The organism is Flavobacterium sp. N2270 (genome assembly GCF_025947225.1).
In the GTDB taxonomy this organism is placed as follows: domain Bacteria; phylum Bacteroidota; class Bacteroidia; order Flavobacteriales; family Flavobacteriaceae; genus Flavobacterium.
This window is the reverse complement of sequence record NZ_CP110005.1, coordinates 519,044-634,386: the sequence shown is the minus strand read 5'-3', so window position 1 is coordinate 634,386 and position 115,343 is coordinate 519,044. Positions and strand designations below refer to the sequence as shown.

The window sequence follows — 115,343 nt, the reverse complement described above, 5'->3', positions numbered from 1 at the left end:
TTATCACCAAGTGGCAACAGCTTTTTCAAGCGAGCCTTACGGAACTTGGTTTCATGGAGAAGTAGTTGATATGTTCTATTTTCCTATTTGGGACGGTGTTTTACCTTCTTGGATTCCTGTTTGGGGCGGAAATCACTTTACATTTTTTAACGCTATTTTTAACGTTGCAGACATTGCTATTTCTACAGGTGTTGGAATTCTAATTGTGTTCAATAAAAAAGCGTTTGGAAGTTCTGAAATTAAGATGGAATAGTAATCTCTTGAAGTAAATTAATTGTAGTTTCTAAATTTGCAATTCTATTTTGCAATAATTCAATGAGCATATTTTTTTCTTTTAATTGATCAAAGAGCATTCTATTTTCATTTAGCTCGCTAGTTTCTAATAATTCTGTAGGAGAAATATTAAAAATAACACCTATTTTTGCTATATAGTTAAAAACGCTTTTGCTTTTTCCATTTTCTATACGCGCAGCCGATTGTGAAATACATAATAAATCGGCGAGTTCTTCTTGCGAGTATCCCTTCGATTTTCGTAGTTGGCGTAGTTTTGAAATTGAAATCATTATGGTTTTAATATAACATTAAAATACAAATCTATTTTTTTTTTTTTTTCAATTTTGTAAAAAAAGCACAAGCTTTAACAAAATGTACAAATAATCTGTAACTGATGTTAAGAAATAATTCTTTATGTAAAAATTACATTGAAACATGCTATTTTAGCATAATGTTTTCTTGTTGTCCTATTTAGTTTTGTATTATTAAATTAATGTTTAACTAAAATTTTTAAATTATGAAAAATTTATTTTTGTCACTAGCATTTATGCTAGTAAGTAGTTTTTCTTTTGCTTCTACTGGAGAGGTGAAAAATGATGTTTTAAAACCAATGCCTTATATTATTATGACTTCTTGTGGAGCAACGGTTCAGGGAGTAGGTGATTTTACAGTGGATGAGTTTTTTGATTTAATGGATGCAATGGAATCAGCATTGTGCGGTTAATCTAGTTAATAGGAGGCTAAAGGCCTCCTTGTTTTTAGTATATTATGAAAAAAAAAATTAAAATTTATCAATTTTGTATTGTTTTTTTATTTGTTAACATGTCTTATAGTCAAGTAGAGAAATACGATGTAAAGTTTATTTACGATACCGAAATAATTTTAGAAAACGGAGATGTGCTTATCGAAAAAATGCAACTGCTTTATAGTCCCCAAAAAAGTGTTTATGTAAGCCCTGTAAAATTAATTTTAGATTCTTTAAAAATAGAATTTCGTAAACAAGGCGATATATATGGCTATTTAGAAGCAAAGGCAAAATATCCAGAAAACAGATTGCAATATGTTGTTTTTAAAGAACATAAATCATATAAATATCAATTAGTTGGTGTTGATAAAACTAATATTGAAATAAATAATGAAACACCTCAATTAGAGTGGCAGTTGCAACAAAAATATGATTCTATATTAAACTATAAAACACAACTTGCTACTGCAATATATAATAATACTGAATATGAGGCTTGGTTTACGGCAGATATACCTATAAATAATGGGCCATATTTTTACCAAGGCTTACCAGGATTAATTGTAAAAATAAAAAATAAAAAACTAAATTATAACATACAACTTGTTGGGATAGAAAATAAAAAAGGTATTATGCCAGAACCATTAACTGAAAAAATAGCAACTATAAAGTTTAGCCAATTATACACTACAATACTTGGGTCTCATAGAAGTTTAATAAAATGGGCTGGAGTTGATAACGAAAGTGAAAAAAAGATTATTGAAGCAGGTGAAAATAAAGTTGAAAAAAAGTATTTATTTGAATTTTAACAATTAATATTTCATGAAGGGTTATTCAGCATTTTATTTCATACTAATTTCAAATTTTATTTTTTCTCAAACAATTTTAAAAGGTACTTTAAAAGACGTTGAAAATAATCTAGTTTCAAACTTGAGTGTTGTTGTTTACGACAATGAAGAAAACATTTTAGGCTATGCTATTTCCGATTTTGATGGAAATTATTCACTTTCTTTTTCAACCAATTTAGAAAATGTTAACTTAAAAATAAAAGGCTTTAATTTTGAAACAATTTCAGAAACAATAGAAAACACTTCCCAAATAAAAAACTTTGTACTACAGCCTTCAGTAACTCAATTAAAAGAAGTAATAGTAAAGGAAAATATAATAAAACAAAAAGGCGATACTATTAGTTATAATGTTGCCTCGTTTGCAAGTGAAAAAGACAGAACAATAGCCGATGTGTTGTCTAAAATGCCTGGAATTGATGTGTTATCTGATGGAAAAATTTTATATCAAGGCAAACCGATTAATAAATACTATATTGAAGGTTTAGATTTATTAGAAGGAAAATATAATTTAGCAAATAAAAATTTACCATTTAATCAAGTTTCAAAAGTTCAAGTTTTAGAAAACCATCAGCCTATAAAATTATTAGATAGCCTAACTTTTTCTGAAAACGCAGCATTAAATATTAAATTAAAAAATAATATTTCGTTTACAGGTCAAGCAGAATTAGGTATTGGAACAAATCCAATATTATATCATGCGAATATTACACCAATGCTTTTTTCTAAAACAAGGCAAATTATTGCTTCGTATCAAGCTAATAATGTGGGTAATAATATAAGCAATCAAAATAAAGTATTAACTATCGAGGATTTAATTGATAAATTGGATGCAAATAATGAAAAAGAGGATTGGCTATCTATTCAGGCTTTAAGTGCTCCAAGTTTTTCCGAAAAGCGGTGGCTTAATAATAACACGCATTTAGCATCGGTAAATTTCTTACAAAAGCTAAAAAACGAACTTCAATTAAAAGCCAATTTTTCGTATTTTAATGATTATCAACAGCAAAATGGATATGCTCAAACAAATTTTTATACAATAGCCGATACAATTAAGCTTTTAGAAATAAAACAAAATAAAATTTTCACAAACAATCTTGATGCAAACATTACGCTAGAACAGAATACTAAAAAGAAATACTTTAAAAATAAATTTCAGTATAAAGCTTTTTGGGATAGTCAAACGGGTTATTTAAATGTAAATAATTCGGAAATTCAACAACGTTTAAGTAATCAGTACTTTACTATAAATAATAATTTCAAACGAGTTTTTGTTATAGGCAAACAATTGTTTACAATACATTCTAATGTAGCATTAAGTAAAACGCCTCAAAACCTTATTGTTTCTCCAGGTCAATTTGGAGATTTACTTAATAATGGAGATAATTATCAATTGTTACAACAAAATGCAAAAAGCACTAAATTAATTACGAATAATGCTTTAAACTTTACTAAAGCACTACATTCATTTACTATAAATCAACGTTTGGGATTTTTGTATGAAAATGAAAATCTTAATTCTGAAATAGTTGTAAATAATACAATACTAAATTCAACAGATTTTCATAATAATCTTAGTTTTAATAAGTATAAAATTTATTTAGAGCCACAAATTCAATTCAAAAAAAACAATTGGCGGCTTGAGTTTAAAGCACCTGTAAATAATTATTTTTTTAAATGGCAACACACACAAAATTTAAACAATCAGAAAAATAAGATTGCTTTTGAACCTAAGATAAATATTTCAAAAGAACTTAATGCTTTATGGAAAATAAGTACAAGTTACAACAGAAGCTTTCAATTTGGGAAAACCAATCAAATTTATGGAGGTTACATTTTAACTAATTATAGAAATATTCAACGTTTTAATGCGGTTTTACCAGAAAGTATTAGCAACAGTTATAATTTAGGTGTGAATTATAAAAACCCTATATCATCTTGGTTTGGCTATGTTTTTTATACGTTTTCAAATACACAAAATAATATTTTATACAATTCTTCAATTAATCAGTTTGGAGCGGTAGAAGTGCAAGCCGTTCAAATGGATAATAAAAGAAAAAATTATAATGTAAATTTCAAATTAAGTAAATATGTGTCTAAAATTAATTCAACTTTTAGTTTTAACTCAATCTTTTCGCAATCAATTTTCTCACAATTAATTAATAACAATTTAAATCAAATTGCAAACAATAATATAGTTTTAGAATTTAAAATTAATTCAGAAATAGTAAAATGGTTTGAAGTTGAGATGAAATCGAATTCTAGTTTTTCTAAAAACAAAATAGGAAGTTCCAAAATCAAAACTATTACAAATCAACTGCATAGTTTAAATTTAAATTTTTATCCAAAAGAACTGCATTATTTTGCTTTTAACACAGAATTTTTAATTAATAATTCATTCGATAAAAATAACGAATATAATTTTTTAGATTTTTTATATCGTTATACTTGGAAAAAGAAAAATATTGATTTCGAATTTCAATTAAATAATATTTTTAACACGGCAAACTATACAACAATTTCAGTTTCCAATTTTAGTTATGTTGAAACAAATTTTCAATTAAGACCTAGACAAGTTTTTTTTAAAATGCGATTTTCACTTTAATTAAAATTCTATAATCTCATCACTCGTCACACAAAAATCCAATTTCACATCATTTTCAAAAACATCTTCAATTAATTCTTCAGGTTCAAAGAACGAAAGCCCTATTTTGACAACTCCGGGTTTGCATTCACTTAAAAACTTATCGTAAAACCCTTTTCCATAGCCTATACGATTTCCTAATTTATCATACGCTAAAAGAGGTACAAAAACTACATCAATCATTTCTGTAGGGACATTTAAACCATTAATAGGTTCCGGAATATTGTAATCGTTTTTTTTAATCTTGGTGTTTTCTGTTAGTAAAAAATGCAACATGGAAGTAGTGGCGAAATCACTTTTAGAAATCACAATTTCTTTATCTTTTGCTTGTAAAATATTTAAAATATATTCAGAATTAACTTCTTTTTGTTCTTCAATAGGTAAAAATAAATGGTAATAGGTTTTATCCCAAATGTCCAGTTGAACCAATTGATTCGCTATAGCCAAACTCTTCTCTTCAATTTCTTGTTCGGTTAACTTTTCCCTTTTTCCTTTATACTTTTTCCTTAATTCTTTCTTAAACATGTAAAAACGCTTTCAATTCGTCTATAAAAGTAGTTAAATGTTCTATTTCTACGTGGTCCATGAGTACAATTTTATACCATTTGTTGTCATCATTGTGTTGTTGAGGTACTAAATCGTATTTTTCTGCAATTTCATGAGGAATATTTTCTGCATGAATGGTTACAATGTTCATGTGTGGTTCTCTGAAATATGAAATATTTAGTTTGTCTAATTCATTACAAAGAAATTGTGTGCGCATTTGTAAGATGCTTATTTTTTCAAACCAACCGTTTGGTCCATATGTAAATAATATCATCCAAACCGCTACCGCATTTGCGCCAGAACGACTTCCGCAAAGCGTTAAATCCATTCCTTCTACATATTCGGCTTCTTTAGTAAGTACGTTTTCAATTAATCCTTTACGACAAATGAAAACACCAGTTCCGTATGGAGCTTGTAGCATTTTATGTGCATCAATTGTAATTGAACTAATTTTAGGATTACTAAAGTTAATTACTGAATCTTTATTACTAAACGGATAAACAAATCCGCCGTAAGCGCCATCAATATGTAATTTATATGTCACATTGTGCTTTTCTAAAAGTGAAGTATAATCGTCTGGATTATCAACCGAACCAAACATAGTTGTACCCATATTAGAAACTGCAATAAAGTATTTTTTACCATTTGCTTTGGCATCTACAATAATTTGTTCTAAAGCTGTTTTGTCAATATTTCTTTCATTGAAATGAACCGGAATTTTCATCCATTCAATTTGCAATAAGTTAGAAGCTTTTGGAATGGAATAATGCGTGTCTTCTGAAGCTAAAATGACAATTTCCGATAATTTTGCGTCAAAATTATGCATGAAATAATTTCTAAATACCCAAATAGCTTGAATGTTTGCCTCAGTTCCTCCAGGAGCAATGTATCCATCAAATTCATCAAGATTAAAAACGTCTGTGGCTAAAACATTTAAAACTTCGCGCTCAATTTCTTGTGTACCGCTAAAAGCAGTTTCAGAAGTTCCAAAAGTATGGCAGCCAATATTGTTTGGATTAGCGACATACGTTTGTAAGGTAGGAGCGTCTTTTAAAAAGGGAGCATCGTCATAAAAAACTTTTCCGTCTAATTTTGATGCGGGGTAACCCAAAGAAATATCTTTAGAAAAATTTACATTTTCAAATAATGCTTTTTGTACTCTTTCTTTTAACTGTTCTTGTTTTAACTTTTTCCAGTACTTCATTATGCTATAGTTTTTACAAAACTAAAGATTGAAGAAACATGAAAACATGATAATTGTTAGGTTACTCTTCTAATTTGGTAGATATGTGAAAAATAGCATCTCCTTGATAGACAATTGGCGCATCATTTACATTGATTAAATAGCCGTCATTTGGTGCTTTAACTTTGTGCTCTACTTTTCCAAATGGATCTGAAATAGTTGCCAGTATATCACCTTTATTTACAAAGCTCCCAGCTTTTATTAAACCAATAAACATTCCTGAAAAGTGAGCTCTAATCCAATTTGATTTTTCTATAAATAACGTTTCGTCGTAGGTAAAATTAGCTTCTTTTTTAGGGTTTAGCATGTCTAAATGTGCTAAGAAACGTTTTGCTCCGTCAACACCTTCTTCAGTAATTTCAGCATTTAAGTCTAATGATTTTCCACCTTCAAAAAGCAACATTTTTACACCTAGTTTTGTAGAAGCATTTCTAAACGAACCTTGAATGTTTTTAGAATAAAGTGTAAACGGGGCATTGAATACTTTTGCCAATTCCTTTAATTCTGCATTATTTGGGATAATTCTTATTTGAGCGGCGTTAAAACGACTTGCTCCGCCGGCATGAAAATCGACCGCATAATCTACAACCGGAATAACGTCTTTTACTAAAAAGTGTGCAAATCTGCTTGCTAAGGAGCCATTTTTACTTCCTGGAAAAACACGATTTAAATCGCGACCATCAGGAAATTGACGACTTTGGTTTACAAATCCAAAAATATTGATAATTGGAATGCAAATTATGGTTCCGCACTTTGGTTTATTTATTTTATTTATAATTAATTGTCGTACAATTTCGGTTCCGTTAATTTCATCGCCATGTAACCCAGCACTAAATAATACAACCGGACCTTCAATTTTAGATCGCTCTATAATTATCGGAATTTTAAGCTTGGTCATGGTGTGTAATTTTGCAATTTCTACTTCAATAGTTTTGCTTTCACCAGGTAAAATGGTTTCGCCTAAAAGTTGTATGATGTTGTTGTTTTTCATAAATCTATAATATCTGTTAAAAGTAGTAATTTCAGGAATAGAAAATAGTAGTAGAATAAAAATCTATGTAAATTTGTGAATTAAGCGATATCTTTAATCAATGTCTACTACAAATCTCGAGCTTCAAATACAAACTTTGCCCGACAATCCTGGCGTTTATCAATATTTTGATAAAGACGACAAGATTTTATATGTTGGTAAAGCAAAGAATTTAAAAAAAAGAGTTTCGAGTTATTTTACTAAAAGTCACGATAATTATAAAACCAGTGTTTTAGTAAAAAAAATAGTTTCCATTAAACACATTGTTGTTGCCACTGAATCAGATGCATTGTTGTTGGAAAATAATTTGATTAAGAAACTTCAACCACGATATAATATTCTTTTAAAAGATGATAAATCCTATCCATGGATTTGCATTAAAAACGAACCCTTTTCAAGAATATTTCCAACAAGAAGAGTTACAAAAGATGGTTCAGAATATTATGGTCCGTATACCAATTTTAAGATTGTCAATACGATTTTAGAAATGATTAAAGAATTATATCCTTTACGAACTTGCAACTATGATTTGTCACATGCTAATATAAAATCAGGAAAATATAAAGTTTGTTTAGAATATCATATTGGAAATTGTAAAGGTCCTTGTGAAGGTTTTGAGTCATTAGAAAATTACCAAAAACAAGTAGAAGCTATTCGACAAATTTTAAAAGGAAATTTTAAAGACAGTTTAAAAGAATTTAAAATTCAAATGAAAGCGTTTGCTGAAGATATGGAATTTGAAGCGGCTCAAAAAATCAAAGAAAAAATACAAGTTTTAGAAAGTTATCAGGCAAAATCAACAGTTTTAAATCCGAAATTATCTAATATTGATGTGTTTTCAATTGTTTCAGATGAAGCAATGGCTTATGTGAATTTCTTACAAATTTCTCACGGAGCAATTGTGCGTTCGCATACTATGGAAATTAAGAAAAAGCTAGAAGAAACTGATGAAGAGCTTTTAGAATTGGCAGTAGTTGAGCTTAGAGAACGTTTTAAATTATTGTCGCGCGAAATTATTTTACCATTTCCACTTTCATTGGGAGAAAATTTAAAAATTACAGTTCCGCAATTAGGTGATAAACGACAAATCTTAGATTTATCCATTCGAAATGCTAAATATTATCGAATGGATCAATTGAAACAAATTAAAATTGTAGATCCAGATAGGCATACCAATAGAATTATGGCTCAAATGAAGAAAGATTTACGTCTTTCGGTTGAACCAAGACACATAGAGTGTTTCGATAATTCTAATATTCAAGGAACAAACCCTGTAGCGGCTTGTGTAGTTTTTAAAGATGGAAAACCCAGTAAAAAAGATTACCGTCATTTTAACATCAAAACAGTGGAAGGTCCAGATGATTTCGCTTCCATGGAAGAAGTTGTTTATAGAAGATACAAACGTTTGCTCGATGAAAAAGAACCATTACCACAATTAATCATTATTGATGGAGGAAAAGGACAATTGTCTTCGGCTTTAAAAAGTTTAGACGATTTAGGTTTGCGTGGAAAAATTGCTATAGTTGGAATTGCAAAAAGACTTGAAGAATTGTTTTATCCAGAAGATCCCATTCCATTATATTTGGATAAAAAATCGGAGACTTTAAAAATCATTCAGTTTCTTAGAAATGAAGCGCATCGTTTTGGAATTACACATCATAGAGATAAAAGAAGTAAGGCAGCATTGACCAATTCATTAGAGTCTATTCCTGGAATTGGCGAAAAAACAATGATAACGTTACTAAAACATTTCAAAAGTGTTAAAAGAATGCAATTGGCAACGGAAAAAGAAATTTCAGAGGTCGTTGGGCTTTCTAAAGCAAAAAAAATTACCGACTTTTACAAAACAATACAACAATAAAAATTTATGAAAAAGTTAATCTTGTTAATAAGCCTACTAATGATTTCCCAAATCAGCTTTGCACAAGATTCAATTACAACTAATAAAAAACCAAAAATTGGATTAGTTTTAAGTGGTGGTGGAGCCAAAGGACTTGCTCATATAGGTGTTTTAAAAGTAATTGATTCATTAGGAATAAAGGTTGATTATATTGGTGGGACAAGTATGGGCGCTATAATTGGGGGTTTATATGCTTCTGGTTATAGTGGTAAAGACTTAGAGTACTTATTCAACCATGTTGATATTGAAGCTTTGTTACAAGATTATACACCAAGAAACTCAAAGTCTTTTTATGAAAAAAGAAACGATGAAATTTACGCAGTAACCCTTCCTTTTTATAAATTTAAAGTTGGACTTCCTTCGGGTTATTCTAAAGGTCTTTATAACTTTAATTTACTTTCAAAATTAACCCTTCATGTTTCTGATGTTGATGATTTTAGTAAATTAAAAATCCCTTTTTTCTGTATCGCTACTGATGCTGAAACAGGAGAAGAAGTAATTTTAGATAAAGGTATTTTAGCAAAAGCATTAGTTACAAGTGGAGCTTTGCCAACTTTGTATAGTCCAATAGAAATCGATGGAAGACTTTTGATTGATGGAGGTGTTGTTAACAACTATCCTGTTGAGGAATTAAAGAAGAGAGGAGCTGACTTTATAATTGGGGTTGATGTACAAGATGGTTTAAAAAACAGAGATCAATTAAATGACGTTACAAGTTTGTTAGGCCAAATTAACAGCTACTCAATGGCTGAGAAAATGTCTAAAAAAATTAAACAAACGGATATATATATTAAACCAGATATTAAAGGTTATAATGTTATTTCTTTTGAGAAAGTAGGAGAATTAATTCCTAAAGGTGAAATTGCAGCTAAACAGGCGCTAAGTACACCTGCTTTAGATAAAAACAAAACTACTCTTTTGAAAGATAAAATTATTGTTTCAAATGCTATTTATATAAGCGGTATTGAGATAAATAGTCTTGAAAACTTCACCAGAGCATATGTTATGGGTAAGTTGAAAATCAAACAAAACACTATTGTGTCTTTTGAAGATCTTGAAAAAGGGGTGAATAATTTAAATGCTACTCAAAATTTCAGTTCTGTTTTTTATTCTTTTAAAAATGTTGAAGACGGAACGAAATTGATTCTTGAATTAAAAGAAAAAAAAATCAATAGGTTTTTAAAATTTGGTCTGCATTATGATGATTTATTTAAAAGCGGAGCTTTGTTAAATATAACTCAGAAAAAAATATTAGTAAAAAACGATGTGCTTTCATTAGATTTAATATTGGGAGATAATTTTAGGTATAATTTAAACTACTATATTGATAATGGTTTCTATTGGAGTTTTGGAATTAATTCTAGATATTCAACCTTTAACAAAAATATACCGTCAGATTTTAATAATGGAGTTACTTTAACAACATTAGGAATTAGTTCATTGAATGTTGATTATTCTGATTTATCAAACCAACTTTACTTACAAACTATTTTTGCACAAAAATTCTCTATTGGAGGTGGAGCTGAACTAAAACACTTAAGAATTAAATCGGAAACATTGTTAAATACAAACCCTATATTTGATAAAAGTGATTATTTTTCACTTTTCGGATATTTAAAATTCGACACTTTTAATCAAAAATATTTTCCAAAAAAAGGAGCTTACTTTAATGGTGAAATAAAGTCGTTTGTGTATTCATCTGATTATAATGATGATTTCGAAAATTTTTCAATTGTAAAAGGAGATGTCGCTGTAGTTCAAACATTTTTCAAAAAAATTGCGGTTAAATTACAATCAGAAGCAGGTTTTGCAATTGGTGAAAAAAGCATAAATTCTTTTGATTTTGCTTTAGGTGGTTATGGTTTTGCAAGCTTAAATAACTTTAGGCCATTTCTGGGTTATGATTTTGTAAGTTTGCTTGGAGATAGTTATATAAAAGGAAGTGTAGTTGCAGACTATGAGATTTTTAAGAAACATCATATAGAATTCACGGCAAACTATGCAAACATTGGAACTAATATTTTTGAAGATGACACTTGGGTGTCTAAGCCAATGTATTCTGGTTATGGAGTTGGCTATGGATTTGAAACTATTATTGGGCCAATAGAAGTAAAGCATTCTTGGTCTCCAGAAACCGGCAAACATTTTACCTGGTTTACGGTTGGATTTTACTTTTAAAACTTAATTTTTTTTACGATATTTGTACTATATGAAACCTAATTGGAACGGTTTATTGGCGCATTTAAAATTCCTTATCAAGAGAAATCCTGAATGAGTTGCATAGTTGTATCAATTATTAATGTAGGTACTACATTTTTCTTATTGTTTAATTAATAAAATTAAAATTATGCCATTTTATCATAAATTAGGACAAATTCCACCAAAGAGACATACGCAATTCCGTAAACCAAGTGGCGATTTATATTACGAACAATTATTTGGAACAGTTGGTTTCGACGGTATGTCTACAAATTCGTATCACGAACAACGCCCTACGCAAGTAAAAGAAATTAGAAGACAATATAACATTGCTCCAAAAATTGCAAAAGCGAACAATATCCAATCATATAGATTAAGAGGTTTTCAAGTTGCTCCAGAAGATGATTATCTAGAAAGCAGGAAAATTGTCTTAACAAATTCCGATTGTCATATTGCTTTAGCAGCACCAAAAAAATCTACTACCGAATATTTTTATAAAAACACCGATTCAGATGAAATGATTTTTATTCATCGTGGAACAGGTAAATTAAGAACTATTTACGGAAACCTTGAGTTTAAATATGGAGATTATTTAATTATTCCTCGTGGAATTATTTATAAAATAGATTTCGATACAGAAGACAACCGTTTGTTTATTGTAGAATCTCATTCGCCAATTTACACACCAAAACAATATAGAAACTGGTTCGGACAATTGTTAGAACATTCTCCTTATTGTGAAAGAGATATTCGTCGTCCTTATGAATTAGAAACTAATGATGAAAAAGGCGAGTTTCTAATTAAAGTAAAAAAGAAAGACGAAATTTTTGACATGATTTATGCTACGCATCCGTTTGATGTAGTGGGTTATGATGGTTTTAATTATCCATATGCATTGTCCATTCATGATTTCGAACCTATAACGGGTAGAATTCATCTTCCACCGCCTATTCATCAAACTTTCGAAACAAATGCATTTGTAATTTGTTCGTTTGTTCCAAGATTATACGATTACCATCCATTATCAATTCCTGCTCCTTACAATCATAGTAATATTGATGCCGATGAGGTTTTATATTATGTAGATGGTGATTTTATGAGCCGAAATGATATTGAAGCAGGGCATATTTCTTTACATCCTGCAGGGATAGCTCACGGCCCACATCCAGGTGCAGCAGAGAGAAGTATTGGTAAAACAGAAACACAAGAATTAGCTGTAATGGTTGATACATTTAAGCCTTTAATGGTTACAGAAGAAGCAATGAAAATTGCAGATGAAAAATATTATCAATCTTGGTTAGACTAAAAATAGATAAACAACATTAAAAAGCAATTTAGCTTAAAAAATATAAGATCATGAGTGAAGAATTAAAATCAGTAAACTACGGTTTAGAAAAAATATTCGAAGGAGCGCAAGATTTCCTTCCCCTTCTAGGGACAGATTATGTTGAGTTTTATGTAGGTAATGCAAAACAAGCAGCACATTTTTACAAAACAGCATTTGGATTTCAATCTCTTGCTTACGCAGGATTAGAAACCGGCGTAAGAGATAGAGCATCGTATGTTTTAAAACAAGATAAAATCCGCATTGTGTTAACAACTGCTTTAAATAGCAAATCGCCTATAGGTGAACATGTAAAAAAACATGGAGATGGTGTTAAAGTAATTGCGCTTTGGGTTGAAGATGCACGTTCAGCATTTGAAGAAACTACAAAACGAGGAGCAAAACCTTATTTTGAACCAGTAGTAGAAAAAGATGAAAACGGAGAAGTAGTTCGTGCAGGAATTTATGGCGCTTACGGGGAAACAGTTTTTGTTTTTGTAGAACGTAAAAATTATAATGGAATCTTTTTGCCAGGATATAGTGAATGGAAATCAGATTACAACCCAGAGCCAGTAGGGTTAAAATTTATCGATCATATGGTTGGAAACACTGGGTGGAACAGAATGAACGAGGCGGTAAAATGGTTTGAAGATGTAATGGGGTTTGTGAACTTTCTTTCATTCGACGACAAACAAATTACTACTGAATATTCAGCTTTAATGTCTAAAGTAATGTCTAACGGAAACGGTAGAATTAAATTTCCAATTAATGAGCCTGCAAACGGTAAAAAACGTTCACAAATTGAAGAATATTTAGATTTTTATGAAGACGAAGGAGTTCAACACATCGCAGTTGCTACCGATGATATTATTAAAACAGTTGCCGATATGCGCTCTAGAGGTATAGAGTTTTTAAGCACCCCACCTCAAGCTTATTATGATGCAATTCCAGATCGATTAAAAGATCACATGCATAAATTTAAAGAAGATATCAATGAGCTTCAAAAATTAGGCATCATGATCGATGCTGACGAAGAAGGGTATTTATTACAAATTTTCACTAAACCTATTGAAGATAGACCTACATTATTTTTTGAAGTAATTCAAAGAATGGGAGCAAGAGGATTTGGTGCAGGTAACTTTAAAGCTCTTTTTGAATCAATTGAGAGAGAGCAAGAATTGCGAGGAACGTTATAAAAAGCAATAATAATTGAGAATAATACAATAAACCAATAATTTAAAAAGTATTTTTTGTGTTAAAAATGTTAAAGTTGATTTTTTGTTGAGAATAATTTAAAAACAACAGTACATTTGCACTCGCAAAAATGAGGGAGTAGTTACCCTTATTTATTGTAAGTAAATTTTCATAATTTATAGTTTTTTGGTTGGTTAATAGCATAAAAACTCAGTCATTATTTTGACTGGGTTTTTTTGTTTTAGTATTTTTGGAACAGAAATTGCAATTTATAATACAAAACGAATAAATTATGAAAAAAATAGGACTTTTATTACTGCTTTTCATTACTACAAATTCTTTTGTGTCGCAAGAAAAATCTTACACAACCGGTGAATTTATTAAATTAAGAATTCATTATGGTTTAGTTAATGCTGGATACGCTACTTTAGAAGTAAAGGAAGCTGTCAAAAACAATAAAAAAGTACATCACGTTATAGGAAAGGGGTATACTGTTGGAATGACAAAATTTTTCTTTGAGGTAGATGATGATTATCAAAGTTATTTTGATAAAACCACTAATAAACCTTATCAGTTTTTAAGAAAAATTGATGAAGGCGGTTATACCAAACATCAAGAAGGCTTTTTTAATCAAAATAGCAATACTGTATTGGTTAAAGATTATAAAAAGAATACAGAAAAAACATTTTCTGTAACTGAAGATGTTCAAGATATTGTTTCAGCGTTTTATTATTTAAGAAATCACCCAAAAATTGATAAATTAAAAACAGGAGAAGCTATTTATATAGACATGTTTTTTGACGATGAAATTACAAAGTTTAAGTTAAAATTTCTTGGTAGAGAGGATATAAAAACTAAATTTGGTAAAGTTTCTTGTATGATATTTAGACCTTATGTACAAGCAGGAAGAGTTTTTAAGGAAGATGAGAGTTTAACTGTTTGGATATCAGATGATGAAAACAAAATTCCAATAAGATTAAAAGCTAGTTTAGCAGTAGGTTCTTTAAAAGCAGATATTGAAACATTTAAAGGTTTAAAAAGCACTTTAAAAGTAAAAAAATAATGGAATTAGAAAAATATAAAGATCAATTAGAAAAAATTGAAAAAAAATTCTCTGATATTAATCAAAATACAGAAACACATTTAGAAGGACTTCTTTGGTCTAAACCAATAAATTATTGGGATTATATTCAAACGGATGCTCTTTTAAATCTGCAAATTCAAAGAACAACTTTACCAGATGAAATGGTGTTTATCATGTATCATCAAGTAAACGAATTGTTGTTTAAAATGATTTTATGGGAAATCGACCAATTGTCTCATAAAGAAAAACCATCAACTTCTTTTTTTACAGAAAAACTAGGAAGAATTAGTAGATATTTTGATATGCTTACCACTTCCTTTACAATTATGATGGATGGTATGGAGCCTGAGCAGTATCTAAAATTTAGAAATACTTTAACGCCTGCAAGTGGTTTTCAAAGTGCACAATATAGATTGATTGAATTTGCTTCTACTGATTTAATTAACCTTATTGATAGAAGATTTAGAGACAATATTGACAGAAATACGCCTTACGATCATGCTTTTGAACATTTATATTGGCAAGCTGCAGGTAAAGATTATCATACAGGTGAAAAATCATTTCTTTTAACAGGTTTTGAAAAGAAATACAAAAAAATGTTCTTGAGTTTTATGGAAGAATATAACACCATAAATGTTTGGAGAAAATTCAAGGAACTTCCTGAAGCAGATCAACAAAATACAGAACTTATTAAAGCAATGCGTCATTACGATGAAACGGTCAATATTACATGGGTAATGGGTCATTTTAATGCTGCTAAAAAATATATTGAAAGTGTTCCAGGGAATCATGAAGCTACAGGCGGAAGTGATTGGAAAAAATACATGTTACCAAAATATCAAAAAAGAATTTTCTTTCCTGAATTATGGACAAAAGAAGAAATGGATAACTGGGGAGAAAATTTATAATTACAAAAAACATTACAATTGAAATATTTATCTGCATTAATTTTTTTAAGCCTTTTTGCCTCTTGTATAAAAGAAAAGGGAGAAGATTCTACGCCAATTATTGAACAAAAAAAAGAAGTTATAGTTAAAGACTTTGGTCTTACCTTTAATGACTATGAAGTGTTAAAAGATACTATTAAATCGGGAGATGTTTTTGGGACAATAATGGATAAGTATATTTTTCCTGATAGTTTAAATGTGCATCAAGTAACAGATAAAATTAGAAGTTCATTTAATCCAAGAACAATTAAAGCAGGTAAGCCTTATTTTATTTTTTTAGATAAAGAAAATCCAAAAAATATAAAAGCTTTTGTTTATGTAAATAATAAAATTAACTATACACTTATCGATTTTAGAGACTCAGTAAGCGTAGTTAATAAGGAAAGGCCAACAACAATTAAAAGAAGAACAATTGCAGCTAAAATTGATGGTTCATTGTCTGAAACTTTAAGTAAAGCTGGGGTGAGCGCTTCTTTAGCGCCAAAGTTAGCTAGTGTATACGCTTATTCAATTGACTTTTTCAAAATTCAAAAAGATGATAATTTTGCAGTTACTATTTACGAAAAATTCATTGAAGATTCTATATATGTTGGTGTTGAAAGAATTGAATCATCTTTTTTTGAACACAAAGGAAAAAAATATTATGCTTTTCCTTACAAAACATCTGATTCTCAAAAAGAATACAGTTATTATGACGAGAATGGTAGAGGCTTAAAAAGTATGTTTCTTAAAGCGCCTTTAGACTTCTTTAGAATATCATCTAAGTTTTCAGGAAGAAGATTTCACCCTGTACAGCAAAGATGGAAAGCACATAACGGAACAGATTATGCTGCAGCTCATGGAACACCAATTAAAACAACAGCAACAGGTGTTGTTGAAAGAACAGGTTACACGGCTGGTAATGGAAATTATGTTAAAATAAAACATAACAGTACATATTCTACACAATACCTTCACATGTCTAAAATTTTGGTAAAAAGAGGTCAACATGTTACGCAAGGTCAAATTATTGGTAAAGTTGGAAGTACAGGTTTAGCTACAGGACCTCATGTTTGTTATCGTTTTTGGAAAAATGGAGTTCAAGTTGATCCACTTCGTTTAAAACTACCGAATACCGAACCTATGAACGAAAGTGTTAAAGGAAAATATTTACAATATATAAAACCTTTAAAAGAAGAATTAGATAATATAGAGGTTAATTAATAATGATTCTATCCAACATAAACCCTACCCAAACAGTTGCTTGGAAAGCACTTGAAAAACATTTTGGTAAAATAAAGAATTCAGAAATGAATGATTTTTTTGCTCTTGATGATTCAAGAGTAGAAAACTTTCATGTAAAATGGGAACAGTTTTTACTGGATTATTCTAAAAACAGAATTGATAATAAAACCAAAGAGCTTTTAATAGATTTAGCCAATGAGTTAAATTTAAAACAAAGTATTACTTCTTATTTTCAAGGAGAAAACATAAATGAAACTGAAAATAGAGCAGTTCTTCATATGGCTTTACGTGCTAAAGAAACAGAATCTTTTTTAGTGAATGGAGTAAACGTTGTTCCTGAAGTTTATAGAGTTAAAAGAGAGATTGAAAAATTCTCTAATCAAGTTATAAAAGGAAATTTAAAAGGAAACTCAGGAAAGGTATTTACTGATGTTATTAATATTGGTATTGGTGGTTCTGATCTTGGCCCGTCAATGGTTGTAAATGGATTGAGCTATTATAAAAATCACTTACAAACGCATTTTATTTCAAATGCTGATGCTGACTTTGTTCAAGAAGTATTAAAAAAATTAAATCCAGAGACTACATTAATTGTAGTAGTTTCTAAAACATTTACTACAAGAGAAACTATAGATAACGCTCGTTTAATTAAAGAGTGGTTGTTGAGTTCTGATAAAATTATAAGCGCAGATGATCATTTTGTTGCAGTTACAGCGAATGTAGAAGAAGCGTTGTCATTTGGGGTAAATAAAAATTTTGTTTTCCCTATTTGGGACTGGGTTGGTGGTCGTTTTTCATTATGGAGTGCAGTTGGTTTAACAATAAGTTTAAGTCTTGGTTTTGATAATTTCGAAAAATTACTAAAAGGAGCAAATGAAATGGATTTGCATTTTAAAGAATCATCTTTTGATAAAAATATACCTGTTTTACTTGCTTTAATAGGTATTTGGAACAATAATTTTTTAAAAGCTGAGACCGAAGCGGTGATTCCTTATTCGCAATATTTACAAAAATTACCTTCTTATTTACAACAAAGTGTAATGGAAAGTAATGGAAAAAACATTGATAGAAATGGTGAAGAGGTTAATTACCAAACTTCTCAAATTGTTTGGGGAGAACCAGGAACGAATGCTCAACATGCATTTTTTCAGTTATTTCATCAAGGAACAAAAATTATTCCTGTAGATTTTATAGGTTTTAAAAAACCACTTTCTGCTTCAATGCATAAACATAATGAGTTTATGGCAAATTTTTTTGCGCAATCAGAAGCGTTGTTAAACGGAAAATCATTAGAAGAGGTAAAGGAAGAATTAACTAAAGAAGGCTGCTCTTTTGAAGAGGTTCAAAAACTGGCTCCTTTTAAAGTTTTTAAAGGTAATAAGCCTTCAAATACTATATTGATAGACAAATTAACGCCTGAAAATTTAGGTTCACTAATTGCAATGTATGAGCATAAAATATTTGTTCAAGGTGTTATTTGGAACATCTTTAGTTATGATCAATGGGGAGTTGAGCTAGGAAAAAAATTGGCATCTACAATAATAAAAGAGCTAAACTTTGGTGTAAAATCAAATCACGACGCTTCAACTTCTTTTTTATTAAATGAATTTAAGAATTAATATTTAATTATATTTGTTAAACTAAAACACCTATTTATGTATCAAATTTTACAACCTGCACATTCAATATTTGCTTATATTGTTTTATCTATTTTACTTTTAGCATCTATTAATGCCATTTCTGGAGTAGTTTCAAAAAGAGTATTTAGCACAAAAGATTTAAGAATCTCTTTATTTACCATAATATTAACTCATTTTCAATTACTTATTGGATTGATACTCTATTTTATTTCTCCTTTAGGTTTTGATTCTGCAGGGAATATGAAAGACGCTGCTTTAAGACTTACTTCTATAGAGCATCCGTTAATAAATATTATAGCAATTGCTTTAATCACTATAGGTTGGTCTAAACATAAAAAAGAAGAAAGTAATAATGGTAAATTTAAGAAAATTGCTCTCTTTTATACGTTAGGGTTAGTTTTAATATTAGCTAGATTACCTTGGGCAAGCTGGTTTAACTAATTGGCACTATTTTTGAAAAATCTTAAATAAAAATTTTTATGAAAAAGTATTTAAGATATTTTTTAATCATTCTTTTAGGGTTTTTTACCCTTAGTTTTTCTTTAAAAGAACGTTCTTTTAAAAAAGAAGATATAGTTCTTTCTGTTTTTCAAGATAGCTTAGAAACACATAAAACTAAATTATACAAACAAAATGTTCATGCATCTTATTATTCAGATAAGTTAAATGGAAGAAAAACAGCAAGTGGACAAGTGTTTAGTAATTCTAAATATACTGCAGCTCATAAAACCTTAAAATTTGGAACAAAACTAAAGGTAACCAATACGGTAAATAATAAATCTGTTATCGTTACAATTAACGATAGAGGTCCATTTACAAAAGGAAGAGAAATCGACCTCTCCAAAAAGGCCTTCATGGAAATTGCAAAAAACAAACAAAGAGGAGGTTTAATAGTAAACCTTGAAATAATAAAAGAATAAAAATCAGCGAAAGCTGATTTTTTTTTTGCTATAAAGTTTAACAAAAAATTATGTTCGGTTAGTTCGGTAATTTGTGAACCAAATTTATCTTTGTAAAAAAATAATCAAGATGGAGGCAGAAAAACAAGAGATTATTGAAATGTTTGGAGTACACTTCGAACAGCTTTATAACATTCCACCTTTAGCAGCCAGGATATTAGGTACATTAATTATTGATGGGTGTAAAAGTGGTTTAACCTTTGAAGAATTAGTTGAAAAGATGCAAGCTAGTAAAAGTTCAATTTCAACAAACCTAAACTTGCTTCAAAAAATGGATAAAATAAACTATTTCACCAAAATTGGGGATAGAAAAAAATATTTTAAAGCCGCTCCTTTAAGTCAACGACTGAATAATTATTTAACCTTAGTAAATAATGAAAAAATTCTAATTGATAAAATTATAAGGTATAGAGAAAAAAACATCTCTTGCTCACAGGAAGAAATTAATTTGCAAAATAGTTATGCATATCGGGAGCATATGTTAAAAGCGGAACAACTTTTAATGACTACAATAAACAATTTTAAAGAAATAGAAATAAAAAATCAATCCAATAAAAAATAGTATCAAAATGAAAAAGAAAGCATATTTTTTAAGCAGCTTAATACTAACAATTAGCTTGCTTTCTTGCAACAATAAGCAAGATGTTAAAAAGGAAAATACTCCAATGTCTTATAAGGTCGTTCAAGTATCAAATGAAAACACAACACTTTTAGCAGAATATCCAACTAAATTAGAGGGAATTACCGATATAGAAATTCGTCCAAAAGTAGATGGATATATTGAAAAAATCTATGTAGATGAAGGTCAAGAAGTAAAAAAAGGACAAATACTATTTAAATTAGAAACCCAAACCGCTACTCAAGATGCCGCTGCCGCTAAAGCAAAAGTTGATGCCGCTTTAGTTGAAGTTAACAGATTAAAACCACTTGTTGAAAGAAAGATCATTAGTGATGTTCAATTAGCAACAGCTAATGCAAATTTAGCTAATGCAAAAAGCACCTACCAAAGTATAGTTGCAAGAATTAACTATGCTACAATTAAAAGCCCTGTAAACGGAATTGTAGGAACATTACCTCTAAGAATAGGTAGTTATGTAAGTAGTCAAACCGCAGAACCCTTAACACGAATTTCAGATATCAGTAAAATATATGCTTACTTTTCAATCAATGAAAAAGAGCAATTAGATATTATGATGAATGCTGAAGGAAAATCATTTCAAGATAAAATTAAAAAAATGCCAGCAATAAATTTGGTTTTAAGTAATGGATCGATTTATCAAGAAACTGGAAAAATCGAAACTTTCAGCGGTCAAGCAAATACACAAACAGGCTCGTTTAATGTAAGAGCTAGTTTTCCAAACCCAAATAAACTTTTGCGTTCTGGAGGTAGTGGAACAATTCAAATTCCTACAAATTTAAAAGATGTGACTTTAATTCCACAAAGTGCCACTATCGAATTACAAGATAAAAGAATTGCTTTAATTGTTGATAGTGAAAGCAAAGTTAAATTTGTTCCTATCGAAGTACGCCCAGTACCAGGTGGAAAATATTTCGTAGTTGATAAAGGATTGAATGCCAATGATAAATATTTAGTTGAAGGTGTCGGTATCATTACAGAAGGAACTCCAATAAAACCAGAAATTACCAGTTTAAAAGAATTAGATACGCCTAAAAAATAATCAAAAAACCAATCAATTATGTTTTCAAAATTTATTGACAGACCTGTATTGTCAACGGTAATTTCTATTATTATCGTGATATTGGGAATTTTAGGATTAATTACTCTTCCAGTATCTCAATATCCAGAAATAGCACCTCCAACGGTTACGGTTTCGGCAAGTTATCAAGGAGCTAGTGCAGAAGTTGTAATGAATTCGGTTGTAATTCCCTTAGAAGAACAAATTAATGGTGTGGAAGATATGAGTTACATGACTTCCACGTCTAATAATGATGGTTCTGCCAGCATTAATATTTATTTTAAGTTAGGTACAAATCCAGATTTGGCAGCGGTAAATGTTCAAAATAGAGTATCTAGAGCAACTTCATTACTTCCACAAGAGGTAACTAAAGCCGGAGTTACCACCTCAAAAAAGCAAAGTGATAATATTTTAATTGTTTCACTTTACAGTGAAAATCCGGAATATGATGATACGTTTCTTCAAAATTATGCCAACATCAATATTTTACCAAAAATTAAACGTGTAGCTGGAGTTGGAGATGCTGTAATATTTGGACAAAGAGATTACTCAATGCGTATTTGGTTAAAACCAGATATCATGGCTTCTTATAGTCTAGTACCATCGGATATAACTGCTTTGTTGGCCGAACAAAATATTGAAGCTGCACCTGGACAATTAGGTGAAAGCGGTGATCAAACATTTCAATATGCTTTAAAATATAAAGGAAGATTAAAAAGTACAAAGGAGTTTGAAGATATTGTAGTTAAGTCTACTGAAAATGGAGAAGTACTTCGTTTAGGAGATGTGGCTAGAATTGAATTAGGAGCTGTTAGCTATGCTGGTAGTGCGAATACTAACGGTAATAAATCAGTAGCCATAGCTATTGCTCAAACTGCTGGTTCAAATGCACAAGAAGTAATAGAAGGTTCTTTAAAAGTTTTAGACAATTCATCAGTTAATTTTCCTAAAGGTGTAAATTATGCAACTTTGATTAATGCTAATGATTTCTTGGAAGAATCTATTTCAAAAGTAATTAGCACTTTAATTGAAGCATTTTTATTAGTGTTTTTAGTGGTTTTTGTATTCTTACAAGACTGGAGGTCTACGCTTATTCCTGCTATTTCTGTACCTGTTGCCATTGTTGGAACTTTCTTTTTCCTAAGTATATTTGGTTTTACAATTAATTTACTTACACTATTTGCATTAGTACTTGCTGTTGGAATCGTAGTGGATGACGCTATTGTAGTTGTGGAAGCCGTGCATGCCAAAATGGAAGCTGGAGAACACGACCCTAAAAAAGCAACTCATAGTGCAATGGGCGATATTAGTAGTGCTATTATTTCTATAACTTTGGTTATGTCGGCTGTTTTTATCCCTGTATCATTTATTAGTGGGTCAGCGGGTGTTTTTTATAAGCAATTTGGATTAACCTTAGCTGTAGCTATTGTTTTATCTGCTGTTAATGCTTTAACATTATCACCTGCATTATGTGCTATTTTCTTAAAGCCTCATAGTGAAGAAGAAAAGAAAAAAGGATTCTTACAACGTTTTTATACCGCATTTAACGTTGGTTTTGAAGCTACAACTGTAAAATATAAAAGAGGAGTTGAATTTTTTATTAAACGCAAATGGGTTGCCTTTTTGGGGATTGCTGTTTTTGCAGGAATATTTATTTTACTTTTAAACATTACACCCAAAGCATTTGTGCCAGGGGAAGATACTGGAGCAATTTTATCAGATGTTTCACTTCCTCCAGGAACTTCATTAGAACGAACAGAAGAGGTGTTATTGCAAATTGAAAATCAAGTAAAAGATATTCCCGAGATTAAAGAAGTTTTACGTATATCTGGTAGAAGTTTAATTAGTGGTACCGGAAGCAATTATGGAATGGTTATCGTAAAACTAAAACCATGGGCTGATCGTCCTGATGCTAACCAAGAAATTACGGCTGTTGTTGGGGAATTGTTTAAACGTGCATCAGTTGTAAAAGATGCAAAAGTATTGTTTTTTGGACGTCCAACATTGGTAGGGTTTGGATTTACCAATGGATTTGAATTTCAATTACAAGATCAAAAAGGAGGAACTATTAAAGAATTAAGTGATGTAAATAATAAGTTTTTAGCTGCTTTAAATAGCCGTCCAGAGATTAAATATGCTGCAACTTCGTTTTCACCTAATTATCCGCAATATCTAATTAACTTAGATGTACCAAATATTAAGAAAGCTGGCTTGTCAGTTACAGATGTGTTAGGTACTATGCAAGGGTATTATGGAGGAGTTTACGCTTCTAACTTTAATAAATTCGGAAAACAATATAGAGTTGTTTATCAATCTGACCCTAATTTTAGAGCTGACCCTGCTTCCTTAAATAGCGTTATGGTACGTAATGATAAAGGCCAAATGGCTCCAATTTCACAATTTGTAACATTGGAAAAAGTATTTGGTCCTCAGGCAATTGATCGTTTTAATTTATTTACTTCTGTAAAAGTTACAGGTGCTCCTAATGATGGATTTAGTACTGGAGATGCTATTCAAGCTGTACAAGAAGTTGCTACTGAGAGTTTACCATTAGGGTATGGTTATGAGTTTTCTGGAATGACACGTGAAGAGATCAGTGCTGGAAGTCAAACATTATATATTTTTATGTTGTGTTTGATATTTGTGTACTTCTTGTTAGCTGCTCAATATGAAAGTTATATGTTGCCGTTTGCAGTGTTATTATCATTGCCAGTTGGTTTAGCAGGTGCTTACATTTTTGCCTATTTATTTAATGTAAGTGATAATATTTACCTTCAAATCACTTTGATTATGCTTATAGGTTTATTGGCTAAGAATGCTATTTTAATTGTAGAATTTGCAGCAGAAGCCCGTAGAAAAGGTTGGAGTATTGCACAAGCTGCAATTCAAGGAGCTACGGCTCGTTTACGTCCTATTTTGATGACATCGTTTGCCTTTATTCTTGGGTTATTGCCGTTAATGTTAGCAAAAGGTGCTGGAGCTGTTGGAAACAAAGCTATTGGTACTGGAGCAATTGGAGGAATGTTAATTGGAACTATTTTAGGGGTTTTTGTTATTCCAGTTTTATTTATCATCTTCCAAACTTTACAAGAAAAAGTTAGTACAAAGACTATTGAAACCACTAAAGAAGATACTGAAAATTTATAAGTAATTATCATGAAAAAACAACATATAATCAAAGGAAGTCTTATAGTTTTTACCATGTTTGTAGTACAATCATGTTTTGTAGCTAAAGATTACAAGAAGCCAGAAGTTAATATAGACAACCTTTATAGAACAGAACAAGCTATAGATAGTACATCTTTAGCAATGGTATCTTGGGATAAACTTTTTTCTGATCCAAAATTGCAAGGATATATTACTGAAGGTTTGCAAAATAATTTAGACATGAAAATTGCTTTGCAAAATATGGCAGCTGCTGAAGCCATGATGAAGCAAGGAAAAGCAGGTTATTTTCCAACAATTAATGGAAACGCAACTTGGACACATCAAGAAACTTCAGAGAATAGTCAATTTGGGACTTTATTTAGTAGTATAGATCAATATGAATTGTCTGCAAAATTATCTTGGGAAGCTGATATTTGGGGAAAAATAAGAAGTAATAAAAGAGCTTCGGTAGCTCAATATTTACAAACAGAAGCGGCTAAACAAGCTATTCAAACAGAATTGGTAGCCAACATTGCTTCTTTATATTATCAATTATTAGCTACCGATGCGCAAATTAATGTAGTAACTAAAACTATTGAAAACCGAGTTAAAAGTGTTGAAGTAATACAAGCCTTAAAAGAATCTGGAAGCGTAAATGAAGTGGCTGTAAAACAAACAGAAGCTCAAAAATATGCTACAGAAATCATTTTAAAAGACTTAGAGTATAATCGTAAGGTTTTAGAAAATTCATTTAATCAACTTTTAGGTAAAACACCAGGAACTGTTGAACGTTCAATTTTTGAAAATCAAGAAATTAATACCGATATAAAAGTAGGTTTGCCAACTTATTTATTGAGTAAAAGACCCGATGTAATTACTGCTGAGCTAAATTTTAGAAACTCATTTGAATTAACTAATGTTGCAAAAAGCTATTTTTATCCTTCGTTAACATTAACTGCAACAGGAGGTTTACAAGCTCTAGAGTTGGAAGACTGGTTTAGTACTAAATCAATTTTTGCGAACGTAATAACAGGTTTAGCACAACCAATTTTTAATCAACGACAAAACAAAACACGTTTAGAAGTTGCCAAGGCAAATCAACAAAAAGCTTATTTGCAATTTGAAAAATCTTTATTAGTAGCAGGTAAAGAAGTTTCCGATGCTTTAGCAAATTATGAAAACGAAACTCAAAAGTTAACTATTCGTAAGAAACAATTGGTAGCACTTCAAGCTGCAGCTGATTATTCTGACGAATTGTTAAAGTATGGAATGGTAAATTATTTAGAAGTTTTAACTGCAAAAGACAATGCTCTAAATACAGAAATAAATTACATAGACAATAAATATAAACAACTTAATGCTGTTATTAATCTCTATAAAGCATTAGGAGGAGGTAATTGATTTAAAAAATCCCTGCGAAAGCAGGGATTTTAATTTAATTAAAAATGAGAGAAGAAATAATTCAAAAAGCATTAAATCATTTTCTTAAAAATGGAAGCAAAATTATTACAATGGATGATATTGCTAATGAATTTGGATTGTCTAAAAAAACCCTTTATACTTTATTCAAAAATAAAGAAGCTCTCATCACTGAAGCAGTTAATTTATTGTGGAATGATTATTTAAAAGATGTTCAAGAGATACTAGAAAGTGAAGAAAATCCAATTAAAAAAATCATCTTAATTTATAAAAGAGCTATTGAAATTGTGAGCAGCATTGAGCCAATATTTATTGTAAGTTTAAAGAAATATCACAATAAAATTATGTGTTTATATGTGGCTAATAGAAATGCTTTAATAGATGATTTTATTTTACCTTTATTAGAAAAAGCTCAGAAAGAAAGTCAAATAGACTCAAACGTAAATCTACTCTTATTTTGTGAAGTTAATTTCAAATATTTTGATGAAAGAATTTGGAAAAATAATTTTTTACATAAGTATTCAAAAGAAGAAGCATTAGAATATTTCATCACCAGAAGATTAAAAGGAATTCTTTCAAAAGATTTTTTGTATTTGACGGAAATAAAATAATCTACCAATTTTTATAAGGATTTTTACTTAAATAAGCATTATAATATCGTTCGTCACCAGTAACTTCTTTTCCAAGCCAACTTGGTTTTTCAAAAGATTCATTTTCATTTGTTAATTCAATCTCTGCAATAACTAAACCTTTATTGTCTTTTGCAAAAACGTCTACTTCATAAACATGAACACCAACAATTACTTCATATCTAATTTTATCAATTACACCTTTTTCACATATACTTAATAAATTTTCAGCATCAGTATAAGAAATTTCTTTTTCCCATTCAAAACGACTTAAACCACTTTCATTGCTTTCTCCTTTGATAGTTAAATAACCATTTTCTCCTTTAAGACGAATTCTAACGGTTCTTTTCGGGTCAGATGACAAATAACCTTGAACAATTCTATTTCGTGTTTTATATTGCTTTAAAAAAACATCTGAATTTACTAAAAATTTGCGTTCAATTTCTATCATGGGTGTTGTTTTTTTTATATTTTCGACTAATTTAAGAAATGATTTTTTAAAATAACTAATTCATTCTATTTATGAATGTAAGGCATCAGTTTCAACAGGATAAATCTATCAAGGAACTCTTTGAAAATCATTTCGATAAGGATACTTATGCCGACGAAAAACTATTGTTTTTAGTTGATTTAATTCATGTCATTAGGCCAAAAAAACCTAAAGAAATTCAACAAGTTTCATTAATAGATTTCATTAATTTTCTTAAAGATAATCCCGTTTACATTTCTCTTTTTAGAAACTACTTTAAAACGATAGTAAATAAGAATAAATTTTCTCGACTTTTAACCGATTCTGGAATTCTAAATGATAATCATTTTGTAACTGAAATTAAAAAAAGAATTTTTGATAAATTTTTACCTTTTCAACCCGAAAAAGGAACGCTACAATTTGTTTTAAATCAGGTTTTTTATTTAAGTACAGATCCAATTTGGATAAATAAGATTCCTTATAACGAAATTGTAATTGTATACGAATTGTTAGGTTTCAAAGATATTTATGGAAACATAAAAGAAGAAACCCCTTTTTCTGAAATCATTTTAGCGATGCAAATTTTAGCACAAAGAATGAGTGGAAGAGCTTTAGAAAATGATGTAATAAAAATGGTTCCCGAATATTCTAATTTTGAAAGTCCTTTTTTAGGTTTTGAAAAAGAATTAAATCATCTAGAACATATTATTCGCACTAATAATTATCATTATATTAATTCATCTGAGCTGGTTTATAAGCAACTTTTGTTATTACATAAACAATGTGATGATTTTGTAGATAAAGCCTTTTTAAACAGCTCTAAATACGGAATTTCATTAACGGTTAATCAAAGTTTACTGCGCATTAGACAACAATTGGTGCGTATTAAAGAATTATTGCCGTTAATAGTAGTTGAAATTGAAGAAGATAAAGTTAGAAACAGCACCTTAATTTTGCTTAAATTAATTCGATACAATTGTTATAAAAATAATATCAGAAAATTATTTTTAGAAAGCACTCAATTAATTTCTTATGAAATAACACAACACACAGCAAAATCGGGCCAAAAATATATTACAGATGGCTATAAAGAATATTTTACCATGTTTTATAAAGCTATTGGTGGAGGATTTATTGTTGGTTTTTTGTGTTTATTTAAATTGTTGTTTTCAAAAGTAGATACTTCGGCTTTTGGTCATGCTTTTTTATATAGTTTTAATTATGCTTTTGGATTCATTCTAATTTTTTTATTAGGGTACACTTTAGCTACAAAACAGCCTGCAATGACAGCTGCAACTATAGCACAAACATTAGAAGAAGGCATGAAAAATAAAAATCAAGCCAATGATAAACATAAGTCGTTTGCCAAATTATTTGCACGTATATTTCGAACACAATTTATTGCTTTTGTAGGTAATGTGCTTTTTGCTTTTCCTGTTTCTTTACTTCTAATTTGGTTTTTAGATTTTTTATTAGGAACTAATTTAGCGGAAGCAAAAGCCGAAAAATTAATATCTGATTTAAGTCCCATTCATTCTTTAGCTCTTTTACATGCTGCAATTGCTGGAGTTTTCTTGTTTTTATCAGGAATTATTTCTGGTAATATTTCTAACAGAAACAAACATTATCAAGTAGCTTATCGTATTCAAGAAAACCCTTTTTTAAAACAAACATTTGGAATTCAAAAAACAAAAAGTATATCTAATTGGGTGAATGAAAATTGGGCAGGTGTTGTTTCAAACTTATGGTTTGGAATTTTTCTTGGAAGCACGGCTTCACTCGGCATTTTCTTTGGTTTAAATTTAGATATTCGTCACATTACTTTTGCTAGTGGAAATTTTGCCTTGGGTTTATACGGAAGTCATTTTACCATTAATTTTTGGTCGTTTTTTTGGTCTATAATTGGAATTGGCTTAATAGGTTTTATCAATTTTATAGTGAGTTTTACTTTGTCAATGCTTTTGGCATTTCGCTCTAGAAATATTCCATTGTCAGAATTGCACTTATTGAATAAATCAATTTTTAATTACTTTAAGAAAGCACCTTTAAACTTCTTTTTTCCACTAAAAGATAAAGTAATTTAATAATTTTACAGAAATAGAATTACATGTCATTTCCACAACGTAAAATAATTCATGTTGATATGGATGCCTTTTACGCCTCTGTAGAACAAATGGATTTTCCTGAACTAAAAGGAAAACCATTAGCTGTTGGTGGAAGTGAAACAAGAGGTGTTGTGAGTGCAGCAAGTTACGAAGCTAGGAAATTTGGAGTTAGAAGTGCCATGAGTGGTATTCAAGCCAAAAGAAATTGCCCAGATTTAATTTTTGTTAGACCACGATTTGATAGATATAAAGAAATTTCTAAAAAAATTAGAAAAATTTTCTTTGAGTACACAGATTTAGTCGAACCTCTTTCTTTAGACGAAGCATATTTAGATGTTACAGTGAATAAAAAAAATAATCCTAGTGCATCTTTAATCGCTCAGGAAATTAGAAAGCGCATTTTTGAAGAAGTTGGATTAACTGCTTCTGCTGGAATTTCCGTAAATAAATTTGTAGCTAAAATTGCTTCTGATTATAACAAACCAAATGGACAAAAAACGGTAAATCCAGATGAAGTTGAAGCTTTTTTAGAAGTATTAGATATTAAAAAATTCTATGGAATAGGTAAAGTAACAGCCGAAAAATTTTATCAATTAGGTATTTTTACGGGATATGATTTAAAACAAAAATCTTTAGAATATTTAGAAAAATATTTTAAAAATAGTGCTCAATATTATTTCAATATTTCTAGAGGAATTCATAACAGTCAAGTAAAACCCAATAGAACAGTAAAATCTTTTGGAGCAGAAAGAACTTTTAATGAAAATCTCTCGTCTGAAATTTATATGGAAGAACGTTTATTAAATATCGCAACCGAATTAGAAAAACGATTGCAAAAAAGTAAAATTTCAGGACGAACAATTACTTTAAAAATCAAATATTCTGACTTTTCTTTACAAACTAGAAGCAAAACCCTTCAATATTATATTAGTGATAAGCATTTGTTATTTGATGTAGCAAAAGAACTTTTATACCAAGAAAGATTAAAAGATTCTGTTCGTTTATTAGGTATATCCGTCAATAATTTGAACAATGAAGAAAAGAAGGCTAAAGAAATCCCTAAAAGTGTTTCTGTTCAATTGCAATTTGATTTTAAACCATAAAAAAACCATCAAGTTAAATTGATGGTTTTGTATCTATAACTTTGCTAAACTTAATCTCTACTTGACAATTTAGAAAGTAAACGTAAAAATTCAACGTATAACCATACTAATGTAATCATTAATCCCATTGCACTGAACCATTCCATATATTTTGGCATTTGTTTAGCCGCACCTTTTTCAATTTCGTCAAAATCTAAAAATAAATTTAAAGCTGCAATAACAATTACAAAAACACTTATTCCTATACTCATTAATGAATTACCATGATGAACCGCCTCAAATGTGATGAAAAAAGACAAAATCCAAGACAATAGATAATATGTCATAATAGCTAAAGTAGCAGCAATTACAATAGATTTAAAACGTTCAGTTACTTTTACAATTTTGTATTTGTATAAAGCAAAACATACAATGAATGTAATAAATGTGCAACTTACAGCTTGTATTACAATTCCAGGGTATGATGCTTCAAAAAATGCAGAGATTCCACCAATAAATAAACCTTCAAACAAAGCATATCCTGGTGCGACCCAAGTAGATGTATGAGGTTTAAAAGCAGCAATAAGCACTAAAATAAAACCAACAATTGCTCCTCCAATTGTAAGTACTAGAGGATTATAACCATTAAATGCTAACCACCAAGTAATACACGCTGTAGTAAGTAACATAAATAATAACATGAAACTTTTGTTAATCGCTCCACTTACAGTCATTGTTTCTTGTTGTATGGCAATTGTTTCATCAGCATTTTTACTTGTATTAGTAAATGCTTTACTTCCTAAAAAAGGATTTTTTGATTCAAATTTCATATAAAAAAATTATAAATGTTTATTATTTCAAATGTAAATAAAATTTATTCGATTTCTGATACTCTTAATGTATTTACCATACCTTTTTTAATAATAGGCATTGCGGCAAGATTAATAATCATATCGCCTTTTTCAACATGTCCATGTACTTTGCATATTAAGTTGATGTCTTCAACGGTATCATCGGTACTCACAAATTTATCATAATAGAAAGCTTTAACTCCCCAAAGTAAATTTAATTGAGTTAAAATTCTTTTATTAGAAGTGAAAACTAAAATAAGTGAATTTGGTCTCCATGCTGAAATTTGAAAAGCTGTATAACCACTATTGGTTAACGTTGTTATTGCTTTTGCATTTATATCATCGGCCATAATTGCTGCATGGTAGCAAATAGACTTTGTTACAAATCGATTTGTTCTAATATAAGGAGCGTTTAAAGGCACTTTAATTAAAGGTGAATCTTCAACACTTCTAATAATTTTTGACATTGTTTCTATTACTTGAACTGGATAACTTCCTACTGATGTTTCTCCAGAAAGCATAACTGCATCTGCACCATCCATTACTGAGTTGGCAACATCATTTACTTCTGCTCTAGTAGGTGTTAAACTTGTAATCATTGTTTCCATCATCTGTGTTGCCACAATTACTGGAATACGAGCTGTCTTTGCTCTATGGATTAGTTTCTTTTGAATTAATGGAACTTGTTCTGCTGGAATTTCAACACCTAAATCACCACGAGCAACCATCAATCCGTCACAAAAAGCAACAATTTTGTCTATATTTTCAACAGCTTCAGGCTTTTCAATTTTTGCAATGATTGGAATTTTATGGTCAGAATGTTTTACAATTAAATCTTGCAATTGCTCTAAATCTTCGGGAGTTCTAACAAAGGATAGTGCAATCCAGTCTACTTTATTTTCAATCGCAAATAATGCGTCTTTTATATCTTTTTTTGTTAAAGCTGGTAAAGAAACTTTTGTGTTAGGAAGATTTACCCCTTTTTTAGATTTTAAAGGTCCGCCTTGAACAACTATTGCTTCAACTTCAGTTTTTTTATCGGTTTTTACAACTTCAAAGATTAATTTTCCGTCGTCTAAAAGAATTCTTTCACCTGGATTTACATCTTTTGGAAATTCTTTGTAATTCATGTACACCTTTTCTGCAGTTCCTAATATGTCTTCTGCAGTTGTAAATGTAATTTTATCGCCTTTGCTTACAATTACATCTTCTTTCATTACTCCAACTCTTAGTTTTGGTCCTTGTAGATCGGCAAGTATTGATGTTGTGTAGTTAAATTCAGCATTTAATTCACGAATAGTATTTATTCTAGCTAAAACATCTTCATAGTCTGCATGAGAAAAGTTAATTCTAAAAACATTTACTCCTGCGTCAATCATTTCTTTAATAGTTTCTTTAGTGCTGCAAGCAGGACCTAAAGTTGCTACAATTTTAGTTTTTTTATTCATTTATATTTTAGTTAAAATATTAAATTATTTTTTGATTTTAAGTTTACTTTATCAATTAAGTATGACATTGAAACGTTATTTATTGATTCTATTTTTTTTGTTACTTCTTTAGTTTTAAAAAACGAATCAACATTTTCAATTTTTAAAAGGAAGTCAGCTTTTTTAAATTCAGGGATTAAATATACGTTAACTTCCATATTCTCAAATATACCAGCTGATTTTTTATTAGTAGAATTTATAGTGGTTTTGTTTTCTATTAAACTCCATTGAATGTCTGTTTTTTTATCATCATAAAAATAATGATTAAAAGAGCTTTTTCCTTCTTGAGTTTCTATAGCAATGTTTAAATTGTTTTTGCACAGCTTTATATTTAATTCTCTGTTTAAAAAATAAGCGAGTCTATAATCCTCTATTGATGTATGAATGGCAATTAATTCATAATCAATTGATAAAAAGTCAACTATTTGAATTTTATGAACGGCCATTTGTGTGAATTGTTTTTGTAAATATACAATTTATGAAATGGGTGTGTGTTAAGAAAATTATTTTTTTGAAATAATTTCTTGTAAAGCAAAATAAGCTCTTTTTGCAGCTTTCTCTTCAGCTTTCTTCTTTGATGTTTCTCTTGCTTTTGCAACAGTTTTATTATCAATATCTAACTTTACTCCAAAAAAGCGTTGTTCTTCTGTACCATTATCTTCAAAAGTTTCAAAAACAAACTTCTTTTTTTCTTTTTGACACCATTCAATAATTAAACTTTTATAGCTAATAACTTTTCCTTCAAGCTTAGGAATGTCTACATAAGGTTGGATAACTTTGTTAAAAATAAATTTTTCACAATAAGAAAACCCTCTATCTAAATAAATGGCTCCAACTAAACCTTCAAAAATATTTCCGTGTATATTGTCACTAAAATGCTGAGGATTAACTTTACTATCAACAAATTGAATTAGTTTTAAATCTCTGCCTAGTTCGTTTAAATGTTCTCTACTTACAATTTTAGAGCGCATTTTGGTTAAATAACCTTCATCACCACTTGGTACTTCGTTGTATAAATGTGCTGCAATAACACTGCCTAGCATGGCGTCTCCTAAAAATTCTAATCTCTCATAATTAAAAGGATAGCCGTTTTCTCCAATTTTATTTGTAGAACGATGTGTAAAAGCTTTCTGGTAATAAACCAAATTAAGTGGTTTGAAACCTAAAATTTTGCTGATTTTGTCAAAAAAAATCCCGTCTTCTTGAGAACGGGAGTTTTTAATTATTTTTTTAAAAAAACGCATCCGTTCTTATTCTTCTATTTTCTTAAATAATACGCAAGCATTATGTCCTCCAAAACCAAAAGTATTACTCATAGCGACTTTAACATCTCTTTTTTGTGCTTTATTTAAAGTTAAATTTAACTCTGGATTAATGTTTTCATCTACAACAGAATGATTAATTGTAGGAGGAACAATTCCGTGTTTTATTGATAATACCGAAGCAATAGCTTCAATTCCACCTGCAGCACCTAAAAGATGGCCGGTCATAGATTTTGTTGAATTAATGTTAATATTTTTAGCATGGTCGCCAAAAACAGCACTTATTGCTTTTAATTCGGCAACATCACCTAATGGTGTTGATGTTCCATGTGTGTTAATATGATCAACTTCATGTGGTTGCATTCCTGCGTCTCTTAAAGTATTATTCATAACGGCTATTACTCCTAATCCTTCAGGGTGTGGAGCTGTTAAATGGTAAGCATCAGAAGACATTCCACCTCCGCCAATCTCACAATATATTTTAGCACCACGTGCTTTTGCGTGTTCATATTCTTCAAGTACTAGAGCGCCAGCTCCTTCACCTAAAACAAAACCATCTCTAGTTGCGTCAAAAGGTCTAGAGGCAGTTTCTGGGCTTTCATTTCTTGTTGATAAAGCATGCATAGAATTAAATCCACCCATTCCAGCAATTGTTACGGCTGCTTCTGAACCACCAGAAATAATAACGTCACACATTCCTAAACGAATATAATTAAATGCATCTATCATTGCATTTGCAGAAGAAGCACAAGCAGAAACAGTTGTGTAATTTGGACCCATAAACCCATTTCTCATTGAAATGTGAGCAGGGGCAATATCTGCAATCATTTTAGGAATAAAGAAAGGATTAAATTTTGGAGTTCCATCACCTTTGGCATAGTATAAAACTTCTTCTTGAAAAGTTTCTAAGCCTCCAATTCCTGCTCCCCAAATAACTCCAACTCTATGTTTGTCAACATTCTCAGCTGTAATACCGGCATCTTTAATAGCCTCATCACTTGCAACAACAGCATATTGTGCAAACTTATCCATTCTACGAGCTTCTTTACGGTCAATAAAATCCTCTATATTGAAGTTTTTAACTTCACAAGCAAATTTTGTTTTATGTTTTTCAGTATCATAGTAAGTAATAGGTGCGGCACCACTTTTACCATTAATCAATCCTTCCCAATATTCTTGAATATTATTTCCAATAGGGGTAAGGGCTCCTAGACCAGTTACAACAACACGCTTTAATTGCATATAATTAAATTTTGGTTATATATAAAAAACCCAATGTACTTTTAATAATGTAACTAAAAGAAACAATGGGTATTACATAGTTTTTTATTTTAATGATTGTAATACAATCAATGTTTTCTTCAAATCTAATAAAAGATTTTAAAATTTCGAAGAAAAAATAATAACACTCATGAGTATAAACCCACGAGTGTCTAAAATATTATTTTTTAGCTTCTTCGATGTAAGAAATAGCTTGACCTACAGTAGCAATGTTTTCTGCTTGATCATCTGGGATTTGAATATCAAATTCTTTTTCAAATTCCATAATTAGCTCAACAGTGTCTAATGAATCAGCTCCTAAATCATTTGTGAAGCTTGCTTCTGTTACAACTTCGTTTTCGTCAACACCTAATTTGTCTACGATAATCGCTTTTACTCTTGATGCAATGTCTGACATAATCTTTTAATTTTAATTTAATTTGTTGGCAAAAATAAAAAACTTTATTTTAAAACAACAATTTTGTTTCTAAATGTGACTACGAATTTAAAAAAAAATAATTCACAAAGACCTCTTTTTTCTATTTTTTACCAATTATTATTCTTTTTTTTGTGTAATTAAAATTACAGGATAAATGAAAAAAATAGTGCTATTCGCTTCTGGCAATGGTTCCAATGCCGAAAAGATCATATTACATTTCAAAAAATCAACCTTTGCAAATGTAGTCACTATCTTTACAAACAATCCTGATGCCAAAGTGCTAGAAAAAGCAAAAAATCATCAAATGGAGGCTGTTATTTTTACAAAATCTGACTTAAATAATGATTTTGTTCTTCAAAAACTCAAAAAAATTGATCCAGATTTAATTGTTTTAGCTGGATTTTTATTAAAATTTCCAGAATCTATCATAAATCAATATCCTAATAAAGTAATTAACATTCACCCTGCTCTTTTGCCTAAATATGGTGGAAAAGGAATGTATGGAATGAATGTGCACAAAGCGGTTTTAGAAAATAACGAAAAAGAAACCGGAATCACTATTCATTATGTAAACGAACATTATGATGAAGGTGAATACATTTCTCAGCATAAAGTTTCTATAGAGGATTGTGTTTCTGCTGAAGAAATTGCAAATAAAGTACATCAATTAGAGCATGAATATTTTCCGACTATTATTGAACAACTAATCACTAATCACTAATCACTATTTACTTGAGTCACGAAGTTCACATATATACAGACGGCGCTGCTAAGGGAAATCCTGGTCCGGCGGGTTATGGCGTAGTTATGGAAATGGTTGGAACTCCTTATAAAAGGGAATTTTATGAAGGTTTTCGAAAATCTACCAATAATAGAATGGAAATTTTAGCTGTTATTGTAGGTTTAGAAAAACTAAAAAACTTAAAAACGAAAGTATTAGTCGTTTCCGATTCTAAATATGTGGTAGATGCTGTTGAAAAACGTTGGGTTTTTCAATGGGAAAAGAAAAATTTTGCAGGAAAAAAGAATCCCGATTTATGGATGCGCTTTCTAAAAGCGTACCGAAATCATAAAGTAGATTTTCAATGGGTAAAAGGGCATAATAATCATCCTCAAAACGAGCGTTGCGATGAATTAGCTGTTATGGCTTCTCAACAAGAAAAACTTTCTGTTGATGTTTTTTATGAAAGAGAAGAGGAGAAGTTGTTATAGGTTTTTAAATTTTTTTAATTAAAAATTATCAACCAATTAACCTTTTGACTTTAACCTTTTGACTTTTGACTTTTTACAAGTATCTTTGCCTCTTATTTCAAATCGATTAGAATGAATAAATTATTGATAGTAGGAACGGTAGCTTTTGATGCTATTGAAACGCCTTTCGGAAAAACAGATAAAATTTTAGGTGGTGCAGCAACGTATATTGGTTTAGCCTCTAACTTTTTTAATGTAGATGCAGCAATTGTTTCGGTAGTAGGTGAAGATTTTCCCCAAGAGTATTTAGATTTATTAACCAATAATGGTGTAAATATAGACGGAATTGAAGTGGTTAAAGGTGGAAAAACATTCTTTTGGAGTGGAAAATACCATAACGATTTAAATTCTCGTGATACTTTAGTAACTGAATTAAACGTATTAGCGGATTTTAACCCTGTTGTTCCTCAAGGTTATAAAAATTCTGATGTTGTATTATTAGGAAACTTACATCCTTTAGTACAATCTGGAGTTTTAGATCAAATGGAAACACAACCAAAATTAATTGTTTTAGATACAATGAACTTTTGGATGGATTGTGCATTGCCAGAATTATTAGACGTTATTAAACGTGTTGATGTAATTACAATTAATGATGAAGAAGCGCGTCAATTATCTGGTGAATATTCATTAGTAAAAGCAGCTCAAAAGATCCATACAATGGGTCCTAAATATGTAGTAATTAAAAAAGGAGAACACGGAGCATTATTGTTTCAAGATAAAGAAGTGTTCTTTGCACCAGCTTTACCTTTAGAGGAAGTGTTTGATCCAACAGGAGCTGGTGATACATTTGCAGGTGGTTTTGCGGGTTATATTGCTCAAAGTGAAAACATTTCGTTTGATAATATGAAAAACGGAATTATTTACGGTTCAAACTTAGCTTCATTTTGTGTGGAGAAATTTGGAACTGAGCGCATGCAAAAATTAGACAAGGAAGAAGTTAATATGCGTTTAAAACAATTTAAAGCATTAACACAATTTGAAATTGAATTAGAAGAATAAAAACGTGCCTCGAATTTTCGGGGCATTTTTGTATACATTACAGTAAGCATTAAACAACACAACAACAACACAATGAGTGACGCTATTAAACATGAATGCGGAATTGCACTATTAAGATTAAAAAAACCGTTAGAGTTTTACAAAGAAAAATACGGTACAGCTTTTTACGGAGTTCAAAAAATGTATTTGCTAATGGAAAAACAGCACAATCGCGGTCAAGATGGTGCAGGTTTAGCAAGTATAAAATTAGATGTTGCTCCAGGGCAACGTTATATAAGCCGTATACGTTCTAATGATGCAAATCCTATTAAAGATGTTTTTGCACAGGTTAATGAACGAATTAATCACGAACTTTTAGAACACCCAGAATATCAAAATGATGTTCAGTTACAAAAAAATAATATTCCTTATATAGGCGAGTTATTTTTAGGACACGTACGTTATGGAACTTTTGGAAAAAACAGTATCGAAAGCGTACATCCTTTCTTGCGTCAGAATAATTGGATGCACCGCAATCTTATTGTTGCCGGGAATTTTAACATGACAAATGTTAAAGAGCTTTTTGATAGTTTGGTAGAATTAGGTCAGCATCCAAAAGAATTAGCTGATACTGTTACTGTAATGGAAAAAATAGGTCATTTTTTAGATGATGAAGTTACCGAAATTTACAAACAAGCAAAATTAGAAGGGTTTACAAAGCAAGAAGCTTCAAAAGTAATCGTTGACCGATTAAATATTCCTAGAATTTTAGAGCGTGCTTCTCGTAACTGGGATGGAGGTTATGCAATGGCTGGTTTATTAGGTCATGGAGATGCATTTGTAATGCGAGATCCAGCAGGTATTCGCCCGGCTTATTTTTATGAAGATGATGAAATTGTTGTTGTAGCTTCTGAAAGACCAGTTATTCAAACGGTTTTTAATGTTCCTTTCGAAAAAGTTCAAGAATTAACACCTGGAAACGCTATTGTAATTAAAAAAGACGGTTCTGTTTCACTTAATGAAGTTAGAACACCTTTGGTTAAAAAAGCATGTTCGTTTGAACGTATTTATTTTTCTCGTGGAAGTGATGCAGAAATTCACCAAGAACGTAAGAAATTAGGAAGATTAATTTTCCCAGCCATTTTAAAATCAATCGATAACGATACTGATAACACGGTTTTTTCATACATACCAAACACTGCCGAAACTTCTTTTTATGGAATGACAGAAGCGGCTCAAGACTTTTTGAATCAGAGAAAAACGGCTGAAATTTTAAAAAATAGAGATACGCTTTCAGAAGAAAAACTAGCTGAAATTTTATCAGTTAAAATTCGAACAGAGAAAGTAGCAATTAAAGATGCAAAATTAAGAACTTTTATCACTGAAGACAGTAGTAGAGATGATTTAGTTGCCCATGTGTATGATGTTACTTATGGAGTTGTGAAAACGACTGACAATTTGGTTATCATTGACGATAGTATTGTAAGAGGAACAACGCTGAAGCAAAGTATCATTAAAATGATGGATAGGCTTAAACCAAAGAAAATTGTTGTTGTGTCATCTGCACCACAAATTCGTTATCCTGACTGTTACGGTATTGATATGGCTAAACTTGAAGGATTAGTTGCTTTTAGAGCCGCTATGGAGCTACTAAAAGACAGAGGTTTACTTCATATTGTTGAAGAAGTTTATAAAAAATCAAAAGCGCAAGAAAATTTAAAAGATGCTGAGGTTGTAAATTTTGTAAAAGAAATTTATGCTCCCTTTACAGATGAAGAAATATCAGACAAAATATCTGAAATGTTAACTCCAGAAAACACTCATGCTGAAGTTAAAATTATTTATCAAACGGTTGATGATTTACATATTGCTTGTCCAAAAAATCTTGGAGATTGGTACTTTACTGGAGATTACCCTACAAATGGAGGAAACAGAGTTGTAAACAAAGCTTTCTTAAATTTTTATGAAGGAAATGACGCTCGCGCATATTAATTATGCACTTTATCGATTATTTTACACGTTAAACAATTTTTTAATTGATTTAACATTTGTCTATCATACTTTAGCACTACCAGAAAAATTAGTAGGTTAAGTTTTATGGTAGATTTGGGGCAAAAAGGTGAAAGCAATTTCACCTTTTTTTTATTTATATAATTTCATTTTTCAATTAATTTCTTAAATAAAAGCAAAAAAAACACCTTTTATCGAATATTTGGACAGTTTGTCAATTTTTTATGCACGCATAATAAATTCAATCTACTTTAGCTGTACCAAAAAATTAGTAGGTTAAGTTTTATGGTAGATTTGGGGCAAAAAGGGTATGCAAAGCATACCTTTTTTATTTTACAGATACTCTAAAAACAAAAAAGGTTCGCACTATTGCGAACCTCTTTTTTTACTATTGTAATTGTTATTTTGCTACAGCAAATCTTCTTGCTACTTCAGTCCAGTTTATTACGTTAAAGAAAGCTTCAATATAATCTGGTCTTCTGTTTTGATAGTTTAAATAATAAGCGTGTTCCCATACATCCATTCCTAAAATTGGAGTTCCGCCACAACCTACACCAGGCATTAAAGTGTTGTCTTGGTTTGGAGTTCCGCAAACCTCAAGTTTTCCGTCTTTTAAACAAAGCCAAGCCCAACCTGATCCAAATTGCGTTGCACCAGCTTTTGCAAATGCAGCTTTAAAAGCATCAAATGATCCAAATGCACTGTCAATAGCATCAGCTAATTCACCTGTTGGTAAACCACCACCATTCGGAGACATTACCGACCAAAATAAGTTGTGATTGTAAAAACCACCACCATTATTTCTTACGGCTGCATTATTCATGTCAAGGTTTAATAAGATGTTTTCAATAGTTTTTCCTTCTAAATCTGTTCCTGCAATTGCGTTATTTAGATTAGTTGTATATCCATTATGGTGCTTAGTGTGATGTATTTCCATCGTTCTAGCATCAATATGTGGTTCAAGGGCGTCATACGCATATGGTAATTGTGGTAATTCGAAAGCCATAATTTTTATATTTAGATTAGTATTAATGAATTCAAAGTTATAAATTTAACTTTGGATTAAAAAATAGATTGTTCTTATACCACTATAATTAAGAAAAATATAACACATTGAACACACCCGCTTTTAGTTTATACGACGCTTCTGCCGGATCAGGTAAAACTTATACGCTTACAAAAGAGTATTTAAAAATTTTATTTAATTCGCCAACTAACGATGCTTACAAGAAAATTTTGGCCATTACTTTTACAAATAAAGCAGTGGAAGAAATGAAGTCTCGTATAATTGATAACCTTTATGATTTTTCAAAAGTGAATACTTCTGTAAAATCAATGATGTTATTAAAAGAGATTGCTAAAGAAACAGGTTTATCAGTTGCAACAATTAAAGATAAGGCAAAAGTTATTATTAAAAATATTATTCATAATTACACTGCTTTCGGAATTTCTACAATTGATAAATTTACACACAAGGTTATTCGTGCGTTTGCACAAGATTTAAATTTACCTGCCAATTTTGAGGTTTCTTTAGATACGGATGCGCTTTTGCAAGAAGCCGTCGATTTAGTAATTTCAAAAGTTGGAGAAGAACAAATACTTACTGATCTTTTAATCGAATTCACGAAAAATAAAACTGACGAAGATAAAAATTGGGATATTTCTAAAGAATTATTTGAAGTATCAAAGTTAATTACCAATGAAAATAATGCAAACGAATTGACTCAATTTGAAGATAAGACGTTTGATGATTTTACTCAAATAAAGAAAACTTTGAGCGAAAGAATAATGTTTTTTCAGGAACAAAATTCTGGATTAGCGGCTCAATGTTTTCAAATGCTTTCCGAAAATGGAATTGATTTAAAATCTTTCTCAAGAAGCACTTTTCCAAATCATATTACTAAAATTAAAGAAGGAAATTTAGAAAGTAAAGATTTTTCTAAATACGTTCATTTTGAAGATATTGCGATTAATAAAACTGCTAAAGATATTGGTGCTATTGAATTTGTTTCTGGAAACTTATTGTTTCTGTTACAAAAATGTTATTACAATTGCTCTAAAATGTCTTTTTATCAAGCATTTCTCCAAAATATCAATCCACTTTCGTTATTAAATACAATTCATTTAGAATTTAAAAACATTCAAGAAGAGAAAAATATACTTTCCATTTCCGATTTTAATAAAATTATTTTTAACGAAATACAAAATCAACCAGCCCCTTTTATATATGAACGATTAGGTGAAAAATACAGACATTTCTTCATCGATGAATTCCAGGACACGTCTATTATGCAATGGAAAAATTTAATACCATTAATTGATAATGCGGTTGCAAGTGAAGAAAACGGAGTAAAAGGAACGTTAATGTTGGTCGGTGATCCGAAACAATCTATTTACCGCTGGCGTGGAGGAAAAGCAGAACAATTTATTAAGTTAAGTAAAACTGATAATCCTAATGATTTGGATGAATATCCGTTTTCAAACAAAGAAAAAGAAGTTTTTAGATTGGGTACAAATTACAGAAGTTATTCGGAGGTGATTTCGTTTAACAACCGTTTTTTTGCTCATTTATCAAGTAAATTCTCTAATGAAGATTATGCCGATTTATATTTAAATCACAGTCATCAGGAAATAAACAGTAAAATTGGCGGTTATGTAAATCTTTCATTTATAGAAGTTCCAAAAGAAGAAAATGAAGATTTTTTCAGTGAATTTGACGAAGACAATACCTATTCTGCTAAAACAAAATATTACTTAAGTAAAACATTAGAAACCATTTCTAGTATTAAAAATAAAGGTTTTCAATATAAAGATATTGTTTTGCTTACGCGAAAAAAATCAGACGGAGTTGCTTTGGCAAACTTTTTAACCGAGAATCAAATTCCTATTTTGTCTTCGGAAACCTTATTGATTCAAAATGCAACTGAAGTTAAGTTAATCGTCAATTTATTAAAATATTTAAAAAGCAATAAAGACCAAGAATCAAAAGCATATGTTTTGTATTATGTTGCAAAAAATTTACAAAATAAATATTCAACACATGATTTTATTGCTGCAACTAAAGACTTGTCTGAAAACGATTTGGAATTATTTTTAAGAAAATTAAATATTTCTGTTTCCTTTCAAAATTGTAGAAAAAAATCATTGTACGAAGCGGTTGAAATCATTGTAGATGTGTTTATTCAAGAGAAAACCAACACTTCTTATGTACAATATTTTTTAGATTTAGTTTTAGAACGCGATAGTAAATTACAGTCAAGTATTGGCGATTTTTTAGAATATTGGGAAAAAACTGGGTTTCAAAAAAGTATTCCTTCGCCTGAAGGAAATGATGCTATTCGTATAATGACTATTCATAAATCAAAAGGACTAGAGTTTCCAGTAGTCATTTATCCTTTTGCAGATGAGGATTTTAATAGAAAAATTAGAAATAAAATTTGGGTTGATTTTGATGATGATGAAGAAATAGAATTTCCAAAAGCATTGGTAAATTCAAAAAAAGAAGTAGTTGACTATGGGGAAAAAGCAAAAGAAATCTATGATACTAAAAGCCAAGAAGAGATTCTAGACATCATAAATGTTTTATACGTTGCGTTAACAAGAGCTGAAGAGCAATTGTATGTAATTTCTAATCATTTGTTGAATAAAACGGGTTTGCCTGATAATTTATCATCTTACTTTATTGAGTATTTGCAAAACATAGGAATGTACGATGAAACAAAATTAGAATACGAATTTGGAAATCCCGAAAAACTTTCTGCCGAAAAACATGAAATTAAAGAGCAAAAAACAATTTCATTGGTAAAGGAAAAGCTCAACTCTAGTAGTATAAAAATTGCACAACGAGAAGCTTTAATGTGGAATACCGATCAGCAACAAGCAATTGAATTTGGAAATATTTTGCACGAAATTATGTCGTTCATTATTGTAAAAGAAGATTCAGACTTTGCGATTCAAAAAGCAATTGAAAATGGATTAATTACAATTTCTCAATTAGATATTTTTAAAGATAAAGTTCAGCAAATAATTTCAAATAATGAGTTGAGTGACTTTTTTAACGGACAAGGAATGGTTTATAATGAAGAAACAATATTGAAAAACGGATATAAAAATTTAAAACCAGATAGAGTGGTTGTTTTTAATAACGAAGTTTATCTTTTAGACTATAAAACTGGGGAGAAAAATCAAAAACACCAAAATCAAATCAATGAATATGCTTTTGTACTTCAAGAAATGAATTATACAATTGCAAAAAAAGCATTGGTTTATATAGGAGAAAAAATAGAAGTTGTACTTTTGTAACTTCAGTAAATCATAAAAATAACGAATAACCAAATCAACATTTAAAAATGTACGGTAAAATACAACAACACTTAGAAAATGAATTAAACGCTATTCGTGAAAACGGATTGTTTAAAAAAGAACGAATCATAACTACACCTCAAGGAGCAGAAATTAAAGTTTCAACTGGAGAAACAGTTTTGAATTTTTGTGCAAACAATTATTTAGGACTTTCTTCTCATCCAGAAGTGGTTCAAGCTGCAAAAGACGCTTTAGATTCTCATGGATTCGGAATGTCGTCTGTTCGTTTCATTTGTGGAACTCAAGATATTCATAAAGAATTGGAAAAAAAAATAGCTGATTTTTATGGAACTGAAGACACTATTTTATATGCAGCTGCTTTTGATGCAAATGGTGGAGTTTTTGAACCTTTATTAGGTGAAGAAGATTGTATTATTTCTGATAGTTTAAATCACGCTTCAATTATAGACGGAGTTCGTTTATGTAAAGCGGCTCGTTATCGTTACCAAAATAATGATATGGCTGACTTAGAAACGCAACTTATTGCAGCAACTGAAAAAGGACATAGATTTAAGCTAATTGTTACTGATGGTGTATTTTCAATGGACGGTTTAGTTGCTCCATTAGATAAAATTTGTGATTTAGCAGATAAATACGATGCTTTAGTAATGGTTGACGAATGTCACGCTGCGGGTTTTATTGGCGCAACTGGAAAAGGAACTTTGGAAGCTAAAAACGTAATGGGTCGTGTAGATATCATTACGGGAACGCTTGGAAAAGCTCTTGGTGGAGCAATGGGAGGTTATACAACTGCTAAAAAAGAAGTCATCGAAATTTTGCGTCAGCGTTCACGCCCTTATTTGTTTTCAAACTCTTTAGCGCCATCAATTGTAGGGGCTTCTTTAAAGGTTTTTGAATTATTAGAAAAAGACACTTCGCTTCGAGATAAATTAGAATGGAATACTAATTATTTCAAAGATGGAATGAAAAAAGCGGGTTTCGATATTATTGATGGAGACTCTGCAATAGTACCTGTTATGCTTTATGATGCTAAATTGGCGCAAAAAATGTCGGAAGAATTACTTCAAAAAGGAGTTTATGTAATTGGTTTCTTTTTTCCAGTAGTTCCAAAAGAGAAAGCGAGAATTAGAGTTCAATTGTCTGCTGCACACACTCAAAACCATTTAGATAAAGCTATCAATGCTTTTATAGAAGTGGGTAAAAATCTAAAAATCATTAAATAATATAAATTTAGTAGTACTTTTTTTAACAAAATTTTTTGTAATTAAAAAAAAATATTACTTTTGCTATAATTATAACGTATTGTAATTAAATTATAAAGTATGAAACATCTAAACAAATTATTTATTGCTGCTTTAATGTTTGCTGGAGTAACTTCGCAAGCACAAGACAGTAACAATCCATGGGCTGTATCTTTCGGAGCTAATGCGGTTGACACAAAAATAAGTATGTCAGGAAATGACAAACTTGTTTTTAAAGAGTTGTTAAACGCTCAAGACAATTGGAACATGATTCCTTCTGTATCTTCTTTAACGGTATCTAGATACGTTGGGGATAATTTTTCATTTGGTTTAACGGGTTCTGTTAACAAAATCAGTAAAATGATTGATAAAGTTCCTATGACATCAAGTACTTATGTGGTTTCAAACCCAGGAGATTTAAGTTATTATGCTATTGATGGTACAATTAAGTATAGTTTTCAAGACATGCTTAAATCTAAATGGTTAGACCCTTCTGCACATGTTGGTGGAGGTTATACTTTCTTTGGTGATGCTTCTGCAGGAACTGTAAATGGAGGTTTAGGTTTAACTTTTTGGTTAACTGAGCATGTTGGTATAAGTTTACAGTCATCTCTTAAGTATTCATTTGATGATGAAAGAACTCCAGACGCAGATGTACCTACAGTTATGCAACACTTTGCAGGTCTTACTTTCAAATTTGGTGGTAAAGATACTGATGGTGATGGTGTATATGATAAAGACGATGCATGTCCAGAAACTCCAGGTTTAAAAGAGTTTATGGGATGTCCTGATACTGATGGTGATAAAATCGCAGATAAAGATGATTCTTGTCCAGAAGTTTTTGGATTAGCTGAATTTAATGGATGTCCTGATACTGATGGAGACGGAATCGTTGATAACGAAGATGCTTGTCCAGAAGTAAAAGGTACTAAAATTATGAAAGGTTGTCCAGATGCTGACGGAGACGGAGTAGCTGATAAAGATGACAACTGTCCAGAAGTAAAAGGACCTAAAGCTAACGCTGGTTGTCCTTGGCCTGATACTGATGGAGATGGAGTAGCTGATAAAGATGACCAATGTCCAACAGTAGCTGGAACTGTAGCTAACAATGGATGTCCTGAGGTTTCTGAAGAAGCAATCAACAAATTAAATAGCTATGCTAAAACTATCTTGTTTAACTCTGGAAAATCTTCTTTCCAAAAACAAACAATGCCAGTTTTACAAGCAATTACTGCAATCTTAAAAGAATATCCAAGTGCTAACTTCATGATTGAAGGTCACACTGATAGTCAAGGTTCAGATTCATTAAATCAAAAATTATCTGAAGATAGAGCAGCTGCTGTTAAAACTTATTTAGTTGAAAACGGAATTGATGCTGCAAGATTAACTTCAGCTGGTTTTGGAGAGTCTAAACCAATTGATTCTAATAAAACTTCTAAAGGAAGAGCTAACAACAGAAGAGTTGAGGTGAAATTAGTAAAATAATTTCTTCCAAAATATAAATAAAAAACGTCCTGATTATTCAGGGCGTTTTTTTATTTTTATAAAATGAATGAAACAACTTTTTTAGACCAGTTAGCAAATCAAATAATAATTGATTTTCAGCATAAATTAAATAATATTCGAATTGTTTTGCCTAATAAAAGAGCGAAAGTTTTTTTATTGCAGTGTCTAAAAAATAAATTAACTACAACAGTATTTGCTCCTAAAATTATAAGTATTGAAGATCTTGTTCAAGATATTTCAGGTATTCGTTCAATAGACTCAATTGAACTGTTGTTTGAGTTTTACGATGTTTATTTAAAAATTACTCCAAAAGACCAGCAACAGTCATTTGAATTATTTTCTAATTGGGCCAAAACATTGCTACAAGATTTTAATGAAATTGACCGCTACTTAATTCAGCCAAAAAAAGTTTTCTCTTATTTAAAAGAAATTGAAGCTCTTAAAAGATGGGATCTAGTGCCTGTTCAAAAAACGTCCTTAATAGATAATCACCTTGACTTTTGGAATAAACTCCCACTTTATTATGAAATATTTTACAAGCATCTTTTAAATAAAAAATCGGGATATCAAGGATTAATTTATAGAGAAGCATATAAAAAATGTAAATCATTTGCTGAGAAACTTGGTGATGAAATTATTGTATTTGCTGGTTTCAATGCATTGAATCAAGCGGAAGAAAAAATAGTTCAACATTTATTATATACAAATCAAGCAAAAATTTATTGGGATATCGATGATACCTTTTTAAAAGATCCTTTTCATGATGCAGGTTTGTTTATAAGACGTTTTAAACAAAACTGGAAAAGTTACTCTTCACAACCATTTGAATGGATAACGAATTGTTTTCAAGATGAGAAAAATATTCAAATCATTGGAACGCCAAAATCAGTTGGACAAGCAAAAATTGCAGGAAATATAATTGAAAAATTATCTATTAACGGCGCAAACATTAACAAAACCGCTTTGGTTTTAGGTGATGAAAATTTATTAATTCCTATTCTTTACGGATTGCCAAATACAATTGAGAGTTTGAATATTACGATGGGTTATTCGGGTAAAAATAATCCTGCTCAAATTTTAATTACTAAATTGTTTAAGTTGCATACAAATGCAATAAACAGAAACGAAAAATCTTACACGCTTTACTATAAAGATGTTTTAGAAGTTTTAAATCATCCGTTAGTTGAATCTTATGTTAAGGTTTCAGAGCTTATTTCGGTTATCAATGATAATAACTTCACGTTCTTTTCTCACGACACTTTAATAAGACTTTATAATGAGAAATATCCCAATTTAAATAATACTTTTTTTGACTTATTGTTTAATAAGTGGAATTCAAATTGCGATGAAGTTTTAAAAACACTATCACTAATTTTACTTCAAATAAAAGAACATTTAAGTAATGATGTTGAAGAAGAAAAAGTGTCTAAAACATTTGTTTATGCGATTTATAAAGTCATTAATAAGTTAATCAGTTACCAAGAAAAATACGGTAGAATTGATTCAATTGAAACTTTACAAGTTATTTACAAACAAATTTTAGATTTAGCCGAAGTTTCTTTCGAAGGCGAACCATTATCAGGTTTGCAAATTATGGGTGTTTTAGAGAGTAGGGTTTTAGATTTTGAAAACGTAATTATAACCTCTGTAAACGAAGGTAAGTTTCCATCAGGTAAATCACAAAATTCATTTATTCCTTTCGACGTAAAAAGAGAATTAGAGTTGCCAACATATAAAGAAAAAGATGCTATTTACAGCTACCATTTCTATCATTTGTTGATGCGAGCAAAAAATATTTATTTACTTTATAATACCGATAATGAAGGAATAGATGCTGGTGAAAAAAGTAGATTCTTAACTCAGTTAGAAATTGAGAAACAACCTAAACATACTTTAACTCACGAAATTTACAATGCAGTATTGCCGAAAACGGCTTATGAAGTAATGGAAATTGAAAAAACAGAGAAAGTTCTAGAACGCTTAAAAGAAATTGCAACGATAAAGGGATTTTCTCCATCTTCCCTTACAAGTTATATACGTAATCCTATGCAGTTTTATTTTCAAAGAGTCTTACGTATTAATGAAGCTGATGAAGTAGAAGAAAGTATTGCAGTAAATACATTAGGAACAATTATTCATGAAGCATTAGAAGAGCTTTACGAGCCTTTTGTTGGTGTTTACTTATCAGAACATCATGTCGATGTGATGTTGTCTAAAATCGAAGAAGTAACATTAAGACAGTTTAAGCTAATTTATAAAGAAGGTGAAATTAAAAAAGGGAAAAATTTATTAGCATTTGAAGTGGCTAAACGAAATATTTATAATTTTTTAAATTCTGAGAAAAAAGCAATTCAAGATAAAGATGCAATAAAAGTAATATGTCTTGAAGCTCCTTTAGATGTTACGATTGAGCATGAAGATTTGCCTTATCCTGTGAAAATTGCAGGTAAAGTTGACCGAATTGAAGAGCGAAACGGAAGCATTCGAATTATAGATTATAAATCTGGAAAAGTAGAACAAAGAAATTTACGTATTAATGATTTTGATGGTTTAACAGCAAACCTTAAAAATGAAAAAGTAATTCAATTACTTTGTTATGCAATGATGTTTCAAAATAGCGAAATGTTCCAAAATCAAGATATTCAAGCCGGAATTATTTCGTTTAAAAACATGAAAGAAGGTTTCATGCCTTTTGGTTTAGGAAAAGGTAAAAATGCAATAACTGAAATCAATTTAGAAACTATTGAAGAATTTAAAATAGAATTAGTACATTTAATACTAGAAATTTTAAATAAAGAAATTCCGTTTAAAGAAACTTTATAACTACATTTTATGGACAAGTTAATTGAAAAACTATATTTTTATTATGATACCATTTTACAAAATGCACCTGGTTTTTTAATTGGAGTTATTGTTTTAATTGTTGGTTTTGCGATTGCTAATTTTGGAAAAAGATTCACGCAAAATAGAATTAAATCTAAAGTTAAAAACACTTTGTCTGGACTGTTTATTGCGCAAATAATTTCTGGAATTATTAAAACAATTACGATTGTTTTCTTTTTAGATTTAATAGGTTTTCAAGGAGTAACGACAAAATTATTGGCTGGTGCCGGAATTCTTACTTTTGTGGCAGGTTTTGCTTTTAAAGATATTGGTGAAAATTTCCTTGCCGGAATTTTATTAGCTTTCAAAAGTCCGTTTAAAGAAAACGATTTAATTGAAACTGAAAATATTATTGGTTATGTAAAAGAGTTAAGAATTAGAGAAACCGTTATTAAAACCACCGATGGAAAAGATGTTTTTGTGCCGAATTCTCAAATTTTAACTTCTCCATTAATTAATTATACTATTGATGGTTTTCTAAGAAATGAATTCATGCTTGGTTTGGATTATTCAAGTGATCTTCAAAAAGCAATTGAAATAATTATTGAATCGGTTTCAAAAACAGATGGCGTTTTACTTGGCGAAAAAAAACCAGCGGTTATAATTGATGAATTTGCAACAAGCACAATTAATTTAAAGGTGTTTTTTTGGTTAGATACATTTAAAAGTTCGTCAAAAAGCTATCATTTAGGAGTTAGAACACAAGTAATGAAAAATGCTTTGCAGACACTAACGGATAATGGTTTTTCACTTCCATCTTCTATTGTGGAAATTAAACAATATGAAGGTTAAACTTTCTTCAAAAAACCTAATAAAACTTTCGTAAGTTCGTCTCTGTTTTCAATGTGACTCATGTGTCCGTCGTTGAAAGTAACTAATTCAACATCTGAATTTTCAACTTGGTCTTTTGTTTCTTCGTAGTTTAAAACAGGATCTTTTTCCCCTAAAATTAATACTTTAGGATACGGAGTTAAATGCAATAAAACCTCTCTGTCGTTACGAACTTTCATGCCTTCTTGTGCAGCAACAATTCCTTGCAAAGGTGTTTTTAAAGCTTCTTCTTTAACCACTTCGATTTCGTCAACTAATCTATCTCTATTTTCTTCGCTAAATAAATTAGCAATTGCCATACGAATTGCGGTAATGTAACTCTTCTTAACAGCTAAAATAGCTCTGTTTCTGTTTAGTTTTCGTTCGTCACTATCTGCTCTTGCGGTTGAGTTTACTAAAACCAAACCTTTCATCATATCAGGGTATAATTCGGCTAAAGCCAAAGCAACATAACCACCCATAGAATGCCCAACTAAAACTACTTTGCGCAACTTTAATTCGTGTAACACATGGTGTACAGCATCTGCCATATCTTCCATAGTATGCACGTAACCCAAACAATCTGTTGAACCATGACCCAGTAAATCCACACAAATAACGCGGTGTTTTTGGGCTAATTCTTCAACGTGGGCGTTCCACATGGTAGAATTTTCTAAAAAACCATGCAAAAGAACAATGGCAGTTCCTTTTCCAGTATCGGAATAGGCTATTTTGGTGTTTTTGTAAAAAGTGTGTTTCAATGGCTTGTTGATAAGTTGGTGATGCAAAATTAAGGTTTAACCACAAAGCACACAAAGATTTTTCACAAAGTTCACAAAGAATAGTTTCTTATAACCTTGTCATTTCGACAAAGGAGAAATCACATTAGTGAGATTCTTCCTTCGTCAGAATGATAACTTTGAGCATAAAAAAACGATTTACATTTCTGCAAACCGTTTCTTTTAAACTTATAACCTATAAACTCTTAAACAAAATTTAAGAATTCATTATCGACTCAATTTCATCGATCTCAATAGGAATGTTTCTCATTAAATTAAAAGGTTCTCCATTGGCTTGAATAACAACATCGTCCTCTAAACGAATTCCAAACCCTTCTTTTGGAAGATAAATCCCAGGCTCAACAGTAAACACCATATTCGCTTGCATTGGTTCATATAATAAACCATAATCGTGCGTATCTAATCCCATGTGATGCGAAGTTCCGTGCATAAAGTATTTTTTATACGCTGGCCAATCTGGGTTTTCATTTTGAACATCGGCTTTGTCCAATAACCCCAAACCTAATAATTCAGAAGTCATTAATTTTCCAACTTCAACATGATATTGTTTCCATAATGTACCTGGAACAAGCATTTTTGTAGCTTCGTTTTTTACACGTAAAACAGCATTATAAACAGCAGCTTGCCTTTCAGTAAATTTCCCAGAAACAGGAATAGTTCTACTCATATCACTAGAGTAATTGGCGTATTCTGCACCAACGTCTAATAAAATTAAATCGCCAGCATTACATTGTTGGTTGTTTTCAATATAATGTAAAACATTAGCATTATTTCCAGAAGCAATAATTGGCGTATAAGCAAAACCTTTAGAACGATTTCTTAAAAATTCATGAGCAAATTCAGCTTCAATTTCGTATTCCATTACGTTTGGTTTTACGAAATTTAAAATTCGTCTAAAGCCTTTTTCGGTAATATCACATGCTTGTTGAATTAAATCTAGTTCTTCACTTTCTTTAACCGAACGAATGCGTTGTAAAATTGGGTTTGATTTTTCTACTTTATGAGCAGGATAATCGTTTTTCCATTTTTTTATAAAACGAGCTTCACGCGTTTCAGTTTCAATTGTTGCTCTATAATGTTCATTTGTATTAATGTACATGGTATCGGCATACGACATTAACTCTTTCAATGTTTTGTCAAAATCTTGTAACCAAATTACGTTTTTAATTCCCGAAACTTCAAAAGCACGTTCTTTAGTCAGTTTTTCACCTTCCCAAACCGCAATATGGTCGTTTGTTTCTTTTAAAAATAAAATCTCACGTTGGTTTTCATATGGAGCATCTGGAAAAAGCAACAAAATACTTTCTTCTTGATCTACGCCGCTTAAGTAAAAAATATCTCTATGTTGAGCAAAAGGCAAAGTACTATCTGCTGAAACTGGGTAAATATCGTTTGAATTAAAAATAGCAAGTCCGTTTGGTTTCATTTGAGAAGCAAACTTTTTTCTGTTTTTAATAAATAAGTCTTTGTCTATTTGATGGTATTTCATTGTGCAATATTGTTTTATTAAACTTTGACTCAAAAATAATAACTTTAAAAGGAATAGTTGTTAATTCCGATGTAAAATTTTGACATGCAGCAATTATTGGTTAATTTTCCAATCAAATTTTTCCTCATGAAGAAACTTCTTTTATTCTCCTTATTTATTTCATCTGTTGTTTTTGCACAAGACAATTTGTTTACCAAAGTTGCTTTTCAAAATATTGGACCAACAATTATGAGTGGTAGAATTGTTGATTTAGCAGTAAATCCTGAAAATCCAACCGAATTTTATGCCGCTTATGCTTCTGGTGGACTTTGGTACACGAATAATAACGGGAATAGTTTTAGGCCAGTCATGGATTCGGCTCCAACTTTAAACTGTGGTTCAGTTACGGTTGATTGGAAATCGGGAACAATTTGGGTAGGAACTGGTGAAGTAAACGCCTCGCGTTCATCGTATTCAGGGATTGGTGTTTTAAAATCTTCGGATAAAGGAAAAACATGGGAAAATTTAGGTTTACCTGAAAGTCACCACATAAGTAGAATTTTGGTTAACCCAAAGGATACTAATGAAATTATTGTTGGAGTTACAGGACATTTATATACTAAGAATAAAGAAAGAGGAATTTACAAAACTTTAGATGGTGGAAAAACATGGCAACAAACTCTTTTTGTAAATGATGAAACCGGAATTATTGATGTTGTGGTTGATTCGAATAATTTCAATATTCAATACGCTGCTGCTTGGCAAAAAGACAGAAAAGCATGGGATTTTAAAGGAAATGGTAACGGTTCTGGAATTTACAAAAGTACAGATGCCGGCTCTAATTGGAACTTAATTTCAAGTTCAGAAAGTGGATTTCCTGCAGATGAAGGAGTTGGTAGAATCGGACTTTTTGCAGTCAATGATTCTGTAGTGTATGCAGTTTTGGATAATCAGAATAAGCGACCAAATTCAAAAATGGAAAAACCAAAAGATGCCAACGCAGCTCTTTTTGAAACGGAAGTTATAGGTTGCGAATTATATAAATCTATTGATGGTGGAATTTCTTGGAAAAAAACGCATGAGAACTACATTGATGATTTGTATTACAGTTACGGTTATTATTTTGGAAACATAGCGGTCGATTTAACGAATGAGAATAGGATTTATCTTGGTGGCGTTCCGTTGATTTTTTCGGAAGATGGAGGGAAAACTTTCAAGTCAATAAGTAAAGAAAATGTGCATGCCGATCATCATGTAACGTGGATAAACCCAAAAAATCCAAATCATATTATTAACGGAAACGATGGTGGAGTTAACATTACATATGATAATGGAGAACATTGGTTCAAATGCAACAATCAAGCAGTTGGGCAATTTTATACTGTGAATGTAGATGATGAAAAACCATATAATGTTTATGGCGGCTTGCAAGATAATGGCGTTTGGGTTGGGCCAAATAATTACGAACATTCATTAGATTGGCAACAAGAAGGTAAATATCCGTATGAATTTTTAATGGGTGGCGATGGAATGCAAGTGCAAATAGATAATCGCGATGCAAATATTGTGTATACAGGATATCAGTTTGGTAATTATTATAGAATTGATAGAAAATCTGGTAAAAGAGATTTCATAACACCAAAGGTTAAAAAAGAGGAAGAAGCATTACGTTTCAATTGGCAAACACCTATTTTATTATCTTCTCATAACCAAGATATTTTATACATGGGTTCTCAGTTTTTATACCGTTCAATGAATCAAGGTAAAAATTGGGAGAAAATATCTGGCGATTTAACACAAGGAAAAGTAGAAGGCAATGTAGCTTTTGGGACTATTACAACAATTGCAGAAAGCAAATCTCAATTCGGATTATTATATGTGGGTTCAGATGATGGATTAATCCATGTTTCAAAAGATGGAGGTATTACATGGATGAAAATTTCTGAAAATCTTCCTCAAAATTTATGGGTATCACGAGTTGTTGCTTCAAAATATAAGAAAGAACGAGTTTATGCAACTTTAAACGGTTATCGAAACGACAATTTTAAATCGTATGTTTTTGTTTCAGATGATTATGGAACAACCTGGACAAATATTTCAAAGGGCTTGACTAATTCAGTAAATGTAATTGTTGAAGATTCAGAAAAAGAAAATATTTTATATGTTGGTACTGATAATGGTTTGTTTATTTCAATGGATAAAGGTTTGTCTTGGCAAGATTTTTCTTCAGTAATGCCAAATGTTGCTGTTCATGACTTGGTTATTCAAGCTAAAGCCAAAGAACTAGTGGTGGCGACACATGGTCGATCAATTTATAAAGTGAATTTAGATAAAATACAAGCATTGGATGCTAAAATTTTAGCAAAAGAAATTCATGTTTTTGATGTGGAAAAAATAAAAAAATCAGATCGTTGGGGTAGTTCTTGGAGTTCTTGGTCTGAAATATTTGAACCAAAAACAAATATTTCAGTTTATTCAAACTCTAAAAAAGAAGTAGTTCTAAATGTTAAAAATGAAAAACAGAAATTATTGTTTACAAGAAAAGTTTCTTTGGTTAAAGGATTGAATTTTGTGGAGTATGATTTATCGGTAGACGAAAAATATTCAAATAAAGAGAAAATTACTAAAGCAAAAAACAATAAATATTACTTAAATGAAGGTGCTTATTTTGTTGAAATTGAGGTAAATAAAATAAAATATAGTTCAAAATTAATTATTGAAATGCCAAAGCAATAAAAAAATGTTAAATCCGTTATAAATTATAGCATGGTTTTTGATTGTTTTAACATAAAATTACAAAACATGAGGTTGAAAGTTTTTTTAGCGGCAATTTTACTCGGATTTATATCTTTTTCTTGTTCAGATAAAGATGATGTTTCTGTTGAACCACAATTAATCATTAAATTTAAATTTGATCCTACTCAGGTTAGATTGAATAATTTAGGTCAACCTTCATTGGTTCCTGTCGGAAATGCGGCACAATCTCCTATTTTTAATTCAATAAGTGCACATTATTTTGAATTAGCTCCAAATCAATATACGGCATTAGGGCAAGGTTCTGTTTTGTATCATGCACCAGAAACAATGGCAGGAGGAGACTTGGCTATTGATTTTAGTAGAGCTAAAATTGTTGGAGAAGACGAAATCTTTTTGTCAATACCTTTAAGTCAAGTTCCGCAAGGAAATTACGAATACGTTCGCGTTTCTCTTTCTTATCAAAATTATGAAATTTCTGTAAGAAGCAATGCTGTTGATTATATCGGAACTTTAGAAAGTTTTGTGGGTTATAATTCCTATATTACAACACATTATATAGGGAACAATTCCTTTCCTGTTAATGGAAATCGATTGCAAGGATATTGGGCTTTTGGGTTAAATGGTTTGCCTTATGCTGCTTCAGGGCAAGCGCCTTCTGGTGCAACAACGGTTCCTAATCCAATTGCATCTACTTCGCCTATTCCTGCTGGATCTTGTGTGGTTACTGGTAAATTTCAAAATAATTTAGTTATAACCAACAATGAAACAAGCGATGTTTATGTAACACTTTCCTTGTCTAACAACAACAGTTTTGAATGGGAAGAAGTTATTGCTGACGGAAAATATGAGCCATCAATAGGTGAAAATGTTGTAGATATGGGGCTTAGAGGTTTAATTCCTTCTTTTGAAAGATAAAACGTTTTTTTAATATTGGTTTTGCATAGCTTAAACGTTTTTTAAATTCATTATAAATTAGCTTGAAAAGGTTGTAGTTAATGGTAATATGGTGTATTTTTGTTTGGTTTTAAATAAAATAAGAACAATCAAATAAAAATTATGGCAAAATCAGCACTTTTAAAGTCGTCTATTGGTAAAAAATACTGGATGGCTCTTACAGGTTTATTCTTATGCTTGTTTTTGGCAGGACATTTAGCAGGTAATCTACAATTAATCTTTGGAACACCGCTTCAGTTTAATGAATATGCTTTATTCATGACTACAAATCCAGCTGTAAAACTGCTTTCTTATCTAACTTACATTTCTATTTTATTTCACGCAGTAGATGGAATATTATTAGCAATTCAAAACAAAAAAGCCAGGCCAATAGGTTATGCGAAAAATAATGCTGCTGCTAATAGTGGTTTCGCTTCTAGAAATATGGCGGTTTTAGGAACTTTAATTTTAGTTTTCATCGTTACACACATGGTCAATTTTTGGGCTAAAATGCATTTTGATAAAAACATGCCTTTAATGACTAAATCTATCGAAGTGCAGCCTGGAATGTCTCAAGATTTTTATGTTGGAACTTCAGTAGGGCAATATTACCCTGTTGATCAAGTACAAGCTGAAAATGAAAAATTACAAGAAGGTGCAATGCCAAAACAACTTGTGATTAAGAACAAAACAGAAGTTTATAATGTTCAAGCAAATGTAAAAATGGCAGATTTATATAAAGATCTACATAAAATTACTTTTGCATTTTTTAAGAACCCAAAAACGGGTTTAATTGCAACAATTGCATACGCATTGGCAATGATTGTTTTAGGTTTTCACTTATGGCATGGTTTTGCAAGTGCTTTTCAATCGTTAGGAGTTAATAGTCCTAAGTTGAATAATACAATTAAATTTTTAGGAAAAGCATTTGCGGTTATTGTACCGTTATTATTTGCTATCATTCCATTATATATTCACTTTATTTCTAAATAATATTTATCCGAAAAGATTATGGCTTTAGATTCTAAAATACCAAATGGTCCAATTTCTGATAAATGGACAGACTACAAAAACCATATTAACTTAGTAAACCCAGCTAATAAACGTAATATTGATATTATTGTTGTTGGAACTGGTTTAGCAGGTGGTTCTGCTGCTGCAACTCTTGCAGAATTAGGTTATAACGTAAAAGCTTTTTGTTTCCAAGATTCTCCACGTCGTGCTCACTCAATTGCAGCACAAGGAGGTATCAATGCGGCAAAAAACTACCAAGGAGATGGCGATTCAACATTCCGTTTATTTTATGATACTGTAAAAGGAGGAGATTATCGTGCTCGTGAAGCTAACGTACATCGTTTAGCAGAAGTTTCTGCAAATATCATTGACCAATGTGTAGCACAAGGTGTTCCATTTGCTCGTGATTATGGTGGATTATTAGATAACCGTTCGTTTGGAGGTGTATTAGTATCAAGAACTTTTTATGCTAAAGGACAAACCGGTCAACAATTATTATTAGGTGCTTATTCGGCAATGAACCGTCAAATAGGTCGTGGTAAGATAAAAATGTATAACCGTCACGAAATGCTAGATTTAGTAAAAGTAGACGGAAAAGCAAGAGGGATTATTGCTCGTAACTTGGTTACAGGTGAAATTGAAAGACATTCAGCTCATGCGGTAGTAATTGCTTCAGGTGGTTATGGAAATGTTTTCTTCTTATCGACAAATGCAATGGGAAGTAATGCTACTGCAGCGTGGAAAATCCACAAAAAAGGAGCATTTTTTGCAAACCCTTGTTATACACAAATTCACCCAACATGTATTCCAGTTTCTGGAGATCATCAGTCTAAATTAACGTTAATGTCTGAATCATTACGTAATGACGGTCGTATTTGGGTTCCTAAAAAACTAGAAGATGCTCAAGCAATTCGTGAAGGAAAATTAAAACCAACACAATTGGCTGAAGAAGATAGAGATTATTACTTAGAGCGTCGTTATCCTTCTTTTGGTAACTTAGTACCTCGTGATGTTGCATCTCGTGCTGCTAAAGAAAGATGTGATGCTGGTTTCGGAGTAAATAAAACAGGAGAAGCTGTTTATTTAGATTTTGCTTCTGCAATTCAACGTTACGGTAAAGAACAAGCTAAAATTAAGCATTTAGATGAAAATGATGCTGATTTAGTGAAACAATTAGGTACTGAAGTTGTTGCTAATAAATACGGTAACTTATTCCAAATGTATGAGAAAATTGTTGATGAAAATCCATATACAACTCCAATGATGATTTACCCTGCGGTTCATTATACAATGGGAGGTACTTGGGTTGATTATAACTTGCAAACAACAATTCCTGGATGTTTCTCAATTGGAGAGTCTAATTTTTCTGATCATGGTGCAAATAGATTAGGAGCTTCTGCTTTAATGCAAGGTTTAGCAGATGGATATTTTGTTTTACCTTATACTATAGGTGATTATTTAGCTGCTGATATTCGTACAGGAAAAATTCCTACAGATACACCAGAGTTTGATGAAGCTGAAAATAATGTACGTCAACAATTAGAGAAATTCATTAATAATAACGGTACACATTCTGTAGATTATTTCCATAAGAAATTAGGAAAAATCATGTGGGATAAAGTTGGAATGGCACGAAATGCTAAAGGACTTACAGAGGCAATCGAAGAAATTGCAGCTTTAAGAGAAGAGTTCTTTAAAGATGTTCGTGTTCCTGGAACATTGGATAGTTTTAACCAAGAATTGGAAAAAGCAATGCGTGTTGCAGATTTCATGGAATTAGGAGAATTATTCGCAAAAGATGCTTTACATAGAAACGAATCTTGTGGTGGTCACTTCCGTGAAGAATACCAAACAGAAGATGGTGAAGCAATGCGTGACGATGAAAACTTTGCTTATGTTGCTGCTTGGGAATACAAAGGGAAACCAAGTGAAGCTGTTTTACATAAAGAAGAGTTGAAGTTTGAAAATATTAAACTAGTTCAAAGAAGTTATAAATAAAATTAGTCAAAGGTCGAAAGTCAAAAGTCTCTAAGTAGAAGACTTTTAAACTTTAGGCATTAAGACTTTTAAACTTAAAAGTATGAATCTTACATTAAAAATATGGCGTCAAAAAAACGCTCAAGATAAAGGACAACTAGTTGATTATAAAATTAGCGATGTTTCTCCAGATATGTCTTTCCTTGAAATGCTAGATGTATTAAATGACGAATTAATTCAAAAAGGTGATGAGCCTGTTGCATTTGACCACGATTGTCGTGAGGGAATTTGCGGTATGTGTTCTTTGTATATTAATGGTGAAGCTCACGGACCAGATAGAGCGGTAACTACGTGTCAATTGCATATGCGTATGTTTAAGGATGGTGATACTATTTATATTGAGCCATTTAGAGCAAAAGCATTTCCGGTTGTTAAAGATTTAGTTGTAGACAGAAGTTCGTTCGATAGAATTCAGCACGCAGGTGGTTTTATTTCTGTAAATACTTCAGGAAATACTCAAGATGCAAACAACATTCCAATTAATAAAAAAGATGCTGATGATGCTTTCGATGCTGCAACTTGTATTGGTTGTGGTGCTTGTGTAGCAACTTGTAAAAACTCATCAGCAATGTTATTTGTTTCTGCAAAAGTTTCTCAATTTGCTTTGTTGCCACAAGGTAAAGTAGAAGCGGCTGATCGTGTTATGAACATGGTAAACCAAATGGATACAGAAGGTTTTGGAAACTGTACTAATACAGGAGCTTGTGAAGTAGAATGTCCTAAAGGAATTTCTCTTGAAAACATTGCTCGTATGAACAGAGAATACTTAAAAGCTAGTATTAAATAGTTTTTAACAAAATAGTTGTAAAAAAACGTCCTGTATATGCAGGACGTTTTTTATTTTTATAGTATGGAAATAGCAATCATTCAATCCGATTTAATTTGGGAAAACCCAAAAGCAAATAGAGTACAATTTGAACAGATAATAAATACAATTTCGCAACCAGTTGATTTAATTGTGTTGCCCGAGATGTTTTCTACTGGTTTTACGATGTTTCCTAACGATTTAGCGGAAACAATGACTGGAGATACTGTAAGTTGGATGCAAGAAGTTGCAAAATCTAAACAAGCTGCAATTTGTGGAAGTATCATAATTAAAGAAAACACCAATTATTATAACCGATTTGTTTTTGTCTATCCAAATGGAGAAATAAAAACCTATGATAAAAGGCATTTGTTTTCTTTAGCTGGAGAACACGAACAATATACACAAGGAGCAGAGAAAGTAATCATTCAGTATAAAGATTGGAAAATTTGCCCGCAAATATGCTACGACTTGCGTTTTCCTGTTTTCAGTAGAAATGTTGAAGAATACGATTTGTTGATTTATGTTGCCAATTGGCCAAAGCCAAGAATTACTGCTTGGGATGCGCTATTAAAAGCCAGAGCAATAGAAAACATGAGTTTTGTTATTGGTGTTAACCGAATAGGTTTAGATGGAAATAAACACGAATATGTAGGTCATTCAATTGTGATTGATGAATTAGGAAACTCCATCGTAGAAGCAAATGAAAATGACGATGTGTTTTTTGCAACGTTAGATAAAGTACAATTGCTTCAAACAAGAGAGAAACTAAATTTTTTAAATGATAAAGATGATTTTTCGATTAATCTAAAATAAAATCTTGGTCCACATCCCAATTAGCTCTTACATCAATTGTTTTTGAATAGTATTTTACTTCTTCAGCTTGACGTTGCTCTAAATAATCACCTGTGTCCCAAAAGCCATTTTTATTATCGTCGTAAATTACACGAAGTGAATATACATTCGGTTCAATTAAATCAAATTGTAAGAATTCTTCACCATTAGATATTGATGAGGCAATAACATCTCCTTTAGGGTTTAAAATCTCAAGTAGTATAGGGAATCTTTTAGCGTTTTTCAAGTTTACCTTTAAATTACCATAATCAGAAAAAGATTTGGTGCTTAATTTATAACTTAGAGTATCATTCTTTGTGTCGTAAAAATCTATAATTGCTCCTGGTAATAGTTGTAAGTTGTATTTTTGATCTTCTTCTTTTTTAAAGTCAAATTCAATTTTTTGATTAAATTCATCATAAACTGAAGTAAATTTCACTTCAGTAGAATCTTTGTTAATTAAACTTATTTTTGAATTGTCAATTTTTATAATTGGTGTTGATGAAGTTAGAGTTAATTTTTCTCTAAAAGCTAAAATACTTTTTTGTGAAACATCTATTTTTAATGTGTCGGTAGTTTTTAACTCTTTAATTTTTGTTTTAAAAGTTTTAGAAAAAGCACCTTTTTCTACTTTAAACTGCAAAGAATCAATTTTAATGTTTGGAATAAACAACTGAACAGAGTCAGTTTCTTTTAGCGCATACTTAGTAACTATTACGGGTACTTTTTCAGTTCCGTTCAAGGCAGTCACATTTATGTTTTCCTTATTTCCTTCGGTAGCTAAGAAAAATTTGTTAGTTGATTCTTGGGAAACTTTTGTTGCTTTAAACTTCTCTACTTCTTTAAAAAGCTCTAATTGATATAAAGTATCGTTAGGAATAGAAATAGTTTCTTTTAAAAACGCAATTTTATCTGATTTCGGATCAAATTTATAATTATTGTTTTTGTCTTTAAGTGCAATGATTTTGTAATTTCCGGCCTTTAAATTTTCTAAAGCAAACACTTTTAAGCTATCTAAAGTGTTAGTTACGTACAATGGAGTTTCTTTGTATACAGTAGAATCATTAAATGTTTTTGCATCATATAATTGAATTGAAACGAAATTTTCTACTTTTTGATCATATGAATCTTTAATTTTTCCCATTAAAGATAGCGAATCAATATACGAACCTGTAGAGAAAACATACTTAAACTGAGAATACGGATTGCTTTCGTTGTTGTCTACAATACTTTGACCAAAATTAAAGCTATAAGTAGTATTGTCTTGTAAAGTGTCTAAAATTTTAATTGAAATAAATTTACTTGCGCTACCTTGTGGAACAATAACTGGTGTTTTTTTCATTGGAGGAGAAATAATCAATTGTTTATTGATGTCTTTAACCTTTATAAGTTCATCGAAAGTTATTTTAATTTCTTTTCCAGTAAAATTGGTTTTGTAGTTTTCTGGGTAACTATTAACAATTTTTGGAGCTAACGTATCTTTTAAGCCACCAGAAATTTGTCCTCTTTTAGCACAACTTGTAAAGGTAAATATAGAACCAAAAATAATTGACAGTGATATAAAATAAATTTTTTTCATAAATAAACTTAAATTCTAAAGCAAAATAACAACTATAATTAAAGTAAACATAATTTTTTGTTTTTTTTTATGATTGTGTATAAGCAATAGTGACAATACTTACTTTTGAATTTGGAATTTTTAAAAGTGCTTTAGCACAAAGTTCTAATGTAGCGCCAGATGTTATTACATCATCAACAAGTAAAAAGTGTTTCCCATAGTCGTTTTCATTAAAGACAACGTCAAATATATTTTGAACATTTTCTTGACGTTCGTTCTTAGATTTTTTGGTTTGAGTTTTGTTGTATTTTGTTCTAATTAATAGTTCCTTTTTATAAGGAATATCTGTTTCTTTAGATAATGCATTACAAAAACGATCAACTTGGTTGTATCCCCTTTCTTTTAATCTTTTAGAATGTAGTGGAACAGGTATAATAAAATCAATTGACTTAATTAATTCATGGTTCTTAATTTCTTTTCCATACCATTCACCTAGTAATTCACCTATTTCTTCTCTACCTTTGTATTTTAAATTATGAATTAATTTTTGAACGGTTCCTTTTTTATGAAAATAAAGCATGGAAGCACCAAATTCAATATTTATTATGCCGTAGAATTTTTTTGTTGTATCATTGTTTTGATTTAAATGATGATTGGTCAATGGTAAATCATGTCTACATGAAGAACAAATAATTTCTTCATTTAACAATAAAAGTTCATTGCATCCAAAACAAAGCGAAGGAAAAATTAATTTCAACAGATTTTTTAGCATTTTATCGAAAAATAACGTTAAACATATAAAAATAGACTTAATTTATATTAAAATTTTAACAAATGGCTTTTAAGAAAAATAATGTTTTAAAACTAAGCACACTAATATTAGTGTTGCTTTTGCTTTTTTCATTATTTAAATTTTACAAAGTAACTTCAAATTTTGATAATTTTAAGGAGAAATCTTTTGAAGAAAGTAAATTAAAACAAAGTCAGCTTGATGAAATTTTAATAAAGTATGATTCTTTAAGATTGAATACAAAAGATAATTCTTTAAATTTTATAACAAAGGCGAAAAAAAATGATGTTGAGGACTTTGAAGACAATGATGTTAATAACTCAGAGGAAAACATTATTGATTCTCAAATTCAAATTTTAAAAAATGCTATTGAAACCGATTCAAAGCAAGTGGTTTTTTTAACTAAAAAAATAAGTTCAGATAAAAAAACACTTAATAAGCTAGAATCCTTAAAAATAAAAGATGTTAATATAAAGGCCGATAAACTTTCTGTTACTAATATTAACGCACGAGGAGTTAAAATTATTACTGATAAATACGGCAGGTCAAGTGATAAGAAAATCCAACAATTAAGAGTTTGTTTTACGGTTGAAGGCAATGAGTTTATAAAAAAAGGTGATAAGAAGTTTTACATTCAAATTGTTAACCCTAGAAACCAAATTATTTCAACAGAAAGTACTTTCATTGAATTAAAAGATGTTAAGTTAATTTATAGTGCTAAAGTTGAAGCTAATTACGCCCAAAAAGATATTGATATTTGTACTTATGTAGATCTTGAAAAAAGCAAGACTATAAAAGGAAAATATAAGATCAATGTTTATAATGAGTTTTCAAAAATTGGTACCGCAATTTTTGATCATAACTAAGAATAATTTAATTATTCAATTCTATTTCTTTTTTTCAATTCAACTTTTTACTTTTGCAGTATGGCAAAACAAGATGATTTATTTAAAAATGTAGTTTCGCATGCAAAAGAATACGGATATATTTTTCCGTCAAGCGAAATATACGATGGTTTAAGTGCAGTTTACGACTATGCACAAAATGGTGTTGAACTAAAGAAAAACATACGTGAATATTGGTGGAAATCTATGGTTCAAATGCACGAAAATATCGTAGGACTTGATTCTTCAATATTTATGCATCCAACAACATGGAAAGCTTCTGGTCACGTTGATGCATTTTCCGATCCTTTAATCGATAATAAAGATTCTAAAAAAAGATATCGTGCTGATGTTTTAATAGAAGATTATGCAGAAAAATTAAACATTAAAGCACAAAAAGAAATAGAAAAAGCAAGAGTTCGTTTTGGAGAAGCTTTTAATGAGGAAGAATTTATTACTACAAACGGGAGAGTTGTAGAATATTTAGCAAAGAAAAATGAAATTTTACAACGAATGGCTCGTTCTCTTGAAAAAGAAGATTTAGCTGATGTAAAAGCCTTAATAGAAGAATTAGGTATTGCTTGTCCTGATTCTGGTTCTAAAAACTGGACAGAAGTTCGTCAGTTTAATTTAATGTTTGCAACAAAATTGGGTGCTTCTGCAGATACTGCAATGGATTTATATTTACGTCCTGAAACTGCTCAAGGAATTTTTGTAAACTTCTTAAATGTGCAAAAAACAGGTAGAATGAAAATTCCTTTTGGTATTGCGCAAACCGGAAAAGCATTTAGGAACGAAATTGTGGCAAGACAATTTATTTTTAGAATGCGTGAGTTTGAACAAATGGAAATGCAATTTTTTGTAAAACCAGGTGAAGAAATGAAATATTACGAGTTTTGGAAAGAAACACGTTTAAAATGGCATTTATCTTTAGGTTTAGGAAAAGAAAATTACCGTTTTCATGACCACGAAAAATTAGCACACTATGCAAATGCAGCTGCTGATATTGAATTCAATTTCCCATTCGGATTTAAAGAACTTGAAGGAATTCATTCAAGAACTGACTTTGATTTAAAAGCACACGAACAATTTTCAGGTAAAAAACTACAATTTTTTGATAATGAAACAAACACAAGTTATGTTCCTTATGTAGTAGAAACTTCTGTAGGTTTAGATAGAATGTTTTTGTCGGTTTTCTCAAAAGCATTACAAGAAGAAACTTTAGAAGATGGTTCTACAAGAACGGTTCTTCGTTTGCCTTCAGTTTTAGCGCCTACAAAAGCAGCAATTCTTCCTTTAGTAAAGAAAGACGGTTTGCCAGAAGTTGCTAGAGAAATTATTGATGAGTTAAAGTGGGATTTCAATGTAGCTTATGATGAAAAAGATGCAGTAGGTCGTCGTTATAGAAGACAAGACGCGCTTGGAACACCATTTTGTATTACAGTAGATCATCAAACATTAGAAGATAAAACGGTTACAATTCGTCATAGAGATTCTATGAAACAAGATAGAGTTGCCATTTCTGACTTAAGAAACATTATTAACGATGAAGTTTCAATGAAAAATTGGTTAATGAAAATGTAATTTCAAGAAACCAAATAAGTATAAAAAAATCCCGAAGTTCAATTGAATTTCGGGATTTTTGTTTTTATAAAATTTAAAAGTCTATTCTTCATCTTTCATAGCATTCCAGCCACGCGCTTTCAATGCAATTTTAGTATTCGCTCTTGTAATTAAATGCATGCCTTCTTTTTCTTCAGTCATATGACCTATTACTGTAAAATTAGGATTTGCTTTAATTTTGTCATAATCGTCCATTTTTATGGTAAAAAGCAATTCATAATCTTCTCCGCCACTTAAAGCAATAGTTGTAATGTCGATATTAAACTCTTCGCAAACATCTATTAATTGTGGGTCAACCGGAATTTTATCTTCATATAAATTACAACCTACATTACTTTGTTTGCAAATATGCATAATTTCAGATGAAAGTCCATCCGAAACATCAATCATAGAAGTGGGTTGTAAATCTAAGCCGGCAAATATTTCTTTAATATCTTTTCTTGCTTCTGGTTTAAGTTGACGTTCAATTAAATACGTATACGCATCTAAATCGGGTTGGTTGTTTGGGTTTACCTGAAAAACTTGCTTTTCGCGTTCTAAAACCTGTAATCCCATATAAGCCGCACCAACATCGCCAGTTACAACCAATAAATCAGTTGCTTTTGCGCCATTTCTGTAGGTGATTTCATTTAAATTAGCTTCACCAATTGCTGTTATACTGATGATTAACCCTTTTTGAGAAGAAGTAGTATCGCCGCCAATAACGTCAACATTATAAATTTGACTCGCAAGTGTAATTCCTGCAAATAACTCTTCCAAAGCTTCCAGTGGAAATCGATTTGAAACTGCAATAGAAACCGTAATTTGAGTTGCTTTTGCGTTCATTGCATAAATATCAGATAAATTTGCAACAACTGCTTTATAACCCAAATGTTTTAAAGGCATGTAACTTAAGTCAAAATGAACACCTTCAACTAATAAATCAGTAGAAACAACCACTTTTTTATCTTTAAAATCTAAAACAGCAGCATCGTCACCAATACTTTTAAGTGTAGATTCTTGATTAATTTTAAAATGCTTGGTTAAGTGTTCTATAAGTCCAAATTCACCTAAATCAGATAAACTTGTTCTGTCGTTGTTTTTATTTTCTAACATTAAATTTTTTTTGCAAAGATAGTTTTTTAAGTTGTCATTGTCAATTCGAGCTAAGTTGAGAATGATTTTAATTTCAATAACAATCCCTAAATCCCCAAGTCATAAAACATCTAATTCCCTTAACTTCTCATAAATCAAATTCGTTTCAAAACCTCTTCTTAAAAAGTAATCTATAAACTTCTTGTTTTTCTTAGAGCCTTTTTTCTCTTTTATGGTTTCCCAATGTTTCTCAGCTAAAGAATTAAACTTTTCCAAATAACTTTCGTTATCAATTTCTTTTAGGCCAATATCTATAAGTCTTGACGAAATATTTCTAAATTTTAGCTCATTCTTAATCCTATTTCTTCCCCAGTTTTTATAATTGTGCTTTCCTCGGGCAAAACTTTGAGCAAAACGCTCTTCATTAACATAATTATTTTCAATAAGATGAATCAAAATCTCTTCTTTGGCAGCGGGTATTAAAAAAAAAGAATTTAATTTTTCGTCAATCTCTTTAAAACACCTTTCTTGGTAAACGCAATAATACTCTAGCTTTTGCTTGATTTCCTGAAGGTTATACGTTTTGTTTTTTGCGTTTTCCAATTTCTTAACCATTTAATAATGAGCAAAATATTTTATATGTAAAAAATATTATTTTACCTTTGTAGGCTGTCCAAATTTAAAAAAACTAAGTCGGTACAGCAATTTTAAAACTTAAAAAAATGAAATTAAAATTACTTTTATTTACTTTTTTATTTAGTGCTCTTTCTTGGGGGCAAGCTACACTTCCTTTGAATAGAACTATTTGGAATTCAACTCCTACTGGTTGGACGGATACTCCTTTGGATTCTTATACATCGACTTTTGCCTGCTCAGGGAGTAATGGTGCAAAGTTTGATACAACTGGAGACAGTAAGGTTGTAAATTTCAATTCTAATCCAGGGCAATTAACATTTGTAGTAAAATCAAACTCTGCAACTACCTCTACTTTATTAGTTGAGGAGTCTGTCGACGGGATTAGTTATTCAACAGTTGTTAGTTTAAGCGGTTCATCAGATCTTCCAACTACTTGTACGACAAAAGGACCTTATGTTTTAAATGCAGTGTCAAGATTTGTTCGTTGGACCTTTACTAGAGGTTCTTCAAATATGACAATGGATGATGTGGATATTACTGCAGGAGCTGTTTCTGGTCCAGAGATAAATATACAAGGAAATGCAGTTTCAATAGTTTCGGGAGATGTAACGCCATCTTTAATAGATCATACTGATTTTGGTTCAACTCCAACAACTGGTGGAACAATAGTACGAACATTTACAATACAAAATACAGGTACTACAGTTTTAAACGTTGGTGCTATTTCATTTAGTGGCGCAAATGCTGCCGATTTCTCTGTAACTAGTGCACCTTCTACTACTATTGCGGCTAGTGGCTCTACAACTTTTCAAGTAACATTTAATCCTTCGGCTGACGGTTTAAGAAATGCTGTGATAAGTATTGTAAATAATGATTCTGATGAAAGCCCATATACTTTTACTATTCAAGGTAATGGAATCAGTGCTCCGGTAATTACAAGTAGTTTGACGGCTTCAGGTAATCAAGGTTCTGCTTTTACTTATACTATTACTGCTACAAATTCACCTACAAGTTATACGGCTACTGGTTTACCAGCAGGGTTAACTATAGATGCTTCTACAGGAGTTATTTCTGGAACACCAACAGTGTCTGGAACATATAACGTTACGATTACTGCGACAAACGCCGCAGGAACAGATAGTCAAACTTTAGTAATTACATTAGGAACAGGGCCGTGTTTAAGTCAATCAAGTTTTACAACTACTCCTGCGGGATGGGTTGAAACAAGTATTACATATTCAGGTGGGGAGGCAAATTTTGCTTCCTTTACTGGCGAGTTAACGACTTTAGCTATTTCAAATCCAGCTTCTTTAACTTTTGACCTAAGAAGGACTTCAAATAGTTCTGCTAAAGATTTTATAATTGAAGTTTCAACTACTACTCAAGGTGGAGTATATACACCAGTAACAACTTATAATATAGGAAATACTACTTCAGGAGGAACAACAGCTTGTACTGTTGATTTATCTGCATATACTTCTTTTTCAAATGTTTATATTAGATTTAGAAAAGCATCATCAACAACATCACCATGGTATTTGCAAAATGTAAATGTTTTTTGTGGTTTGCCACCAGATGTAGAAATAGATGTAGAAGGTAATAGTGTTTCTATTGTTGATGGCGATACAACACCATCTACAACTGATGATACTGATTTTGGAACAACTGTACTTGGTAATGATGTGTCGCATACATTTACAATAACAAACTCAGGGACTGATGATTTAGATATTTCTAGTATTACGATTACAGGTGTAGATGCCGCTGATTTTTATGTGTCTATAAACCCTGCTCCAACTGTTGCAGGTAGTGGTTCTACTACTTTTGAAATCACTTTTAGTCCATCGGCTTTAGGAATTAGTAATGCAACAGTATCTATTGATAATAACGATGCTGATGAAAATCCTTATACATTTGACATATTAGGAGAGGCAATAACATGTACACCAACTACTTCGGTAAGTTCAATTGCACCTACTTCAGGTCCAGTTGGTACAATGGTAACTATTAATGGTAGTGGTTTTGCTACAGCGACTACTGTAAACTTTGGAGGTTCTTCTGCTACATTTACTGTTGTTTCAGGATCAGTTATTGAAGCTATTGTTCCTACAGGTGCCACTACAGGTAATATTACTATTCAAGATGCTGGAGGTTGTGATTTGTCATATTCTTCTTTTACGGTTATTAAAGAAGATAATTCTTCTTGTGAAGGAGTTGCTGTGACCACAGATTTAATCATTTATGATATTCATGATGAGAAAACTGGATCTGGAGGTTTCATAACGATTTATAATGGAACTGCTTCGGCGGTAGATTTAACTCAATATAGTATTTGGAGAACAAGTAACTATGGTGATGGTAATGAAATTGATTACGCTGCTACATCAGGTACAATTGCACCTGGTGCTTTAGGAATTTTAAAGGTTTCTACTGGTAGTTGTGGGCCAGCCTCAACAAATGGAACAATCGACAATGGTTTTAATCAAGATGACGGTATTCAATTAAGAAATGCTGCAGGAACAGTTATTGTAGATGATGTACATACATATTCTCCATCTGCTGGATATTATATGGTAAGAAATACTGGTGCGTTAAGTGCAAGAACAACATATGTAGCTGCAGACTGGAGTATTACACCTTTAGCAGCTGGCGAATGCTATCCTAGCGCAGGATTAGTTCTTCCTGCAGGTAATGGAAATAGTCCTACAGTAACTCTTAACCCTATAGACGCAAATGCTAGTTGTACTTCTAATTCGGCTGTATTAAATGTTGCAGGTTCTGAAGGAGTGGCAGGAGGTCTTGGTTTGGCATATCAGTGGTATGTGAATGTGCCCGGAAATGCTGGTTGGACAGCAGTTACTAATGGAGGTGTTTATAGTGGAGCAACTTCAGCAACATTAAATATTTCCTCAACAAGCGGGTTAAATAATTATCAATATTATTGTCAAATCAGAGAAGATTCGGCAACTTGTTATACTGCAACTGAAGCGGCAATTGTTAAAGATGGTACTACTATTTGGAATGGAACAACATGGTCAAATGGAGTTCCTACTTCTACTATGTATGCAGTAATTAATGGAAATTACGATACAACTACAAATGGAAACATTGAATGTTGCAGTTTATTAGTGAATTCAACATTTACTTTAGAGATTCAAGATGGCACTTATGTTGAAATTCAATATGATTTAACTGTTGATGGAACTTTAACTGTTTTAAACAATGGTTCTTTAGTACAAGTTGATGATGCAGGAGTGAATACAGGAAATATTTCTTATCAAAGAAGTACAACTGGTGTAGCTTTAGATTATGTATATTGGTCTTCACCAGTAAATGGAGTTAATACTCCTACAGGATATATATACAGATGGTCACCAACATTTGCAAATCCTAATGGAGGTCAAGGATATTGGGTTGGAGCTGCAAATACTGCAATGCAATCAGGTATAGGGTATATTATGCGTGATGTTTTTTCTAGAAATTTTGTAGGAGTTCCAAGAAATGGAGTATATACACCAGCAATTTCTAGAGGAAGTAATTTAGGTTCAGGAACAGCTGGTCCAAATGGAATTATGAGAACGGACACTGATGATAATTGGAACTTACTAGGAAATCCTTATCCATCTGCAATAAGCATTAATTCGTTTTTAACAACAAATACAAATATTGATGGATTTGTTAGATTATGGACACATGGAACGTCTCCAAGTACTGGAATTTCTGATCCTTTTTATGATAATTTTGTTTCAAACTATACGGCTGGTGATTATGTTGCAATAAATGGAGCAGGTGCTACAAGTGGTCCTGGAACATTAAGTGTTATAGGTGGTGGTCAAGGTTTCTTTGTATTAATGGATGCTGGTGCAGCTACTTCAGAAACAGTTACTTTTAATAACTCAATGAGAAATAAAGGGTATTCTAATAGTCAGTTTTATAGATCTGGTAATGCGTCTCAGGTAGATGCAAATAAGAGCCGTATATGGTTGGATTTATTAACACCAAATAATGAAACTACAAGAACCCTTGTTGCTTATGTAGACGATGCCACTAATCTTAAGGATAGAATGTATGATGCGCTAACGGATTATAAAAGTGCTCAAAACTTTTATACTTTAATTGGAGCTGATGTGTTTACAATTCAAGGTAGAGCTACTTTTATTGATACAGATAAAGTTCCGGTAGGTTTTAAAACATCTACTCAAGGAACGCACATAATTTCAATCGCAACAGTTGATGGACTTTTTGAAGAGGGTCAAAACATTTATTTAGAAGATAAAGAGTTAAATGTTATTCACGATTTAAGACAAGCTCCTTATAGTTTTTATGCTTTATCAGGTGTTTATAACGAAAGATTTGTTTTAAGGTATACAGATGGTAGATTAAGTACTGAAGATAATCAGTTAAGCGAAAATGATTTATTTGTGATTTCTGATGATAATATTCAAATTGTTTCAAATAACTTGAAAATTAAAAATATTGAAATTTTTGATGTGCTTGGAAGGTTGTTGGTTTCTAAAACAAATGTTGATTCGAATACTTTGATCGTTGATGAAATTGTAAAATCAAATAATGTATTAATTATTAATATAATTTTAGAGAATAATACTAAATTAAGTAAGAAAATTATGTTTTAAATATTTTTTCCATAATAAATTAACTAAAAAGCAATTCTAAAAAGAGTTGCTTTTTTGCTTTTTTTGGTTATATTTGTTCACTGATTATTAACCAAATCTATTTAAAATGCATAAAAACTACCTACTAGTTTGTGCTATTTTGTTGTCTTTTATGACGTCAATTTATGCCCAAAACAATCAATTGTCTAATAAAATTGCAACAAAGCAATTTGGTAGATCAATTGCTCCAACTCAAGAGTTAACTCCAAGTGGTCATGTAAGATGTTATTCCACAGAATATGAAGCATCACTAAAAAATAAATTCCCTGATAGAGCAACAACAACAGAATTTGAAACTTGGTTGGCGCCTAAAATTGCTCAAATTAAAGCAGATAGAGCTGCAGGAAGAAATATTCAAGCAGTCTATAATATACCAGTTGTAATACACATTATTCATAACGGTGATGCAATAGGTACCGGAGAAAATATTACAGATGCTCAGGCAATCTCACAAATCAATGTAATGAACCAGGATTACAGAAGAATGTCTGGGACACGTGGAGGTGCTAATTCAACAGGAGTTGCTGTTGATACGCAAATTAATTTTTGTTTGGCGCAAACAGACCCAAATGGAAATCCAACAAATGGTATTAATAGAGTTAATTTAAATACAGTCTCTTTTGATAATGCAGCAGTTGAAAGTGCAAAGGCTTCAACCATCTGGAATCCAGATAATTATTTAAATATGTGGACATTTAGATTCTCAGGTGATTTAGCTGGAGTGCTTGGATACGCACAATTCCCAAGTAATTCTGGCTTAGGAGGATTGGCTACCAATGGCGGTGCTGCTAACACAGATGGGGTAGTGGCCTCTTTTGACGCTATGGGTACTATTGATGAAAATGATGGGACATTTATTTTAAATAGCTCTTATAACTTAGGAAGAACAATGACCCATGAAGTTGGACATTGGTTAGGTTTAAGGCATATTTGGGGAGATGGCGGTTGTACTGTCGATGATTTTTGTGCCGACACACCTTTGGCTGCTTCTGCAAATTATGATTGTAACTATGTTGATTCTTGTACAGCTGCTGGAGCGGATCAATATCAAAACTATATGGATTATTCATATGATTATTGTATGGATACATTCACGGCTGATCAGAAAACGCGTATTCAAGCGGTAATGCAAAATTCACCAAGAAGAAACACTTTAAATGCTTCTACAGCTTGTCAAGCGCCTGCTCCTTACATACAATTTGGTAATCCAACAGGTAGTATAAATGAAAACACAAACTGTAATTTTACAGACTATACGTTCCCAGTTACTATTTTAAAAGCAGCTACAGCAAATGCAATTGTAACTTTTAATGTTACAGGAGGTACTGCAACACAAAATGTAGATTATGCAATTGTAAACCCTACGGTTACTTTTCCAACTGGCTCAACAACTGCCCAAAATCTAACAGTAAGAGTATTTCATGACGGTATAGTAGAACCGAACGAGACTATTATTGTAGATTTAACATTGAATGCTAGTGGCGGTAATGCTTTACTTAATTCTGGTTCTAAAACAATTACGATAACTATAGTAGATAATGACTTTGCTCCAATCCCAACACAAGTTGTATCAGTATTAACTGAAGACTTTGAAGATTTAACAGGTTGGTTGATTTTAGATGGAGATACTGATGGAAATAATTGGGGATCAGTCGGTGGAAGCGCAATTGATGGACTTGGAACAGCCCCAAATACTTTATCTGGAAGAGCAGCTTATTCTGAAAAAAGATTAAATTATCTTAGCACTGGTAATGGGAACACAACACCTAATAACTATTTAATTAGCCCTCAATTTACAATTCCAGCTGGCGCAAGTGCTGTTAGTTTATCTTATATAATTGGAGGTTATGATAATGGCGCTCAAACTAGAAATGCAGGTGACTTTAGTGTTTATTTTACTACTAGTATAGCATCTGAAGCTACAATATTAGCAGGTACATTAGTGCAAACTAATTTGGTAGTTAACGAAGGTACTACTCAGTTAAGAACAAACAATTTGTTAGCTTTAGCTGGACAAACTGGTTATTTAGTATTTAGACACAATAATACCTCTAACACAAATGTTGGTTTATTACTTTTAGATACGGTAAATTTAAATGCTACAGTTGCTACTAATGTGCAAACTGCAGTTAATACACCAACTTTATATCAAGCATTAATACCAACATCAGGAACTGTGTATGCAAAAGATAGTTCTTCAGGATATATTATGACAGGTATTATCAATGCAGGTACTTTTAACTATGGATGTACATCAGTTTCTGTAAATAGAAGTAATGCTTCTGCAGGAGCAGCAACTTCAACTTTTATTGATTCTAATACTGCAAACAAAATTTTATCTAAAACCTTCAATATAACTTCTGCTAATGATACTCCAACAGGGTCTTATACAGTGAAACTTTATTTCACAGAAGCTGAAGTCGCTGCTTGGGAATCTGCAACAGGTAAAACTAGAAGTCAGTTAAATATCATTAAAGTTCAAAATAATAATATTAGTGTCGTTAATTCATCAAATTACACTTCATATGTTATTGAAGAAAAGCCAGTAACAATTACTTCTTTTGGAACAAATGTAGTTTTTGAAGCTAGTTTTACAACTCGAATATCTGGAGGATATGCTGTAGGTCCAAAAACAGGTATTAATTGTGGCGACATTTCATCTACTTGGAATGGTTCTTCATGGTCAAATGGAACACCTAGTAAAGTAACAGCAGTTACTTTTGCAGGAAATTTTAGTTCTTCATCAGATATTGAAGCGTGTTCTGTAGTGGTTAATACTGGAGTTAATGTAACTTTTAATTCAGGAAACACATTAATTGTAAATGGAGCAGTTACTGTTAATGGAACAGGTTTGTTGTCTATTGAAAACAATGCTGGTTTACGTCAGATTGATGATAGTGCTGTAAATTCTGGAAACATTATTGTAAAAAGAACTGCTACGCCAACTATTCGTTTAGATTATACCGCTTGGTCTTCTCCAGTTACTGGGCAACAATTACAAGCATTTTCACCAAACACAGTATCAACACGTTTTTATCAATACTTATATACAGGTACAACAACGCCAACAGCTTATCAATCTGTTACTGCAACAACTAATTTCTTAGCTGGTAAAGGATATATGATTCGTGCTGCGGATAATGCATCGTCTACTGTTGCTTCAGCTTATAACGGACAGTTTACTGGTGTTCCAAATAATGGAATTATAAACCAAAATATGGGTCAAGGTTTTAATTTGTTAGGTAATCCTTATGCATCGCCAATAAGTGCTAACTCATTTTTAACGGCAAATTCAAGTGTTGGAACCTTGTACTTCTGGACCAATACAACTGCAGCTAGTGGAGGTGTTTATCCTCAAAATAACTTTGCTGCCTATACTTCTGGTACAGGAGGTGTTGCTGCTTTTGCAAGTGGAAAGGTTCCAAATGGAACCATTCAAACAGGTCAAGGTTTTTATTTAAGAAAAACAACTGCAGGTACAACCAATGCTATATTTAATAATGCCCAAAGAGTCAATGCCTCAGTAAGCACACAATTTTACAGAAATGCAGAAACAACTTCTGTAGAAACAGAGAAACATAGAATTTGGTTAAACCTTAACGATAATTCAAATGCTTATAATCAAATTTTAGTAGGTTATGTAGAAGGAGCAACTAATGGTGCTGAAAATAATTTTGATGGTTTATCTTTAGAAAGTAGTTCATCATCTATATATAGCATTATTAATGATGATAAATACGTTATTCAGGGTAAGACCTTACCTTTTACCGATGAAGATATTGTCCCTTTAGGCCTTAATGCTATAACTGCAGGATTATACAACATCTCTTTAGAAACAATTGACGGATTATTTACAACCCAAGATGTTTTTTTGAAAGATAAATACACAAACATAACTCACAACATCAAACAATCAGCATATCAGTTCTCAACTCAAGACGGAATATTTGATGATAGATTTGAATTGGTATATAGAGCAGGTGTTTTATCAAATGATGACTTTACAAACGATAATGATGTTTTAGTGTATACTCAAAACAATCAAATTGAAGTGAATTCATTAAAAGAAAATATTGCAACAGTAAGAGTGTTTGATGTATTAGGTAGAAATATATTTACTGCTGAAAATGTAGGAGAAAAAGAATTATCTATCAGTTCTATAAACACAAATAAACAAGCTTTATTTATAAAGGTAACGCTCACAACAGGAGAAGTGATTACTAAAAAGGTAATTTTCTAAAAATTTATATAGTAAATAAAAAGCCCTTAAGTTTTTCTTAAGGGTTTTTTTGTTAAAAAAATACATTTTAAATGTATAAAAAGTGAAATTTTATAAAAACTCATAAACTTATATAGGGAATGTTTATATTTGAAAACCAAATCTATATTTTATGAAAAAAATATTACTAAAAATTAGTACATTTATAGTTCTAATTGCATTAGCAAGTTTTGCTTATTTTTCCTTTAGTTTACAGAAGAAAGAAGAGATTATTACTTCACCTAAATCAAACGATTATAAAAAAACTAGCCCTGTTTCAAATGTTGAGGAGGGAGATGTAGTTTTAAATAACAAAGTAAGTGAAGTTGCAATTATTTCAAGTAAAAAGAATTTACCTACAAAAGAAAGTAAAATTGTAACTAATGATTCAATTGAACAACTAAGAGCTAAATATTCAAACTATTTAAGAAACCATCCTTTTGCCAAGACTAAGACTTTGCCAAAAAGCGAAAGAAAAGCAATAGGTTTACCACCTAATGCTTTTTATGAGCAAGAATGGTTGTATACATCAAATCCTGTTTTAGGAAGACCTACTCCAGAGCTTGTGCGTATACTTCAAACGGAATTAGAAGAACAAGAAAGACTAAATAGGGTTCCTGGTGACGGATTAGATAATCAATGGGTTGAAAGAGGTCCAAATAATGTTGGTGGACGAACAAGAGCATTAATGTTTGCTCCTGGAAGTACCACTAAAGTATTTGCTGGTGGTGTCAGCGGAGGATTGTGGATTAATAATGATATAACATCTTCTGCTTCCGTATGGCAACAAACACAAGGTGTTCCATCAAATATTGCTGTATCGTGTATAACTGTTGATCCGAATAATTCTAATATTATGTATATTGGAACAGGAGAAGTTTATACTTGGGGGGCGGTTAATGGTAATGGTGTTTACAAATCGATTGATGGAGGTTTAAATTGGACCAATATTTTTGGTGCTGCTACAAGCTCAAACGTTAGAGATAACATTACTTATATTCAGGATATCATCGCATGGAATAATCCAAATACAAATCAAACAGAGGTTTTCTTCGGTTCAGACGCAATGGCATATTATGATTCTGTTTCTGGAAATCCAGCTTGGGCTTGGTTGGGCTTGAATACTATTGGCTTATATAGAAGTACAGATGGTATTAATTTTACACGATTAGAAAACACTTCATTAAAAGATTCAAGTAGCAGAAATTATGCTCCAAATACTTTTGATATTGGTGCAGACGGTAAATTATGGATGGGTACCAAAAGAAGTTATACTTATCCTATTACTGGAGGGATGATATTTTCTACTACAAACGGAACCACTTGGAACTTAATTCGTGATTTTGGTACAAATGGTAGAGTTGAAGTGGCTTGTTCAAAGACAAATGCTAATAAAATATACGTTTTACTGCAAAATTATGCAACAGGTTATGCTGAAATAAAAAGAACTACTGATGGTTTTGTGTCTAGTAATATAACAATAACACCTCCTGTAAGTACAGGTAATCAGCCACCTGCAGCTAATGATTTTTGTCGCGGTCAAGCTTTTTATGATTTAATGATAGGGGTAAACCCAACAAATGATGCTGAAATATATGTAGGTGGTATAGAGGTTTTTAAATCTACAAATAGTGGAGGTGCTTGGACACAGTTAAGTGATTGGACTGTTGATCCGGGATCAACAAATGGAAGTTTAGACGGTATGCACTCAGATCAACATTGTATGGCATTTGCTTCAGGTCTAGAATCGAGAGTTGTTTTTGGTAATGATGGAGGTGTTTATTATTCTAATAATTCTGGAGTAACTTTAATTGATAGAAACAATGGTTATAATGTTACTCAGTTTTATAAGGGAGCTATAAGTCAATCAGGGACAGAAAAATTATTAGCTGGAGCTCAAGATAATGGATCTCAGTTAATTGTTAATACGCCAGGAATAGGCTCTTCAACAGAAGTTTTTGGAGGTGATGGTTGTTGGGAGTTTATAGACAAGCAAAATGAGTTTATGGTAACTTCATACGTATATAATTCATATCACTTTGTTCAATACGCAACAAATACTGCAACTACATATATTGCAAACAACACTACAGATGGTGATTTTGTTAATCAATGTGGATTAGATAGTAACGCAAATATTTTATACGCTAACGGTACTAATGGTACAACCTATAGAATTTATAGATATACAATTAACCCTGCAGGGAGTGGTTCAACAACTACAGCTACATTAACGAATTCTTTATTAAATGATATTCCAACTTATTTTGAAGCTTCTCCATATACAAATAACAGAATGTTAGTTGGATTAGCTAATGGAAGGCTGTTGCAGTTGAACAATGCAAATACAACACCAACCTGGACTTCAATTGGTGACGGCTCATGGGTAGGAGCTATTTCAGATATTAGATATGGTGCTTCAAATAATGAAATTTTTGTAACCTTCCATAATTATGGAACAACAAACATTTGGTACACTTCAAATGGAGGGGCTTCTTGGCAAAATAAGGAAGGAGATTTACCTGATTTGCCTGTAAAATGTATTTTACAGAATCCAAATGCAACTAATGAAGTTATAATAGGTACTGAATTAGGTGTTTGGTATACCACTAATTTTAATTCGGCTTCACCAAATTGGAGACGTTCTAATAATGGAATGAAAGATGTAAAAGTACTTTCTTTTGATTACAGGTCTTCAGATAATACAATTTTAGCAGCTACTTATGGTAGAGGATTGTTTACTGGAGATTTCTGGGTTTGTGGTAGTACAACTACAACTTGGAATGGATCTACATGGAGCGCTGGAACACCAACCAAAAGAGTTGCGGCAATTTTTAACGGCAATTATAGTTCAATAGGAGATTTGGAAGCATGTTCGGTAACAGTTAATGGAACTGCACAAGTAATATTTAATACGGGCCACACTTTGAAAGTGGGTGAAGGAGTAACTGTCGCAAGTGGAGCTTTGCTTTCAATTGAAAATAATGCTGCATTAGTTCAATACTCTAGTACAGCAGTAAATAGTGGTAATATAACGGTTAAAAGAAATTCTGAAGCAATGATTCGTCAGGATTATACGGCTTGGTCTTCTCCAGTTTCAGGGCAACAATTACAATCGTTTTCACCAAATACATTATCAAATAGATTTTACCAATATTTATATACGGGTACAACTACACCTACAGCCTATCAATCAGTTACTGCGACTTCTAATTTTACAGTTGGTAAAGGATATATGATTCGTTCGGCAGATAATTCATCATCAACTGTTCCTGCTGTTCATAATGGCGTTTTTACTGGAGTTCCAACCAACGGGAAATTATCTTCTCCAATTGGAATAGGATATAACCTTTTAGGAAACCCTTATCCATCTCCAATTGATGCAAATAGAATTCTAATTACAAATCCAGGATTGAATACTTTGTATTTTTGGACTCATAGAGTAGCAGCGAGTGGTGGTTCTTATCCGGTTAATAATTATGCTTCCTATACTATTTTGGGAGGAGCCGCATCTCAAGGCGGTTCAATAATTCCAAACGGAACTATTCAAACAGGCCAAGGATTCTATATTCAAGCTAGAACGGCTGATAATGTTATTTTTGAAAATGAATTCAGAAGAGATGCGTCAACAAGTACTCAATTCTTTAGAAGCAGTTCAGCTTCTGTAGAAGCAGAAAAACATAGAATTTGGTTAAACTTAAAAGGGACTGATTTAGATTATAACCAAATATTAGTGGGTTATATGAACGGAGCTTCTTCAGGAATTGATCAAATGATTGATGGGGAAGTTTTAGATAAATCTAAGACTATGATTTATAATTTAATCTCAGATAATGAATATGTAATCCAAGGAAGAGCGCTTCCGTTTTCAGATGAGGATGTAGTTCCTTTAGGTTTAAAAGTTATAGAAGCTGGTTCTTATGAAATATCTTTAGAAAATCTTGACGGATTATTTGTTACTCAAGATGTCTTTATCAAAGATAATTTATCGGGAACATTACATGATATTAAAGAAGGAAATTACTCATTCAATTCTCAAGCAGGAACGTTTAATGATAGATTTGAATTGGTATATAAAAATATTGCTCTAAATAACGATAGTTTTGAGAATAATAGTTTTGTAAACACTTTTTCTTCAAACGGAATTTTAAATGTTGTCTCTTCTAAGAACAATCTTAAAACTGTTGAGGTTTATGACATTTTAGGGAAAGTAATTTATTCTAATAAAAATGTAAATGCGTTAGAACATGTAATTTCTTCAATTACTACATCTAATCAGACATTAATTATCAAAATTACTTTAGATAATGGCAAACAAGTTGATAAAAAAGTAATTTTTTAATTCAATTTGTTTTAATAAAAAAGCCCAATCACATGATTGGGCTTTTTTATTGCTTAAAAAATTAAAACATTTTTGTAATTTTGGAATAAATCATTAAATAACACATGGAAAATATTAAACAATACGTTCAGGAGAACAAACAACGATTTATAGATGAGTTAATAGAATTATTAAAAATTCCTTCTGTGAGTGCTGATAGTGCTTTTTCACATGATGTAATAATGACAGCGGAAGCAGTAAAAGCTAGTTTGGAAAAAGCAGGTTGTGATTTTGTTGAATTATGTGAAACTCCTGGATATCCAATTGTTTATGGAGAAAAAATAATTGATAAAAGTCTGCCAACAGTTTTAGTCTACGGACATTATGATGTACAACCAGCCGACCCAGTTGAACTTTGGACTTCTCCACCTTTTGAACCTGTTATAAAAACAACCGATATTCATCCGGATGGGGCTATTTTTGCCCGTGGAGCGTGTGATGATAAAGGTCAAATGTATATGCACGTGAAAGCTTTTGAATACATGATTACTACAAATACTTTGCCTTGTAATGTAAAATTCATGATTGAAGGTGAAGAAGAAGTAGGGTCTAAAAGTTTAGGTTGGTTTGTAGAACGCAATCAAGAGAAATTAGCAAACGATGTTATTTTGATTTCTGATACTGGAATGATTTCAAATTCACAACCATCAATCACAACAGGTTTACGTGGTTTAAGTTATGTAGAAGTAGAAGTTACGGGTCCAAATAGAGATTTGCATTCAGGTTTATACGGTGGAGCAGTAGCAAACCCAATTAATATTTTAACCAAAATGATTGCTTCATTACATGATGAAAATAATCATATAACAATACCTGGTTTTTATGATAATGTTGAAGAATTATCATTAGAAGAAAGAGCTGAAATGGCTAAAGCACCATTTTCATTAGAAAAATATAAACAATCTATCGATATTGGAGATGTTTATGGTGAAAAAGGGTACACTACAAATGAACGCAATTCTATTCGTCCAACATTAGATGTAAATGGAATTTGGGGTGGTTATACTGGTGAAGGAGCAAAAACTGTTATTGCGAGTAAAGCATTTGCTAAAATTTCAATGCGTTTAGTTCCAAATCAAGATTGGGAAGAAATTACAGAATTGTTTAAAAAACATTTTGAAAGTATAGCGCCAGCCTCTGTAAAAGTTGTAGTAAAACCACATCATGGAGGTCAAGGGTATGTTACGCCAATTGATAGTGTTGGTTATAGAGCAGCTAACAAAGCATATACAGAAACGTTTGGTGTTCCTGCAATTCCAGTTCGTTCTGGCGGAAGTATTCCTATTGTGGCTTTATTTGAAAAGGAATTAAAGAGTAAAACAATATTAATGGGCTTTGGGTTAGATAGTGATGCAATACATTCTCCAAACGAACATTTTGGAGTGTTCAATTACTTAAAAGGAATTGAAACTATTCCGTTATTTTATAAGTATTTTACAGAAATGAATAAGTAATAAAAAACGCCTTGAAATTCAAGGCGTTTTTTTATTCTGTTTATTATAATTTTCCTGATGCTTTCAGGTTTTTTTCAATTTTATGCCCAGGTCTAGACCATTTTGGTTTTTCACCTAACGATTGAAACTCAGAGTTTTCTGCTTCAACTGTTTGGGGTTGTACTTTCTTTGTAAAAGGTTTTTGCGGATTTAACCCTAATAATTCAAACATTTTCATGTCTTCATTTACATCAGGGTTTGGAGTAGTCAATAATTTGTCTCCAGCAAAAATAGAATTGGCACCTGCAAAGAAGCACATTGCTTGACCTTCTCTACTCATTTGAGTTCTTCCGGCAGATAAACGTACTTGTGTTTCGGGCATTACAATTCTTGTTGTAGCAACCATTCTTACCATTTCCCATATAGAAACTGGTTTTTGATCTTCAAGTGGAGTTCCTTCAACCGCAACAAGAGCATTAATAGGAGTAGATTCTGGTTGAGGATTTAATGTTGATAAAGCAACTAACATTCCTGCTCTGTCTTCGATGTTTTCTCCCATTCCAATAATTCCACCACTACAAACCGTTACATTCGTTTTACGAACGTTATCGATTGTGTCTAATCTATCTTGATAACCTCTTGTGGAAATTACTTCTTTATAATATTCTTCAGATGAATCTAAATTATGATTGTATGCATATAAACCCGCTTCGGCTAAACGTTGTGCTTGATTTTCGGTAATCATACCTAAAGTACAGCAAACTTCCATGTCAAGTTTATTAATGGTACGAACCATTTCTAAAACATCATCAAATTCTTTTCCGTCTTTTACATTTCTCCATGCAGCTCCCATGCAAACGCGTGAACTACCAGCTTCTCTAGCTCGTAATGCTTGTGCTTTTACTTGAGAAACCGACATTAAATCATTTCCTTCAACATTAGTGTGGTAACGTGCAGCTTGCGGGCAATAACCACAATCTTCAGAACAACCACCTGTTTTAATAGATAATAAAGTTGATACTTGAACAACATTTGGGTCATGATGTTCTCTGTGAATTGATGCTGATTCATATAATAAATCCATTAAGGGTTTGTTATAAATAGCAATTATTTCTTCTTTTGTCCAATTATGTCTAGGTGAAATCATACTTTTTTGTTTATGTTCCAAAAGTAACAAATAACTTTAGAAGAATAAAAAAATCAATTGTTAATTAGCCATTTGTTATGAAAAAAATAATCCCATTTGGCTTTTGCAAAATCAGTTTTTGGATCAATTAAAGTTTTTAAAGGTTTTCTGTTTATAGAGTTTTTACAATCTATAAATATGGAAATGTCTTTATTGGCGTACTCTTTTTTAATTTTTTGACAATATTGCCAAATAAAATCGGGTTTTGTAGCAAGTTGTCTTGCTTGTTTGCTAGATAGATTTTTGTGATAATCGTAAACAGTTGTGGTATTTGTTTTGTTATCTTTAATTTTAATTACAATATAGCCCGACCGTTCTCTAAGCATCATGCGCCAACTTAGTCTATGACCTTCTTCTGTCCAAAAAACATCTCCTTCAATAAAATGATGTCTTAGGGGGAGTGCTATTTGTATAATAATATAAGGTATAAATAGATATTTAAAAACTTTCGAAGTAGAAAAGTCTAATTTTTCATGATTAGAAATAGGTTTGTCTTTTAAAAATATTTTCCTAATGGTTTCTGGTTCATAGAAAAATAAAATAAAAGTTAAAGCAAAAAAAGGAAATATCCCTATTTGTAAAACAATAGCATTGAAAGTATGAAATATAACAGAGCAAATTAAGGCTATTGTTCGTGTTTTTTTAAAAAGGAAAAGAGGTACAATTAATAAGTCAAATACTATTCCTGTATAGGCAATGAACATGTAAAACCATTTTTGCGAAAATAATTCTAAGAAAAAAGGTCTGGTTGTAGTTCCTTGTAATAAGTTTCTTGTAAAAGTTCCGTCAAGCCAATCAGGATATATTTTAGCAATTGAAGCGTAGAAATATACAATTAGTATTTGAATGATAAACAATAAAGAAACCCACTTAGGCATTGTTTGTTTGTCCTCTATAAAACCAAATTTTACATCCAATGATTTATATTTATTTGCAGGTAAAAAAATCATACAAAAACTAATCAATAGTAAAAGATAATAATGATTATTGTAGGATGATTTTTGCATAAAATATACGCCAGCCCATAAAAATGTATAGGTAATTATTGAATAGGTATATTTTAGGCCTAACATTATGAAAATTCCCAAAATTCCCATGAGTACAAAATAACCATACATTAAATTGTTTGGTAGAGGTTGTAGCCATTCTAAACCAATAAATGAAAATGTAAATTGAGGCTCAATAAGTACTTTTTTAACCCAACCAGTCATTATTGCTCCAAAACTTTCGCATGCAATTAGAAACCCAAAAAACATTCTAAAAACGATTAAAGGAGAATTGTCTATTGATTTAAAAAAGAAGTTCTTCATAAATTGTTTTTTATAAATATTCTAGAAGTTAATTCGTCTTTTTGGAGTTGGACTTTTAATTCATCAAGTGAATTGTATTTTTTCTCATCTCTAATTCTTGAGTGTATTTGAACAGTAATGTCTTGGTTATAAATATCGGCATTGAAATCAAAAAAGTGAACTTCAATTTTCTGTTCTAAGCCATCAACAGTTGGATTTGTTCCAATGTTCATCATTCCAAAATAGGTTGTGTTATTAATTTCACTAGAAACAATGTAAACTCCATTTTTCGGAATTAATTTATAATCTTCAGATATTTCAATGTTTGCCGTAGGAAAATCAATAGTTCTTCCAATTTGTTTTCCATGTACAACTTTTCCAGACATAAAATAGTTATACCCTAAATAATTGTTAGCTGTTGTAATGTTCCCTTCTAAAAGGGCAGTTCTTATTTTAGTTGAACTTATTGCAATATCATCAATTTCTTTGGCCGATATTTCTTGAACTTCAAAACCATATTCTATTCCATATTCTATTAAATCATCAATATTAGCAGTTCTATTTCTGCCAAATCTATGATCATGACCTATAATAATAATGCCAACATTTAATTTTTCAATCAAAACATCTTTAACAAATTCTTCTGCGCTTAATCTTGAGAACTCTAAATCAAAAGGATGTATAATCAAGTTATCTATTCCAATTTCAGATAAAAGATTTTCTTTTTCCTTAATAGTGTTTAGAAGTTTAATTGATGAATCTTGTTGCAAAACCATTCTTGGGTGAGGAAAAAAAGTAAGAACAGTACTTTTATAGTCATTTATTTGAGCCAATTCAATTACTTTTTTAAGTACAAATTCATGACCAATATGAACACCATCAAATGTTCCAATGGTAACAACGGTTTTGTTAGTTGGTGTTTTAAAACTATTTAAATTGCTGAATGAATTCAATTTTTTTTACAAATTTACAAAATTGGATATAAAAAAGAGGACTAATTTAAAATTAGCCCTCTTAAAGTGTTTAATTCTTTAATTAAGAATTAGTTCTTAATAAATCTTAAAGTTTTTGAAGCTCCTTCAACATTTAATTTTATAAAATATACTCCATTTGAAAAGTTAGAAGTATTTATGCTGAAAACAGATGATGAGCTTTCAGAACTTTTAACAACTTGTCCTAAGTAGTTAAATATTTCATACGAAACATTTGAGCCTAACTGAGAAGGAATAGAAACATTTAAAATATCTTCCGTTGGGTTTGGGTAAACTGAAATCGAATCTAAATTAAATCCACCATTGCTTAACGAAGCATTAGTAAAAGTAGTAGTTTCTGTAGATGTAAAGTCTCCACCAGAAACAACAGTAGTTGATCCTGAATTTGTTGTTATAGAATAGCTACCAGTACCATAAGCACAACAAATTCCATCTCCTGCAGTGTCATTAATTGTAAAAGTATAACAATCTGGTGCTAAATTCCAATTTTGATTTTCTACAGTAGTTCCTCCTCCAGTACCAGAACCTGTGTAAGGTCCACCGCTATATAAAATTGTACCAGCAGAATTTTTTAAATCCCAAGTTGTTTCTGTTCCCCAATTATCTTTGATAAGTGTGAAATTAAAAGCAGTATAAGGATAATCAGTAGGTGGTGTTGTTGCAGGGAAATTAAAAGCTTTACTTGCTGTGTTGTTTCCTGCTCTTTGGTCAGCTCCGCCATTTGCGTTAGCTATAGATACGTTTAAAGTCCCAGTTGATTGAGTGGTTGTAAAAGTAACTATTTCATATTTATTTGGAGCTAAATTTCCAGTCCAGTTTACAGGTGTGCTAGCTCCTCCATTTACATTGTAATTTATAGTAGCAGATGTTAGGTTTGAAGTACCTCTATTGTAAAGCAATACTTTGTGTGTATTTCCTCCACAAGGATTTGGTGTTGCGGTACAATAGTTTTCAATTTTTACTTCAGCATCATTAGCAAATAATGGAATAGCTATATCTTTTGTAGAAGTTCTTAATCCATTTCTTCTAGGATATGTGGCCGTCATAAATGAATAAATTCTCGTTTTTTGGTTTGCTGTAAAAACATTCATACAAGAATCGTCAGTATAATCCATATAGTTTTCTATCATATCTGCACCACCTCCCGCACAACTATCTGTTCCTGTAGGGCAATCATAGTTTGCTGTTGCAACAGCGGGTGTGTCAGCACAGCTATCGCCGGCTCCAGAACAGCCTCCTTGAAATGTGTGGTAAAGCCCTAAATAGTGACCAACCTCATGCGTCATAGTTCTTCCTTTGTCATATTGAGTTCCAGCTCCATAGTTTCCTCCAGGATAAATTGTTCTAGATCCAAAAAAAGTATGTCCTGAAACAACCCCATCAGTATTAGCGGTTGCCGTTCCTGTAGCAGGAAATTGAGCATAGCCTAAAAGCCCTGAGCCATCCCATTTTACACTCCACATATTCATGTATAATAAAGGATTCCAAATTGTTTGAGGTTTTATAGCTTCAACATTAGCAATTGTAGCATTAGAATCAGCTCCAGCATAAGAAGCTGTACATAAATTTACTCTATTAATACCATTAGTAGGGTTCCCATTAGGGTCAGCTTTCGCCATTACAAATTGTATTTGTATGTCAGCACCAACAGGATTAGTATTAAATCCAGGTGTTCCTGCCATTCTTCTGAAATCTTGATTCATTACAGTGATTTGTGATAATACTTGTTCGTCTGTAATATTTTCATCAACTCCATAAGCGTCTCCATTGTGAATTACGTGAACTACTACTGGTATATAAATAATACCTCCAGTTTCAGATCTTTGATTTTTGTAATTTTCAATTATTGGAGCAATTTGTGCTTCAAGCTGATCATGGTTTAATCTGCTTGGGTCTTTTGCTTGTAAAAATGTTTCATATTCATCTGTTACACATCTAACAAAGCCTGAAGGTGAAATTCTATCTGCGGATATTTCCTTTCCGAATTTTTTAGTCTGCTTGCTTACTTGTTGTGCTTGAACTAAAAACAAGCTAAACAAAAATGCAAATGATAAAGTAATTTTTTTCATATTTATTTGAATTAAAACTTAGTTAATGCACGAAATTACACAAAACTCATTGAAATTCAAAAAAAACACTAAAATAATTTGTAATTGTAAATAAAAAATTATAATTGTGTTAACCAAAAAAATATACAAAAATGAAAAAAACATTACTATTATCTGTTTTTTCATTGTTAGTGTTTAACTTAGGTTTTTCACAAACAGAAAAGGCATGGAAAGAAGAAACGTCTCAAAACATTAAGAAAAATATAAATGTTGAAAGAGAGACGTTCCCACAAGAATATAAATTAATGCAGTTAAATGTTTCAATTATGAAACAGACTCTTGCCTCAGCGTCTGATCGTTTTTCAAGAAATACTAAGGGAGTAATTATTTCGTTGCCAAATGCAGAAGGAGTTTTAGAGCGTTTTGAAGTTTTTGAAGCTTCAAATTTTGATGCAGATTTGCAAGCACAATTTCCTGAAATTCGTTCTTTTGCGGGTAATGGAATTGATGACAAATTTGCTCGTTTAAGAATGAGTATTGATCCAAAAGGGATAACTACAATGGTTCATAGAGCTGATAAGGGTTCAGAATATATGGAGCCTTATTCTCAAGACGGGAGTATTCATGTCGTTTATAAAGGATCAAGAGTAAAAGGGAAACTGCCTTTTACTTGTTCAACTGTTGATGAAGTTTTGGTTAATGATTTAACGGAAAAAGCAAATTCAATTTCTCGTTCAAGTACAGGACAATTATTGAACTTCAGATTGGCCATGTCTGTAACTCCAGAGTATACTTCATATCATCATACAGCACTAGGATTGGCTACGCCAAAAACAAGTGCTTTATCTGCTATAAACACAACAATGACACGTGTAAATGGTGTTTTTGAAACAGATTTCGCAATTCATATGAATTTAATTAACAATATGACTATTATTTATGATGGTTCTGTAGCAGATCCATATGGAGCTACTGATGCTAATTATAATTCAGAATTACAAGCAACTTTAACTTCTGTTGTTGGTGATTCAAATTATGACGTAGGTCACTTAATGGGTAATGTTGGTAATAATGGAAATGCTGGTTGTATAGGTTGTGTTTGTGTAAATGGAAGTAAAGGAAGTGGTTATACAACAAGTACAGTGCCTGTTGGTGATGCTTTTGACATTGACTTCGTAGCACATGAATTAGGACATCAATTTGGAGCAAACCACACGTTTACTCATAGCACAGAAAATAACGCTGTTAATTATGAAGTTGGTTCAGGAGTAACAGTAATGGGTTATGCTGGGATTACTTCATTTGATACTCATTCAAATTCTATAGATGTATTTCATGCGGGTAGTATCGCTCAAGTACAAGCAAATATGGCATCTAAAACATGTCCTACAACGGTAGCGATTACACATTCTGCGCCAGTTGTAAATGCTGGAGGTAACTGGACAATTCCAATAAGTACTCCATTTGTTTTGACAGGTTCTGCTACAGATGCTGGTGGTGCTGGTGGATTAACATATACATGGGAGCAATATGATGAGGCTACAATTGGGGCTATAAATGGAGCTGTAAGTGCGGCAAGCCCAACTAAGACAGCGGGCCCAAACTGGCAAAATTATATAGACTCATCAAGCCCAGTAAGATACTTTCCAAATATGACTTCAATCTTAGCAGGTAATACAACAACTGCTGGTGTAGATATAACTGCTGAGGCATTAAGTTCAGTTGCAAGAACATTAAATTTTAGATTAACAGCTAGAGATAATGTTGCGGGTCAAGGACAAACTAATTTTGCTAATAGTACTATTACGGTCGCAAGTAAGACTGCTCTTACGGTTACTATGGCGGCTAATACTGTTTATCCAGTAGGTTCTGCTCAAACGGTTGTTTGGACTGGAGCTACAGGAACAAGTGGACATAGCACGATTGCTGGAGGTACAAATGTAGATATTTCTTTTTCTGCAGATAATGGTGCTACATGGACAGTATTATTGGCAGGGACTCCTAATGACGGTAGTCAATCAGTTACTTTGCCTTCAGGTGTACAGGGAGCTTATTGTAGATTTATGGTAAAAGCAAGTGCAAATATTTTCTTTAATATTTCTCAACCTTTTGCTGTTGGTGATTATACGTATCAATCACAAAATGTTTGTAAAGATTATGTTTTTAATTTGAACTCAGTAATTGCGGAGAGTTCAGATACTAGTTATTCTGGAATTGCGCTACCTATTACTGATTCATATACAATAACTGATATAAAAACTTATTCTAATATAACGCATTCAAATATAGGACAAGTAAATGTGTTGTTCTGGTTTCCTTGGTCTACAGCTTTGAATACAGGTATTTGGTACAATCAAACATCTTGTACAAACGCAAATATGGATAAATGGTTTGATTTGGCAGGTACTGCTGCGAATTGTACAACAGTTGGTGGAAGCCCATTTTTACCATTTTCATCTACTAATTTCAATGGAGCAATTGGACAGAATAGTGCCGGTACTTGGATTGTTTATTTTAAAGATGTTGTTGTTGATGGTTCTGGGGGTATTTTTAATACATTTACTATTCAATTATGTAGGTCACAATTAGTGCCTGTTTTAGCTTCTGAAAGCTTTGGTATTGAAGGATTTTCATTATATCCAAACCCAAATAACGGTACTTTTAATATTCAATTTAACTCGACTTCTTCAAGTGAAATAAAAGTTAATGTTCATGATTTAAGAGGAAGACAGATTTATAATAAATCATTTCAAAATAATGGATTATTCAATGAATCATTGCAATTAAATAATGTTCAGTCTGGAATTTATCTTGTAACTGTTCAAGACGGAGCTAGAAAAGAAGTAAAGAAAATTATTGTAGAATAAGTCATAGTTTTATATATTTTAAAAGAGCTGCAATTTTGCAGCTCTTTTTTTATGGATGTGTTTGTAAATTAACAAATTATATTGTATTTGTTTAAATAAAAACCAAAACATATGAAAAAAAACTTACTATTAATCATTTTTACTTTTTTTGTTGCATTTAGCTATGCGCAAACTCAAAAAGCATGGAAAGAGGTAACTGCTCAAAACATTAAGTTCAATAAAAATGTTCAAAGAGAGTCTTTTCCTCAAGACTTTAAATTAATACAATTAGACTTTGCGGTTTTACAACAAGTATTAATGAATACTCCTGGACGATTTTCTAAGTCAAAAAAAGGTACTGTTATAACTTTGCCAAATGTTTCTGGAGGGTTTGAGCGTTTCGAAATGTTTGAGGCATCGAATTTTGATGCTGAACTTCAAGCTAGATTTCCTCAAATTAGGGCTTTTGTAGGAAAAGGAATTGATGATAAGAATGCACTGTTAAGGTTAAGTATCTCTCCTAGTGGTTTTCAAACTATGGTTTTTAGAGCGAATAGAAGAAGCGAGTTTATGGAGCCATATTCTGAAGATGGAAAAATCTATGTGGTTTATAACTCTTCTAGTACAAAAGGTAAATTACCATTTACTTGTTCCACTACAGATATTAATTTAGCTAATGAATTAACAAGTAAAGTTGGTCAAACTGCATTTTCAAGTTCAGGAAGTTTACTTACTTTTAGATTAGCTTTGTCTTGTAATGGTGAATATTCAAATTATTTTGGTGCTACTAGTTCTGCGCAAGTTGCAAATGTTTTGACAGCATTTAATAACACAATGACAAGAGTAAATGGGGTTTTTGAAAAAGATTTTGGAATACATATGAATATTGTAAATCAAACAACAAATGTTATTTATTATGTTCCTGCGACTGACCCTTATACAACAATGGCAAACTGGAATACACAATTACAAAGAGCTTTAAATACAACCTTAACAGGAGTTTCTACATCTTTAGCGGCTAATAATGCAGCTTATGATGTTGGTCATATGTTTGGTGCTTCTGGAGGAGGTGGAAATGCAGGTTGTATTGGATGCGTTTGTGTAGATGGTGTTACTGCTGGTACTGGCACTAATAAAGGAAGAGGGATTACTTCTCCTGCAGATGGTATTCCATCAGGAGATAATTTTGATATTGATTATGTAGCCCACGAGTTGGGACATCAATTTGGAGCTAATCATACGTTTTCTAATAGTAATGAGGGAGCTGGTGTAAATAAAGAAGTTGGTTCTGGTGTAACTATCATGGGTTATGCCGGTATTACATCATACGATACTCATTTGCACTCTATAGATGTTTTTCATTCAGCAAGTATTGCACAGGTGCAAGCTAATATGGCCGGAAAGACATGTCCTACGGTTACTAGTTTAACACACGGTGCTCCTATTGTAAATGCAGGTTTAGATTATATCATACCTAAAAGCACTCCTTTTATCCTAACGGGTTCTGCGATAGATTCTAATGGAGATGTTATGAATTATGTTTGGGAACAAAATGATGATGGTGTTGGTCAAACTAACGCGAATAGTGCAGCGCGTATTGCTAAGCCTACTGGGCCTAACTGGGTAAACTATTTACCTTCTACAACTCCGTCAAGATATTTTCCAAATATTGCTTCGGTAGTAGCTAACTCACCAACAACTTCTGGTTTAGATGTTACTTCAGAAGCATTAAGTTCTGTTGCGAGAATTTTAAACTTTAGATTAACTGCAAGAGATAATAATATATTAGGTGGTCAAACTGGTTTTGATGATACGGTTATAACTGTTAATGCTACAGCAGGTCCGTTTGCGGTTACAGCTCCAAATACTTCAGTTTCTTGGGTTGTAGGTACAAATCAAACTGTAACATGGGATGTTGCAGGAACTACTGCAAATGGAGTAAATACTGATTTTGTTGATATTTATTTATCAAATGATGGAGGTTATACTTATCCAATTCTTTTAGCAAGTAGAGTTCCTAATGATGGTTCTGAAGTGATTTTAGTTCCAAATAATATTGGAACTACAAAAAGAATTATGGTAAAAGGAAATAATCATGTGTTTTTTGATATTTCTAATTCTAATTTTACAATTACAGCAGCTCCTTCAACTTTTGGAATTGCATTTAATGGAATTGAGGGCGAGCAAAATAAAGATGCTTGTCAAGGTTCTGTGGTTTCTTACTCGTTTCCATACATGACTTACGGAGGATTTAGCGCTAGTACTGCATTTTCTGTAACAGGACAGCCTGTAGGGTCAACTGTGGTTTTTACGCCTACAAATACAGCGACTGATGGTACTATAACAATGGAAATTAGTAACACTGCTGCAAGCGCTACGGGGTTATACACAATGATTGTTACTGGTAGTTCAGGTGGTACAACAAAAACTATTTCTTTTTATTTAAATTTAATAAGCGGTAATTTTGGTACACAAACTTTAACTTCTCCTGCTGACTTAGCTGTTGGTCAAAGTACATCAACAAACTTAACTTGGCCGTCAAATGCGTCTGCTAGTTTATATGATGTACAAGTTGCAACTGATGCTGGGTTTACATCTATAGTTTCTTCTGCAACTGTTGCTACAAATTCCTATACTGTTTCTGGGTTAGCAGAAGGGACAGATTATTTCTGGAGAGTTTTACCTAAGAACTCTGGATGTATGGGTGTTTTTAGCTCTGCATATAAATTTACTACAGGAACAACAACTTGTGGAAACGTATATTCTAATAATACATCTCTAAGTGTTCCTGATGGGGTTGGTTCTCCAGCAGATGGAACTGAAGTTACTAAGTCAATTGTTGTGCCAGGAACTCTAACAGGGAATTTGAATAATGTAACAGTTGATTTGGCTTTTAGTCACTCATATATTGATGATTTAAGAATATGGTTAACGCATCCTGATGGAACAGTAGTTTCATTATGGAACCATAACTGTGAGAGTGAATTTTCAAGTATAAGTGTAACTTATGCAGATGGTAACCCTTCTATTCCTTTAGAGCCTGTTTGTTCTGCATCAACTGGAACATTTGCACCAGAGTCTCCTTTATCTGCATTAAATGGAAAACCAGCATCTGGGACTTGGGTTTTACATGCACTTGATTATTGGACGGGTGATACAGGAATTATTGGTAATTGGTCTATAAACTTATGTGTTGCTACTCCTCTAGTTTCAGAATCGTTTAATACAATTGAAGATTTAGCAATATATCCAAACCCAAATAACGGTAATTTTACTGTTCAATTTAATTCTTCGTCAAATAATGATGTTAAAATTGGAGTTCATGATGTAAGAGGAAGACAAATTTTTGATAAAACATATCAAAATAATGGATTATTTAATCAGTCGTTGAATTTAGATAATGTTCAATCTGGAATTTATCTTGTAACTGTTCAAGATGGTTTAAGTAAAACAACTAAGAAAATTGTTGTTGAGTAAGTTAATATATTTTATATAAAAAGGAGCGCTATTAGCGCTCCTTTTTTATTTTCCATTATAACTATTCATAGTGTTGTTTAGTCCGGCTAAAGCAAAGGATTTTATTATTTCTGAGGATAATTTTAAACGTTCTTTTAATGTTTCTTTTTCTTCTTCGGTCCATTCGCCTAAAACGTAGTTGACTTGTTGTCCTTTTTTAAATTCATCGCTAATTCCAAATCTAAAACGAGGATATTCAGTCGTGTTCAATAATTGTTGAATACTTTTTAACCCATTATGACCACCATCGCTTCCTTTTGATTTAATTCTAATAGTCCCAAAGGATAGGTTTAAATCATCGGTAATGATTAGAACATTTTCTTTTGCAATATTTTCTTTTTCCATCCAATAGTGAACTGCTTTTCCGCTCAAGTTCATGTAGGTGTTTGGTTTTAGTAAAAGAATGGTTCTGCCTTTTATTTTGTATTCAGAAATTGCTCCTAGTTTTACATTTTGAAAGCTTAAATTTTCTTCGTTAGCAAATGCGTCTAAAATTTTAAAGCCAATATTGTGCCTTGTGTTAATGTATTCGGAACCTATGTTTCCTAATCCAACTATTAAAAATTTCTTCATTGGTTCAAGTTTTTCTTCTTCTTTTGTTTTGAAAATATTAAATAACCATTTCATTTTGTAAAAGTACTCTTTTTTAAGGTTTACAAAAATGCCATAAGTTTATTTTTCTAACCCTGATAGAGCTGATAGCTTTTTTGTGTGCAAAAAACTAAAGGCGAAAGCAGGAAATTTTAATATTAATGTGAAAATGGATTTGTTTCTAAATAAAAAAGCACCAGTAAAACTGATGCTTTTGATTTGAATATAATAGAGTGTATTATTTCTTTTTTGCAGGTCCTGCTTTTGCAGCTTTTGCAGCTTCTTGAGCAGCTTTCATTGCAGCACGAGAAATTCTTACTTGACAAACAACTGTGTTGTCTGGGTGTAATAATTTGAAATCACCAGTTGGGATTTTTGTAACATATAATTTGTTACCCATTTGTAAAGGAGTAATATCTGCTTCGATAAAATCTGGTAAGTTAGCTGGTAAAGCTTTAACTTTTAATTTACGTTGATTTAAACGTAAAACTCCACCACCCATTACACCTGGAGATTTTCCTACAACTTTAACAGGAACTTCCATTGTGATTTCTTTATCATCATGTAATTGATAGAAATCCATGTGTAAAATTTTGTCAGAAACTGGGTGAAATTGGATGTCTTGCATAATTGCATTAATCTTTTTACCACCTTCTAATTCAATTACTACAGTGTGTACGTTTGGAGTATACACCAAGTTTTTAAATGCTCTTTCGTCTGCACTAAAATGTACTGGTTGTTCCCCTCCGTATACTACGCACGGTACCATTCCAGCATTACGTAAGGCTTTAGTTGACACTTTGCCCACGCTTTCTCTTTCTGATCCTTTGATCGTAATTGATTTCATTTGAAATAAATTAAGTTAATAAATGTTTACATTAAAAATTTTCCACTAATGGAATTGTTGTTCTGCACCATGTGCATTACTTCTGCGAATAATGGAGCACAGCTCACTACTCTTATTTTTTTTGATTCTTTCTTTAATGGAATTGAATCGGTAACTATTAATTCTAATAATTGAGAATTTTCAATTTTTTCATAAGCACCTCCAGATAAAATGGCATGTGTACAAATTGCTCTGACACTTAAAGCCCCTTTTTCCATCATTACATCGGCAGCTTTTGCTAATGTTCCTCCAGTATCAATCATATCGTCTACTAGGATAACATTTCGTCCTTTAACATCTCCTATTAACTCCATGGTGTCTATTACATTTGCTTTTTTGCGTTGTTTGTAACAAACTACAACATCTGATTCTAGAAATTTAGAATAAGCATATGCTCTTTTCGATCCACCCATATCTGGTGAAGCAATTGTTAGATTCTCAAGGTTTAAGCTTCTGACATAAGGTAAAAAGATAGTAGAAGCAAACAAATGATCTACTGGTTTTTCAAAGAAGCCTTGAATTTGATCTGCATGCAAATCCATTGTCATTATTCTTGTTGCTCCTGCAGTCTCCAAAAGTTTTGCAACCAATTTTGCTCCTATAGGAACTCTAGGTTTGTCTTTTCTGTCTTGCCTTGCCCATCCAAAATAAGGAATAACTGCTGTTATGTGTCTTGCTGATGCTCTCTTTGCTGCATCAATCATTAACAATAGTTCCATTAAATTGTCTGCGCTAGGAAAAGTAGAGCAGACTAAAAAAACTCTTAGACCTCTTATTGATTCTTCAAAAGAAGGTTGAAACTCTCCGTCACTATATGTTGAGAACGTAATATTACCTAGCGAAACTCCATACTTTTCAGCAATTTGTTCAGCTAAATACACACTTTGAGAACATGCAAATATTTTTGCTTCGGGCTCTTGGTATGACATGTTAATTTGTTGTTTAGTAGTTAGTTAGTGTTGTGTTGTTGAAACGAGGTGCAAATTTAGTAATAAAATTGAACTCTGAAAGGATATTTTAAAGTATTTTTCTGTGAATTGAATTATTTTTTTTTACATTTGCACTCACAAAATTAATTTTTTGCCTTGGTGGCGGAATTGGTAGACGCGCACGACTCAAACTCGTGTTCTTCGGAGTGTGGGTTCGATTCCCACCCAAGGTACTAAAAGCTTTAATGTTTTACATTGAGGCTTTTTTGTTAAAATAAATTTTTATTTACTCTTGTACTTGCGATCCATGATGCGAAAATTCCAAGAAAAAGTATTGTAAATAAAACAATTCCTATATTTTTCAATTCTAATATAACTGGATATGCAAGTGTTGGGGTAATCATTACAATTTCATACTGTTGTTGAATCCAAACAATTAATACGCCAAGTAAGGTTCCGATTAATCCACCGAATAGAGTTAAAAGAGTTCCTTGGTAAAGAAAAATAGATTGTAATTTTTCTACAGGTGTTCCAATGTTATAAAGGGTTTTTAAATTTGATTTTTTATCTAGAATCATCATAATTAGCGCTCCAACTAAATTGAAAAGGGCTATTATGATTACGAGTGTAAAAATTAAATATACAGCAATGTTTTCAGTATTTAACATTTTGTATAAAGCATCATTTAGTTGAATACGTGTTTTGAAATCGGTTTTGTTTTTAAAAATGGTGTTTAGCTCAGATATGGCATCTTCGTCAGAAACGTTTTTTTTCTTTTTAAACTCTATTGAGGAAATCTGATTTTTTTTGTATTCCAAGAGTTTTTGACAAACGGCAATATCACAAAATACGTATTTATTATCTATCTCTTCGTTAATTGCGTAAATACCAACTGGTTGTAATACTGTTTTGTTGAAAGCTTCATCTGGGGTTTCGATAGTTCCTTTTCCTGGCTTTGGAGAAAAAACTTCTAAGCCATTATTAAAATCAAATAATCCTAATGATAATTTTCTGCTAATTTCATAGCCAACAACAACTTGTGAAGTTTCTGTTTCAAACCAATCTCCAGTATAAAGTTGATCGCTAAACGAGTTTGATTTTGTAAATAGTGAATCAACACCTTTTAAATAAGCAACATGCTCTTTTTCATTATAATAAAAAAGTACTCTCTCTTCAACTGTTTTTGAATAGGTTGAAATGTAGGTGGAGTTTTTTATGGCTTTTTCTTGTTCTGCCGTAATTAAAATTGTTTTTCCTGATTTTGGAAGCATTTTAATATCAGGATCTGAGGCATTGGTGAAACTTAAACTAAAATCTCTTAAACCGCTAAATACAGATAAAACGATTAGTAATGCCATTGAACTAGCAATAATTCCCAACGATGCAATTCCGGTAATTATATTTATAGACGAGTTTTTACTAAAACTTAAAAAATATCTTTTCGCTATGTATAAAGAGAAATTCAACTTAAGCTTTCTTTCTTTTTTCTAATAATTCTGGATTTTCAACTGGATTTTCTTCTCCTTTTAATGCCTTGTCTATGTTTTCAATGTAATCCAAACTGTCATCAATATAGAAAACTAAATTAGGTACTTTTCTTAACTGATTTTTTACTCTTTGCGCTAAATCATGTTTTATCATTGGTGTGTTAGATTTAACTGCAGCTAATATTTCGGCACCTTTATCAGATGGGAATACGCTTAAAAATACTTTTGCAATTGAAAGATCTGAAGTTACATTTACTTTTGAAACAGAAATAATTAAATTAGTCATTCCGTTTTTACGTACTTCTCCTTGTAAAATATCTACTAAATCATTTTGAAGTAATGTTCCGAATTTTTTTTGTCTATTTGTTTCCATGATGCAAAAATACGTAAAAGAGTTTTATCTTTTAGTTTTTTTAGAATCGAAAACTTATTGTTATTTTGCATTACAAATATTAAAGATTTTTTATTGATAATAAAAAACATATATAATGAAAAAAATTGAGCATATTGGAATTGCGGTTAAAAGTTTAAAGGAGTCAAATGTTTTGTTTGAAAAACTTTTTGGGAATCCACCCTATAAAGAAGAAGAGGTTAAGAGTGAAGGGGTTAAGACTTCATTTTTCATGAATGGACCAAATAAGATTGAGTTACTTGAGGCAACTAATGAAGATAGTCCAATAGCAAAATTTCTTGAGAAAAAAGGAGAAGGGATACATCATGTTGCTTTTGATGTTGAAGATATTGATTCTGAAATTAAGAGGTTAAAAAAGGAAGGTTTTGTAGTTTTGAACGATGTTCCTAAGAAAGGAGCAGATAATAAGCTAGTTGTTTTTTTGCATCCAAAGTCAACAAATGGTGTTTTGATTGAATTGTGCCAAGATGCAACAAAAAAATAAAAATTAAAAAATCTTGTGTCAAATAAAAATTAGTAGTAATATTGCACACTCTTAACAGAATAATAAGTTTTGTTAAGAATAAAAAAAACCAAACTGGTCCTATAGCTCAGTTGGTTAGAGCACCTGACTCATAATCAGGTGGTCCCTGGTTCGAGCCCAGGTGGGACCACAATTTTAAAATACATGAGGTTGTTTTGATGTGACCTCAATAAAAAAGATTAAGATTTTTTTAACTTTTTTTTAATAAAATAGTTGGAAAGTATAAAAATATTTATATTTTCGTGTTTTATAAATGAAAACGAGTAGAATTATTCTTTTAAACAAATAAAAAATAATTTTAAAAAAAAGTTTTTTTCTTTTGGTAGAATAAAAATTTTTATATTTTTACGACATATGAAAGTAACAATACAAAAAATAGTTTTAGTTTTGATGGTGATGTTGAGTTCCCAATTAATGTTTTCTCAAACGCCTCCACCTCCTACACCGCCGCCGCCGCCGGGATTACCTATTGATGGTGGAATTGTAGTAATGTTTTTTGTTGCTTTAGGATTAGGTTACATACTAACAAGAAAATATTTTATAACAAAAAAAAGCTCTTTATAAGAGCTTTTTTTATGACCTTAAGTCTTGAATTCTTTTTACATACTTTCCAATAACATCAAATTCTAAATTTACAATTGTTCCTTTTTTGTAGTTTTTAAAATTTGTATGCTCAAAAGTATATGGTATTATAGCTACGCTAAATTCATTTAATTTTGAATCAACAACTGTTAAACTTGTTCCGTCAATGGTAATTGACCCTTTTTCTATAGTGATGTTGTTTAAATTTTTATCATATTCAAAAGTAAATATCCAGCTTCCGTTGTCTTCTTTAATATTAATGCATTTTCCAGTCTGATCAACATGGCCTTGCACGATATGTCCATCAAGTCTATCGCCAAGTTTCATTGCTCTTTCTAAATTTATATTTTCTCCAGGAAGTAATTGGCTAATATTTGTTTTTTTTACAGTTTCATTAATTGCTGTTACTGTATATGTATTGCCATTAATTGCGATAACGGTTAAACATATCCCATTGTGAGCAACACTTTGGTCGATTTTTAGTTCATTTGTAATATTTGATTGTATCTTAATGTGTAAATTGTCATTCTCTTTTACAATTTCTTTTACTAGTCCTATTGTTTCTATTATTCCTGTGAACATACTGATATTATTTTACTAAATTTGCACTTCAAAAGTAAGCATAAATTAGGAACTCATCATGGTTAAAAAAGCAGAAAATATAATTGTAGGTATTTCAATAGGTGATTTGAATGGTATTGGGCCTGAAGTTATTTTAAAGACATTTGAAGATAGTAGAGTTTTAGAATTTTGTACTCCTGTAATATTTGGGAACGTTAAAATTATTTCTTTTTTAAAGAAAAACTTATCACTTACCTCAAGTATTCAAGGTATTGATTCTCTTGATCAATTGATAAATGGAAAAATTAATGTTTTAAATGTTTGGAAAGAAGGAGTGAATATTGATTTTGGTGTTACAGATGAAAAAGTAGGTAAGTATGCTATAAAATCATTCGTTGCGGCAACAAATGCATTAAAAAGAAATGAAATTGATGTTTTGGTTACAGCACCTATTAATAAATATAATATTCAGTCAGAAGAATTTAAATTCCCAGGACATACTGATTATTTAGATCAAGAATTAGAAGGAAATGCTCTTATGTTGATGGTTTGTGATAGATTAAGAGTTGGTTTGTTAACTGATCATGTTCCGGTAAATGAAGTTTCAAAATTATTAACAGAAGAATTGTTGGTAAAGAAGTTAGAGGTTATTAAAAAAAGCTTAATAGCTGATTTTGGAATTTCTAAGCCAAAAATTGCAGTTTTAGGTTTAAATCCACACTGTGGTGATAACGGAGTCATTGGTAGTGAAGATGATGATGTGATTAAGCCAACAATTAAAAAATTATTTGACAAAGGTGAGATGGTTTTCGGGCCCTATGCATCAGATAGTTTTTTCGGTTCGTCACAATATGAAAAATACGATGCAATTTTGGCAATGTATCACGATCAAGGGTTGATTCCGTTTAAAACACTTTCATTTGGTAAAGGAGTTAACTATACGGCAGGATTAAATAAAATCCGTACCTCTCCAGATCATGGAACCGCTTTTGAAATTGCAGGTAAGAATTTAGCTAATCCTATGTCGTTTAGAGAGGCATTATATTTGGCAATTGATGTTTATTATAAGAGAAATGAGTATCAAGAACTTATTCAAAACCCTTTAAAAACAAAGCGAAATTAGTTATAAACAAAAAAATGTTTATAACGAGTTTGAATTTACAATAATTTTATATCTTTGCATCCCCTAAGAGGGTAGAGTTGATGTTATGAAGAATTTAAAAGAGTTTTTAATACCTTTTGCTGGATTGAAAGAAGGCAAGCATCAGTTTGAATATCAAATAGGTGATTCTTTTTTTGAAGAATTTCAATTTGATGAATACAAAAATGTTGATGTAACAGTCAGCTTGATGTTAGAAAAGAAAAGCACAATAATGGAGTTGTGTTTTGTTCATAAAGGAACTGTAAATGTTCCTTGTGATATGACAGGAGAAGATTTTGATTTAAAAATTAAAGGAAAATTTAATCTTGTTGTAAAGTTTGGAGAGGAATTTAATAATGAGAATGAAGAGCTATTAATTCTTCCTCATGGTGAATTTCAACTTAATGTATCGCAATACATATATGAAAGTATAGTTTTGTCAGTTCCTTTTAAAAGAGTTCATCCTGGAGTAAAAGATGGAACGCTTAAAACAGAAGCTTTTGATACATTAGATAAATTAGCTCCAAAAGAAGAGCATAAAGTGAATGAAGATATTGACCCAAGGTGGGAAAATTTAAAAAAACTATTAACGGATAAATAATATAGTAAAATGGCACATCCAAAGAGAAAAATCTCGAAAACAAGAAGAGATAAGAGAAGAACACATTACAAAGCGTCAGTTCCGCAAATAGCAACTTGCCCTACAACAGGAGAAGCGCATTTATATCACAGAGCTTACTGGTCTGAAGGTAAAATGTACTACAGAGGTCAAGTAGTTATTGATAAAACGGAAGCTGTAGCTTAATACAGTTTTTATAAATAGAGAAAAACTCTCACATAGTGAGAGTTTTTTTGTTAATTACACCTCGTTATAAATTTTAACGGGCTCTATTTATTGCGTTTGACTTTTTTTTTGTAATTTTCACAACTTTTCGAAATCAAATATAATTCGAAAGGAAAATATATTTTTATGACTAAAATCACTGCCGCAATTACAGCAATAGGTTCATATGTGCCAGATTATGTTTTGTCTAATCAAGTGCTAGAAACATTAGTAGATACTAATGATGAATGGATTACAAGCAGAACAGGTATTAAAGAAAGAAGAATATTAAAAGAAGAAGGTCAAGGAACATCCTTCCTTGCTATTAAAGCTGCTCAGGATTTAATAATAAAAGCTAATCTTGATCCAAAAGAGATTGATTTGGTAATCATGGCTACAGCTACACCAGATATGCCAGTTGCTTCAACAGGAGTTTATGTGGCTACACAAATAGGCGCAACAAATGCTTTTGCATACGATTTACATGCAGCTTGCTCAAGTTTTCTTTACGGAATGTCTACCGCTTCAGCATACATTACTTCAGGGAAATACAAAAAAGTATTATTAATAGGAGCAGATAAAATGTCATCTATTATTGATTATACTGATAGAGCAACATGTATAATTTTTGGTGATGGTGCTGGAGCAGTTTTGTTTGAACCAAATGAAGAGGGTTTAGGTTTGCAAGATGAAATTCTAAGAAGTGATGGAATTGGTAGAGAATTTCTTAAAATTGAAGCAGGAGGGTCAATCTTGCCGCCTTCAGAAGAAACGGTAAAAAACAAGCAGCATTATGTTTTTCAAGACGGTAAAACCGTATTTAAATATGCAGTTTCAGGAATGGCTGATGTTAGTGAAAAAATCATGCAACGTAATAGCCTTACTCATGATGATGTAAATTGGTTAGTAGCACACCAAGCAAATAAGCGTATTATTGATGCTACATCTAACAGAATGGGATTAGACGATTCTAAAGTACTAATTAACATTCAAAAATATGGTAATACAACTTCTGCAACATTACCATTATTACTTTGTGATTTTGAAAATCAATTAAAAAAAGGAGATAATATAATATTTGCAGCATTTGGTGGTGGTTTCACATGGGGAGCTATTTACTTAAAATGGGCATATACTAAGCAATAACAAACAAACTAAATCAAATAGTAACATTATGGATATTAGAGAAATTCAAAATTTAATCAAATTTGTTTCAAAATCTGGAGCTACGGAAGTTAAATTAGAAATGGATGATTTTAAAATCACTATTAAAACAACTCCAGAAGGAGGTGAAACAACTTATATACAACAAGTTCCTGTTTCAGCAGCATTACCACAAGCAGCAGCTCCTCAACCAGTTGCTCCAACAGCGCCTGCCGCACCAGTTGCCGCAGTTCCAGCTGATGAGGATTCAAAATACATCACTGTTAAGTCTCCAATTATTGGTACTTTATATAGAAAACCATCGCCAGATAAGCCTGTTTTTGTAGAAGTAGGTACTACAATTGCTAAAGGAGATGTTTTATGTGTTATTGAAGCTATGAAATTATTTAACGAAATTGAATCTGAAGTTTCAGGTAAAATCGTTAAAATATTAGTTGACGATTCTTCACCAGTTGAATTCGATCAACCATTATTTTTAGTTGATCCATCTTAAATTTAGGTTTTTAGGTTTTTAGATAATTAGAAAAATACTTTCGAATTATCTATAAATCCAACAATCCAATTGTCTAATTATCTAATTTAAAAAAGATGTTTAAAAAAATATTAATTGCCAATAGAGGTGAAATTGCACTACGTGTAATTAGAACTTGTAAGGAAATGGGCATCAAAACAGTAGCTGTTTATTCTACTGCTGATGCTGAAAGTTTGCATGTACGTTTTGCAGATGAAGCGGTTTGTATTGGTCCAGCGGCGAGTAATTTGTCATATTTAAAAATGTCAAATATTATTGCTGCTGCAGAAATTACTAATGCGGATGCTATTCATCCAGGATATGGCTTTCTTTCTGAAAATGCTAAATTTTCTAAAATTTGCCAAGAACACGGAATCAAATTTATTGGAGCTTCTCCAGAAATGATTGATCGAATGGGAGATAAAGCCAATGCAAAATCTACAATGATTGAAGCTGGCGTTCCATGTGTACCAGGAAGTGAAGGTATTATTGCTACTTATGAAGAATGTGAAAAAGTTGCAGAAACTACCGGTTATCCAGTAATGCTTAAAGCTTCTGCTGGTGGTGGTGGAAAAGGTATGCGTGCTATTTGGAAAAAAGAAGATTTAAAAAATGCTTGGGAATCTGCTCGTCAAGAAAGTAAAGCTGCTTTCGGAAACGACGATATGTATATGGAAAAACTTATCGAAGAGCCAAGACATATTGAAATTCAAGTTGTAGGTGATTCATTTGGTAAAGCGTGTCATTTATCTGAAAGAGATTGTTCGGTACAACGCCGTCATCAAAAATTAACTGAAGAAACTCCTTCTCCTTTTATGACTGATGAATTGCGTAATGCTATGGGTGCAGCTGCTGTAAAAGCTGCTGAATACATTAAGTATGAAGGTGCAGGAACGGTTGAGTTTTTAGTAGATAAGCATAGAAATTTCTATTTTATGGAAATGAATACGCGTATTCAAGTAGAACACCCTATTACAGAACAAGTTATTGATTTTGATTTGATACGTGAGCAAATTATGGTTGCAGCCGGAATTCCTATTTCGGGTAAAAACTATTTTCCATTGTTACATTCAATAGAATGTCGTATTAATGCTGAAGATCCATATAATGACTTTAGACCTTCGCCTGGAAAAATTACTACATTGCATACACCTGGAGGACATGGAGTTCGATTAGATACACATGTGTATTCGGGATATACAATTCCGCCAAATTACGACTCTATGATTGCTAAGTTAATCACAACAGCACAATCTAGAGAAGAAGCTATAAGCAAAATGAAACGTGCTTTAGATGAATTCGTTATTGAAGGAATTAAAACTACAATTCCGTTCCATAGACAATTAATGGACGAGCCAGATTATGTGGCTGGAAATTACACTACGAAATTCATGGAATCTTTTGTAATGAAAGATAAAATTGAAGATTAAATATTTTAATAAAAAAGTCCTGCATTTTGCGGGACTTTTTTATTCTTCAATTATTTCTTTTACAACCCATTTGTTGTTTTTCTTTTCTGAAATTATTTTGAATTTAGTTGGCAAACAACCAAAAGGATAAAGTTTGAAATAGGCTTCTTTCATTTCTGAATTGAATAATACTCTAGAAGTTGAAATTAAAGCGGCAATATCCTTATCATTAATAAACTCTCCTTTTAATCTTAAAGAATCAGGTTCGAAGTATTTGAATTTTAAAGTAGATTTTACTAATTCATTATTTTTATACCTTCTTTCAATTAAGCTATCAATTTTTAATTTATTTCTTAGTTCAAAATCTTTACTTTTTATTGAAAACATATGTAAGTTTATACCAACATTAATTTTATGTTTCTCATTAGCAAGTATTTTAATTGAGTCTTTTCGATTTTCTACAAATTTTATAAAATCTTCAGTCGAAAGTGGTTTATAATTATATTTTTCATAATCTTTTTCTGGCGGCGGTGGTGGCGGTAACTTTGTCATTACAAATTCATGTGCCAATTGCGGCAAAACATCACATAACACTTCAGATTCAAGTTCTTCATAGGTTTTTTCCTTTTCAGTACAGGAAAGTAATGTTATGCAAAACAAAAAAAGTAAAACGAATTTTTTCATAAGTTAAATTTAAAAAATAGAATTCAATAATTATGCCGTTTCAAAAAATTTCCCAGGTAATGGTTTTATTACCCCTTTCAATTCCATGTTAAGTAGTAGAGAAGATAATTTATAGGTTGGTAACTCACATGCAATAGCAATAGAATCTAAATCTTCTTTGCCGGTTTTTAAAAGATAGTCGTATATTTTTTGTTCTTCTGGTTCTAACGAAATGAACAATTGTTTTTGTATGGCTTTTTCTTCTTTCTTTTTCAACTCCCAATTTAAAATATAAACTAAATCAGCTGCAGAGTGCAATAAATGTGCGCGTTGGGTTTTGATTAAGTTGTTACAGCCTTGACTATATTTATCAGTAGTTCTTCCAGGAACAGCAAACACATCTCGATTATAATCATTTGCTATTTGTGCAGTAATTAGTGAGCCGCCTTTTTCAGCGCTTTCAATTACTATTGTAGCTTCTGTCATTCCGGCGACAATTCTATTTCGTTTTACAAAATTTTCTCTATCTGGTTGCGAAGTACTCCAAAACTCAGTTAAAAAACCACCGTTTTCTTCCATTTTAGCAATGTATTTTTTGTGATTTTTAGGATAAATTTGATTTAAACCATGAGCTAAAACTCCAATGGTTTGCAAGCCGTAATCCATAGCTACTTGATGTGCATGAATATCTACACCATAAGCAAATCCACTTACAATTATAGGGTTTAATGGCGCTATGTCTTCAATTAGTTTTTGTGTTATTGCCGAGCCGTAGCTTGTTATTTGTCGGGTTCCAACTATGCTGATTATTTTTCTGTTAGATAAATCAATATTTCCAGATTGGAATAATAAAACAGGACTATCAAAACAGTTTTGTAATCGATTTGGGTAATTTTCTTCTTGAAAGAAAAGGGTTTGAATATTCTCTTTTTCAATAAATTGAATTTCTTTTTCCGCTTTTTCAAAAACAGATTTATCTTGAAGATTTTTAAGTAAAGACTTACCAATACCTTCAATTTTTGCTAAAGTTGTATTTTTAGATAGGAAAACGGCTTCGGCTGAACCGCAATAATTGATGAGTTTTTTGGCGACAACATCACCAACTCCATCTACCTGCATTAACGCAAGCGTGTAGTATAATTCTTTTTGTAACATGGCGTGTAATAAATAATTTGGCGTATATATTACACAAATGTAAAAATTAAATTAATTAGTTACTCGTTATTTTTTAATTTTTCTATTCTCTTCTCCAAGTTCTTTTTTGCAAGTTCCTGTAAATCTTCTACCGAATCACTTTCGTCCATAATTTCAAGACCTAAAAGTGTTTCAATAACATCTTCTTGTGTGATTAAACCGCTAAATGAACCATATTCGTCTAAAACAGCAGCCATATGGTTTTTATTTTGGATTAATTCTTCAAATAATTGAGGGATAGGTTGGTTTCTTTTAGTTAAAACAATTGGTCGTTTAATACTTTCTAAAATTGCATCTCCATTATTATTAATCATAGCATCTAAAATATCGGTTTTTAAAACTAAACCAATAATGTTATCTGAATTTTTTTGGTAAATAGGAATTCTCGAAAAACGCAGGTTTTTATTTTCATTATAAAAATCTTCAATAGTAGTTATGCTATTAGCTATTTTTACAACAGTTCTTGGCGACATAATATCTTTTGCAAAAACAGAATCAAGAGCTAATAAATTTTTCAATACTTTAGATTCTGAAGCTTTAAAAACGCCTTCTTTTTCGGCTAAATCAGCCATTGCAGAAAAGTCATCTCTGCTAAGAATAGAAACATGTCCAGAGCCTCCAATTAATTTTGTAGTCAATTGAAGTAACCATAAAACTCCAGTTATTTTTAATGGAAATATTAATATATTTAGAGTTGTTGTGGTAAAACCGGCTAATTGTTTCCAGAATTTTGCGCCAATTGTTTTTGGTATAATTTCAGATAAAACTAAAATTAAAAAAGTCATTAATGATGAAACAATTGCTACCGAATTATTTCCGTTTCCAAATGTTTTTTCTGCTTGAACACCTACTAAAATTGCGCCTACTGTATGTGCAATTGTATTTAATGTTAAAATAGCAATTAACGGTTTGTCGATATCGCTTTTTAGTAATTCTAATTTAGTAGCATAACTTTTATTTTCTTTCTTTTTTACTGTAATAAAAGTATGTGTAACACTTAATAGAACAGCTTCCAATATAGAACATAAGAATGAGAAAAAAATGGAAGTTACTGCGTAAATAATTAATAGTGTCATTAATATATAGTTTTTAAAAGTCTAAAATACTTAATATAAATTGAGGAAGCAAATATTAAGATTTTCTAATTAATTTTCTTTTCAAATCTCAAAAAAACTTATTTTTTATTTAATAGTATAGCTGCTTCTTTGGCGAAATAAGTAGAAATTAAACTTGCACCAGCTCTTTTGATACACATTAATTGTTCCATCATTATTTTATCATGGTCTAACCAACCTCTTTCAGCAGCAGCTTTAACCATAGCATATTCCCCAGAAACCTGAAAAACGGTTACTGGAATATTCACAGCATTTTTAACTTCTCTTACAATGTCTAAATAAGCCATTCCTGGTTTAACCATAACCATGTCGGCTCCTTCTTCAACATCAGAAAGCGCTTCTTTAATGGCTTCAATACGATTTGCATAATCCATTTGATAGGTTTTTTTATCTTTTGGAACTTCAATATCAGCCTCTTTTGGAGCAGAATCTAAAGCATCACGAAAAGGGCCGTAAAATGCAGAAGCATATTTAGCTGAATAGCTCATGATTCCTACATTATGAAATCCGGCAGCATCTAAACCTTCGCGTAAACGCAAAACTCTTCCGTCCATCATGTCACTTGGTGCCACAAAATCGGCTCCAGCTTTTGCATGAGAAACAGCCATTTTTACTAATGCATCATTTGTAGCATCATTGGCAACATCGCCATCTTCAATGATTCCATCATGACCATAAATAGAATAAGGATCAAGAGCAACATCGGGCATAACAATCATTTCAGGACATGCTAATTTGATAGCTTTTATAGCTCTTTGCATTAAACCATTATCATTCCAAGCTTCTTTTCCGGTGTTATCTTTTAGTGAATCATCAACTTTTACATAGATGTTTACGGCTCTTATTCCTAAATCGAATAATTCTTTAACTTCTTCAACTGTTAAGTCAATTGAACGACGAAATATTCCTGGCATTGAAGGGATTTCAATTTTTACATTTTCACCTTCTGCAATAAACATTGGGAACATAAAATCAGCCGGACTTAGGCTGGTTTCTCTAACTAAACTTCTTATAGATTCATTTATTCTTAATCTTCTATTTCTTCTTAATGGGAACATAATATTTGTTTTTTAATGATTTTTCATTCATTAAATTTATCTATACAAAGTTAATTAAATATATCTAAAGGACATTTTAATTAGTTAACTATTGCTGATGAAAAGGATTATTGAATTTTATATCTTATTTTTGGAAAATGAATAAAATACTACTTTTATTTCTTTGTTTCATTTTTACAAGTTGTTTTGATGTAACTGAGCGTATTTACCACAAAAATAATAATAGTGGTAATTATACGCTTGTTGTTGATTTTTCAAAATCTTGGTTTAAGACAAAATCGGCTATTTGGTTAGAGGAAGTAGATGGAGTAACTATTCCAAATGAAGATGAAATAAAAGCAAAACTTGCTGAGTTTAGGTCTAAATCTTCTCAAATTGAAGGAATTTCTAATATTTCAACAAAGTATGATTTCAATAGTTATATTTTTACTTTTAAATTCAGCTATAATTCTATAAATGCTTTAAATTCTGTGTTAAATAGTATGGACAAAAGTAACGACTTAGTTCATTTTGCTAATATTAATGGAAATTTTGAGCGAATTGCTTCTTATCCTATTCCAAAAAAAATAGTTGAAAAAGAAGACAAAAAAGAAGACTTATTGCAAGCCAATATTATTGCTATTTATTCATTTGAAAAAGAAGTTTCAAAAATAAAAAATCAAAATGCAAAAGTTTCAAAATCAAATAAAACTGTTTTTTTAAAACAAAACGTTTGGAGTGTTTTGAAAAACAATACTTTAATGAACAATACAATATCATTTACACCGTAATTTATGAAGAAGTTTTTTTACTTATTAGCCGTTTTAATTCCGTTTTTAGCAATTGCTCAAGACAAGCATGATTATTTTATTCAATTTAATGCCGATCGATTTTCGAGTAAAGTTTCCCTTGATGAATTGTTTTCGCACAAAGCATTTAAAGAGTTCAATAAAGAAAGTTCAAAACTTAAACTAAGTGATTTTACTTCGTTTATAGATGATTCTAAAAAAATGGTAATTCATGGAAACTTTACAGATAGTATTTCATATTATCAAATTACACTTCCATTAACTTCTACAGTTAAATTAGAAGAATATATTAATGAAAATATTGAGAAACAAAATGATTTTATTGAAATTGATTCTTTAAAAGAAAGTATTAAAAGATTCGAAAATTACTCAAGTTATAAGTCGACTCATTCAAATTATTCTCTAGCTTGGAATGGAGAAAATTTAGTAATTTATGAAATTTTGTCTATTAAAGATGAAACAATTACTCAAGACTATGCTTATAACGAAAGTTATAATAATGATTATACGGAAGATTATGTTTATAATGAGGAAGAATCAGAACTTATTATAGAAAAGTTACCGCCACCACCACCAGTTTCTGAGTCAGAATATTATGAAGAAGAGTATGTTGTTGAAGCAACAGAAGAAGAGAGTGAAGAGGTTGATTTTGATTATTTTGAGAATTTAAAAACAGAATACGCTAAAGAAAAACAACTTACAGATCTTAAAAAAAGTATTCAACAAGAATATAATATTGATTTATTATTTAAAGATGGTTTTAAGTTTCCTACATCTAATAAAATTAATGTAAAAGCTGATATTTCATGTTGGTTAAACTATGGTTCAACTTTTTCAAATTTAAATTCATTATCATATCTTTTTAAATCGGTAGCGCGTTTAAATAATACATTAATAGAACAAAAACCTGTTGAACATGCTATAAAAGGATTAAATGCTGATTTTTATTTTGAAAATGACAAAGCTCGTTTAGAACAAACTATTGAATATTCAACTCCTTTAGCAAACATTATGAATAAAGTTGTTGACAGAAAAATCAACAAGAATGTTTTTAATTATTTTCCTAAAAATACTCCATTAGGTTATATGTCTTATCATGTAAATACTAAAGAAATTTTAAATAAATATCCAGAAATTTCTGAGCAAATGCTATCGAGTATTCCGCTAGAAAGTGAAGATAAGGATTTAATGATAGATTTAATGACTACTATTATTGATGAAGATGCTATTTCTACTATTTATGATGGTGATTTTAGTATGTTTTTACACAATATAGAGAAGTATGAAGATACAGTTACAACTTATAGTTATGATGAAAATTATGACGAAGTAATTGAAGAGAAAGTGGTAAACAAATCTAGACCTGTTTTTACATTTATATTTACTTCAACACATCCTACACTAGGAGATAAGTTATTAAAACTAGGAATTAGAAAAGGATACTTAATTGAAAATAATGATTATTTTGAAATTACAGAATCTACTCCTGTTGGAAATTTAAAAATTATTAAAGATAAAGATGTAATTGTCGTTACAAATGGAATTGATTATTTAAATAAGGGTAAAACTTCTGATTTTTCAAAAAGTGTAAAGAAAAATTTAAAGAAAAATTATTTACATGGTAATTTATTTATAGGTCAGTTAATTGATCTTTTTTCAGATGAAATAACCTCAGAAAAAGAGAAAAAAGCAATGTTAGAGTTTAAAAAGCAATTTAATTCTTTTGATTTTAAATCATCAAAATCATTAAATAACAACAAAATGAAATTTGAATTGAATTTAAATTCGAATACGTCTGATAAAAATATCATTTTACAAACATTAGATTTGATTGAATATTTAGATTAATCTTAATCTCAATAATTATAAAAATAAAAAAGCAGTAATTAATTCTAAATTACTGCTTTTTTATTTTTAAATCCAATCAATAGGGTTTTCTAATATTTTGATTAATTTTTCTTCGGCACTTCCTTCTTCAGGATGATGATCATAAACCCATTGAACATGTGGTGGCAAACTCATTAATATACTTTCAATTCTACCGTTCGTTTTAAGTCCAAATAGAGTTCCTTTGTCGTGAACTAAATTAAATTCTACGTAACGACCGCGACGAATTTCTTGCCACGTTTTTTGTTCTGGAGAAAAAGGTAAATCTTTTCTTTTTGCAACAATTGGTACATAAGCTTCTAGAAAACTATTTCCAACTTCAGTTACAAAGTTGAACCAATCTTCCATTTTCATTTCTGGAGTTTCTTTGCAATAGTCGAAAAATAATCCGCCTATTCCACGTGCTTCATTACGGTGTGTGTTCCAAAAGTATTCATCGCATTTCTTTTTATAATTCCGATAAAACTCAGGATTATGTTTGTCGCAAGCTGTTTTACAGGTTTCATGAAAATGTTTTGCGTCTTCTTCAAACAAGTAATAAGGCGTTAAATCTTGTCCGCCTCCAAACCATTGATTGATTATTTTTCCATTTTCGTCATACATTTCAAAATATCTCCAATTGGCATGAACCGTTGGAACCATTGGGCTTTTAGGATGAATTACTAAACTTAATCCGCAAGCGAAAAAATCAGCTTCTCCAACATTAAAAAGTTTTTGCATAGAATCAGGCAACTTTCCGTGAACAGCAGAAATATTTACCCCGCCTTTTTCAAAAACCTTTCCGTTTGCAATTACGCGTGTTCTTCCACCACCACCTTCTGGACGTTTCCATAAATCTTCTTTAAAGAAACCTTTTCCATCAATATCTTCAAGACCTTTGCAAATTTGATCTTGTAATTGTTGAATATATGCGTAAAATTTATTTTTCATTTTTTAAGCTTTTAGCAAACAGCTTTTAACTGTCAACTCAACTACTTTCTTTTATACTCTTTAACTGCTTCTACAAATGCTTTTGCGTGGTCTACAGGAATGTTTGGTAAAATTCCATGGCCAAGGTTAACGATGTAGTTGTCTGGGCCAAATTCGTCAATCATTTCGTGTACCATTTTCTTAATTACAGGAATTGGAGATAATAAACGTGAAGGGTCGAAATTTCCTTGTAAGGTTTTCTTTCCGCCAGTTAAATAACGTGCATTTTTTGGAGAAACAGTCCAATCTACTCCAATTGCAGACGCTTTTGATTTTGCCATATCGTTTAATGCAAACCAACATCCTTTTCCAAATACAATAACTTTAGTTTCTGGTGCTAAAGCTTCCACAATTTGGTTCATGTAATTCCATGAAAATTCTGTATAATCTGTTGGAGACAACATTCCTCCCCAAGAGTCAAAAATTTGTACCGCGTTTACACCGTGTTTTACTTTTTCTTTTAAGTATAAAATAGTTGTATCTGTAATTTTTTGTAATAAATTATGTGCCGCAACAGGGTTAGTAAAACAGAACCCTTTTGCTTTATCAAAACTTTTAGAACCTTTTCCTTCTACTGCATAACAAAAAATGGTCCATGGCGAACCTGCGAAACCAATTAACGGAACTTCATTATTTAGTTTTTCTCTAGTCATGTCAATTGCATCCATAACATAACCTAATGTTTCATTGATATCTGGGATGAAAACATTATCAACATCTGAAGCTTTGCGAATAGGATTTGGTAAAACAGGTCCAATTCCATCTTCTAACTCTACATGAATTCCCATTGCTTGAGGAATTACTAAGATATCTGAAAATAAAATGGCAGCATCTGGTTTTACAATTCGAATAGGTTGTACTGTAATTTCAGAAGCTAATTCTGGTGTTTTACAACGTGTGAAAAAATCATATTTTTCTTTAATTGCCATAAATTCTGGCAAATATCTTCCTGCTTGACGCATCATCCAAACTGGTGGGCGTTCTACAGTTTCGTTATTTAATGCTCTTAAAAATAAGTCGTTTTTAATCATTTTCTTGTGTATAATGTTCTACTACGTCGTTAATTACATCTTCGACAGTTGGTCTTTCTGCAATTATAATATTTGTTATATTCTTGTTTTCTAATGCTTCTGATGTAGATTCGCCAATACAAAAGCATATTTCGTCTTTTATTGTGTTTAATTTCAAATAACTTTCTACTGCCGATGGGCTAAAAAATAATATTCCATCGTTTTTTGTTTTTATTTTCTTTGAAGTTAAATTGGTTTCATACACTTCAATTTCGTTGAATGTTATTTTATTTTCTTTTAGTGAATTTGGCAAAATATCTCTGCGTAAATTTCCGTTAAAGAAAGTGTAGGTTTCTTTAGCATAAATTAGAGAAATAATTTCGGCTAAATCAGCTGCATAACCTGTAAATGCAATGACATTAAATCCATTTTCCGTTAGTAATTCTTTGGTTTTTAAACCCACACAAAAAACAGGTTTACTTTTTAAAGATTCCCATTTTGAATTTTTTAAAAGACTTAATACGGCATTTTGACTGGTAAAAATCAAATTTTGGTTGATGTTCTCTAGTTTAAATTCTTTTATTTTAGTTTCTATAAAGCTCTCTTCAGTTAATAGAAATGAATGATTAATCAATATTTGTTTTTGATTTTCTGAGAGTTTTTTTGTAGATAAAATAGAATTCATTAATTACTGTTTTTGTTGGTAATGTCATATTCTTCTTGTCCTAAACAGTATTTTTCAATGTCTTTATTGTTTCCATAAACCACTAAAATATCGCATTCTTCTATTACTGTTTCTGGTGATGGCCTACCGATAGATTCTTTTATTGTATTTTTTTTACCAATTAAATTCCTTTTTTCTTTTTTCCTAATAATGGTTACAAGGGTTAATCGATATTTGTCGATTGAGTCTAACTCTTCAAGTGTTTTGCCTATAAATTCTTTCCTTGCTTTTACTTCAGAAATGGTGTAATTATCATCTAATTGATAATTTTCTAAAGTAGATTTAAAGTTAATTTGTTTTGTTAGCCTATCTGCGCTTTCTTGTTCTGGATGAATGATACTATGAATACCCATTGCTTCAAGTACCGTATCATGAATGGGAGATAGTGCTCTACTTATGATTTTTACATTAGATAATTTTTTAATAATTGCC

90 protein-coding genes and 2 tRNA genes (2 of these 92 running past the window's edge) are annotated in these 115,343 nt (G+C 31.1%); 56 read left to right on the top strand and 36 right to left on the bottom strand.

Features of this window, described 5'->3' with window-relative positions; translation table 11 throughout:
* On the top strand, positions 1 to 253 hold the 3' end of the coding sequence (locus OLM55_RS02960) for a lipoprotein signal peptidase (RefSeq protein WP_264559932.1). The gene continues 365 nt to the left of window position 1, outside the view; only the last 253 of its 618 coding nucleotides appear in the window; its start codon lies off the left edge, out of view; it ends in the stop codon at positions 251 to 253.
* Here OLM55_RS02960 and OLM55_RS02955 read toward each other — a convergent pair.
* The gene (locus tag OLM55_RS02955) at positions 240 to 563 is read right to left on the bottom strand and encodes a helix-turn-helix domain-containing protein (RefSeq protein WP_264559931.1); all 324 of its coding nucleotides are present in this window, start codon (positions 561 to 563) and stop codon (positions 240 to 242) included. The genes OLM55_RS02960 and OLM55_RS02955 overlap by 14 nt on opposite strands.
* A 227-nt stretch (positions 564 to 790) precedes the next feature.
* Here OLM55_RS02955 and OLM55_RS02950 point away from each other — a divergent pair, with 227 nt between their 5' ends.
* The 3 genes from OLM55_RS02950 to OLM55_RS02940 are packed head-to-tail and all read left to right on the top strand — an operon-like array spanning position 791 to position 4,468.
* Positions 791 to 997 carry a hypothetical protein gene (locus tag OLM55_RS02950; RefSeq protein WP_264559930.1) on the top strand — a complete coding sequence of 69 codons (207 nt, stop codon included), beginning with the start codon at positions 791 to 793 and terminating at the stop codon, positions 995 to 997.
* 44 nt (positions 998 to 1,041) lie between these two features.
* A complete protein-coding gene (locus tag OLM55_RS02945) occupies positions 1,042 to 1,827 on the top strand; it encodes a GLPGLI family protein (RefSeq protein ID WP_264559929.1) in 786 nt (261 codons plus the stop codon).
* A gap of 13 nt (positions 1,828 to 1,840) precedes the next feature.
* On the top strand, positions 1,841 to 4,468 hold the full coding sequence (locus OLM55_RS02940) for a TonB-dependent receptor (protein ID WP_264559928.1): 2,628 nt from the start codon (positions 1,841 to 1,843) through the stop codon (positions 4,466 to 4,468).
* Here OLM55_RS02940 and OLM55_RS02935 read toward each other — a convergent pair whose 3' ends face one another.
* The 3 genes from OLM55_RS02935 to OLM55_RS02925 all read right to left on the bottom strand — a co-directional run bounded on the left by OLM55_RS02935 (position 4,469) and on the right by OLM55_RS02925 (position 7,287).
* Positions 4,469 to 5,032, bottom strand: a complete 564-nt coding sequence (locus OLM55_RS02935; protein ID WP_264559927.1) for a 5-formyltetrahydrofolate cyclo-ligase — start codon at positions 5,030 to 5,032, stop codon at positions 4,469 to 4,471. It lies immediately after the preceding gene.
* Complete coding sequence (locus OLM55_RS02930; protein ID WP_264559926.1) at positions 5,025 to 6,257, bottom strand: pyridoxal phosphate-dependent decarboxylase family protein; 1,233 nt, start codon at positions 6,255 to 6,257, stop codon at positions 5,025 to 5,027. The genes OLM55_RS02935 and OLM55_RS02930 overlap by 8 nt, the downstream gene beginning before the upstream one ends.
* A gap of 61 nt (positions 6,258 to 6,318) precedes the next feature.
* Positions 6,319 to 7,287: a succinylglutamate desuccinylase/aspartoacylase family protein gene (locus OLM55_RS02925; RefSeq protein ID WP_264559925.1), complete on the bottom strand. Its 969-nt coding sequence runs from the start codon at positions 7,285 to 7,287 to the stop codon at positions 6,319 to 6,321.
* Between the two features lie 100 nt (positions 7,288 to 7,387).
* Here OLM55_RS02925 and uvrC point away from each other — a divergent pair, with 100 nt between their 5' ends.
* The 15 genes from uvrC to OLM55_RS02850 all read left to right on the top strand — a co-directional run bounded on the left by uvrC (position 7,388) and on the right by OLM55_RS02850 (position 26,671).
* Complete coding sequence (gene uvrC, locus OLM55_RS02920; protein WP_264559924.1) at positions 7,388 to 9,187, top strand: excinuclease ABC subunit UvrC; 1,800 nt, start codon at positions 7,388 to 7,390, stop codon at positions 9,185 to 9,187.
* Between the two features lie 6 nt (positions 9,188 to 9,193).
* The gene (locus tag OLM55_RS02915) at positions 9,194 to 11,404 is read left to right on the top strand and encodes a patatin-like phospholipase family protein (protein ID WP_264559923.1); all 2,211 of its coding nucleotides are present in this window, start codon (positions 9,194 to 9,196) and stop codon (positions 11,402 to 11,404) included.
* A 169-nt stretch (positions 11,405 to 11,573) separates the two neighbouring features.
* Positions 11,574 to 12,731 carry a homogentisate 1,2-dioxygenase gene (locus OLM55_RS02910; RefSeq protein WP_264559922.1) on the top strand — a complete coding sequence of 386 codons (1,158 nt, stop codon included), beginning with the start codon at positions 11,574 to 11,576 and terminating at the stop codon, positions 12,729 to 12,731.
* A 50-nt stretch (positions 12,732 to 12,781) separates the two neighbouring features.
* Complete coding sequence (gene hppD, locus OLM55_RS02905) at positions 12,782 to 13,945, top strand: 4-hydroxyphenylpyruvate dioxygenase (RefSeq protein WP_264559921.1); 1,164 nt, start codon at positions 12,782 to 12,784, stop codon at positions 13,943 to 13,945.
* Positions 13,946 to 14,235: 290 nt separating this feature from the next.
* Complete coding sequence (locus tag OLM55_RS02900) at positions 14,236 to 15,006, top strand: DUF3108 domain-containing protein (protein ID WP_264559920.1); 771 nt, start codon at positions 14,236 to 14,238, stop codon at positions 15,004 to 15,006.
* Positions 15,006 to 15,935: a tryptophan 2,3-dioxygenase family protein gene (locus OLM55_RS02895; RefSeq protein ID WP_264559919.1), complete on the top strand. Its 930-nt coding sequence runs from the start codon at positions 15,006 to 15,008 to the stop codon at positions 15,933 to 15,935. Before OLM55_RS02900 ends, OLM55_RS02895 begins: the two co-directional genes overlap by 1 nt.
* A gap of 18 nt (positions 15,936 to 15,953) precedes the next feature.
* Complete coding sequence (locus OLM55_RS02890; protein WP_264559918.1) at positions 15,954 to 17,177, top strand: M23 family metallopeptidase; 1,224 nt, start codon at positions 15,954 to 15,956, stop codon at positions 17,175 to 17,177.
* A gap of 2 nt (positions 17,178 to 17,179) precedes the next feature.
* Positions 17,180 to 18,817 carry a glucose-6-phosphate isomerase gene (gene pgi, locus OLM55_RS02885; RefSeq protein ID WP_264559917.1) on the top strand — a complete coding sequence of 546 codons (1,638 nt, stop codon included), beginning with the start codon at positions 17,180 to 17,182 and terminating at the stop codon, positions 18,815 to 18,817.
* Positions 18,818 to 18,853: 36 nt separating this feature from the next.
* Entirely contained in the window at positions 18,854 to 19,279 is a 426-nt protein-coding gene (locus tag OLM55_RS02880; RefSeq protein ID WP_264559916.1) for a hypothetical protein, read from the top strand.
* A gap of 38 nt (positions 19,280 to 19,317) precedes the next feature.
* The gene (locus OLM55_RS02875; protein ID WP_264559915.1) at positions 19,318 to 19,758 is read left to right on the top strand and encodes a septal ring lytic transglycosylase RlpA family protein; all 441 of its coding nucleotides are present in this window, start codon (positions 19,318 to 19,320) and stop codon (positions 19,756 to 19,758) included.
* Between the two features lie 109 nt (positions 19,759 to 19,867).
* Positions 19,868 to 20,359 (top strand): GbsR/MarR family transcriptional regulator, encoded by a 492-nt coding sequence (locus OLM55_RS02870; RefSeq protein ID WP_264559914.1) that lies wholly within the window; start codon positions 19,868 to 19,870, stop codon positions 20,357 to 20,359.
* 7 nt (positions 20,360 to 20,366) lie between these two features.
* Positions 20,367 to 21,476, top strand: a complete 1,110-nt coding sequence (locus OLM55_RS02865) for an efflux RND transporter periplasmic adaptor subunit (RefSeq protein WP_264559913.1) — start codon at positions 20,367 to 20,369, stop codon at positions 21,474 to 21,476.
* Positions 21,477 to 21,494: 18 nt separating this feature from the next.
* A complete protein-coding gene (locus OLM55_RS02860; protein WP_264559912.1) occupies positions 21,495 to 24,641 on the top strand; it encodes an efflux RND transporter permease subunit in 3,147 nt (1,048 codons plus the stop codon).
* A 9-nt stretch (positions 24,642 to 24,650) separates the two neighbouring features.
* Positions 24,651 to 26,042 carry an efflux transporter outer membrane subunit gene (locus OLM55_RS02855; RefSeq protein ID WP_264559911.1) on the top strand — a complete coding sequence of 464 codons (1,392 nt, stop codon included), beginning with the start codon at positions 24,651 to 24,653 and terminating at the stop codon, positions 26,040 to 26,042.
* 44 nt (positions 26,043 to 26,086) lie between these two features.
* Positions 26,087 to 26,671 carry a TetR/AcrR family transcriptional regulator gene (locus OLM55_RS02850; RefSeq protein ID WP_264559910.1) on the top strand — a complete coding sequence of 195 codons (585 nt, stop codon included), beginning with the start codon at positions 26,087 to 26,089 and terminating at the stop codon, positions 26,669 to 26,671.
* A 1-nt stretch (position 26,672) separates the two neighbouring features.
* On the opposite strand, the gene OLM55_RS02845 is transcribed toward OLM55_RS02850, so the two are convergent.
* Complete coding sequence (locus OLM55_RS02845; protein ID WP_264559909.1) at positions 26,673 to 27,140, bottom strand: CYTH domain-containing protein; 468 nt, start codon at positions 27,138 to 27,140, stop codon at positions 26,673 to 26,675.
* 71 nt (positions 27,141 to 27,211) lie between these two features.
* Here OLM55_RS02845 and OLM55_RS02840 point away from each other — a divergent pair, with 71 nt between their 5' ends.
* Positions 27,212 to 29,242, top strand: a complete 2,031-nt coding sequence (locus OLM55_RS02840; RefSeq protein ID WP_264559908.1) for a site-specific recombinase — start codon at positions 27,212 to 27,214, stop codon at positions 29,240 to 29,242.
* A gap of 23 nt (positions 29,243 to 29,265) precedes the next feature.
* The gene (dinB, locus tag OLM55_RS02835) at positions 29,266 to 30,366 is read left to right on the top strand and encodes a DNA polymerase IV (protein ID WP_264559907.1); all 1,101 of its coding nucleotides are present in this window, start codon (positions 29,266 to 29,268) and stop codon (positions 30,364 to 30,366) included.
* Between the two features lie 50 nt (positions 30,367 to 30,416).
* Here the strand turns inward: dinB and OLM55_RS02830 are convergent, their stop codons facing one another.
* The 6 genes from OLM55_RS02830 to OLM55_RS02805 form a co-directional block, all read right to left on the bottom strand.
* Entirely contained in the window at positions 30,417 to 31,175 is a 759-nt protein-coding gene (locus OLM55_RS02830; protein ID WP_264559906.1) for a Bax inhibitor-1/YccA family protein, read from the bottom strand.
* A gap of 44 nt (positions 31,176 to 31,219) precedes the next feature.
* The gene (gene pyk, locus OLM55_RS02825) at positions 31,220 to 32,644 is read right to left on the bottom strand and encodes a pyruvate kinase (RefSeq protein ID WP_264559905.1); all 1,425 of its coding nucleotides are present in this window, start codon (positions 32,642 to 32,644) and stop codon (positions 31,220 to 31,222) included.
* Between the two features lie 11 nt (positions 32,645 to 32,655).
* On the bottom strand, positions 32,656 to 33,129 hold the full coding sequence (locus tag OLM55_RS02820) for an IPExxxVDY family protein (protein ID WP_264559904.1): 474 nt from the start codon (positions 33,127 to 33,129) through the stop codon (positions 32,656 to 32,658).
* A gap of 57 nt (positions 33,130 to 33,186) precedes the next feature.
* Positions 33,187 to 33,927 (bottom strand): ribonuclease III, encoded by a 741-nt coding sequence (gene rnc, locus OLM55_RS02815; RefSeq protein WP_264559903.1) that lies wholly within the window; start codon positions 33,925 to 33,927, stop codon positions 33,187 to 33,189.
* Between the two features lie 6 nt (positions 33,928 to 33,933).
* A complete protein-coding gene (gene fabF, locus OLM55_RS02810; protein WP_264559902.1) occupies positions 33,934 to 35,187 on the bottom strand; it encodes a beta-ketoacyl-ACP synthase II in 1,254 nt (417 codons plus the stop codon).
* Positions 35,188 to 35,386: 199 nt separating this feature from the next.
* The gene (locus OLM55_RS02805) at positions 35,387 to 35,623 is read right to left on the bottom strand and encodes an acyl carrier protein (RefSeq protein WP_007137004.1); all 237 of its coding nucleotides are present in this window, start codon (positions 35,621 to 35,623) and stop codon (positions 35,387 to 35,389) included.
* A gap of 175 nt (positions 35,624 to 35,798) precedes the next feature.
* Here OLM55_RS02805 and OLM55_RS02800 point away from each other — a divergent pair, with 175 nt between their 5' ends.
* The 4 genes from OLM55_RS02800 (at position 35,799) to OLM55_RS02785 (ending at position 39,868) form a co-directional block, all read left to right on the top strand.
* Positions 35,799 to 36,365: a phosphoribosylglycinamide formyltransferase gene (locus OLM55_RS02800; RefSeq protein ID WP_264559901.1), complete on the top strand. Its 567-nt coding sequence runs from the start codon at positions 35,799 to 35,801 to the stop codon at positions 36,363 to 36,365.
* Between the two features lie 11 nt (positions 36,366 to 36,376).
* Entirely contained in the window at positions 36,377 to 36,856 is a 480-nt protein-coding gene (gene rnhA / locus OLM55_RS02795) for a ribonuclease HI (protein ID WP_264559900.1), read from the top strand.
* 111 nt (positions 36,857 to 36,967) lie between these two features.
* A complete protein-coding gene (locus OLM55_RS02790; RefSeq protein WP_264559899.1) occupies positions 36,968 to 37,897 on the top strand; it encodes a PfkB family carbohydrate kinase in 930 nt (309 codons plus the stop codon).
* Positions 37,898 to 37,969: 72 nt separating this feature from the next.
* Complete coding sequence (locus tag OLM55_RS02785) at positions 37,970 to 39,868, top strand: amidophosphoribosyltransferase (protein WP_264559898.1); 1,899 nt, start codon at positions 37,970 to 37,972, stop codon at positions 39,866 to 39,868.
* Between the two features lie 418 nt (positions 39,869 to 40,286).
* Here OLM55_RS02785 and OLM55_RS02780 read toward each other — a convergent pair whose 3' ends face one another.
* Positions 40,287 to 40,892: a superoxide dismutase gene (locus OLM55_RS02780; protein ID WP_264559897.1), complete on the bottom strand. Its 606-nt coding sequence runs from the start codon at positions 40,890 to 40,892 to the stop codon at positions 40,287 to 40,289.
* A 107-nt stretch (positions 40,893 to 40,999) separates the two neighbouring features.
* On the opposite strand from OLM55_RS02780, the gene OLM55_RS02775 reads away from it, so the two are divergent.
* From OLM55_RS02775 to OLM55_RS02755, 5 genes are all read left to right on the top strand, one after another.
* Positions 41,000 to 44,188 (top strand): UvrD-helicase domain-containing protein, encoded by a 3,189-nt coding sequence (locus OLM55_RS02775; RefSeq protein WP_264559896.1) that lies wholly within the window; start codon positions 41,000 to 41,002, stop codon positions 44,186 to 44,188.
* A gap of 47 nt (positions 44,189 to 44,235) precedes the next feature.
* Complete coding sequence (kbl, locus tag OLM55_RS02770; protein ID WP_264559895.1) at positions 44,236 to 45,432, top strand: glycine C-acetyltransferase; 1,197 nt, start codon at positions 44,236 to 44,238, stop codon at positions 45,430 to 45,432.
* A 99-nt stretch (positions 45,433 to 45,531) separates the two neighbouring features.
* Complete coding sequence (locus OLM55_RS02765) at positions 45,532 to 46,935, top strand: OmpA family protein (RefSeq protein ID WP_264559894.1); 1,404 nt, start codon at positions 45,532 to 45,534, stop codon at positions 46,933 to 46,935.
* 63 nt (positions 46,936 to 46,998) lie between these two features.
* On the top strand, positions 46,999 to 49,779 hold the full coding sequence (locus tag OLM55_RS02760; RefSeq protein ID WP_264559893.1) for a PD-(D/E)XK nuclease family protein: 2,781 nt from the start codon (positions 46,999 to 47,001) through the stop codon (positions 49,777 to 49,779).
* A 9-nt stretch (positions 49,780 to 49,788) separates the two neighbouring features.
* Complete coding sequence (locus OLM55_RS02755; protein WP_264559892.1) at positions 49,789 to 50,631, top strand: mechanosensitive ion channel family protein; 843 nt, start codon at positions 49,789 to 49,791, stop codon at positions 50,629 to 50,631.
* Here the strand turns inward: OLM55_RS02755 and OLM55_RS02750 are convergent.
* On the bottom strand, positions 50,628 to 51,410 hold the full coding sequence (locus tag OLM55_RS02750; RefSeq protein ID WP_264559891.1) for an alpha/beta fold hydrolase: 783 nt from the start codon (positions 51,408 to 51,410) through the stop codon (positions 50,628 to 50,630). The genes OLM55_RS02755 and OLM55_RS02750 overlap by 4 nt on opposite strands.
* Positions 51,411 to 51,645: 235 nt before the next feature.
* Positions 51,646 to 52,938, bottom strand: coding sequence for an aminopeptidase P family protein (locus OLM55_RS02745; protein WP_264559890.1), 1,293 nt, complete (start codon positions 52,936 to 52,938; stop codon positions 51,646 to 51,648).
* 126 nt (positions 52,939 to 53,064) lie between these two features.
* On the opposite strand from OLM55_RS02745, the gene OLM55_RS02740 reads away from it, so the two are divergent.
* The 6 genes from OLM55_RS02740 (at position 53,065) to OLM55_RS02715 (ending at position 61,279) form a co-directional block, all read left to right on the top strand.
* Positions 53,065 to 55,653 (top strand): sialidase family protein, encoded by a 2,589-nt coding sequence (locus OLM55_RS02740; protein ID WP_264559889.1) that lies wholly within the window; start codon positions 53,065 to 53,067, stop codon positions 55,651 to 55,653.
* Positions 55,654 to 55,719: 66 nt separating this feature from the next.
* On the top strand, positions 55,720 to 56,589 hold the full coding sequence (locus tag OLM55_RS02735; RefSeq protein WP_264559888.1) for a hypothetical protein: 870 nt from the start codon (positions 55,720 to 55,722) through the stop codon (positions 56,587 to 56,589).
* Between the two features lie 141 nt (positions 56,590 to 56,730).
* Entirely contained in the window at positions 56,731 to 57,600 is an 870-nt protein-coding gene (locus tag OLM55_RS02730; RefSeq protein ID WP_264559887.1) for a succinate dehydrogenase cytochrome b subunit, read from the top strand.
* Between the two features lie 18 nt (positions 57,601 to 57,618).
* Positions 57,619 to 59,619, top strand: a complete 2,001-nt coding sequence (locus OLM55_RS02725) for a fumarate reductase/succinate dehydrogenase flavoprotein subunit (RefSeq protein WP_264559886.1) — start codon at positions 57,619 to 57,621, stop codon at positions 59,617 to 59,619.
* Positions 59,620 to 59,701: 82 nt separating this feature from the next.
* Positions 59,702 to 60,445 (top strand): succinate dehydrogenase/fumarate reductase iron-sulfur subunit, encoded by a 744-nt coding sequence (locus tag OLM55_RS02720; protein ID WP_264559885.1) that lies wholly within the window; start codon positions 59,702 to 59,704, stop codon positions 60,443 to 60,445.
* Between the two features lie 63 nt (positions 60,446 to 60,508).
* On the top strand, positions 60,509 to 61,279 hold the full coding sequence (locus OLM55_RS02715; protein WP_264559884.1) for an amidohydrolase: 771 nt from the start codon (positions 60,509 to 60,511) through the stop codon (positions 61,277 to 61,279).
* Here the strand turns inward: OLM55_RS02715 and OLM55_RS02710 are convergent.
* Complete coding sequence (locus tag OLM55_RS02710; protein ID WP_264559883.1) at positions 61,266 to 62,876, bottom strand: Ig-like domain-containing protein; 1,611 nt, start codon at positions 62,874 to 62,876, stop codon at positions 61,266 to 61,268. The two genes, OLM55_RS02715 and OLM55_RS02710, sit on opposite strands and share 14 nt — an antisense overlap.
* Before the next feature lie 67 nt (positions 62,877 to 62,943).
* Positions 62,944 to 63,612 (bottom strand): ComF family protein, encoded by a 669-nt coding sequence (locus OLM55_RS02705; RefSeq protein ID WP_319800099.1) that lies wholly within the window; start codon positions 63,610 to 63,612, stop codon positions 62,944 to 62,946.
* Between the two features lie 77 nt (positions 63,613 to 63,689).
* Between OLM55_RS02705 and OLM55_RS02700 the strand changes: the two genes are divergently transcribed.
* Together OLM55_RS02700 and OLM55_RS02695 are read left to right on the top strand one after the other, a co-directional pair.
* Positions 63,690 to 64,511: a hypothetical protein gene (locus OLM55_RS02700; protein WP_264559881.1), complete on the top strand. Its 822-nt coding sequence runs from the start codon at positions 63,690 to 63,692 to the stop codon at positions 64,509 to 64,511.
* A gap of 60 nt (positions 64,512 to 64,571) precedes the next feature.
* A complete protein-coding gene (locus OLM55_RS02695) occupies positions 64,572 to 66,113 on the top strand; it encodes a glycine--tRNA ligase (RefSeq protein WP_264559880.1) in 1,542 nt (513 codons plus the stop codon).
* Between the two features lie 81 nt (positions 66,114 to 66,194).
* On the opposite strand, the gene thiL is transcribed toward OLM55_RS02695, so the two are convergent.
* A complete protein-coding gene (gene thiL / locus OLM55_RS02690) occupies positions 66,195 to 67,247 on the bottom strand; it encodes a thiamine-phosphate kinase (RefSeq protein ID WP_264559879.1) in 1,053 nt (350 codons plus the stop codon).
* Between the two features lie 99 nt (positions 67,248 to 67,346).
* Positions 67,347 to 67,829 carry a regulatory protein RecX gene (locus OLM55_RS02685; protein ID WP_264559878.1) on the bottom strand — a complete coding sequence of 161 codons (483 nt, stop codon included), beginning with the start codon at positions 67,827 to 67,829 and terminating at the stop codon, positions 67,347 to 67,349.
* A gap of 119 nt (positions 67,830 to 67,948) precedes the next feature.
* Between OLM55_RS02685 and OLM55_RS02680 the strand changes: the two genes are divergently transcribed.
* The 4 genes from OLM55_RS02680 (at position 67,949) to OLM55_RS02665 (ending at position 82,628) form a co-directional block, all read left to right on the top strand.
* On the top strand, positions 67,949 to 72,496 hold the full coding sequence (locus tag OLM55_RS02680; RefSeq protein ID WP_264559877.1) for a choice-of-anchor D domain-containing protein: 4,548 nt from the start codon (positions 67,949 to 67,951) through the stop codon (positions 72,494 to 72,496).
* Positions 72,497 to 72,602: 106 nt separating this feature from the next.
* The gene (locus OLM55_RS02675; RefSeq protein WP_264559876.1) at positions 72,603 to 76,775 is read left to right on the top strand and encodes a T9SS sorting signal type C domain-containing protein; all 4,173 of its coding nucleotides are present in this window, start codon (positions 72,603 to 72,605) and stop codon (positions 76,773 to 76,775) included.
* Between the two features lie 151 nt (positions 76,776 to 76,926).
* Positions 76,927 to 81,135 carry a T9SS sorting signal type C domain-containing protein gene (locus tag OLM55_RS02670; RefSeq protein ID WP_264559875.1) on the top strand — a complete coding sequence of 1,403 codons (4,209 nt, stop codon included), beginning with the start codon at positions 76,927 to 76,929 and terminating at the stop codon, positions 81,133 to 81,135.
* Between the two features lie 104 nt (positions 81,136 to 81,239).
* Positions 81,240 to 82,628: a dipeptidase gene (locus tag OLM55_RS02665; RefSeq protein WP_264559874.1), complete on the top strand. Its 1,389-nt coding sequence runs from the start codon at positions 81,240 to 81,242 to the stop codon at positions 82,626 to 82,628.
* A gap of 43 nt (positions 82,629 to 82,671) precedes the next feature.
* Here the strand turns inward: OLM55_RS02665 and bioB are convergent, their stop codons facing one another.
* The 4 genes from bioB to OLM55_RS02645 form a co-directional block, all read right to left on the bottom strand.
* Positions 82,672 to 83,754 carry a biotin synthase BioB gene (gene bioB / locus OLM55_RS02660; protein WP_264559873.1) on the bottom strand — a complete coding sequence of 361 codons (1,083 nt, stop codon included), beginning with the start codon at positions 83,752 to 83,754 and terminating at the stop codon, positions 82,672 to 82,674.
* A gap of 53 nt (positions 83,755 to 83,807) precedes the next feature.
* On the bottom strand, positions 83,808 to 85,103 hold the full coding sequence (locus OLM55_RS02655) for an HTTM domain-containing protein (protein ID WP_264559872.1): 1,296 nt from the start codon (positions 85,101 to 85,103) through the stop codon (positions 83,808 to 83,810).
* Positions 85,100 to 86,035 carry a bifunctional riboflavin kinase/FAD synthetase gene (locus OLM55_RS02650; RefSeq protein WP_264559871.1) on the bottom strand — a complete coding sequence of 312 codons (936 nt, stop codon included), beginning with the start codon at positions 86,033 to 86,035 and terminating at the stop codon, positions 85,100 to 85,102. Before OLM55_RS02650 ends, OLM55_RS02655 begins: the two co-directional genes overlap by 4 nt.
* 89 nt (positions 86,036 to 86,124) lie before the next feature.
* Positions 86,125 to 88,143 carry a M43 family zinc metalloprotease gene (locus tag OLM55_RS02645; protein ID WP_264559870.1) on the bottom strand — a complete coding sequence of 673 codons (2,019 nt, stop codon included), beginning with the start codon at positions 88,141 to 88,143 and terminating at the stop codon, positions 86,125 to 86,127.
* Positions 88,144 to 88,274: 131 nt separating this feature from the next.
* Between OLM55_RS02645 and OLM55_RS02640 the strand changes: the two genes are divergently transcribed.
* Both OLM55_RS02640 and OLM55_RS02635 read left to right on the top strand, forming a co-directional pair.
* Positions 88,275 to 90,989, top strand: coding sequence for a zinc-dependent metalloprotease (locus tag OLM55_RS02640; protein ID WP_264559869.1), 2,715 nt, complete (start codon positions 88,275 to 88,277; stop codon positions 90,987 to 90,989).
* A gap of 111 nt (positions 90,990 to 91,100) precedes the next feature.
* Complete coding sequence (locus OLM55_RS02635) at positions 91,101 to 94,445, top strand: reprolysin-like metallopeptidase (RefSeq protein WP_264559868.1); 3,345 nt, start codon at positions 91,101 to 91,103, stop codon at positions 94,443 to 94,445.
* Positions 94,446 to 94,490: 45 nt separating this feature from the next.
* Here the strand turns inward: OLM55_RS02635 and pth are convergent, their stop codons facing one another.
* The 3 genes from pth to OLM55_RS02620 form a co-directional block, all read right to left on the bottom strand.
* Positions 94,491 to 95,057, bottom strand: coding sequence for an aminoacyl-tRNA hydrolase (gene pth / locus OLM55_RS02630; RefSeq protein WP_264560580.1), 567 nt, complete (start codon positions 95,055 to 95,057; stop codon positions 94,491 to 94,493).
* A gap of 256 nt (positions 95,058 to 95,313) precedes the next feature.
* Positions 95,314 to 95,922, bottom strand: coding sequence for a 50S ribosomal protein L25/general stress protein Ctc (locus OLM55_RS02625; RefSeq protein WP_264559867.1), 609 nt, complete (start codon positions 95,920 to 95,922; stop codon positions 95,314 to 95,316).
* Between the two features lie 26 nt (positions 95,923 to 95,948).
* The gene (locus OLM55_RS02620; protein ID WP_264559866.1) at positions 95,949 to 96,890 is read right to left on the bottom strand and encodes a ribose-phosphate pyrophosphokinase; all 942 of its coding nucleotides are present in this window, start codon (positions 96,888 to 96,890) and stop codon (positions 95,949 to 95,951) included.
* A 153-nt stretch (positions 96,891 to 97,043) separates the two neighbouring features.
* Between OLM55_RS02620 and OLM55_RS02615 the strand changes: the two genes are divergently transcribed.
* Positions 97,044 to 97,123 (top strand) — tRNA-Leu (locus OLM55_RS02615).
* A gap of 36 nt (positions 97,124 to 97,159) precedes the next feature.
* Here OLM55_RS02615 and OLM55_RS02610 read toward each other — a convergent pair.
* Together OLM55_RS02610 and rbfA are read right to left on the bottom strand one after the other, a co-directional pair.
* On the bottom strand, positions 97,160 to 98,248 hold the full coding sequence (locus OLM55_RS02610) for an ABC transporter permease (RefSeq protein WP_413614313.1): 1,089 nt from the start codon (positions 98,246 to 98,248) through the stop codon (positions 97,160 to 97,162).
* Positions 98,249 to 98,357: 109 nt separating this feature from the next.
* Entirely contained in the window at positions 98,358 to 98,750 is a 393-nt protein-coding gene (gene rbfA, locus OLM55_RS02605) for a 30S ribosome-binding factor RbfA (protein WP_264559864.1), read from the bottom strand.
* A gap of 115 nt (positions 98,751 to 98,865) precedes the next feature.
* Between rbfA and mce the strand changes: the two genes are divergently transcribed.
* The 3 genes from mce (at position 98,866) to OLM55_RS02590 (ending at position 99,876) form a co-directional block, all read left to right on the top strand.
* Complete coding sequence (mce, locus tag OLM55_RS02600; RefSeq protein WP_264559863.1) at positions 98,866 to 99,273, top strand: methylmalonyl-CoA epimerase; 408 nt, start codon at positions 98,866 to 98,868, stop codon at positions 99,271 to 99,273.
* Between the two features lie 95 nt (positions 99,274 to 99,368).
* Positions 99,369 to 99,442 (top strand) — tRNA-Ile (locus OLM55_RS02595).
* A gap of 224 nt (positions 99,443 to 99,666) precedes the next feature.
* The gene (locus OLM55_RS02590; protein WP_264559862.1) at positions 99,667 to 99,876 is read left to right on the top strand and encodes a hypothetical protein; all 210 of its coding nucleotides are present in this window, start codon (positions 99,667 to 99,669) and stop codon (positions 99,874 to 99,876) included.
* Positions 99,877 to 99,885: 9 nt separating this feature from the next.
* On the opposite strand, the gene OLM55_RS02585 is transcribed toward OLM55_RS02590, so the two are convergent.
* Positions 99,886 to 100,476: a riboflavin synthase gene (locus OLM55_RS02585; RefSeq protein ID WP_264559861.1), complete on the bottom strand. Its 591-nt coding sequence runs from the start codon at positions 100,474 to 100,476 to the stop codon at positions 99,886 to 99,888.
* Between the two features lie 58 nt (positions 100,477 to 100,534).
* Between OLM55_RS02585 and pdxA the strand changes: the two genes are divergently transcribed.
* The 6 genes from pdxA to accC all read left to right on the top strand — a co-directional run bounded on the left by pdxA (position 100,535) and on the right by accC (position 105,524).
* The gene (gene pdxA / locus OLM55_RS02580) at positions 100,535 to 101,578 is read left to right on the top strand and encodes a 4-hydroxythreonine-4-phosphate dehydrogenase PdxA (RefSeq protein ID WP_264559860.1); all 1,044 of its coding nucleotides are present in this window, start codon (positions 100,535 to 100,537) and stop codon (positions 101,576 to 101,578) included.
* Positions 101,579 to 101,663: 85 nt separating this feature from the next.
* The gene (locus OLM55_RS02575) at positions 101,664 to 102,197 is read left to right on the top strand and encodes a YceD family protein (RefSeq protein WP_264559859.1); all 534 of its coding nucleotides are present in this window, start codon (positions 101,664 to 101,666) and stop codon (positions 102,195 to 102,197) included.
* 9 nt (positions 102,198 to 102,206) lie between these two features.
* Complete coding sequence (rpmF, locus tag OLM55_RS02570) at positions 102,207 to 102,401, top strand: 50S ribosomal protein L32 (protein ID WP_264559858.1); 195 nt, start codon at positions 102,207 to 102,209, stop codon at positions 102,399 to 102,401.
* Positions 102,402 to 102,566: 165 nt separating this feature from the next.
* Positions 102,567 to 103,565 (top strand): beta-ketoacyl-ACP synthase III, encoded by a 999-nt coding sequence (locus tag OLM55_RS02565; protein WP_264559857.1) that lies wholly within the window; start codon positions 102,567 to 102,569, stop codon positions 103,563 to 103,565.
* Positions 103,566 to 103,593: 28 nt separating this feature from the next.
* Positions 103,594 to 104,076 carry an acetyl-CoA carboxylase biotin carboxyl carrier protein gene (gene accB, locus OLM55_RS02560; protein ID WP_264559856.1) on the top strand — a complete coding sequence of 161 codons (483 nt, stop codon included), beginning with the start codon at positions 103,594 to 103,596 and terminating at the stop codon, positions 104,074 to 104,076.
* 95 nt (positions 104,077 to 104,171) lie between these two features.
* On the top strand, positions 104,172 to 105,524 hold the full coding sequence (accC, locus tag OLM55_RS02555) for an acetyl-CoA carboxylase biotin carboxylase subunit (protein ID WP_264559855.1): 1,353 nt from the start codon (positions 104,172 to 104,174) through the stop codon (positions 105,522 to 105,524).
* Between the two features lie 39 nt (positions 105,525 to 105,563).
* On the opposite strand, the gene OLM55_RS02550 is transcribed toward accC, so the two are convergent.
* From OLM55_RS02550 to hemB, 4 genes are all read right to left on the bottom strand, one after another.
* Entirely contained in the window at positions 105,564 to 106,187 is a 624-nt protein-coding gene (locus tag OLM55_RS02550; protein ID WP_264559854.1) for a hypothetical protein, read from the bottom strand.
* Between the two features lie 30 nt (positions 106,188 to 106,217).
* A complete protein-coding gene (gene dprA / locus OLM55_RS02545; protein WP_264559853.1) occupies positions 106,218 to 107,321 on the bottom strand; it encodes a DNA-processing protein DprA in 1,104 nt (367 codons plus the stop codon).
* 59 nt (positions 107,322 to 107,380) lie between these two features.
* Positions 107,381 to 108,436: a CNNM domain-containing protein gene (locus OLM55_RS02540; RefSeq protein ID WP_264559852.1), complete on the bottom strand. Its 1,056-nt coding sequence runs from the start codon at positions 108,434 to 108,436 to the stop codon at positions 107,381 to 107,383.
* Between the two features lie 98 nt (positions 108,437 to 108,534).
* A complete protein-coding gene (gene hemB, locus OLM55_RS02535) occupies positions 108,535 to 109,533 on the bottom strand; it encodes a porphobilinogen synthase (protein WP_264559851.1) in 999 nt (332 codons plus the stop codon).
* A 137-nt stretch (positions 109,534 to 109,670) separates the two neighbouring features.
* On the opposite strand from hemB, the gene OLM55_RS02530 reads away from it, so the two are divergent.
* A complete protein-coding gene (locus OLM55_RS02530; protein WP_264559850.1) occupies positions 109,671 to 110,303 on the top strand; it encodes a hypothetical protein in 633 nt (210 codons plus the stop codon).
* 3 nt (positions 110,304 to 110,306) lie between these two features.
* Complete coding sequence (locus OLM55_RS02525) at positions 110,307 to 112,169, top strand: DUF4836 family protein (protein ID WP_264559849.1); 1,863 nt, start codon at positions 110,307 to 110,309, stop codon at positions 112,167 to 112,169.
* Between the two features lie 66 nt (positions 112,170 to 112,235).
* Here OLM55_RS02525 and hemF read toward each other — a convergent pair whose 3' ends face one another.
* The 4 genes in view from hemF to OLM55_RS02505 are tightly spaced (at most 41 nt apart) and all read right to left on the bottom strand, a layout consistent with a single transcriptional unit that may run on beyond the window.
* Positions 112,236 to 113,138: an oxygen-dependent coproporphyrinogen oxidase gene (hemF, locus tag OLM55_RS02520; protein ID WP_264559848.1), complete on the bottom strand. Its 903-nt coding sequence runs from the start codon at positions 113,136 to 113,138 to the stop codon at positions 112,236 to 112,238.
* Positions 113,139 to 113,179: 41 nt separating this feature from the next.
* Positions 113,180 to 114,208: a uroporphyrinogen decarboxylase gene (gene hemE / locus OLM55_RS02515; RefSeq protein ID WP_264559847.1), complete on the bottom strand. Its 1,029-nt coding sequence runs from the start codon at positions 114,206 to 114,208 to the stop codon at positions 113,180 to 113,182.
* Positions 114,201 to 114,872, bottom strand: coding sequence for a uroporphyrinogen-III synthase (locus OLM55_RS02510; RefSeq protein WP_264559846.1), 672 nt, complete (start codon positions 114,870 to 114,872; stop codon positions 114,201 to 114,203). The genes hemE and OLM55_RS02510 overlap by 8 nt, the downstream gene beginning before the upstream one ends.
* A protein-coding gene (locus tag OLM55_RS02505; RefSeq protein ID WP_264559845.1) for a potassium channel family protein crosses the window boundary here: on the bottom strand, positions 114,872 to 115,343 show its 3' portion. Its footprint extends 248 nt past the window's final position; the window shows 472 of its 720 coding nt (coding positions 249-720); the start codon falls outside the window, past its right edge — the gene reads right to left on this strand; its stop codon occupies positions 114,872 to 114,874. The genes OLM55_RS02510 and OLM55_RS02505 overlap by 1 nt, the downstream gene beginning before the upstream one ends.

What these genes read in the sequence shown, in the direction of transcription:
- OLM55_RS02955 (WP_264559931.1), bottom strand. Translation starts at nt 563, where the DNA reads ATGATTTCAATTTCAAAACTACGCCAACTACGAAAATCGAAGGGATAC.
- OLM55_RS02950 (WP_264559930.1), top strand. Translation starts at nt 791, where the DNA reads ATGAAAAATTTATTTTTGTCACTAGCATTTATGCTAGTAAGTAGTTTT.
- OLM55_RS02945 (WP_264559929.1), top strand. Translation starts at nt 1,042, where the DNA reads ATGAAAAAAAAAATTAAAATTTATCAATTTTGTATTGTTTTTTTATTT.
- OLM55_RS02940 (WP_264559928.1), top strand. Translation starts at nt 1,841, where the DNA reads ATGAAGGGTTATTCAGCATTTTATTTCATACTAATTTCAAATTTTATT.
- OLM55_RS02935 (WP_264559927.1), bottom strand. Translation starts at nt 5,032, where the DNA reads ATGTTTAAGAAAGAATTAAGGAAAAAGTATAAAGGAAAAAGGGAAAAG.
- OLM55_RS02930 (WP_264559926.1), bottom strand. Translation starts at nt 6,257, where the DNA reads ATGAAGTACTGGAAAAAGTTAAAACAAGAACAGTTAAAAGAAAGAGTA.
- OLM55_RS02925 (WP_264559925.1), bottom strand. Translation starts at nt 7,287, where the DNA reads ATGAAAAACAACAACATCATACAACTTTTAGGCGAAACCATTTTACCT.
- uvrC (WP_264559924.1), top strand. Translation starts at nt 7,388, where the DNA reads ATGTCTACTACAAATCTCGAGCTTCAAATACAAACTTTGCCCGACAAT.
- OLM55_RS02915 (WP_264559923.1), top strand. Translation starts at nt 9,194, where the DNA reads ATGAAAAAGTTAATCTTGTTAATAAGCCTACTAATGATTTCCCAAATC.
- OLM55_RS02910 (WP_264559922.1), top strand. Translation starts at nt 11,574, where the DNA reads ATGCCATTTTATCATAAATTAGGACAAATTCCACCAAAGAGACATACG.
- hppD (WP_264559921.1), top strand. Translation starts at nt 12,782, where the DNA reads ATGAGTGAAGAATTAAAATCAGTAAACTACGGTTTAGAAAAAATATTC.
- OLM55_RS02900 (WP_264559920.1), top strand. Translation starts at nt 14,236, where the DNA reads ATGAAAAAAATAGGACTTTTATTACTGCTTTTCATTACTACAAATTCT.
- OLM55_RS02895 (WP_264559919.1), top strand. Translation starts at nt 15,006, where the DNA reads ATGGAATTAGAAAAATATAAAGATCAATTAGAAAAAATTGAAAAAAAA.
- pgi (WP_264559917.1), top strand. Translation starts at nt 17,180, where the DNA reads ATGATTCTATCCAACATAAACCCTACCCAAACAGTTGCTTGGAAAGCA.
- OLM55_RS02880 (WP_264559916.1), top strand. Translation starts at nt 18,854, where the DNA reads ATGTATCAAATTTTACAACCTGCACATTCAATATTTGCTTATATTGTT.
- OLM55_RS02875 (WP_264559915.1), top strand. Translation starts at nt 19,318, where the DNA reads ATGAAAAAGTATTTAAGATATTTTTTAATCATTCTTTTAGGGTTTTTT.
- OLM55_RS02870 (WP_264559914.1), top strand. Translation starts at nt 19,868, where the DNA reads ATGGAGGCAGAAAAACAAGAGATTATTGAAATGTTTGGAGTACACTTC.
- OLM55_RS02865 (WP_264559913.1), top strand. Translation starts at nt 20,367, where the DNA reads ATGAAAAAGAAAGCATATTTTTTAAGCAGCTTAATACTAACAATTAGC.
- OLM55_RS02860 (WP_264559912.1), top strand. Translation starts at nt 21,495, where the DNA reads ATGTTTTCAAAATTTATTGACAGACCTGTATTGTCAACGGTAATTTCT.
- OLM55_RS02855 (WP_264559911.1), top strand. Translation starts at nt 24,651, where the DNA reads ATGAAAAAACAACATATAATCAAAGGAAGTCTTATAGTTTTTACCATG.
- OLM55_RS02850 (WP_264559910.1), top strand. Translation starts at nt 26,087, where the DNA reads ATGAGAGAAGAAATAATTCAAAAAGCATTAAATCATTTTCTTAAAAAT.
- OLM55_RS02845 (WP_264559909.1), bottom strand. Translation starts at nt 27,140, where the DNA reads ATGATAGAAATTGAACGCAAATTTTTAGTAAATTCAGATGTTTTTTTA.
- OLM55_RS02840 (WP_264559908.1), top strand. Translation starts at nt 27,212, where the DNA reads ATGAATGTAAGGCATCAGTTTCAACAGGATAAATCTATCAAGGAACTC.
- dinB (WP_264559907.1), top strand. Translation starts at nt 29,266, where the DNA reads ATGTCATTTCCACAACGTAAAATAATTCATGTTGATATGGATGCCTTT.
- OLM55_RS02830 (WP_264559906.1), bottom strand. Translation starts at nt 31,175, where the DNA reads ATGAAATTTGAATCAAAAAATCCTTTTTTAGGAAGTAAAGCATTTACT.
- pyk (WP_264559905.1), bottom strand. Translation starts at nt 32,644, where the DNA reads ATGAATAAAAAAACTAAAATTGTAGCAACTTTAGGTCCTGCTTGCAGC.
- OLM55_RS02820 (WP_264559904.1), bottom strand. Translation starts at nt 33,129, where the DNA reads ATGGCCGTTCATAAAATTCAAATAGTTGACTTTTTATCAATTGATTAT.
- rnc (WP_264559903.1), bottom strand. Translation starts at nt 33,927, where the DNA reads ATGCGTTTTTTTAAAAAAATAATTAAAAACTCCCGTTCTCAAGAAGAC.
- fabF (WP_264559902.1), bottom strand. Translation starts at nt 35,187, where the DNA reads ATGCAATTAAAGCGTGTTGTTGTAACTGGTCTAGGAGCCCTTACCCCT.
- OLM55_RS02805 (WP_007137004.1), bottom strand. Translation starts at nt 35,623, where the DNA reads ATGTCAGACATTGCATCAAGAGTAAAAGCGATTATCGTAGACAAATTA.
- OLM55_RS02800 (WP_264559901.1), top strand. Translation starts at nt 35,799, where the DNA reads ATGAAAAAAATAGTGCTATTCGCTTCTGGCAATGGTTCCAATGCCGAA.
- OLM55_RS02790 (WP_264559899.1), top strand. Translation starts at nt 36,968, where the DNA reads ATGAATAAATTATTGATAGTAGGAACGGTAGCTTTTGATGCTATTGAA.
- OLM55_RS02785 (WP_264559898.1), top strand. Translation starts at nt 37,970, where the DNA reads ATGAGTGACGCTATTAAACATGAATGCGGAATTGCACTATTAAGATTA.
- OLM55_RS02780 (WP_264559897.1), bottom strand. Translation starts at nt 40,892, where the DNA reads ATGGCTTTCGAATTACCACAATTACCATATGCGTATGACGCCCTTGAA.
- kbl (WP_264559895.1), top strand. Translation starts at nt 44,236, where the DNA reads ATGTACGGTAAAATACAACAACACTTAGAAAATGAATTAAACGCTATT.
- OLM55_RS02765 (WP_264559894.1), top strand. Translation starts at nt 45,532, where the DNA reads ATGAAACATCTAAACAAATTATTTATTGCTGCTTTAATGTTTGCTGGA.
- OLM55_RS02760 (WP_264559893.1), top strand. Translation starts at nt 46,999, where the DNA reads ATGAATGAAACAACTTTTTTAGACCAGTTAGCAAATCAAATAATAATT.
- OLM55_RS02755 (WP_264559892.1), top strand. Translation starts at nt 49,789, where the DNA reads ATGGACAAGTTAATTGAAAAACTATATTTTTATTATGATACCATTTTA.
- OLM55_RS02745 (WP_264559890.1), bottom strand. Translation starts at nt 52,938, where the DNA reads ATGAAATACCATCAAATAGACAAAGACTTATTTATTAAAAACAGAAAA.
- OLM55_RS02740 (WP_264559889.1), top strand. Translation starts at nt 53,065, where the DNA reads ATGAAGAAACTTCTTTTATTCTCCTTATTTATTTCATCTGTTGTTTTT.
- OLM55_RS02735 (WP_264559888.1), top strand. Translation starts at nt 55,720, where the DNA reads ATGAGGTTGAAAGTTTTTTTAGCGGCAATTTTACTCGGATTTATATCT.
- OLM55_RS02730 (WP_264559887.1), top strand. Translation starts at nt 56,731, where the DNA reads ATGGCAAAATCAGCACTTTTAAAGTCGTCTATTGGTAAAAAATACTGG.
- OLM55_RS02725 (WP_264559886.1), top strand. Translation starts at nt 57,619, where the DNA reads ATGGCTTTAGATTCTAAAATACCAAATGGTCCAATTTCTGATAAATGG.
- OLM55_RS02720 (WP_264559885.1), top strand. Translation starts at nt 59,702, where the DNA reads ATGAATCTTACATTAAAAATATGGCGTCAAAAAAACGCTCAAGATAAA.
- OLM55_RS02715 (WP_264559884.1), top strand. Translation starts at nt 60,509, where the DNA reads ATGGAAATAGCAATCATTCAATCCGATTTAATTTGGGAAAACCCAAAA.
- OLM55_RS02710 (WP_264559883.1), bottom strand. Translation starts at nt 62,876, where the DNA reads ATGAAAAAAATTTATTTTATATCACTGTCAATTATTTTTGGTTCTATA.
- OLM55_RS02700 (WP_264559881.1), top strand. Translation starts at nt 63,690, where the DNA reads ATGGCTTTTAAGAAAAATAATGTTTTAAAACTAAGCACACTAATATTA.
- OLM55_RS02695 (WP_264559880.1), top strand. Translation starts at nt 64,572, where the DNA reads ATGGCAAAACAAGATGATTTATTTAAAAATGTAGTTTCGCATGCAAAA.
- thiL (WP_264559879.1), bottom strand. Translation starts at nt 67,247, where the DNA reads ATGTTAGAAAATAAAAACAACGACAGAACAAGTTTATCTGATTTAGGT.
- OLM55_RS02680 (WP_264559877.1), top strand. Translation starts at nt 67,949, where the DNA reads ATGAAATTAAAATTACTTTTATTTACTTTTTTATTTAGTGCTCTTTCT.
- OLM55_RS02675 (WP_264559876.1), top strand. Translation starts at nt 72,603, where the DNA reads ATGCATAAAAACTACCTACTAGTTTGTGCTATTTTGTTGTCTTTTATG.
- OLM55_RS02670 (WP_264559875.1), top strand. Translation starts at nt 76,927, where the DNA reads ATGAAAAAAATATTACTAAAAATTAGTACATTTATAGTTCTAATTGCA.
- OLM55_RS02665 (WP_264559874.1), top strand. Translation starts at nt 81,240, where the DNA reads ATGGAAAATATTAAACAATACGTTCAGGAGAACAAACAACGATTTATA.
- bioB (WP_264559873.1), bottom strand. Translation starts at nt 83,754, where the DNA reads ATGATTTCACCTAGACATAATTGGACAAAAGAAGAAATAATTGCTATT.
- OLM55_RS02655 (WP_264559872.1), bottom strand. Translation starts at nt 85,103, where the DNA reads ATGAAGAACTTCTTTTTTAAATCAATAGACAATTCTCCTTTAATCGTT.
- OLM55_RS02645 (WP_264559870.1), bottom strand. Translation starts at nt 88,143, where the DNA reads ATGAAAAAAATTACTTTATCATTTGCATTTTTGTTTAGCTTGTTTTTA.
- OLM55_RS02640 (WP_264559869.1), top strand. Translation starts at nt 88,275, where the DNA reads ATGAAAAAAACATTACTATTATCTGTTTTTTCATTGTTAGTGTTTAAC.
- OLM55_RS02635 (WP_264559868.1), top strand. Translation starts at nt 91,101, where the DNA reads ATGAAAAAAAACTTACTATTAATCATTTTTACTTTTTTTGTTGCATTT.
- pth (WP_264560580.1), bottom strand. Translation starts at nt 95,057, where the DNA reads ATGAAGAAATTTTTAATAGTTGGATTAGGAAACATAGGTTCCGAATAC.
- OLM55_RS02625 (WP_264559867.1), bottom strand. Translation starts at nt 95,922, where the DNA reads ATGAAATCAATTACGATCAAAGGATCAGAAAGAGAAAGCGTGGGCAAA.
- OLM55_RS02620 (WP_264559866.1), bottom strand. Translation starts at nt 96,890, where the DNA reads ATGTCATACCAAGAGCCCGAAGCAAAAATATTTGCATGTTCTCAAAGT.
- OLM55_RS02610 (WP_413614313.1), bottom strand. Translation starts at nt 98,248, where the DNA reads ATGGCATTACTAATCGTTTTATCTGTATTTAGCGGTTTAAGAGATTTT.
- rbfA (WP_264559864.1), bottom strand. Translation starts at nt 98,750, where the DNA reads ATGGAAACAAATAGACAAAAAAAATTCGGAACATTACTTCAAAATGAT.
- mce (WP_264559863.1), top strand. Translation starts at nt 98,866, where the DNA reads ATGAAAAAAATTGAGCATATTGGAATTGCGGTTAAAAGTTTAAAGGAG.
- OLM55_RS02590 (WP_264559862.1), top strand. Translation starts at nt 99,667, where the DNA reads ATGAAAGTAACAATACAAAAAATAGTTTTAGTTTTGATGGTGATGTTG.
- OLM55_RS02585 (WP_264559861.1), bottom strand. Translation starts at nt 100,476, where the DNA reads ATGTTCACAGGAATAATAGAAACAATAGGACTAGTAAAAGAAATTGTA.
- pdxA (WP_264559860.1), top strand. Translation starts at nt 100,535, where the DNA reads ATGGTTAAAAAAGCAGAAAATATAATTGTAGGTATTTCAATAGGTGAT.
- OLM55_RS02575 (WP_264559859.1), top strand. Translation starts at nt 101,664, where the DNA reads ATGAAGAATTTAAAAGAGTTTTTAATACCTTTTGCTGGATTGAAAGAA.
- rpmF (WP_264559858.1), top strand. Translation starts at nt 102,207, where the DNA reads ATGGCACATCCAAAGAGAAAAATCTCGAAAACAAGAAGAGATAAGAGA.
- OLM55_RS02565 (WP_264559857.1), top strand. Translation starts at nt 102,567, where the DNA reads ATGACTAAAATCACTGCCGCAATTACAGCAATAGGTTCATATGTGCCA.
- accB (WP_264559856.1), top strand. Translation starts at nt 103,594, where the DNA reads ATGGATATTAGAGAAATTCAAAATTTAATCAAATTTGTTTCAAAATCT.
- accC (WP_264559855.1), top strand. Translation starts at nt 104,172, where the DNA reads ATGTTTAAAAAAATATTAATTGCCAATAGAGGTGAAATTGCACTACGT.
- OLM55_RS02550 (WP_264559854.1), bottom strand. Translation starts at nt 106,187, where the DNA reads ATGAAAAAATTCGTTTTACTTTTTTTGTTTTGCATAACATTACTTTCC.
- dprA (WP_264559853.1), bottom strand. Translation starts at nt 107,321, where the DNA reads ATGTTACAAAAAGAATTATACTACACGCTTGCGTTAATGCAGGTAGAT.
- OLM55_RS02540 (WP_264559852.1), bottom strand. Translation starts at nt 108,436, where the DNA reads ATGACACTATTAATTATTTACGCAGTAACTTCCATTTTTTTCTCATTC.
- hemB (WP_264559851.1), bottom strand. Translation starts at nt 109,533, where the DNA reads ATGTTCCCATTAAGAAGAAATAGAAGATTAAGAATAAATGAATCTATA.
- OLM55_RS02530 (WP_264559850.1), top strand. Translation starts at nt 109,671, where the DNA reads ATGAATAAAATACTACTTTTATTTCTTTGTTTCATTTTTACAAGTTGT.
- OLM55_RS02525 (WP_264559849.1), top strand. Translation starts at nt 110,307, where the DNA reads ATGAAGAAGTTTTTTTACTTATTAGCCGTTTTAATTCCGTTTTTAGCA.
- hemF (WP_264559848.1), bottom strand. Translation starts at nt 113,138, where the DNA reads ATGAAAAATAAATTTTACGCATATATTCAACAATTACAAGATCAAATT.
- hemE (WP_264559847.1), bottom strand. Translation starts at nt 114,208, where the DNA reads ATGATTAAAAACGACTTATTTTTAAGAGCATTAAATAACGAAACTGTA.
- OLM55_RS02510 (WP_264559846.1), bottom strand. Translation starts at nt 114,872, where the DNA reads ATGAATTCTATTTTATCTACAAAAAAACTCTCAGAAAATCAAAAACAA.